A 115,343-nucleotide genomic window follows, 5' to 3' on the forward strand; every position below is an offset into this window, starting at 1 on the left:
CTCTTGCACGGAGGAGCAAGCGCTGCGCTTGCAGCATTAATACGGCATATTGTTTAGGATCGGCAGTGCGCAGTTTTTCCGTGAAAACGTTTTGGATTTCAGCCAGATTATTATTCATCACCATAAAGCCGAGGTAATACTGAGTTGCCTCGCTAGAGTTCGGAGATAATTCCCGCCAGAGCCGGATCGCGGTCAATGACTCGCCAGGTTGTTTTACGGTGAGCGCAATCTCAGTTGCGCGTCGTGCCAGACGTGGGTCGCGGGTTTGCTGCGCGACGCTGAGTATGGTGACGTAAGCAGCTTGCCAGTTGCCCCGCTGGAAGGCGATTTCAGCGGTCAAAATTTTATACAGCAATTCATCGGTTAAGGCGATTGTGGGCAAGTTCTCCTGAATTGCAGGCATAGAATTGCCATCGTCGGTATTTTCTGCCGCCAAGGCGGCTTGCGCCGCAGCACTTGCTCCAGCGGCCTGATGCGCGTCGTCCGTGGCAGTATTTAAGGGAGAAAAACCAGAACATGCAGAAAGCAAACTCGCCATCACAATGCCGGCAGTCACTATGCGCAGAGCCGTTACAATACGAGACTTCATTAAGTTCGCTGAATTAGTCAAATCAGTTAAATTCGCCGCAGTTGAAAAAAACGCTGGAGCAGTAAGTGAGGTAAGTGAGTCAGCAGATTTGACGTTGTCAGATTCAGCCACAGATGCAAAAATAGTTTTCAAAGCATTATCCAAGATTGACTGATGATGCTTGATTTTACGCTCAAGCCGTTATTGCGTGGTGAAGCTTCTCGTGTCAAATTGTAATGGCGCGGACTCTTTGGGGCAGGATTGCTTACTTAACCATCTCGATTCCATTGCGCACCATCGCACTGCATTGCAATTTAAAGTGCACTCCTAAATCATCAAAACACGCAAACAATTATCTATGCCAGAACTCCCAGAAGTAGAAGTCACCCGACACGGTGTCGCACCCCATTTAGAAGGGCAGCAAGTAACGCAAGTGCTAATGCGACGTGCGGGTTTGCGCTGGCCTTTTCCGGTAAATTTACCGGCGCTGCTGCAAGGCCAAACTATTCTGGCCGCTGGCCGTCGGGGTAAATATCTGCTGCTGCATTTCAAGCACGGCACTTTATTGATTCACTTAGGAATGTCAGGGCATTTACGGGTAATTCCCGCGCAAACACCGCCGCAAAAGCATGATCACATCGACATTGTGGTTGGCGCGCAAGCCTTGCGCATGAATGATCCCCGACGTTTTGGCGCGGTACTTTGGCATGATGCAGCCGATGGCGATTTTAACCAGCATCTGTTGCTGCGGGCTTTGGGCGCAGAGCCGCTAGAAGAGCAGTTCAGCGCAGAGTTGCTTTACCGGCAGACGCGCCAGCGCCCCGCGGCGATTAAACAAGTGTTGCTGGCAGGCGATATTGTGGTCGGCGTAGGTAATATTTATGCATCTGAAAGCCTGTTTCGCGCCAGAATTAACCCTAAGACGGCAGCCAACCGCATTAGTCTCAAACGATATCGGTTACTCGCTGAGGAAATTCGGCTCACTTTGGCCGCTGCGATTGCGCAAGGTGGCAGTAGTTTGCGGGATTTCATTGGTGTTGATGGTCAAACAGGCTATTTTCAGCAGACATATTTCGTATATGATCGTGCTGGAGACGCATGTCGGGTGTGTAAGTCGCCAATACGACAGATTAAGCAGGGTCAACGCAGTACTTTTTACTGCACAAATTGTCAAAAATAGGCCAAAGTGCTAGATTCTAGGCAACCATAATAATTATTTGAGGGCAACATGAGCAATCTGGTTCAAAAATTCCAGGAATACAGTGACTGGCGCAAAGGTGTCGTGAGTGCGTTAGAGCAGTATCGCGCATGGATACATGGATCGGATATGGCCGATGCCGCCAGTGATCAGCGCATCTCGCGGTTGCTGGAAAGATTGGTCGATGACAAACTAACCATCGCTTTTGTTGCAGAATTTTCACGCGGCAAATCAGAATTAATTAACGCGATTTTTTTCGCGGATTACGGACAGCGCATTTTGCCATCGTCCGCCGGGCGTACTACGATGTGTCCAACTGAGTTGTTGTATGACGAGACTATTCCACCATGCATCCGCCTGTTGCCTATAGAAACCCGCAAAGAAGCACAATCCACTAGCGACTACAAAGGCCAGCACCATGTCTGGACAGTATTGCCGCTGAATATCAGCTCTGGGGATGGCATGCTAGAGGCTTTTAAACAAGTGAGCCTGACCAAACGGGTATCGATAGAAGAAGCCAAATCCTACGGTTTGTTTGATGAAGACGATCCTGATGCTGCTTTAGAAATTGATGAAAATGGCCTGGTCGAGATTTCACAATGGCGTCATGCGATTGTGAATTTCCCGCACCCATTGCTCAAAGAAGGTTTGATCATTGTCGATACTCCAGGCCTAAACGCAATCGGTACCGAGCCTGAGCTGACACTGAATTTAATCCCCAACGCGCATGCCGTATTGTTTATTCTGGCTGCCGATACCGGCGTTACTAAAAGCGATATTGACGTCTGGCGCAATCATATTGGCGGCGGTCCTGGCCGTATGGTCGTGCTCAATAAGATTGATAGCATGTGGGATGAGCTGCGCACTGCAGACGAGATAGAAGCACAAATCAAACATCAGATCAGTACTGTTGCACATAATTTATCGCTGGATGAAAAACAAATTTTCCCGGTGTCAGCGCAAAAAGGCCTGGTCGCTAAAATCAACAAAGATGCGCCGTTGTTAGCTAAGAGCCGTCTGCCTACCTTGGAATATGCACTATCGAAAGAACTGATCCCCTCTAAGCAAGACATCATCCGTGCCCAGATGACGACGGATATCAATGAAATCACCGGTGCGCAGCAAGCGATTATTTCTGCCCGTACTCGCAGCGTGGTAGAGCAAATGATGGAGCTGAAAAGTTTGCGCGGCAAGAACATCAACGTGATTGAACACATGATGCGCCGGATCGATGCAGAGAAAAAAGAATTCGATGCCAGCCTGATCAAGATGCAAGGAACACGTGCCGTATTCACCCGCTTATCGACCGAGGTATACACCAGCTTGGGTATGGATATTTTGCGTGAAGAAATTCGTAAATCCAGAGAAGCCATGCAGAAGAGTAAATTTTCTACTGGCCTGAAAGATGCCGTCAAACAGTTCTTTAGTAACATTAAATTTAACCTGCAGGCGTCGAATAAAAAGACGGATGAGATTTCTGAAATGATGACCATCATGTACAGAAAGTTTTCGACTGAGCATGGTCTTGCCTTGTCCGCGCCGATGTCATTCTCTTTAGACAAATACATTCAGGAAGTCGCTTCAGTCGAGGCTGTATTCCAGAAGCAATTTAGTACTATGACCTTGCTGACGACGTCACAGGTTGCGCTGATGCAGAAATTTTTTGATTCTATTGCAGCGCGCGTGAAGCAAAGTTTTTTACAGGCGAACCGGGATGTAGAGGCGTGGCAAAAAGTCGTCATGGCACCGCTAGAGGCGCAAATCCGCGAGCACAAAGGTCAGCTCAAAAATCGTATGCAGTCGATACAGCGCATTCATGTAGCGACCGATAGTCTGGAAGAAAAAATTAGTTCTTTTGAAGCGATGCAAGCCGAGATGGACGCTAAAAAGAAAGCCTTGAGCGCCTTAGAATTGAATTTGAAAAATGCGCTTTTAGCAGAATTGAGCGCACTCAAGGTTGCTTAATATCGCTGATTGATGGTGAGCGCGTTAAAACATTCTTAGGACTTACGCAAATACGGAAAGCTACTTGCGACCATTCATAGGGAATCAAATGGCTGGAGTTGAAACATCGAGACCTCTCACCACAGAGGCACAGAGCCACAGAGAAAACCAAGAGAACAGCGAAAACTTGCATTTCTCTTCCTCGGTTGTTCCTCTGTGCCTCTGTGGTGAGGGGTTTTGGTTTTTGCGTAAATCCTATTACTAACTTAACACGAGCTTTAATCATGTTTGGTACTCAAGATCTCGCGTTATTTATTGTCTCTGGCCTGTTGCTTAATCTTGTCCCCGGCCCCGATTCTTTGCTGATCATGACGCGCAGTGCCAGCCAGGGCTGGCGTGCTGGTTCTGCTGCGGCTTTAGGAATTGGCACCGGTACTTTTGTGCATATTTTTGCCGCAGCAATGGGTTTGTCGGCAGTACTGGCAAGCTCTGCTGCGGCTTTTATGATCGTCAAGTTAATCGGCGCAGCGTATTTGTTGTACGTCGGAGTTGGGCTTCTGCTGGCAAAAAGCGTAACTGCCAGCGAACTTGATACCCCTGTAACAAAGTCACCCGACTTGGGTTACAAGACAATATTCCAGCAAGGTTTTTTGACCAACGTGCTGAACCCAAAAGTAGCGGTATTTTTTCTAGCTTTTGTACCGCAATTTATCGCAGCATCGGCATCGAATAAAGCGCTGGCGTTTATTGTGCTGGGCTGTATTTTTAATTTCAACGGCATGCTGTGGTGTCACTTTTTAGCAGTCTCGACTGCACTAGCCAGCCAGCGTGTGCGCGTGAATAAGACGGTCTCAGCCTGGCTCAATCGCCTAATTGGCGCGATGTTCGTCTCTTTTGGAATCAAGCTTGCATTGAGTAGCAAATAAGTAGCAGTCAATCATCAACTGCCAAATCCCATGATATAGATCTGTTTTTGAATATACTCTTAGTGAGTATATTTAATCGTCCAGAGGTTATCTGGACGATAGGTCATATTTATGAAAAATGCGGGGGAGTATGCTCAATAAGTCCTTGTTTGACCTTGAGTTAGCCTAGCGATCTTGATTGCGGGGACTCAAGATTGCAGGCCCTAAAGTGTAAGAAAAACTCAACTGCAATTTCAACCGCAATTTCAAGCTCTGTTTCAACATCAATCGCAAGCCGATCAATGATTCTCCAGCAAACTCTTTAATTGATCCGAGCGGGAAGGGTGGCGTAATTTTTTCATCGCCTTGGCTTCGATCTGGCGTATGCGCTCACGCGTGACTTCAAATTGTTTGCCGACCTCTTCCAAAGTGTAATCCGTTGCCATCTCCAGACCAAAGCGCATCCGCAAGACCTTGGCCTCGCGCGGGCTGAGTGAGTCTAATACTTCTTTGAGTTTTTCTTGTACCGAGGCTTGCATGGCGGCGGCCATGGGTGACAGCGTATTGTTATCCTGAATAAAGTCGCCTAATTGTGAGTCGCCATCGTCACCGATCGGTGTATCCATGGATACCGGTTCTTTGGCGATCTTCATGATTTCGCGCACTTTGCTTTCGGACATTTCCATCTTCTCGGCAATGATTGCCGGGTCAGGTTCCAGGCCATTTTCTTGCATCAACTGACGCTTGATGCGATTCATTTTATTGATGGTTTCTATCATGTGAACAGGTACGCGGATCGTGCGCGCCTGATCCGCAATCGCTCTGGAAATCGCCTGACGTATCCACCAGGTTGCATAGGTAGAGAACTTATAGCCGCGACGATATTCAAACTTATCGACCGCTTTGAGTAAGCCGATATTGCCTTCCTGGATCAGATCAAGGAATTGCAAACCACGGTTAACATATTTCTTGGCGATAGAAATAACCAGACGCAAATTCGCCTCTGTCATCGCACGCTTGGCATCGGCTGCGCGCTTCTCACCTGCGATCATTTGCTTATTAATTTTGCGCAGATCGCTTAGAGACAATGCGACTTTTTCTTCCAGCGTGATAAGTTTTTGTTGCAGCTCATTGGCGGCATGGACATGACGATGGATTAGCAGGCTATATGGCTGCCCTGCGTCCATTTCATCCTCTAACCATTTGGTATTGGTCTCGTTGCCGAGGAAACTGGCAATAAAGTGCTGGCGCGGCATGCCACATTTGTTGACTAATAAATCCTGAATTTTTTTCTCGATCTGACGCAGTTCCAACATCTGTTTGCGTAAGGTGTCGCATAGTTTTTCTATCGTCTTGACTGAAAAACGGATGCCTAATAATTCTTGCGCGATGCTTTGTTGTGCTTTGACATAGACCGCGTCATTGGTATTCTTGGCGCTACGCATTTTCTCAAACTGAGCAGCGATCACGGCAAGTTTTAACAAGACGGTATTTTTAAGTTGCAGCAATTGCTCTTCGCTCACCGCGTCATTGCTGACGGCATCCTCTTCGTCTTCATCCTCCTGATCATCTTGCTCGTCACTGCTGACGTTGCTGACAATGGCAGCCTGAATCAGATCTTCATTCGCGTTGGGGTCCATCAAGCCGTCAACAATGTCGTCGATCTTAGTTTCATCCTTGGCGATTTTTTCTGCGATGGCTAGCAGTTCTGCAATCGTGCTTGGGCAGGCAGAAATGGCTTGCAGCATATCTTTCAAGCCATCTTCAATGCGCTTGGCGATTTCTATTTCGCCGCTGCGCGTTAGCAATTCAACGCCACCCATTTCACGCATGTACATACGCACAGGGTCGGTGGTGCGACCAAAATCGGCATCGACGGTTGACAGGGCTGCGGCTGCGGTGGCTTCTGCCTCATCATCGCTGACGGCATTGTTGACGCTGTCTGTCAGCAGCAATAAGGTCGCATCGGGTGCGCGGTCGTACACTGCCACACCCATGTCGTTGAGTGTACTGATGATGCTCTGAACCATTTCTGGATCAGACACATCTTCTGGCAAATGGTCATTGATTTCGGCATGCGTGAGGTAGCCGCGATCTTTGCCGATATTGATGAGCTTGGTGAGTTTTTTACGATAATGCTCTAACTGTTCTGCTGATCTTGCCGCGTTGGCGCTACCTGAGTTGCCGGTGCCGGCTTTTCTGGCTTTTGCTCTGGCGACGGATTTTAGTTCAGCAGATTCAACCGCGTTTAAGGCGCGGATTTCTTCATTCTCGAATTGAAATTCGCTAGGCTTACGACCACGTTTAGCGGCTTCTTTGACGCTTGGAAAAGTGTAGCTTGAGGTATCTATGCTCTCTAACGCGGACAGTTTGGATGCTGCTGAGGCTGCTGATATTGTCGATGCCGCTGATACTGTTGGCGACACAGATGCCGCCGGTGTTACTGACATTGCCGAGGTCGGCGATATGATGGTGACTGGTGCGACGGCTAATTTTTCTCGCTTCGCATCGGGTCTTCCATCGGACATCGACTGCAAGACCGGTTTTGGCGGCGTTGCTACTTTTGCCGGGCTAGCTTGGGTCCACACACGCGGCGCACGTTTTTCACTGATACTGACATTGCTCGCGCCCTGTTTTGTTGTCGATCCTGCTATCGCATTGGAATTGGCAGCGTCTGGCTTAATTTCAACACTGGTTTGATCGCTAAGATTTTCTGTATTTTGTCCGCTCGATACAGATGCTTCTGCAGTCTTATCCAGTGTTTTTTTCAATAAGCGTGAGCCCGATTTCTTGATTACGACGACAGGTGGTTTGTTGTCTGAAGTCGTGCTGGCTGCGTAGTAATCTGCAAACGGCTCGTCAATGACCGTTACTGCTTTCGCCATCGCTTCTGCTGGTTCTGCCAGCAATGGCGTGGCTGGCGTGGTCTGCGGCAAACTGCTCGCTACTGCAGGCTCAAACATGGCAAGCGCATCGCTGATCTCGGCGATGACTTCTGGTGCAGGGACGATAAGTTTAGCCGACATCCCCATGTTGGCTGGTAACGGCGCATCTTCCGCAGTCGTTGGCTCGGTAACGATGGTGATGTTTGCATCGGTGTCAGCACTAGCGGCTTTCTCAGTCGCGGCACTATGTTCTGCTTCTGCAATTACTTCCGGTAATACTTGTGGCAAAGCTGGCGCTAATTTCGAGCGGCGTTTGGTAATCACAGTCACCGGTGCCGTGATAATGGTTGGTGTGGCATCGCTAAGAATTTGTTCGTGTACCGCAGTTTGTACCGCAATCATCTTGGTCTGCACTTGCGCCGAACCCGGATGTTGCATGGCTGACGCGTCTTTGGCAGGACGGCTTTTAATCCCTAGCGTGAGAGTGGATGCGCTTTTTTGAAGAGTGATACGAGTGGAGTCAGTTGAATTATTTTTCATTGAGCAAAATCTAGTACAGCAACAAATTCTTATTAATCTGCTAAGTCCACGATATTAAAGATGAAAAAAGCCCGCTGATGAAAGCGGGCTTTTTTATTCATCCGAGGACTTGGAGAATCGAAGCGCGGATTATCCTCGGCTTCATCTTTCTTTGCAAGCAGAGATGCGGATTTTTCGACTAAATTTGCCTTTATTTTCAGCATCTGCCATCGCAGGCAGTAATCGGCTGAAATTGACTCGAGCATTGCCTCAACTTGATATGGTTTCTACACCAGTTTGATACGGGGGAGGGTAATTGCTCGAGTCTTCCGACTGCTGATTGGATTAGCCCAACTTGTCTGGCCAGTCTTATGCTGACGATTAGTTTTTTTTAATTATTTTATGTTGAGGGTTTTAATATACTCCCCTTAAAAATTAATATAAATACCGTATTGTCCAATTAATATATGGACGATTAATAAATACATATAGGGAGTATGTTTAATATGTCTGCACGAGCTATGTTTAAAAAGCCGCCGAGGCAGTAGCTTAACCGCGATAAGTAAATTGCACTAGAAAAGTGTATCCGTCATCAACTCAAACCCCAATAGAAAGTCTCGGTTGGAAATCGTTTTTACATTTGACAGAAAGTTTCCAAAAAAAGCTTTTATACTCATCGCAGATTATTTTTAGAACCAGTTCAATGAAACCTCGCACCACTGCTAAGTCCATTCCGCCCAATTCGCCGGCTATGCCGGATCAGGTGGCATCCAAGTACCACGACCCCAGCTTTTCTCATGCCGTGATTGCGTGGCAAAAACAGCATGGCAGGCATCATTTGCCCTGGCAGCAGAGCCGGGACGCTTATCGCGTCTGGTTGTCTGAAATTATGTTGCAGCAGACCCAGGTGGCGGCGGTGATCCCTTACTATCAGCGGTTTTTAGAGAGTTTTCCGACGGTGTTTGCCTTAGCCGCTGCGCCTGCTGAAGAGGTGATGGCGCACTGGAGTGGCTTGGGCTATTACACCCGGGCGCGCAATTTGCACCAATGTGCCAAGGATGTGGTGGCGAATTATGCCGGGCAGTTTCCGTCAGACCCTGCTTTATTGCAGCAATTACCCGGGATTGGTCGCTCCACTGCGGCAGCGGTGGCGGCGTTCTCTTACGGTACCCGTGCGGCGATTATGGATGGCAATGTCAAACGGGTTTTTGCCCGGGTATTCGGGATTGCCGGTTATCCGGGGATTAAGACGATAGAAGACGATTTATGGCTGCGTGCACAAGCCTTGTTGCCAGAAACGGATATCCAGGCCTACACACAAGGTTTGATGGATTTAGGCGCGACGCTGTGTACCCGCAGCAGCCCTGATTGCCCGCGCTGTCCTTTGCAAGCATCTTGCGTCGCTTATGCACAAGGCCGCACCGCTGAATTGCCAACCCGCAAACCGAAAAAAGAACCAAAAGAAAAGCATACTTTGATGCTGGTGCTACGGCATCAGGGACGAGTCTTGCTGGAGCAACGGCCTGACAGCGGCATCTGGGGCGGCTTGTTATCGCTGCCCGAACTGGACGGCATGCAGGAATTAAATCCCGACAGTCCCATGGGTGATTTGCTGGACTTTAGCAGCACTTTGCCAGAGCAAAGTTTGGCGGCAAAACAAGTAGCAAATCAATTTGGGGAAGTGACAGATATCCGGCAATTGCCAGGATTTTTACATGGGTTTACCCACTTCAAATTACATGCGCAAGTGCTGCAATTTAATCTGGCGCAGCTCGCATCCCAAGTCGCCGAATCGCGTTATGTCTGGCTGGATTTAAGGCAGGTGGGACAAGCCGCTTTACCAGCGCCGGTGAAAAAATATTTACTGGAACTTTGATGCCGGTATTTTGATCCGAGTTTTATGATGTTTCATCGTATTAAAAGAGATTTCATCGCAAGCTTGCCGAATTGAATACGAGCAGTGCAAACTTAGGGTCTGCGCTGCAAAAATCGTAAATAAAAGCTCTTGATCTTGTAGGCTTGCTTTTTACAAATGCCGCAACATCTACAATACTATTTTTAGAAATTTAAAACAGATGAACTCGCTTAACTCCGTCGCTAATCTCAGTTGTCGTATGGGTTTTGGCCTTGCCTTCATGCTGGTGAATTCTGTTGCTACATCAGCTCAATTGTCAGCGCAAGTGTCAGCTGAAGTATCAGCGCAAACTCTTGCTGAAATGACCGCTAGAGTCAAGACCAGCTCTTGCCGTATTGCTGATTATCCGCAAGAGGTGCAATGTGGTCAGATTCAGCGTCCGCTTGACCCTGCTCAGCCCGCAGGTAAAAAAATTACTGTGCATTTCGTTGTGGTGCCCTCGCAAGATAAAAACAAATTAAGTGATGCGGTCTTTGTCCTCGCAGGCGGACCGGGGCAAAGTGCCATCAATGCTGCGGCTTGGGGGAAGACAGTATTAGGGCGTTTAAATCGTCGCCGTGATTTGGTCTTTGTCGATCAGCGCGGGACAGGGCAAAGCGCACCGCTGCAATGTCCAGAGCTAGAGAGCGGTGGCGATCTGGCAGATACCAACGGTACCGTAAAGTTAGCACTTGCTTGCCTGAAGAAGTTGCAGGCCTTGCCCTATGGTGACTTGCGGTTTTTTAGTACCAGCATTGCAGTACAAGATTTGGAGGCAGTGCGGCTTAGCCAGGCTTACGGAAAAATCAATTTGGTTGGTGCATCCTACGGGACGCGAGTCGGCTTAGAATTTTTGCGCCAATATCCACAATCTGTCCGGCGTTTAGTGATTGATGGCGTCGTGCCGCCCGACATGCGCTTGCCTGCTGCCGACGCGCAAAAGGCCCTAGACGGCGTCTTCGCAGATTGTGCTAAAGATGCGCGTTGCAACAAGGCTTATCCTGATCTGGCCGCGCGCTGGAAAAAATTATTAGCGAGTCTGCCGCAATCCACCACGGTAATACATCCACGTCTGGGCAATAAAATCCCGGTCACGATCAGTCGCAATACCTTGCTGAGTTTGGTGCATAAAACTTTGTATGCGCCTACCAGTGCAGCCGCTTTACCCTACGCGTTGACGCAGGCGGAGCAAGCTAATTATGCGCCCCTGATTACCTTAAGCGGCGCACTGGGTTTGCCTTCTCCTTTGGGCATTGCTTATGGTATGCATTTTTCAGTCTGGTGTGGTGAAGCGTATGCACATCCAATATTGAAACCCGCTAGCGATGATTTTGAAAAACTCATGGACGGCATGTATGGGGCGATCTGTACCAATTGGCCGCATGCCGTAATTCCGCCAGCTTTTTATACCATTCCAGTCAGCCCGGCACCGGTTTTGTTGCTCAGTGGCGGCATCGATCCGGTAACCCCTACCCGCCATGGCAACAGCGTCGCTAAAGCGCTTGGTGCAAATGCTCGCCACATCACGATGGACAATGCAGGCCATGGTTTGTTATCGCAAGGATGTGTGCGTGATGTGGTGTATCGCTACTTCAATGCCAAAGAAGATCAGGACGCGATTAAGGTCGATGCGAAATGTGTACACCAGATCCCGCGACCGTTAGCGTGGCAGGTTCCGTCTATTACGCCGACTATTACTTTGCCCACCACGCCGATGCCAGAAACAGTAGCGCCGCAAGGAGCTAAACCATGATCATCGTCCATGATTTACACAAAGCCTTTGTACGTCAGGGTAAGCCAAAATTTGCCTTCAACCTCAATTTTGGTAAGCGTCAGCAAGAAATGGTGAAGGCAGTTGATGGCGTTAGTTTTGCCGCAAGCGATGGCGCGATTACTGGCTTGTTAGGCGCTAACGGTGCCGGCAAAACGACAACTCTGCGTATGGTAGCGTCGCTGCTGGAATCTGATCGTGGCGAGATTACAGTTGACGGTATTAAGGTCAGAGCCGGTCAGCAAGGCACACAATCCAATATGGGTATTTTGTCCGATGCGCGTGGACTGTATCCACGTTTAACCGCACGTGAAAATATTTTTTACTACGGCACCTTGCATGGCATGTCGCGTAGTTTGATTGAACAACGCACTGATCAGCTTGCTCATTGGCTGGAGATGACGGCATTACTGGACCGGCGTACCGATGGATTTAGTCAGGGCGAGAGAATGAAAACTGCTCTAGCGCGGGCTTTAATTCACAACCCTAAAAATATTATTCTGGACGAACCAACCAATGGTCTGGACGTGGTTGCCACCCGGGCACTGCGTGATTTTTTACGCTGGCTAAGGTCACCGGAAGGTGGCGGTAAGTGCATCATTTTTTCTACTCATATCATGCAAGAAGTTGAACGTTTGTGCGATCAGGTAGTGATCGTTGCACAAGGGCGCAATGTGGCGAAAGGCACGGTGGCGGAATTGTTACAGCAAGCGGAGGAGCCGAATTTTGAAGACGCGTTTGTCAAGCTAGCGTTTTTAAATCGTGACACTAATTCAGCAATTAGTTCAGCAACTAAGCCAGCGATTAATTTAGAAATTAATTCAGAAATTAGTTCAGTAATAGCGACTGAGAGGACATACTGATGAAAGCCATGCTTGCTATTTTTCGTAAAGAAATGATGGATGCTATGCGTGACCGCCGTGCCTTGCTCATCGTCATTTTTAGCTCGCTATTTTTAGTGCCAATGCTGCTGGTCATTATGTCCGAGGTCTTGTCGCAAGTGGAGTCGCAAGAAGAGAAAAGATCCGTGTTGGTAGTTGGTATCAACAATGCGCCCAGCTTAGAAAATTTCATTTTGCGCCAAGGTTATAAAGTCAAGCCTGCACCGGCAGATTATGTCGCCAAATCCCGTAGTAAAGAATTGGATCAGCCCGTGTTATTGGTCCCGGATGGTTTCGATGAAAAGCTGGCAGCGGGTCAAAAAGTGACTTTAGAAATCGCCTATGACACGTCGAACAAACAAGCTGAATTTGGTTTACGACCGCTGAAAAGAATTTTAGATGCTTATACCCAGGAAGGCGCGGTGATGAGCTTAATGATGCGGGGTGTATCGCCAGAAATCTTGCAATTGATTGAAGTGAAAGAGCGTTATTTAAGCCGCCCCGAAGAGCGTAAAGACAGCATTACCAGCATGTTGCCGATGGCGATGTTAATGGCAATTTTGATGGGCGGCATGTACGCCGCGATTGACGCCACCGCTGGCGAGCGCGAGCGTGGATCGCTGGAGCCATTGATGATGAACCCAGTCTCTGGATGGCAATTGGCGGTCGGCAAATGGGGCGCGGTGGCGACGGTCAGTATGTTAGTTGTGGTGCTGACGGTACTGAGTTTTTTTCCATCGCAATGGCTGATACGCAATGAGACCTTACGGGCTTTATTCCAGTTCGGGGTCAAAGATGCAATGGGATTCTTATTGGTCTTGTTGCCCTTAGCCGCTAGTCTGGCAGCCGTGCAGGTAGCGATTGCGCTAGATTGTAAAAGCTATAAAGAAGCCCAAGTCCGTAATCAAATGTTTATTCTTGTGGTGAACATGGTACCGATGATGATGTTATTTTCAACCGGACCAGAACCGACCTGGTTCCGCTGGGTTCCGGTACTGGCACAAAACCAGATGATGAATAAAGTCTTAAAAGGCGAGGCCTTGAGCATGGTCGTAACCATGATTGCACTAGGAGTTTGTGTTGCCTTGACGATCGCCAGCTTGTCGTATGTGGCGCAGAAAATGCGGCGTGTGGTGATGGCTTAAGTTTGCATCGCTGTGCTGTCGCCTGCATGGAGTTGCTGAGTTTGTACTTCCGGGCTGCGATGGCAAGCGATAAAAAGAAGATGTGAAAAGTCTTAGTTGAGGCTTAAATTAAGACCTTAGTTGAGAGTAAAGTTAAGACATAAGTTAAGACCGGATTTAATATACTCCTCTATGAATTTCAATAAAATAGCTTATCGGCCAATGATTACATAGGTAATAAATTATACACATGGGGAGTATATTTTTACCCTATACGACGATGTCTGACTAATACTTGCTCAGTTTTCTTAAAATACTCTGCCAGTTTCTCCACCATATAGACTGAACGATGCTGGCCTCCAGTGCAACCAATTGCCACTGTCAGGTAGCTACGATTATCGCTTTTAAACGATGGCAGCCATTTTTCAATGAACCGTCGTATGTCCTCATACAGATCATGCACCATCATTTGCCCGTTAAGATATTCAATTACCGGAAGATCCAGCCCGGTTAACAGGCGCAGCTGAATATCATAATGAGGATTGGGCAACATTCTCACATCAAAAACAAAATCAGCATCCAGCGGTACCCCAATCTTAAATGCAAAAGATTCAAACATCACGACAAGGGGGGCATGCTCAATTTGCACCACGGTTTTCACCCAATCGCGCAAGGTATTTGCACTAAGACTGGAGGTATCGATTACATGCGCTAGCAGTTGGATAGGTGATAGAATTTCTCTTTCTTCCCTTATGCATTCCATTAGGCTAAGCCTGTCGCCCATGGCGTGATCTCTTTGCAAGCGATGAGACAAAGGATGAGTGCGGCGTGTCTCAGAAAATCGTGCGACCAGAGATTCAGTGCTTGCCGTTAAAAACAAGATCTTTACTTCATGTCCCTCATTGCGGAGTGTTTGTATTGTGCTGGGCAAGCTGGTGAGCAAATGCGCGCTGCGCGAATCAATTGCCACCGCGGTGGATTGAATGCCTTCGCTGATTAAGGTGCTGATAAGTCCCGGTAGCAAGCTCGGTGGTAAGTTGTCGACGCAATAAAATCCAGCGTCCTCCACCACGTTCAAGGCGACCGATTTGCCGGAGCCAGAAATACCAGAGATAAGTAAGATGCGCATGATTGCCAAAAAGAGTAGATATTAAACACCCATATTTTGGCATTTAATTCATGTCGCTATGTGACATTTTATCCATTTCAAGTATGAAAATAGTTTATGTGAAACACCATAGCCATATCGCATATCCACATCACAGCTCTATTCGTAATAAATAGGGTCTGCTTCATACCATGTCGTACCAATTTTGCGGATCTGCTAGTGAAATGAAGCAATTAATTAGACTCTTCATTCATGGCACGACGTTGTCTTTCCATAAAATCTTCTAATGTATTGATGCCGCGTAGTTGCAATATGGTGTTGCGTACTGCGGCCTCTAGTAAAACCGCGATGTTCCGGCCGGCAGCGACAGGGATGACAACTTTGCGGATTGGCAATCCCAATACTTCTTGCTTGGGAGAATCAATCGGCAGACGTTCATAATTTTCTTCCAGCGTGCTGCGCTTGACCAGATGCACAATTAGCTTGAGGCGCATCTTGCGACGCACCGCGGTTTCGCCAAAAATTGCTTTGATATCGAGCAGACCAAGGCCACGTACTTCCAGTAAATTTTGTAATAATTCCGGACAGCGACCTTCTATCATATTGGGAGCGATACGCGAAAATTCCACCGCATCATCTGCCACCAGTCCATGACTGCGGGAGATCAGCTCCAGCCCCAGTTCGCTTTTACCCAGGCCAGATTCGCCTGTGATTAATACGCCAACTCCAAGCACATCCATAAACACGCCATGCATAGTCGTGCGTTGTGCCAGCTTTTTGGACAGATAAACGCGTAAAAAATCGATTACCTGTGCAGAAGGTAAGGGGGTAGAAAACAGGGGAATATTATTGTCGTCGCATGTGGCTAGAATCGCTTGCGGCGTTTCTAATCCTTGTGCCACGATCAGTGCCGGTGGCGCACCGGCAATCAATTCTTTAATCAAATTACCGCGTGAATGCGATGGTAATCGATGGAAGTAGGCCAGTTCTTGATGCCCTAGCACCTGAATACGCCCGGGATGTATAAAGTTAAGATGACCAACCTGATCCGCAGAAGAGGTGGCGTCGCCCGTAATTTGTTTGTCACCACCTGAGAATCCGGCAAACCAGCCTAACTGCATTGCATCCCGATTGTCATCAAAGATTTTTTGTATGGTCAGTTCGGTCAGTAGTGGCATGGTAGCTTGATTAAAATCAATGGGTGGGACGTGGACAAGAACGACAACAGAGCGCAATTACCGCAGGTTTGCGCTTTGTTTTACTATGCTAGACAAATTGTGGGTTGGGCTGCCAGGCGATAATTTTTTCATAAATAGCACCAGCACTAGCTTCGCTATTGAGCGTATCCCGAAATGCCTCATTGGATAGCATCTCAGCAACTTCAGACAATATCTCCAGATGTTGCTGCATCACATTGTCCGGCATAAGCAGAAAAATTAAAATACTGACTGCTTGTCCGTCTGGAGACTCGAAAGGAATCGGCTCTGCCAGACGCACGAATGCCGCAATCGGTGCTTTTAATCCCTTGATGCGGCCATGCGGAATAGCAACGCCATGACCAAGCCCGGTTGAACCCAGACGTTCTCTGGCGAACAGGTTATCCGAGACGGTAGAGCGAGCAATACTGCAATTATTTTCAAATAACAGGCCAGCTTGTTCAAAGGCTCTTTTTTTGCTGGACACTTCTAAGTCCAGTAAGACGTTGGAGAGGGGGAGTATTTTCGCAATGTTTGTCATGACGCAAGATCTGTATTTCAGCAAAATGGTGCGATGCACAAGAGGTGCATCTGGCAAATTATAGGCTTCTTTTCTTTGTCTGCCTAATTGACAAAAATACTAACAAAAGCTTTAACAGAAACGCTAAGAGAAATTGTTGAAAAACGGATAAAACTTCTAAAGCAAGCTTAAGACCGCATGACGAAAAGCTTTGGTCAGTTTAGCGGGTATGACTAATTAGCAATTGTTCAAACTCGTCTTTTGGCAGCGGCTTGCTAAAATAATAGCCTTGCATTTCCTGGCAACCAGATTCCGTCAGGAAAAACATTTGCTCTGCTTTTTCTACACCTTCAGCGGTAACACTCATGCCAAGCGCATTCGCCATCGCAATAATGGCGTGCGTCAAAATCACAGAATCCTGATTTTCTGGAATCTCGCGGATAAACGAACGATCAATTTTCAGATTATCAATCGGGAAGCGTTGCAGGTAAGACAGTGACGAGAATCCAGTACCAAAGTCATCCAAAGAAATACTCACACCCAATTTTTTAATCGCTGCAAATACCGGTAACAACAGGTCAATTTCCCCCATTAATAAGCCTTCGGTAATCTCTAGTTGCAACGCATTGGCTGGTAGGCTGGTTTCCTCTAATACCTGATGGATAAACTTCACCAGACCAGGATCTTGGAATTGACGTGGCGAAATATTGACGCTGACGACCAGATCCGGGATGAGGGTGTCGCGCCATACTTTGGTCTGTTTGCAGGATTGTTCTAAAACCCAGCGACCAATAGGCAGAATCAAACCAATTTCTTCTGAAATCGGGATAAAGTCTGTTGGTGGAATCAAGCCAGATTCCGGCATTTGCCAGCGTATCAGTGCCTCTGCGCCCAGTATGCGTGAGGTGCTCAAGCAGACTTTGGGTTGGTAATAAACCAAAAATTCTTCTTCTATTAGCGCACGGCGTAAGTTTTTCTCCAAGGTATAACGATGCTGGGCGCGGACATTCAGTTCGGTAGTAAAGAACTGGTAGTTATTTCGTCCCAGCTCTTTTGCATAATACATGGCGGAATCGGCGCTACGCAGTAAAGTCAATGCATCGTCAGCATCATGCGGAAAAATGCTAATACCAATGGATGTACCGAGATGGTATTCGTTTCCCTCAATAAGGAAAGGCTCACGCATTTGCGCCAGCACCCGCTCGGCTAATTCTTTCAGATGTAAAGCGGTATCAAACGCTTCGGCTACAATCACAAATTCATCGCCGCCTAAACGCGTCAGCATGTCGCTGGTCCGGATGCAGGAATTAAGTCTGGTCGCTACGTCTTTAAGCAGACTATCCCCTGCTGCATGTCCGGCGGTGTCATTCACATTTTTAAAACGGTCCAAGTCCAGAAATAACACGGCCACTTTATGCTGATTATGCTTGGCATTAAACAAAGCATGCTGCAAACGTTGATGGAGTTGGTGCCGGTTCGGCAAGCCCGTCAGTGCATCGTGGGACGCGATATATTGCAACTGGCGCTGAGTTTCTCTGACCTCTGTGGTGTCCGTAAATGAGATCAGGACGGCAGTCGTTGCTTTACTACTGATTTGACTGATCGGTAAAACATTCACGACTAACCAGGCAATAGAACGGTCACGCAGTTCCAGCCCTATAGATAAATTCAGGATAGGTACATTGGTACGAAACACTTTGGAGACTAAATCGTCTCCCATTTTTTGTTCTGTGCCATCTTCGTTGATAATGCGCTTGAAGTAGCGATGACGACGACCAGCATTTTGCGCATCATTCGAATTGATTTTTAAAATTCGCATGGCGCTGGGATTACAAGTCAGAATTTGTCCACCAGGAGCAACCACCATAATACCTTCAGTCAGATTAGTGACGACAGAGCGGTAGCGCTGTTCGCTTTCTTCCAGACTTTGCTCCATGTTTTTTTTGTCGATTGCTAAAGCAATCAGATCGGTCGCATCTTTTATTAATGCTTGCTCATCCTCACTAGGGCTACGTTTGGTGTGGTGGTAAATATCCACCGTTCCGAGCACCACATTAAAAGCCGTGGTGATTGGCACTGACCAGCAAGAGCGCAAGCCATGCTTAAGCGCTAGTTTGCGACCGTGCTCCCAAAGCGGATTATGTGCAATATCGTCCACCACAATAATTCTGTTGTGGTGGATTGCCGCCGGGCCCGATCCATTATGCAAACCAATCGGAAGTGATTCTATGGAGACGCAAAATTCTGCAGGCAGCGATGGCGCTGCGCCTAGTTGCAAGCTTTGATTACGCTCATCAAACATCATGATGGCACATAGAGCCTCATTGTCCAGCAAGCGTTCCATGCGGTCACAAACATCTTGCAAAATATGTGCAAGCGGTTTGTCCAGAGCAATCATTTCGAGAATTTCTTTCTCGTGATGCAAAGCTTCATGGACACGACTAGATTTGTGCCTGGTTACATACTTGAGGGAGTTTGAATCAGAAGTTGCTAAATCAGAGGCGGAGACGTTTTTATTTTCTCGCACCACCAGTTGTATTGCGGCTTTGGATTGATATGAAAAATACGCGCCACGTACATCTACCTGTCGATATTCGCCATCCATTTGTCTACACTGACATATTTGCGTAGCGCAATCTGCTTGTAGTACTAGCTGTTGATCTAGTAAGTGACTTAAAGACTGAGTTGCGGAGTAGGACGCAGACAGAGATGCACCGCTCGGTTCGAATGGAAGCAATAAAAACTCGTTTGCCTTTTTACCCAGAACTTGCGTAGCGGATTCTGCTTTCAACAAAGTAACACCAGCGATGTTGGTATAGACCAACATCTCATCAATAAACACATAAATTGCGTCTGGATGATGTTCTAACAGCGCAGCTTGCCAATCATTGCTATTAGCAATGTCATTTTTCGTACTGCTTAACTTGGCTATGGAACTCACAACAATATGGCTGGGGCTGAAATATTAATTATTGGCTAATGTAACCGATGCACGGCAGTGTCACAACTACTTAAGATCAAATCGGACGAATACCAACAGTACATCACCATTTCCCTTATTTTTTGATAAGCGCGGCACATAAGCCGCCATTATTTTGCTGCTTCTTGTGCCGATTGATGCTACCGGCAATACGATAGGGAATGGAAAATGGTGAAAGTAGTCGGCACGGCTGATCAACAGCGTTGTGTATCCAAGTCCCGCCTCAAGCGACCCCAGAGGTTTCATCCACTGGTAAGCATAGCCCGCCATCAGTTGTGGTTTGTAATGAGAGTCGGTAATGCCTAGTGCATACAAAGATTCTTCATTATCTTTAGCATCCCGGATTTGCTTGCTAAAACCCATACCCCAAGCATCTTCGTTTAATTCGGCAATTCGCTCACGCGTGTAAGTACCCCGGCCATGATGTGCGTAGCCAGAAAGCATAATGGATAAATCTCCTTCGTCCATTATTTTATGTGCTTTAGCTTCCGAGTCAGATTTAAATCGTTGCCACCAGCTCATATCTTCTGCTGATTGAGGTGCTGGCATTATTGCCGCAGCGTTGGCGGATTGCACTTCTGGCGTTTCTAGTGCCATTGCAGGAGCACTTGCGCAGACGCCCACAATACTGAAGTAAAGAAAAAGACTAGTTTTTTTTAAAATAGAGTTCAACATAGTGAGGTAATTAAGATTAAAAATTATTGATATGCCTTAACAATGAGCATTATTGGAGTACCTTACTGGCGTCAATTACTGACGTGCATTTCTAGCGTTGGGAGGCTTCTGACCTGTGCTGAAATTACTACGCCATGGATTAATATCTAGTCCGCCGCGTCTGGTATAGCGCGCATAGACCGATAATTTTTGCGGTTTGCAATGCTGCATGATGTCGCAGAAGATGCGCTCTACGCATTGTTCGTGGAATTCGTTATGGTCGCGAAATCCGATCAGATATTGCAGCAGACTTTCCTGCTCGATTTGTGGTCCTACATAACGGATTTGCACGCTGCCCCAATCCGGTTGTCCGGTCACTAGGCAATTTGATTTGAGCAGATGAGAGACTAAGGTTTCTTCCACTGGTACAGATTCTTGATTAGCTTGTAGCAGGGACGGATTCGGTGTGTAGCTGCTGACCTCAATATCTAACCTGTCCAGTAAACTACCTTCCAACTCAAGCATCTTTAATTGTCCAAACTGTTCTGCCAAGGTCAGTGTGACATGCACCGGCGCACCGAAACCGGCAGACAAATCGGCTTGTAGCAAACTGATTAAAGCATCTGCACCTGCTAACTTGGTTTGATTGAATGAGTTGAGATAGAGCTTAAAGGATTTGGATTCAACAATATTGGGCGAGTCTGCCGGCACGCTGATGGTGGCAATTGCCACTTGGGGTTTGCCACGCAAATTGAGCCACGAGACTTCATAGGCATTCCAGATATCCAGACCAAAAAAGGGCAATGTGCTGTTATGAATGCCAATTTCTTCCCGCTTACCGGCGCGCGCAATCGGAAACAGTAGACTAGCGTCGTACTCCGATTGATAGGTCGCAGGCTTGCCCAACAATGATTGCTCGGGGGAGTGCGGTGCTGGCTTGATCGGTAAATTTTGCTTGGAGTCTGGTTTTGGTTCTGTCATAGCATCAAATTTTGTAAGGTTGGCATCACTATAGATCGTTGAATTAACCCAAAAACAACTGATAGGCTGGGTTGCTGCTTTCATCCCAATAGCGGTAGCCTAGTGAGTTCAGGAACTCTTTGAATGCCTTCATCTCTTTCTTTGGAACCTGCAAACCGACTAAAGTTCGTCCGTAATCTGCACCGTGGTTGCGGTAGTGAAATAAGCTGATATTCCAGTTCGGTGCCATGCTATTTAAAAAGCGCATTAATGCGCCCGGACGCTCTGGAAATTCAAAGCGGTACAGTAATTCATTTTCAGCCAGCGCACTTTTGCCGCCGACCAGATGACGAATATGCAGTTTGGCTAATTCATCATGTGTCAGATCGAGCGTAGGGAAGCCGTGTTTGACAAAATTCCTGGCGATTTTGCTGGAATCGTCCCGGTTACTGACCTGGACGCCGACAAAAATATGCGCGGCCTTTTGATCGCTGATACGGTAGTTGAATTCCGTCACATTGCGTGCGCCGACCAGTTCACAAAAACGGCGGAAACTACCGCGTTCTTCCGGGATCGTCACCGCGAAAACCGCTTCACGTGCTTCACCGACTTCAGCGCGTTCTGCCACAAAACGCAGGCGGTCGAAGTTCATATTCGCGCCGCAAGCGATAGTGACTAAAGTTTCATTCTTCAGCGGTTTTTTGCTCGCTTTGGCGCATTCAATATACGCTTTGCAGCCAGCAACGGCTAAGGCACCGGCGGGCTCTAAAATACTGCGTGTGTCTTGAAATACGTCTTTGATTGCCGCGCAGATTGCGTCAGTATCGACCAGGATGATGTCATCGACCAGCTCTTTGGTGATGCGGAAAGTTTCTTCGCCGACCAATTTGACGGCTGTGCCGTCGGAGAACAGGCCAACGTCGTTTAAAGTAATACGCCTTCCAGCCTTGATACTGCGTGCCATAGCGTCGGAATCAACCGATTGCACCCCGATGACTTTGATGTCCGGGCGCACAGCTTTGACGTAGGCTGCAACGCCAGAAATCAAGCCGCCGCCGCCAATCGCGACAAAAATCGCATGGATAGGCTGTGCATGTTGACGCAAAATTTCCATCCCCACCGTACCTTGCCCGGCGATGACATCAGGGTCATCAAAGGGATGAACGAAAGTCAGTTTCTGCTTCTTTTCCAGCAAAACCGCCTGCGCATAAGCGTCGCTATACGAGTCACCATGCAAGACGATTTCGACATTGCTACCGCCAAACGTACGCACCGCATCTATCTTCACCGGTGGCGTGGTGGTTGGCATCACGATCACCGCTTTGCAATTGAGCTTGGCGGCAGACATCGCAACACCCTGCGCATGATTGCCAGCAGACGCACAAATCACCCCACGTTTTAATTGTGCTGCGGTCAAATGTGCCATTTTGTTGTACGCACCGCGTATCTTAAAGCTGAAGACGCTTTGCATATCTTCGCGTTTAAACAAAATTCGGTTTTCCATGCGAGCTGACAAGCTAGGAGCAAATTCCAGCGGTGTTTCAAATGCCACGTCATAGACGCGGGCTGTCAGGATTTTTTTAAGATAATCGGTCGTCATGGAGGTGATGTTGGAGGTGATTTGACTTAGTCGGGGTAGTAAAAAAGCATAGAAATCATGCAAATAGCGTACAAAAACGATAGTAAATAGCATGTCATTATAATGGATGCCATATTTAAGACACCATAACAGCGCCACAAGAGCGCTGTTTAAGTAGCATCGCGGCACCACGACGGCACCATAACAGCACTACAGACGCACTACAACAGTATCGGATTAGTATGATAGAGGCAGCGATTCATGGTTTATTAAATTTATTGGCACTGCCAGAGGTCGGGTTGACTTCGGTATTTTTGATTAGCTTTATCTCTGCGACTTTATTACCTCTGGGATCAGAACCGGCTGTTTTTGCTGTAATTAAGGCGAATCCCAATTTATATTGGGCGGTAATGTTTGTCGCCACTGTGGGCAATACCTTGGGTGGCGTGGTCGATTATTGGATGGGCTATTACGCTAAAAAAGCGTTTGCCGCGGAACGCGATACCACTTGGTTTCGCTGGCTCCGGCGCTTCGGTGCTAAGACGATGTTACTTGCCTGGTTGCCAGGGATTGGCGATCCGATCTGCACCTTGGCCGGGTGGCTCAAACTCCCTTTTTGGCCCAGCGTGATGTACATGGCCATCGGTAAATTTTTGCGTTACCTACTAATGACCTGGCTATTGCTCAATGTTCCGGATGGTTTCTGGCGTGGACTGGCAGATTTGTTGGCATAAAAATCCTCCTGTCTCACAATAATTTGGTTCGATACCAATTTCAATACCAGTTCAATCCCATTGTCTAAGGCGAAATAATATACTGCTATGTGTATATTATTACGTCCATATGTTTGTTGGACGTTAGGTGGTATTTTCCCACATACTCCCTTTATTTTTCAAAATCTTTCAATAACTCTTCGCCAAATAATCTTAGGAAAAATCAAAATATTCCTCAGTTTGTATGGCTGGTAAGGCGTATTAAGCGTAAGGCTGTTACCGCGTGGTGCGCCGCAATAGGCTAGAATGGTTTGTAATTTCCTAGCATATTTAAATCTGGCGGCCGGGCTTGCATATAATTTTTATGTGATGCCCATGTGATACTCAATTGATACGCATGTAATGCAAATCGATGTATCACTTTGCCGCCCTTGATCAGTCCAAAAGATCCCACTGATGAACGCTCCAGCACAAATTCAAGCTCTACTTTCTGACCTCGCTCCCGGCGCTACGCCTACCCGCGTGCGCGAAATTCCTTATAACTACACATCGTTTTCAGATCGCGAAATTGTGATCCGCCTGTTGGGCGAAGATGCCTGGGATTTGCTGGACAAGCTGCGTGGTAAGCGCCAAACAGGACGTTCTGCCCGTATGCTCTATGAAGTGCTAGGCGATATCTGGGTGGTGCGCCGCAATCCGTATTTGCAAGACGACATGCTGGACAATCCTAAGCGTCGCCAAGCCCTGATCGATGCGCTAAATCACCGTCTGGCGGAAGTGGAAAAGCGTCGCCTCAGCACGATTAATGATGATGACGGCGAGCGCAGCAACAGCGTAGAAATTTTGGTGCAGGCAGCGCGCAAAGCTGTCGCCCAATTCGCCAAAGAATTCCGCGATACCTATGACTTGCGCAAGCGTTCCAATAAGCTGTTGGCAAAATACACTGCAAAAGACAATATCAAATTTGATGGTTTATCCCGCGTGTCGCATGTGACGGATGCCACAGACTGGCGCGTCGAATACCCGTTTGTCGTGCTCACGCCAGATACCGAAGATGAGATGGCGGGGCTGGTCAAATGCTGTATCACCTTGGGTCTGACCATCATTCCGCGCGGCGGTGGCACCGGCTATACAGGCGGTGCGATTCCGCTTACGCCATTGTCAGCGGTGATCAATACCGAAAAATTAGAGCAATTAGGCGCGGTCGAAATGACGATGTTGCCTGGTGTTGATCGTGAATACGCCACGATTTATTCCGGTGCCGGCGTCGTGACCAAGCGGGTCTCGGATGCCGCTGACAAAGCAGGTTTTGTATTTGCAGTTGATCCGACCTCGGCAGAAGCCTCCTGCGTAGGCGGCAATGTCGCCATGAATGCAGGCGGTAAAAAAGCGGTTTTATGGGGCACTGCGCTGGATAATCTGGCCTCTTGGAAAATGGTCGACCCCAACGGCGATTGGCTGGAAGTCACACGACTTGAACACAATCTCGGCAAGATTCATGATGTTGCAGTAGCTAAGTTCAAACTGGAATGGTCTCATCCTGGCGAAAAAACGCCGTTTAAAACCGAGCAGTTAGATATCCCTGGTCGCACTTTCCGCAAAGAGGGTTTAGGCAAAGATGTGACCGATAAATTTCTGGCGGGTTTGCCTGGTGTACAAAAAGAAGGCTGCGACGGTCTGATCACGTCGGCGCGCTGGATTTTGCATAAGATGCCTAAATTTACCCGTACGGTTTGTCTGGAGTTTTTCGGTCAGGCACGGGACGCGATTCCGAGTATTGTCGAGATCAAAGATTATCTTGATGGCTTGCCAAAAAAGGGAGGCGAGAATTTCTCGACCCTGCGTCTGGCTGGCTTAGAACATCTGGACGAGCGCTACCTGCGCGCCGTTGGTTACACCACCAAATCCAAACGTGGCGTCTTGCCCAAGATGGCCTTGTTTGGCGATATTGTCGGCGATGATGAAAACGCTGTAGCGCAGGCTGCATCAGAAGTCGTGCGTATGGCGAACACCCGTGTGGGTGAAGGTTTCGTCGCAGTCAGTCCGGAAGCCCGTAAAAAATTCTGGCTTGATCGCGCTAAAACTGCGGCGATTTCTAAGCATACCAACGCCTTTAAAATTAACGAAGACGTAGTTATTCCGCTGGATCGTATGGGCGAATATACCGATGGTATTGAACGCATCAATATTGAATTATCGATCCAGAATAAGTTGGCGATGCTGGAGCAATTGCAGGCGTTTTTCGTCAAAGGCAATCTGCCGTTGGGTAAAAGCGAAGATGCCGATGGTGACGATATTTCTGCTAACGAATTACTGGAAGATCGCGTATTGCAGGCCAAGAGTTTGCTCGCTGCTACGCATGCACGTTGGACGTATTTATTAACCCAGCTCGACAAACCTTTGCGTGATGCACGGGATGAACTGGTTGCGCTGGAACTGGATAAGCTCGCCTTCGTCTTTGATGAGCGCCTGCAAGTACAAACTGATGCGACGGTATTTAGTATTGTGCAAGACCGGACAATTCGCGTCTCTTGGAAGCAAGAAGTCCGTGCGCATTTACGTCAGATTTTTAATGGCAGCGCGTTTAAATTGATCCTGGATGAATGCAGCGCGATTCATAAAAAAATCTTGCGCAGCCGTGTCTTCGTGGCTTTGCATATGCATGCAGGTGACGGCAATGTGCATACCAATTTACCTGTCAATTCCGACGATTACGAGATGCTGCAAGTGGCGCATCATGCCGTTGCCCGCATCATGGTGCTCGCGCGTTCGTTGAATGGTGTGATCTCCGGCGAACACGGTATCGGCATCACCAAGCTAGAGTTCTTGACGGAAGATGAGATCAAGGATTTCCGCTCGTACAAATTACGGATTGATCCGGAAGGGCGCTTTAACAAAGGCAAATTGCTTAACCTGCCGGAGTTTGCTGCCGACCTGCGTAATGCTTATACGCCGTCATTCGGATTGATGGGGCACGAGTCACTGATCATGCAACAAAGTGATATCGGTGCGATTGCCAATAGTGTCAAGGATTGTCTGCGTTGCGGTAAGTGCAAACCAGTGTGCGCCACCCACGTGCCGCGGGCAAATTTGCTGTACTCACCACGGAACAAAATTCTGGCAACATCCCTGCTGGTCGAAGCCTTTTTGTATGAAGAGCAGACCCGTCGCGGTATCTCGATCAAGCACTGGGAAGAATTTGAAGATGTAGCCGACCATTGCACGGTTTGCCATAAATGTCTGACGCCGTGTCCGGTCGATATTGACTTTGGCGATGTCTCGATGAACATGCGCAATTTGCTGCGTAAGATGGATAAAAAATCCTTTAATCCAGGCACTGCATCAGCGATGTTTTTCCTCAACGCGAAAGACCCTGCGACGATTAAAGCTGCCCGTCAGGTGATTTTTGGCTGGGGTGTTGCGGCACAACGCTTGGGTAATACGGTACTTAAGCAATTAGCGAAAAAACAGACTAAGGCACCGCCGGCATCCTTGGGTAAGCCTGCGATGAAAGAGCAGGTGATTCACTTTATCAATAAGAAAATGCCAGGCAATTTGCCGAAGAAAACGGCACGGGCTTTATTAGATATTGAGGACGATAAAATCATCCCAATCATTCGCGACCCCAAAACTACGACGGCAGATACTGAGGCAGTATTTTATTTCCCTGGTTGCGGATCGGAGCGCCTGTTCTCACAAGTTGGTCTGGCGACCCAGGCGATGTTGTGGAATGTCGGTGTGCAAACCGTGCTGCCACCGGGTTATTTGTGCTGCGGTTATCCGCAACGCAGTGCCGGGCAATTCGACAAAGCCGAGAAGATGATCACAGACAACCGCGTCCTTTTCCACCGGATGGCAAACACGCTGAATTACCTCGATATTAAAACTGTGGTGGTTTCTTGTGGTACTTGCTATGACCAATTGGCGACCTACCAGTTTGATAAAATTTTTCCGGGCTGCCGCATTATCGACATTCATGAATTTTTGTTGGAAAAAGGGATGAAGCTGGAAGGTGTCAATGGTACGCGCTATATGTATCACGACCCTTGCCATACGCCGATGAAGCTACAAGATCCGCTTAAAACCGTGAACGCGCTGATTACGACCATTGATAACGTGAAGATTGAAAAGAACGACCGTTGCTGTGGTGAGGCCGGCACGCTGGCAGTATCGCGGCCGGATATTTCGACGCAAATCCGTTTCCGTAAAGAAGAAGAAATGCTCAAAGGTGCGGATAAATTGCGCGCCGATGGTTTTGCCGGCGATGTGAAAATCCTGACTTCTTGCCCAGCCTGTTTGCAAGGCTTAACCCGCTACGATGAAGACTCCGGCACGACCGCAGACTACATCGTGGTCGAAATGGCCAAACATGTGTTGGGTGACAACTGGTTGCCAGATTATGTGGCGCGCGCCAACAACGGCGGTATCGAACGAGTATTGGTCTGATGGTGAATTTGAATAGAGGGCTGACCAGCAATCTGAAGACGGCGCCAGCATGCGAGTTGTGCGATCCTCAAACTGGGGAGGTGATTTTTGCCAGTCAGCGGTGGCGAGTATTGCTGGTCGATGATGCCAATTACCCGGGTTTTTGTCGCGTGGTGTGGAATGACCATATCAAAGAAATGACGGATTTGCCGGCAGCAGAACGCCATGAAGTGATGGATGCCGTCTGGCATGTCGAGTGGGCGATCCGTGAGGTAATGCAGCCACATAAAATCAACTTAGCCAGCTTTGGCAATATGGTGCCGCATTTGCATTGGCATATTATTCCGCGCTACACCGACGATCTGCATTTCCCGAATCCGGTATGGGCGCAGGCAAAAGTGACCGCCGATGCGCAGGACGAATCAGCTCTGCTGACCATCAGCGCCAGACAGGCTTTATTGCCCGGATTGAAGGTCGCGATTATTAATCGTTTATCCCAAAACAGCGAAAATTAATCAAGGGTGTAATTAAGGAAGTAATTCAGAATTTCCACCGGAACAGCACCAGGCAGTTCGCCAAAGGTACAATTGCCGGTATTACGCGTGGACTTACAGCGATTTAACATATACTCCCCCTCATTTTTATCAATATTGCCGTATTGTCCAATGATTATATGGACAATTAAATATACATGGTGGGAGTATATATTTAAAGTGTTCTGCGCCTGGGAATACGGTGTTTGTCTTAAGTGCTTGTTAAGCTGACCGGCAAGTGACTGTCAAATAAGCAAGCAGCACCAGTGCCCGCAATACTTTAATTGCTCAATATCAACCATCAACATAGCAGCCAGCACAGCAGGAACATCATGACAGGCTCCAAACAAAGTATCCCGACACCAATCCCCACGGCATTAAATGTACGTACTCAATCACGCGTGTTGGAGGTTCATTTTGACGACGGCAAAGAATTTACCTTGCCATTTGAATTGCTAAGGGTGTATTCGCCTTCCGCTGAAGTACGCGGCCATGGCGTCGGGCAAGAGACCCTACAAACCGGCAAGCGCGACGTGACGTTGACGGCGCTTGAGCCCGTTGGCAATTACGCGGTACAGCCACATTTCTCCGACACCCACAATAGCGGGATTTTTAGCTGGGATTATCTGTATTGGCTGGGCGAAAATCAGGCATCACTCTGGCTGGATTACATGACGCGATTGCATGTAGCAGGTTATCCAGATGACACTGGCCGCGATGCGCCTATGCAAGACAAGCAAGCAAGTGCCTGCGGTCATCAACATTGAGCTAAAACCGGCAGAGCCCTATAATCCGCATACTTATGCGCACAATCTCTTATCAGCCAATATCATGACCAATACCACTCATTTCGGATACACCACCGTAGAAGAAGATCAAAAAGTACACAAAGTGGCGGAGGTTTTTCACTCAGTTGCCGCTAAGTACGATGTGATGAATGACCTGATGTCGGCGGGCTTGCACCGCGCATGGAAAATTTTTACGATTGCCCAGGCTGGCGTGCGACCAGGCTTCAAAGTGCTGGACATTGCTGGCGGCACAGGTGATCTCGCCAAAGAGTTTGTCAAGCAAGCTGGCAGGACAGGCGAGGTCTGGCATACCGACATCAATGAGTCCATGTTGCGAGTCGGTCGTGATCGCCTCTTGAATAAAGGCTTGATTACCCCAACATTACTTTGTGACGCAGAAAAATTGCCTTTTCCTGATAATTACTTTGATCGCGTGAGTGTGGCATTCGGTTTGCGGAATATGACGCACAAAGATCAGGCATTGGCAGAAATGCAGCGAGTACTAAAACCGGGCGGCAAATTGCTGGTGCTGGAATTTTCTAAAGTGCCGGAAGTGATGCAAAAGCCTTACGATCTGTACTCTTTCAAGGTGCTGCCTTGGTTGGGACAAAAGATTGCGAATGATGCTGACAGTTATCGTTATCTGGCTGAATCAATCCGTATGCACCCTGATCAGGTGACTTTGAAGGGCATGATGCAAGACGCTGGTCTAGATCGCGTGCAGTATTTTAATTTAACGGCAGGTGTGGCCGCTCTCCACACTGGTATCAAACTCTAGGAGTTGCAGGTATGAACAAGATTTTTAATAAAGCAGTCGTTTCCATCATGCTGGTTGCAGGTGCACTGGCAATGACCGTATCTGACGCAGATGCTAAGCGTTTGGGCGGCGGCGGGTCGATTGGACGTCAGTCTAGTAATGTGTCGCGCCAGGCTGCGCCACCAGCTAATAATCCAGGCAGTAATTTGAATCAAACTAAACCGGCTGCACCAGCCGCAGCACCAGCGCCGGGCGCAGTTCCACCAAAGCCAGCTAGTCCTTGGAAAGGGATTGTAGGCGGCTTGATTGGTGGCGCCTTGTTAGGTGCGATGTTCTCGCATTTTGGTCTGGGCGGTGCTTTAGGCGGCGCATTAGGTTCCATCCTGACAATCGCTTTATTGGCTTTTGCAGTGATATTTATTATCAGAATGTTCCGCCGCAATAGTGGTAATAATGGAAGCAGCTCAGCACCATCGGCGTTTTCGCAACCATCTTATGCAGGAGTCCCTTCTAACACACCAGAAATCGGCTCCCGTATTGAACCTGCTACGCAAACAAGTTCCTTTAACACTTCCGCGGCAGCACCTGTGGCCGCTGCACCGTGGGGCGTTCCGGCAGATTTTGATGTGCCAGCATTTTTGCGTAATTCAAAAACCTACTTCATCCGTCTGCAAGCGGCATGGGATAAAGCCGATATTAGCGATATCCGCGAATTCACCTCGACTGAGATGTATGCAGAAATCAAACTGCAAATTCAGGAGCGTGGCGCTAGCCCGAATGTGACCGATGTGGTGTCGATCGATGCCGAGTTAATGGGTCTGGAAACGGTGGGCAATGATTACCTTGCCAGCGTCAAGTTCAGCGGTATGATCAAAGAGGCAGCTAATGCGCCGGCAGAAGCGTTTAATGAAGTCTGGAACTTGTCTAAACCTATCAACGGTCAAGGCGGTTGGGTATTGGCCGGTATTCAGCAGCTTTGATGCAGCAACTTTGATATCGCTTTAAGTAGATCAATCTCAAACCTCCCGACAGGGATAAACTGTTAAACTGGAAACCGCCCATCAACCATGGGCGGTTTTTTTATTTGATCATGACATATACGCTTCCTATCGTTCTCTTCATCAATCATTTGCTGGCACAGGAAAACTGGGCTAAGAGCGAGCTATTACCTCACGCGGGAAAAATTGCCTGCATCGATTTGCAGGCATTTACAATCCGCCTAAAAATAACTTCTGATGGCATGGTGGAGTCCCTCGCACCTGATCCGGTCGAGCTTAAAGCTGAAGCTGATGTTGCTAGTCAGGCTGAGCGCAACAACGTCACCATCCGTCTTCAGCTCAGCGATCTGCCTTTGATCGCCCAAAATCGTGAGCGCGCTTTTTCTTATGTCAAGATAGAAGGCGATGCCGACTTTGCTAATACGATTTCTCATCTAAGTCAGCATTTGCGCTGGGAGGCAGAAGATGATCTGAGCAAATTGTTTGGAGATATCGCCGCGGTCCGCATGGTATCTGGCGCACGCAGTCTGATGCAGGCTGCTAAAGAGACGCATCAAAAAATCCAGGAAAATCTTGCCGAGTATTTTCTCGAAGAAAACCCGATGTTAGTCCGTCCAGCGGCAGTTACCGCGATGGGGACAGAAATCAATAAGTTACGTGATGATGCAGAACGTCTCATCAAGCGCTTAGAAAAATTAGAAAGGTTGCGTTGATGCTGTTTAAGTTTTTGCGTCTCTTCAAAATCATCCGTATCGCAATTCGCTATGGGATTGATGAAATTGCGATTTCAGGTTTGTCGGTGCCGCGCACTGCCAGAGCGATTAATGCCTTACTTTTTTGGCGTGATTTGTCCGCACCGCGCGGCGAACGCTTGCGTAAGGCACTAGAAGACTTAGGGCCGATTTTCGTCAAATTTGGTCAGGTGTTATCGACCCGCCGTGATCTGATGCCGCCAGATATTGCAGACGAACTCGCCAAACTACAAGATCGCGTACCCTCGTTTGACCCTGATCTGGCAATTGCGCAAATCGTCAAGTCTCTGGGTGCGCATCCTGATCAATTGTTTGCCAGTTTTGACCGGATTCCTGTGGCTTCTGCCTCCATTGCTCAGGTGCATTTCGCTACACTCAAAGATGGGCGAGAAGCTGCCGTCAAAGTGCTACGTCCTGGCATGAAGGACACCATCGATAAAGACGTCGCGCTGATGCAAATTGCCGCAGGCTGGCTAGAAAAACTCTGGGCCGACGGCAAGCGCCTCAAGCCACGTGAGGTCGTAGCTGAGTTTGATAAATACTTGCATGATGAATTGGATTTGATGCGGGAAGCCGCCAATGGTAGTCAGCTACGGCGCAATTTTGCTGATTCCGATTTACTGCTGGTGCCTGAAATGTACTGGGATTATTGTTCTTCCTCCGTGATCGTGATGGAGCGCATGAAGGGTATTCCGATTTCTCAATTAGATAAGCTAATTGAGGCCGGCGTCGATATGTCCAAGCTGTCGCGAGATGGTGTCACTATCTTCTTCACTCAGATTTTCCGGGATGGATTTTTCCATGCGGATATGCATCCGGGTAATATTTTAGTCTCCACCGAGCCAGCGACTTTTGGGCGTTATATTGCACTCGATTTTGGTATCGTCGGCACGCTCAATGATTTTGATAAAGATTATTTATCGCAGAATTTTTTGGCTTTCTTCCGTCGAGATTACAAACGGGTTGCAGAGGCACATATCGAATCTGGTTGGGCACCTAAAGAAACCCGTGTCGATGAATTGGAAGCTGCGGTACGTGCTTGTTGCGAGCCGATTTTTGATCGCCCATTGAAAGATATTTCGTTTGGTCAGGTCTTATTGCGCTTGTTCCAAACTTCTCGCCGCTTTAATGTAGAAGTACAGCCGCAATTAGTTTTGCTGCAAAAAACTTTGCTGAATATTGAAGGTCTGGGCAGGCAGCTTGATCCCGATCTGGATCTGTGGAAAACCGCCAAACCCTATCTGGAACGCTGGATGAGTGATCAGATCGGCTGGCGCGGTTTGTTAGAAAAATTTAAAGCAGAGGCACCACGTTACAGCCATATTTTCCCGCAATTGCCACGACTTGCACATCAGGCGCTGACCCGAGCAGGTACACAAGGTGAGAATAGCGAACTACTTTCCGCACTGCTGCTAGAGCAACGAAGTACTAATAAATTATTACGTACTATTATTTATTTTGGTGGTGGTGCCATTGCAGGTGCATTATTAGCGCAATTAGTTTTACATTTGCTATACCTCTAAGCTTATTACAATGCAAAACTTCTCCAGTAAAGATTCTGCCGAGACGCGTTTTTGGGATGAGCGTTTTGAAACTGCATTTACTCCTTGGGATAAAGGCGGCGTCCCTCAAGCCTTGCAAGATTTTGTCCGGGCTGCAGAGGCACCATTGGTTACCTTGATCCCGGGTTGTGGTAATGGCTATGAAGCCGCTTTTTTTGCGCAAGCCAATTGGGATGTCACCGCGATTGATTTCTCTCCCGTCGCTGTGCGAAGTGCGCAGGCAGCTATCGGTGTCTGGAGTAAGCATGTGATTGAGGCTGACTTTTTCCAATTTAATCCAGCACGTCCGTTGCAACTGATTTATGAGCGCGCGTTCTTTTGTGCCTTACCTCCGCGTTTACGCAAAGATATTGTGCAACGTTGGGCTGGTTTATTGGCGGAGGGCGGCTTACTGGCAGGCTACTTCTTTTTTGAAGATGTGCCGAACATAACATCAGCAACGTCAGCAACGTCAGCAACGTCAGCAACGTCAGTAACATCAGCCGCTAAAGCCGCAACACCGAGCGCATCACAGGATACAAAACCTAAAGGCCCACCGTTTAGTATCCAGCGCCAAGCTTGGCAAGAGCTGATATTGCCCTATTTTTCGTTGGTGGAAGATTGTGATGTCAGCGATTCTATTGATGTATTTAAAGGGAAAGAGCGCTGGCAAATCTGGCGGCGGCTACCCGTTTCTGTCACTTGATAATCTGCCTGCAAAGTCCTGCCAGCGACAAGTCAGTATTGACCTGCGTGCTGTAAATACAATTACCTGAATTGTCATGAATTTTTTAAAACCCCGCTCCCCTTTAGCGCATTTAACCGGCATTCCATTGAACGCTAATGCAGTCACTACTTTGCATAGCGCGCTGGAGTTTCGCTTGGAGTTGCTTAAACAAATTGCCTCCGCAAAACAGCGCATTTATCTCTGCAGTTTATATCTGCAAAATGACGAGGCCGGTAGCGAGCTTGTAGAAGCATTGCACAAAGCAAAAGCAGCTCGCCCTGCACTTGATATTGCGGTGCTGGTGGATTGGCACAGAGCGCAGCGCGGGCTGATCGGTGAGGCTAAAAAAATAGGCGAGCAGGCGGGTAACGCCGGTTGGTATCAAAAAATTGCATCAGCACATACGACACATGTCCCCATTTATGGCGTCCCAGTTCAGACCAGAGAATTATTCGGTGTCTTACATCTAAAGGGTTTCGTCATTGACGATAGCGTCATCTACAGCGGCGCTAGTTTGAATAATGTTTACCTGCATAAATTTGATAAATATCGACATGACCGCTATCTGATTTTGCAAAGTACCGCACTGGCGAATTGTATGCAGTTGTTTATTCGAGAACATCTGTTATCTGCTTCTGCGGTACATCGGCTGGATATCGCAGAGATTCCGACAACGCAAAGCATTCGCGGTGATATCCGGAGTTTTCGTGAAAAACTCAAACAAGCGCGTTACAGCATTAATTCGCAGGACCATAGCCAGACAGAGGGAAGTGAATCAACAAGCCTGAGCGTGACGCCTTTAGTTGGCGTTGGTAAAAATAATCCACTCAATAAAGTGATCTGCCAGTTGCTCGCTGCAAGCAAGCATCAGATTACAATTTGTACGCCTTATTTCAATTTTCCTTTAGCGGTCACCAGAGAAATCAATCGCGCCTTAAAACGTGGCGTTAAGATTGATATTATCGTTGGCGATAAAACTGCGAATGATTTTTTTATTCCGCCAGATCAGGCGTTTAAAATCATTGCTGCTTTACCTTATCTGTACGAGACTAATTTGCGTCGCTTTGCAAAGTCACATCAGACGGCCCTGAATAACCGGCAACTTAATTTGCATTTATGGAAAGATGGCGACAATACCTATCATCTGAAAGGTGTCTGGATTGATCAGAATTACACCCTTATGACGGGCAACAACCTCAACCCCAGAGCATTTCGCCTGGATCTGGAAAACGCTCTACTGATCCATGATCCGCAACATGAATTAGCCAAACAAAGAGAAGCTGAGCTGCAAAGTATTTTTTTGCACACGATGCCAATCGACCATTACCGCTCGCTAGAAAAAACCAGCATGTACCCGGTTGAAGTGCGTAAATTATTAAGCCGACTGAGCAGAACCAGGTTAGATCGCTTGGCTTATCGGGTGCTTTGATAGCCCACCAAATATTAAAAAAATAAATTAGAACTTATACGAAATAGTGCAAGCAGGGCCGCTACACCTTGCCGTAACAATTTTGCGTAGGTCCTAAAATATAACGCCTTAGCTCACCGATAAATTCACATTAACTTACCACTCTCTGACTTGTGTCACTTAAGTTTGGGCAATTCTTAAGCGTCAGAAGTTTGCAGTTGTTTATATCTGGGGACGAGCTGAAGCTTAGATTTCCAGCGAAAACGCATCACTTGTCGTGTTACCATGTCCAAAATCATATAAAGTATTTAATCTATTCAATACATGCTATTCGGACGCAAAAATAATTCATTTTCTAATACAGATACTTTTCCGTTAACGGATTCTGTAATTGATTTTGACGAGACTTTGCCATCGATAGAGTCTACCGGGCGCCGCCAAAACGATACGTCGAGGGCCCCAGCCAAACGCACAACTCTTCAAAAATGGCTCATAGCTAGCGCAATGATTGCCTCATATTTCGTTGGTATTTTGATTTTCTATACTGTCGGCATGGTACAAAAATCAACCGTGTTGGTGCTAATGGGTTTGATCGCAGTTTTTCTTTTAACTTATTATTTGATTTTTAAGTCTGGCCTACATCTTAAATTTCGTGAAAAACGTTTAAAGCTACCGATCGTCACTACTGCTGTGGTATCTATGTTGTTGACTTGCTACCTTGATCCATCAACTCACATCCTTTTTACACCGTTCACCTTTATTGCAATCGCTTACGGTATGTATCGTATTTCCAGGCGCGATGTGATGTTGCTGGCCGGTGCCATATTGATTGGATTTGCGTTTGTGATGTACTTGCATTATTACAATTGGCGTAATCCTGCTTTGTTAAAACTGGAGTTTATGCACTTTGTCACCTTAGCCATTTCTTTGCCAGCGTATGTGTTTTTAACGGGGAAAGTACAGCTATTACATCGTGTCTTGCATCGTGCGAGTCGTAAAATCAAAAACATTGAAGAAGATGCGCAAAGAGATAATTTGGTCGGCTGTTTTAACCGGCGTTATATTGTCACTGCGCTTGAAGAACAAAAACAGTTGGCGGACGAGAACAAAACTCCGTTTTGTTTAGGGGTAATTGATCTGGATCACTTCAAACGGATTAATGACGAGCTTGGTCATCTTGGTGGCGATGAGGTTTTGCGTACTTTTTCACGTATTGCCCAAGAGAATATCCGTTCAGGTGACATATTCGGCCGTTATGGCGGAGAAGAGTTTTTGCTAATTTTTCCTACAACTTCATTGTTACCTGCGTTAAATACATCAGAGCGTATTCGTTCTCAAGTAGAACTGTATGCCTGGGATGGCGCATTGCAACGTCGTGTATCTGTCTCGATTGGCGTAACGCAATATATTCCTGGTGAATCAGTGTTGGAACTATTCTCCAGAGCTGACACCGCTATGTATATGGCGAAAGAGGGCGGTCGTAATCAGGTTGTTGTTGAAGAACCTGTTGAGCGTTAATAGAAGACTCGCAACTTAGCCGTAAAAATAAAACCGCTAAAGTTGAGCGCGGCATGGCACTCATGTTGATTAAAAGATTTTAGATTTTCCCTAAAATCGCTTCCCCCAATGTTTATAAGCCTTTCTAGCCCAATTGGGCCTGGAAGGCTTATGCTATCTGGACGTCCTTTCGCAGATTTTTTTGAAGCACTTTTGTAGTTCGCGTTCGTATGCAAACAAACATATAAGTCGTCACTACCTAATATTTCCCTGCGATACGGTGAGATATTGACCTATTGAGTTGTTATGCAATTACCAGCCACAATTAAGTTACAAACTGCCTTTGTTTTTACGCACATCTGGGTTAAACCTCTTGCAACTTGCCGTTATAATTCTTTCAGTAAATTTTCAAGCCATTTTTATTGACACTTTTTCGTGTCTTTTGACATCTTATTCGCTCGCACATTCATGAATACTCTTATCTGGTTTGTCATTCTGTATTGGATTATCTCGATCGGTATCGGTTTATACGCCGCCCGCTATGTGAATAACTCTAAAGACTATGCAGTTGCTGGCCGTGCATTGCCTATGTACATCGTCACTGCGACTGTATTTGCGACGTGGTTTGGGTCAGAAACGGTGCTGGGGATTTCTTCCACATTTGTGAAAGATGGTCTGAGAGGGGTGGTCGCCGATCCTTTTGGCTCTTCGCTGTGTTTGATTTTTGTCGGGCTGTTTTTTGCTCGTCCGTTATACCGTATGAACTTACTGACGATCGGCGACTACTACCGCAATAAGTTTGGCCGCACGGTAGAAGTCTTGGTTACTTTATGTATCGTGGTGTCGTACCTGGGTTGGGTTGCCGCGCAAATTAAGGCATTGGGTCTGGTATTTAACGTGGTATCGGGTGGTGCGATTTCTATGGATCTGGGCATGATGATTGGCGCCGCCAGTGTGCTGATTTATACCTTGATGGGTGGTATGTGGTCGGTAGCGATTACTGATTTTTTACAAATGATTATTATCGTGATCGGCATGTTGTACATCGGATGGGAAGTCTCTGGCATGGTCGGTGGCGCAGGTAATGTTATTGCGCATGCAGCGAATGCTGGCAAGCTGGAATTCTGGCCCGCACCCAATGCCAAAGATGCCCTCTGGTTCTTTGCTGCATGGATCACGATGATGTTGGGATCTATTCCACAACAGGACGTGTTTCAACGGGTAGCCTCGTCTAAAAATGAAAAAATCGCTGGTAACGCCTCTGTTCTGGGTGGCGTATTGTATTTTTGCTTTGCTTTTATTCCTATGTTCCTAGCCTATTCTGCCACCATGATCGATCCCAAAATGGTCGAAAGCTTAATCGACAAGGATTCTCAACTGATTTTGCCGACGCTGATCATGACCAAAGTGCCAATGCTGGCGCAAGTGATGTTCTTCGGTGCTCTGCTATCTGCAATTAAGAGCTGTGCCAGCGCTACCTTGCTTGCACCTTCTGTCACTTTCTCTGAAAACATTTTGAAGGCATTTTTCCCCAAGCAGACGGATAAGCAATTCCTTTTTATGATGCGCTCTGTCGTGTTGGTGTTCACGCTCATCGTGACGCTATTTGCAATGAACACAGGTTCTAGCATCTATAAAATGGTTGAGAATGCTTATAAAGTGACTTTGGTCGCCGCTTTTGTGCCGCTTGCTTTTGGTTTGTATTGGAAGCGTGCTACTACCCAAGGTGCTTTGGCATCGATAGTGCTGGGTTTGACTTCATGGATATTTTTGGAAATCCAAAGCCCTGAGGGTTTATGGCCTCCGCAACTGGTCGGGGTTGTGGTCAGCATGGCCAGTATGATTGTTGGTTCTTTGTTACCGCAATTCACTCCAAGGCAAGCGGCAGTCTGAGGTTAGTCTGACCTCGGCCTGGATTCTTGCTGAATAACTTGTAGGACTTACGCAAAACCGCACCAACTGCGTTACAGCGGCCTAGCCGTACTTAAAGACTGTCTTCGTCGCTACGCGTTGTTGGAACAAATTTGCGTAAGTCCTAACTTGGTCAATAAGATCGGCATTGAGGTCGGGAAAACCTTTATAATTCAGGGTTTTACAAGTTTTCTGGATGAACGAAGATGCCTATCTATGCTTATCGCTGTGAAGAGTGTGGTTTTGCCAAGGATGTATTGCAGAAAATGTCTGACGATCCTCTTAGCAATTGTCCCTCTTGTGGCAAATCAAGTTTTAAAAAGCAGGTAACGGCTGCAGGTTTTCAGCTTAAGGGTTCTGGCTGGTATGTGACGGATTTTCGTGGTGGTTCTGGTGGAGCAACTGCCCCAGCGGCCAATTCTGAGTCGGATGCGCCGTCTTCCTCCAGCGCAGAATCTGGCAAAGACAGCGGAACCGATGCAGCTACTGGTGCGGCTAGCATGACTAGTGCGAGCAGTACAACCAATGCAGGCAATCCGACCCCTGCTGCGCCGACTAGCACATCCTAATTGCAATACTCCATACTGGACGAAAACATCTGATTCAGTCACGAACTTAAATTGAACTTAATTCCATTAGCCGTTAGACAAATCAATGCGTAAATACTTTATTACAGGCTTACTGATATTGGTGCCTTTAGCCATTACCTTATGGGTATTGCATGCCATTATCAGCACAATGGATCAGTCATTGCTCTTGTTACCTGAGCAGTGGCGGCCAGAAGCACTGTTTGGTTTTAAAATTCCGGGCCTGGGTACTATCCTGACTTTGCTCATTATTTTTGTCACGGGTTTGCTGACACAAAATTTTATTGGCAATTATGTGGTCAAGATTTGGGAAGGCTTGCTAAACCGCATTCCTATCGTCAATTCGATTTACTCCAGTGTTAAGCAGGTTTCGGATACTTTATTTTCGTCTTCCGGTAACGCTTTTCGTAAAGCCGTGTTAGTACAGTACCCACGTCAAGGATCGTGGACGATCGGTTTTCTAACTGGTGTTCCGGGCGGGGATGTGGTTCAGTATCTGGATGGTGATTACGTTAGTATTTACGTGCCGACCACACCAAATCCAACATCAGGATTTTTTCTGATGGTACCAAAAGCAGATGCAATCGAATTAGATATGAGCGTTGATGCCGCTCTAAAATATATTGTATCAATGGGTGTAGTCGCACCCGATCAACTGCCAGTTGAAAAAAAATAAAGGCAATATTGCTGGGTTTTTAGCGCTTGATCTCATATCAGGATAAAAATCATAGAGTCATTGGGTATCAAAAATTAACGTAATTTTGTATAAATTTAAAACAGACAGGTAAGAAAATATGTCCATGCGTACTCACTATTGCGGCCTCACCACTGAGGAATTACTCGGCCAAACCGTCAGCCTGTGCGGCTGGGTGCATCGTCGCCGTGATCACGGCGGGGTTATTTTTATCGATTTGCGTGACCGCGAAGGCCTGGTGCAAGTTGTCTGCGATCCTGATCGCGCCGATGTATTTAAAGCCGCAGAATCAGTCCGTAATGAGTTCTGTCTGCGCATCACTGGCGTAGTCCGTAGTCGTCCCGACGGTACCGTCAATGCTAATTTGAAGTCTGGCAAAATCGAAGTGCTGGCACACAATGTTGAAGTGCTCAATCCATCGGTTACACCACCGTTCCAGCTCGACGACGACAATTTGTCTGAAACAACTCGCTTGACACATCGCGTCTTGGATCTGCGTCGCCCGCAAATGCAAAACAATTTGCGTTTGCGTTACAAAGTGACGATGGAAGTGCGTAAGTTCCTGGATGCGAATGGTTTCATCGATATCGAAACGCCCATGTTGACCAAATCTACGCCAGAGGGCGCACGCGATTATTTGGTGCCATCTCGTGTCAACGCAGGTAGTTTCTTTGCGTTGCCGCAGTCACCGCAATTGTTTAAGCAGTTGCTGATGGTCGCCAACTTTGATCGCTATTATCAAATCACTAAATGCTTCCGCGATGAAGACTTGCGTGCTGATCGTCAACCAGAATTTACCCAGATCGATTGCGAAACTTCGTTCATGAATGAACAAGAAATCCGCGATATGTTCGAGGGCATGATACGTCTGGTATTCAAAAACACGCTAGATATCGATTTACCAAATCCTTTCCCAGTAATGGATTTTGCTGAAGCGATGGGGCTATACGGTTCCGACAAACCAGATATGCGCGTTAAGCTGCAATTCACCGATTTGACGGCAGTAATGAAGGACGTTGATTTTAAAGTCTTCTCCGGCGCGGCAAATATGGATGGTGGTCGCGTAGTCGGCTTGCGCGTACCGGGCGGTTCTAACATGCCACGCTCTGAGATCGATGCTTACACGCAGTTCGTCGCGATCTATGGCGCTAAAGGTCTGGCTTACATCAAAGTGAATGAAAAAGCTAAAGGCCGTGATGGTTTGCAGTCTCCAATCGTTAAAAATATCCACGATGCAGCGATCGCACAGATTTTAGAATTGACTGGTGCTCAAGATGGCGATCTGATTTTCTTCGGAGCGGACAAAGCTAAAGTGGTGAATGATGCGATCGGTGCTTTGCGCGTCAAAATCGGTCATAGTGAATTTGGTAAAGCCAACGGCTTGTTTGAAAACGTCTGGAAGCCATTATGGGTCATCGACTTCCCTATGTTTGAGCATGATGAAGAAAATGATCGCTGGACTGCGACGCACCATCCTTTCACTGCACCAAAAGATGGCCATGAAGATTTCATGGAAACTGATCCGGGCAAGTGCATCGCCAAAGCCTACGATATGGTCTTGAATGGTTGGGAATTGGGCGGCGGTTCTGTCCGTATCCATCGCGCCGATGTACAAAGCAAAGTATTCCGTGCATTGAAGATTGACGACGCAGAAGCGCAACTCAAGTTTGGTTTCTTGCTGGATGCCTTGCAATACGGCGCGCCTCCGCATGGTGGCCTGGCATTTGGTCTGGATCGTATTGTGACAATGATGACGGGTGCAGAATCTATCCGTGACGTGATCGCTTTCCCTAAGACACAACGTGCGCAATGTTTGTTGACGCAAGCACCGTCTGCTGTGGATGAAAAGCAATTAAAAGAATTGCATATCCGTTTGCGTGCCGCTGAACCGGTAATCAAGGCATAAGTAGCGATCATCAACGGTGGTAATCAACGGCGTTGATCAGCAAACAAGCCATCCATAAGGCATAATCAGGGCGCGGTATTCCGCGCCTTTTTTTATTGGATAACATGCTTAAAATTCCTGAATCTGTACTGGTCGTTATTTACACCAAAGACTTAGATGTTTTGCTGATCGAACGTGCCGACCAGCCCGATTTTTGGCAGTCGGTTACTGGTTCTAGAGATAGTCTGGATGAACCCTTATTGCTCACTGCACAGCGGGAAGTCATGGAGGAAACCGGGATCGACTCCAGTGCGGCTGGTGTCGCACTGAGTGACTGGAGGATTTCTAATATTTATGAAATTTACCCGATTTGGCGACATCGTTATGCTCCCGGTGTGACGCAAAATACCGAGCACGTATTTGGTCTGTGTGTGCCACCAAACATCCCAATTCAGCTAGCGCCACGCGAGCATGTGCAATACTGCTGGTTGCCATATCGTGAGGCCGCGGATCGTTGCTTTTCGTCTTCCAACGCAGAAGCGATTTTGCAGTTACCTGCAATGCACGCGCTTGCATGATTGCCCTTTACTACTTTGTTCATCATTGATTGATTTGCCCATGAAATTACGGATTGCCACCTACAATATTCATAAGGGCGTTAGTGCATTTGGACGACGCACGCGTATTCATGACATCAAAGCTGCGATTGATTTGCTGGATGCTGATCTGGTATTTTTGCAAGAGGTACAAGGTCAGCATGATCTGCATGCAGCGAAACATGCGCATTGGCCAGAACAATCTCAACATGATTTTTTGGCGGGAGAATCGCATCATTCTGCTTACGGGATGAATGCAATCTATGAGCATGGACATCACGGAAACGCATTACTAAGTCGTTTGGCGATTTCTGATTTTACTAATCATGATGTCTCTGACCATGCTTATGAACAGCGCGGGATTCTGCATGCAGTAATTAGTACGCCTGGTGCTGATATCCATTGTTTTGTGATTCATCTGGGTTTGTTTGCAGCTAGTCGCCGTCGTCAGGTGCAAGCACTGATAAATCAGATTAAACATAGTTTGCCCGCTGATGCGCCTCTGATTATTGCGGGTGATTTTAATGATTGGCAAAATCATTTGAGCGCTAGTTTGTACCAGGGCCTAGGGGTGACAGAAGTATTTGATAATGTGATTCCAACGACAGGTAGTAGTACTTTTTTTTCGCGTAAAAGTAGTATTCAACACGGGCGGACTTTTCCGGCAGGCTTGCCTTTTTTACGTCTGGATCGTGTGTATGTCCGTGGTTTTAAAATAGAAAAAGCTCAAGTCATGACCGGTGCGCCATGGACTAAATTGTCTGATCACGTACCGATTGTGGCAACGCTGGAGCTGATCTCTGTAATGGCTCCAGAGTCAACAAAAAATTCAAGTCTCTTGCCCGACCTGACGTCTGATAAGACCCATGCGTAAGCTCCAGTTTGTCTCTGGTAATGAGGTGCGCTTGCTATATTGTGGTGCAGAGTATTTTTCTTCCTTGGTCGAAGAAATAGACGCTGCGCAAAAAGAAATTTATCTACAAACCTACATCTTCTCAAACGATGTAAATGATCCCACTGCCATGCGTGTGCAACAAGCTTTGGTGCGCGCCGCACAACGTGGCGTGATGGTACGAGTCATCATTGACTGGTTAGGCAGCGGTGGCCGACAATCAGACGCTTTAGTTCATCATTTTATTCAATCAGGGGTTGAATGCCGCAGTTTTAATCCTTGGTTCAAGCGTGGTCTGGCACGTACTCATAGAAAAATTTGTGTGATTGATCAGCGTTGCGCTTTGGTCGGTGGTCTGAATATTATTGACGACTTGATTGCCGACGATGGCTCTGGGCACGCACTGACGTCGCCACGCTGGGACTTTGCGGTACATGTGGTCGGCGCCTTGGTTGAGCATATCCGTTTAGAAGTGGCAACCCAGTGGATGAAGTTGGGGCGTTTAAATCTAAAATCGCGCTTTCAACTACTGCGGCGATTGCGTGAAGAGGATCAGGAAAACTCGCATCAGCCGATGCTGGCCACCTTTGTGGTGCGGGATAATTTGCGCAATCGCGCCACCATACAGCGGGCTTATTTGCACGCATTAGGATTTGCCAGAAAGCGCGCGATACTCGCCAATCCTTACTTTGCACCCGGCAGAAAATTCCGTCGAGCCTTAATCTCTGCCGCCAGTCGTGGCGTTGATGTGACCTTGCTGGTCGGCGTCGGTCAATTCCATTTGCAAGATGCAGTGACGCATTCTTTTTATCCAAAATTACTTAAGCACGGTGTCAAAATTGTCGAATATCGTAAGACGGCTTTGCATGCCAAGGTCGCGGTGATTGACCATAACTGGGCCACCGTCGGGTCGAGTAATTTTGATGGTCTGAGTTTATTCGTCAATCAAGAAGCCAATGTCGTGATCCGCGATGTTGGTTTTACCGAAAATCTGACGGCGCATCTGGAGCAGGGTATTGCCGATGGCGTCGCCATCGTTGCTGCGGACTATGCCAATCAGCCTTGGTATAAGCGTGCCTGGTACGGTTTTGCGTATATGGTTTATCGCAGCCTGATGCGTATTGTGACGCTAGGCGGCTATACCTCATGAAGCTGTACGGCGTTGACTTTACCTCTGCACCGGGCAAGCGCAAAGGAATTACGATTGCCGCCGCAGAACTACAGCCTGCAAGGGGAGATGAGCAGCCGACCTTGGTGCTGCAATCGCTGGCATCTTTGTCTGACTTTAATCAATTTGATGTCTGGCTACAAAGCCCCGGGCCTTGGTTAGCTGGCTTTGATTTACCTTTTTCTTTGCCGCGAGAACTGGTAGAGCAGCTGATCTGGCCTGATAACTGGGCAGATTTGATGCGACATTTAGAATGCATTACTCGGGCTGAAATGCGCGGATTATTTAAAGCTTTTTGCGATGCGCGACCAGCCGGTAATAAATTTGCCCACCGCGCCACCGATATTCCTGCCAATTCCTCACCGTCGATGAAATGGGTTAATCCGCCCGTCGCCTACATGTTGCATGCCGGTGCCCCACGTTTGTTGCGCGCAGGGCTGCACTTGCCCGGCATCCATTCTGGTGACGCTACAAACCCTGCACACAACGACTATGCAGAGGCCAGAATCGCGCTAGAGGCTTATCCTGGCATGGTGGCACGCAGTATCACCCGCGCATCTTATAAAAACGACGATAAGCGCAAACAGACTTCAGAGCGGCGCGACGCCAGAGCGCAAATAATTGATGCTTTGGAAGCCGGCAATACGCCCTGGCAGATTCGCCTGGGTTGCGGCGAATTCCGTCAGCAATTATTGGAGGATGGTAGCGGTGACTATCTGGATGCTGCCTTGTGTGCAGTACTGGCAGCTTGGGGCTGGCAGCGACGGGATGCTAATTTCGGCTTGCCAGAGTTTGATGCGCTGGAGGGTTGGATTGTTGGTGCTTAGCTGGATAAACCCAGATTTTCCATTAGACCGCTACTACTTCGCAAAAAACGCAGACGGCGTGCGGTCTTCAGAGGGATAACACCACCGCGATTTGAGTGGGACCGCTACAGCGACAATTGCACCTTTGGCGAACTGCCTGGCGTTGTTGCTCCTCCTAGCAAGATGCAGCTTGCGTCGTCGTCGCGTCTAGCCAGTCAGTCCGCCAAAGGCACACTTGTCGCTGTTCCAATGGAAAATCTGGGTTAAATAGTCTTCCTGATTTATCGTAAATGTATCAAGAATTAAATATACTCCTATATAGTATATTTAAGATGTCCAATTAATCATTGGACATTTGGCATTATTTATTAAAAAATTGGGGGAGTATATTGATTTTTAGTTTGGATGATCTGTTCACTATGGCACCGTAGTCGCACTGCGATCAATCTTTAAACCTAATTGTTCGATCCCTTGTTTATCCCGCTGCTGCCTGTATCCCGGCAGTGATAAATCTCAATAAATAGGGCGCAGCAACAGCGGCATTACGTGCCGGACATAATCCTTCTGATAAACGCTCAATCCGCGTATCTACCACGTGATGCAATAACGCCCCAAGTGCAAATTGATAGCACCAGAAAACAGTGGCTTTGGATGCCGTAGGCAAAGCGCCGCTTAAGGCGGCGATAAATTCTCTTGCCATGGGATCATAAAACTCACGGGTAATCCGGTCGCTCGCCTCATGTCTGTCCACCACGCCGCGCATCACAATGCGCGAGAAATTAACGCCATGATCCTGCTCATTCAGTTTTAACACCGGAGTAATAAAGGCGGCAATAATGGCGTTTAAGGCGACTTCGGGATTGGTATGTAATTTCGCCAGCCGTAGCTCTGACAGGCGCTCTGCCATATAGCTGCTATGGTGCTCGTAGATGGCGTGATACAACTCATTTTTTGCGCCAAAATAATATCCCACCAGTGCGACTGGCACGCCAGCTTCATGAGCAATATCGCGTATCGATACACCCTGGTAGCTTTGCTCTGCAAAACACTTCTCCGCAGCAATCAAAATCGCGCGTTTTCTTCCGCTTAGATCATCTAATGAGCTCATGGGAATCTTTATTAGAAAGCAATTGCTTGGTCTGCGGATTGTACGACCGTACAAGCATTTGTCTATGCGCGGCGCAGCATTTGCACTTTCTTTGTGCAACCTGTTCACAGTGCCCAACAAATCTCTTGTAATTGAGTGGGGGGTGAAATACATTCAATAAAACAAAAATGCACAATGTGTCTGATCTAAACCCAAGACTTTGTAAACAGTCAGAGCTTGGTCAGGAGAGAAAAAATGATACTCTACCCGCACTGGTCAGACAGCCAAATTACATATTAACGACAAATTGACGACAGTTTGACGACACACTAGGCACATATAAACGGGACAATCGTGGGACAAGTTTTAGGGCAAATGAACAGTATCAGAATCGACAAATGGCTATGGGCCGCCAGATTTTTTAAAACCCGTACCCTCGCCACCAATGCGGTCGAATTAGGACGTGTGCTGCAAAACGAAGAACGTATTAAGCCTGCCCATAACGTCAAGCCTGGTGATCTGCTAGAAATTCATCATGCTGACCAGATTTGGATTATTCAAGTGCTGCGGATATCTGATACGCGCGGCTCCGCTGTAGTTGCACAGAGCATGTATCAAGAAACCGAGGCAAGCATCGCCCAGCGAGCCAAGCTTGCACAAGACAGAAAATATTTCCGCGAACCGAGTGCTACACTCACCGGACGTCCTACCAAACGAGACCGGCGTTTGCTCGATTTCAGCAGAAATTAAAAAGGGCGGGAGACTTTAGTTTGATCTTTGATTTATATATGGCCTCAATAATGGCCTCAGAAAAAATCGTAATTCGGTAATATCAAGCAATTCTCGTAAGTCCAAAAACTTAGGAGCCTGGTGAGCATTAATGATTTACCTTAGGTGTTTAGCCCCAAATTGTCGTCCTCTAAATAGATACTCTCCTCTAAAGCCGTTTTCTAGTTTGACTTTTAGTGCGCTGTGCTTAATAGTACGAGCGTTCGATTAATTCACATGTTTGCATCATAGTTGTGCGTCTGTGCATCATTTCAATACGAAAAATGTAATATGAATATGACATCAAAATTTATGCGTAAAGGCGAACTTACCCGCGCCGCCATTTTGGACGTGGCCTTAGACGCCGCTAGCCGCGATGGTATCGAAGGTTTAACGATAGGTTTGCTGGCCGACAAAATGAACATGAGCAAGTCTGGCGTGTTTGCTCACTTCGGCTCGCGTGAAGATTTGCAGATCGAAGTGCTAAAGTTGTATCACCAACATTTTGAGCAAGAAGTGTTTTATCCCAGCATGAAAGAAGAACGTGGTCTGCCGCGTTTGCAATCCATGTTTGCCTTATGGGTCAAACGCGTCACGGTTGAAATCGCCTCCGGTTGCATCTATATCAGCGGCGCAGCCGAATACGATGATCGCCAAGGCCCCATCCGTGATGAGCTGGTAGGTATGGTGCATGCATGGCAAGGCGCATTGCGTCGTGCCGCAACCTTGGCAATACAGTTGGGTCACTTGGATCAAGATGTAGACCCGGAGCAGATAGTGTATGAAATGTATGGGCTGATTTTGGCACTACACCACGACGCACGGTTTTTACGCAAGCCAGGCAGTGTAGAAAGAGCCGCAGCAGGGTTTGAAAGATTGATTGAATGTTATGCGCCGCAAGTGGAAAAAGCTGTCACGGCTTAATTCGATTTAACAAGCCATCAATAAGTGGCTTGTAATTGATCAACAAGCGACCACTTAAATCGTCGCCAGGTAAGTAGTCATAAAGAATGTCATAAAGAATGTAATAACGCCGTCTTAATTTTGTTTTACTTTTTAGTCTTCAGGAGAAAATCATGGGTCAATACGTCGCTCCCTTGCGTGATATGCAGTTCGTTCTGCATGAGCTGTTAGCCGTAGAAGGCGAACTAAAGCATTTGCCAAAATACGAAGAAATTGATGCCGATATCATCAATCAAGTATTAGAAGAAGGTGGCAAATTCACTTCGCAAGTCTTGTTCCCATTAAACCATTCTGGCGATCGTGAAGGTTGCCATCACGATAAAGTAACGCACGCTGTTACCACACCAAAAGGCTTTAAAGAAGCCTACAAACAATACGTAGAAGCTGGCTGGCCAGCATTGTCTTGCGACCCGGAATACGGCGGCCAAGGCTTGCCACTGGTGCTGAATAATTCATTTTACGAAATGATGAATTCTGCCAATCAAGCCTGGACTATGTACCCAGGTTTATCACACGGCGCCTACGAATGTATCCACGAACACGGTACACAAGAACAGAAAGATTTGTACTTGCCAAAACTGATCAGCGGCGAGTGGACTGGCACGATGTGCCTGACCGAGCCACATTGCGGCACTGATCTTGGTATGTTGCGTTCTAAAGCCGAGCCAAAAGCTGATGGCTCCTACATGATCTCCGGCGCGAAGATTTTTATCTCCGCTGGTGAGCACGACATGGTTGATAACATCGTGCATCTGGTGCTGGCACGTTTGCCTGGAGCACCAGAAGGCTCCAAAGGGATTTCTCTGTTCATCGTGCCTAAATTTTTACCTAATGCGGATGGCAGCGTTGGTGCGCGTAATCCTATTTTCTGCGGCGCGATCGAAGAAAAAATGGGTATCCATGGCAACTCAACTTGCCAGATGAATATGGACGGCGCAAAAGGTTGGTTGATCGGTCAGCCGAACAAAGGCCTCAACGCGATGTTCGTCATGATGAATGCAGCACGTCTGGGTGTGGGTATGCAATCCCTGGGCTTGACTGAAATCGCTTACCAAAATGCCCTGATCTACGCAAAAGACCGTCTGCAAATGCGCAGCTTGTCCGGCGTAAAAGCACCAGACAAGCCAGCCGATCCTATCATCGTGCATGCTGATGTGCGTCGTATGTTATTTACCGCCAAAGCCTATGCTGAGGGTGGACGTGCATTTTGCGCCTACGTTGCTTTGCAGCTGGATAAAGAATTAAATCACCCTGATGAAGAAGTCCGCAAAGAATGCGCTGACGAAGTCGCACTCTTGACACCAATCATCAAAGCCTTCATCACCGATAACGCTTGGACAGCCACCTCTGAGTGTATGCAGGTATATGGCGGCCACGGTTTTATCGCTGAGTGGGGCATGGAGCAATATGTACGTGATTCACGTATCAACATGATCTACGAAGGCACTAACACAATCCAGTCTTTGGATTTGTTAGGTCGTAAAGTCTTGGGTGATAACGGCGCTAAGTTGCGCAAGTTCGGTGCAAAGGTACAAGCATTTGTTGAAGCTAATGGCACCAATGAAGCAATGAGCGAATTCGTTACTCCATTGGCTGAGTTGGGCGACAAAGTCACGAAGCTGACAATGGAAATCGGTATGAAGGCGTTCCAGAATCCAGATGAAGTCGGCGCTGCTGCTGTACCGTATCTGCGTGTTGTCGGTCACATGGTGTACAGCTACTTCTTCGCGCAAATGGCAAAAATCGCTCTGGAAAAACAAGATTCCGGCGACACCTTCTACAAAGCAAAATTAGCGACAATTCGTTTCTACTTTGCACGTCTGTATCCAGAAACAGCGATGCTGATCCGCCAGGCACGTTCTGGTTCTGCAAATCTGTTATCGCTCGAAGCTGATTTGTTCTGATGAAATACTGAGCAGGCGTGGGGTGCAACATATACACCTTTACGCCTCTCTTCCATTTCAAGCGGTGCGCGTGGCGAACCCTATGAGATCTAAGCCTCTCTCATCATTGAGAGAGGGCACAAAGAAATTGCTTTTCGTTGTTCTACGAATTCCACATGAGGTTAAAAATGACCAATTTCATCGTTAAAAAAGTCGCCGTTCTTGGTGCCGGTGTGATGGGCGCGCAAATTGCTGCGCACTGCATCAACGCAAAAGTACCTGTCGTATTGTTTGATCTGCCAGCCAAAGAAGGCCCGAAAAACGGTATCGTTTTGCGCGCGATCGAGAACCTGAAAAAATTGAGTCCTGCTCCGTTCGGCAACAAAGATGACGCAGCCCTGATTGAAGTCGCTAATTACGAAGACAATCTGGAATTGCTCAAAGGTTGCGACCTGATCATTGAAGCGATTGCTGAGCGCATGGACTGGAAGCATGATCTGTATAAGAAAGTGTCCCCTTACATCGCACCAAACGCGATCTTCGCATCCAACACATCTGGTCTGTCCATTACGGCCTTGTCCGAAGGTTTTGAGGCTGAATTAAAAGCCCGTTTCTGCGGCGTGCATTTCTTCAACCCACCGCGCTATATGCACCTGGTTGAATTAATACCGACGGTAGCAACCCGTCCAGAAATCATCGACCAGCTCGAAGGTTTCCTGACTACTACATTGGGCAAAGGCGTTGTACGCGCCAAAGATACACCGAACTTCATCGCCAACCGTGTTGGTATTTTCGGTATGCTCGCCACGATTCATGAGGCAGAAAAATTCGGCTTGTCCGTCGATGTCGTCGATGATCTGACCGGTAAAAAACTCGGCCGCGCTTCGTCCGGTACTTTCCGTACCGCCGACGTCGTAGGTCTGGACACGATGGGTCATGTCATCAAAACGATGCAAGATAATTTGTCCGACGATCCATTTTTTGCTGTCTACAAAACCCCAGAAGTATTAGCGAAACTGGTTGCCGCCGGTGCACTGGGTTCCAAAACTGGCGCAGGTTTCTATAAAAAAGTAGGCAAAGATATTCAGCGCCTAGATTTCGCCACAGCACAATATGTGACTGGCGGCGCGAAAGCGGATGACGTTGTTGCCCGTATGCTGAAAGAAAAAGATCCCGTCAAGAAAATGAAAACCTTGCGTGAATCGACCAATGTACAGGCGCAGTTCCTGTGGGCGATTTTCCGCGATGCTTTCCACTACATCGCTGTACATGGTGCAACGATTGCCGACAATGCACGCGACATCGATTTCGCAATGCGTTGGGGCTTCGGCTGGAATGTCGGTCCGTTCGAGACATGGCAAGCATCCGGCTGGCAAGAAGTTGCTGGTTGGGTGAAAGAGGATATTGATGCGGGTAAAGCATTGTGTAACGCACCCTTGCCAGCTTGGGTATTTGACGGACGCACAGGCGTACATACAGCAGAAGGCTCCTGGTCAGCGGCGAGCAGCACTTATGTACCACGTTCTACATTAGCGGTATATGACCGTCAGGCTTTCCGCGCTCCTGTATTGGGCGCTGGTGCACCGACTGGTGCAACCGCTGGCACGACGTTCTTCGAAGACGACTCCGTTCGTATCTGGCACCAAGGTACTGACCAGAAGCCTGATGACGTACTGATCTTGTCCATGAAGACTAAGATGCACGTGATTGGTCCTGGCGTAATCGAAGGCATGGAAAAAGCGATTGCCGAAGCCGAGAAGAATTACAAAGGTCTGGTAATCTGGAATGCTGATGCAGCCGAAGGCGGTGCCTTCTCAGCAGGTGCTGATTTGCAAGCGATGTTGCCATTGTTTATGTCTGGTGGCGTCAAAGCCATCGAGCCAGCGATCTCGCGTCTGCAACAAGCGCATCAAGGATTGAAATACGCTAATGTACCTGTCGTCGCTGCAGTTGCCGGTCTGGCACTCGGCGGTGGTTGCGAACTGATGATGCACGCAGCGAAACGCGTGGCTTCTATCGAATCGTATATTGGTCTGGTCGAAGTTGGTGTAGGTCTGGTACCAGGCGGTGGTGGTTTGAAAGAAGCCGCAGTCCGTGCTGCAGCCGATGCCAAAGGTACTGACCTGCTGCAATTCCTGAAGAACTATTTCACCAATGCAGCGACAGCCGCAGTATCCAAGTCTGCATTAGAAGCGCAAAAAATGGGTTACCTGTCGCAAGACGACGTAATCGTATTCAATGCCTACGAATTGTTGCATGTAGCGAAAGTTGAAGCACGCGCCATGTTTGATGCTGGCTATCGCGCACCAATGCGCAAGCTGGTGCCAGTCACTGGTCGTCACGGTATCGCATCGATCGCAGCACAACTGATCAATATGCGTGATGGCGGTTTCATCTCTGCACATGATTACAAGCTCGGCAAGATGATTGCCGAAGTAGTCAGCGGTGGCGACATCGACAACGGTAGTCTGGTCAGCGAACAATGGTTGCTCGACCTGGAGCGCAAAGCGTTTATGGAATTGTTGAATCATCCAAAAACGCAAGAGCGGATCATGGGCATGATGCAAACTGGCAAGCCAGTTAGAAACTAATCGGAGTACACAACATGACTAAACAACTTCAAGACGCTTACATCGTCTCAGCAACACGGACCCCGATCGGCAAATCTGGTCGCGGCATGTTCCGTAATACACGTCCTGACGATTTGCTGGTGCGCGTATTGCAATCTGCATTTGCCCAAGTACCTAATCTTGATCCAAAACTGGCAGAAGACGCCATCATCGGCTGCTCTTTCCCAGAAGGTCCGCAGGGTCTGAATCTAGCTCGTATGGGTATCTTGTTGGCAGGTTTGCCAAACACCATCGGTGGCGTCACCATCAATCGTTATTGCGCATCCGGTATCACAGCAGTGGCAATGGCGGCAGATCGTATCCGCGTTGGTCAGGCAGATGTCATGATTGCTGGTGGTGTTGAATCAATGTCCATGGTGCCAATGATGGGTAACAATCCATCGATGAACATGGCGATTCTGAAAGACGAAAACGTCGGCATGGCCTACGGCATGGGTCTGACGGCAGAGAAGGTCGCGCAACAATGGAAAGTCTCGCGTGAAGCGCAAGATGCGTTTGCCCTACAATCTCATCAACGTGCCATCGCTGCGCAAAACGCGGGTTACTTTGATGCGGAAACTACTTCGGTTGACATCATCGACCGCGTACCAAATCTGTTGACTGGCGAGATCGAATTAAAAACCCGCACCGTCAGCCGTGACGAAGGCGCACGCCCAGATACATCCTTAGAAGGCTTGGCAAAACTGCGCCCGGTGTTCGCAAACAAAGGTAGTGTGACTGCGGGTAACAGCTCGCAAACGTCTGACGGCGCTGGCGCACTGATCTTAGTTAGTGAAAAGATTTTGAAGCAATTCAACCTGACTCCGCTGGCACGTTTCGCATCCTTCGCAGTACGCGGCGTACCACCAGAAATCATGGGTATCGGTCCTAAAGAAGCGATTCCCGCAGCCTGTCGTGCCGCTGGTATTACGCAAGATCAGATCGACTGGTTTGAGCTGAACGAAGCCTTTGCAGCGCAGTCTCTGGCAGTGGTACAAGACCTCGGTCTAGATCCAGCCAAAGTCAATCCTATGGGCGGCGCGATTGCTCTCGGCCATCCGTTGGGCGCGACTGGCGCGATCCGTTCTGCGACCACGATCCATGCTTTGCATCGTAATAATCTGAAGTACGGCATGGTGACGATGTGCGTTGGTACCGGCATGGGGGCAGCAGGCATTTTCGAACGCATGTAAATGGAAGACTTTGATTAAGCTACCGCGCAACTCAATCTTTAACCTGCGATGCTCAACGTACTAAAGTACGCCTGCGCTTCTCGATTAAACCTTGAGCCGCTCGCTATACTTACTCAAAGTTTCCGCTACTTGATAAAACAAAAAACCGCATATGAAATTTTCTGTGCGGTTTTTTATTGATCGATCAAGCTAAAAATGGATAGTGAGCTTGATTCAGCAAATTCCAGCATAATCTGTACACCATAAATTTAATCAAAACTCAGGAGATCACATGGATATTTTGACCCAAATAGAGAATGGCGTTTTGTCGATTGCATTCAATCGCCCAGAAAAGAAAAACGCCATTACTGCCGCGATGTACCAGGCAATGGCAGACGCAATTACCGCAGCAGAAGATAACACTGCCGTGCGCGCTATTTTGATCAGCGGCAGGCCAGAGATTTTTACTGCAGGCAATGATCTGGAAGACTTCATGAAGAACGCCACCGCCGAGCACGCGGGCGTGCCACCGGTCTACCAGTTCATGCATGCCTTAAGTCACACTAGCAAACCAGTTGTTGCTGCGGTATCTGGCGCTGCAGTTGGTATCGGTACTACCTTGCTGATGCATTGCGACATGGTGTATCTGGCCGACAACGCCAAACTGTCTATGCCGTTCACGCAATTGGGCTTGTGTCCAGAATTCGCTTCCAGCTTGATTTTCCAACAAATCGTCGGCTATCAACACGCAGCAGAAAAATTGATGCTAGGCGAAGCATTTAGTGCTCAAGAAGCCTACGAAATTGGCTTCGTTAATAAAGTCTTGCCGCTAGAAGAATTAATGCCTTATGCGCAGAAACAAGTCGCTAAATTAGTCGCCTTGCCAGCTGCTTCTATTCGCGCTACCAAGCGCCTGATGAAGAGCAATCAACAAGAAGCTATCGTCGCCAAAATGGGTGAAGAAAACGTTCACTTCCGCACTATGTTGACTGCACCAGAAGCAAAGGAAGCATTCATGGCATTTTTTCAAAAACGTAAACCGGACTTCTCGCAGTTTTCTTGATGTATTGGCGGGTGCTCTGTCGTAACGTAAAGTGCCACAGAAGCTGAGATTTTTGCCATAGAAGGCGAGTTTTTTGCCGCGGAAGTTGAGACTAGAAAATTGCGTAAGGTCGGCCATTAGGCTGACCTTTTTCTTTTGAATCAGAGGGAAATCGTCGGTCTCACTAGTTGCAACGCCAATAGCACCTGCGGCAGCCTCACCTTCACCAGCAGCACCAATGCAGGCAACTACACTGGCACTGTCAGCATCACCCCCAGCCCAGCAGGCACAGGCACCAGCCTTGGCATTAACCTCACCGTCAACGCCAACCCAGAAATGGTCACCTACATCCACACAGACGGACTAGGTAGTCCGGTTGCCAAGACCAATGCCAGTGGCATCAGAATCACCCAGACCAAATACGAAGCGTACGGCATGGCGGTTGCGGGCAGTGACACACCCACGATTGGATTTACACGGCATGTCAATGACGTGGATACAGGGCTGACGTACATGCAGCAGCGGTACTATGATCCTGTGGCGGGAAGGTTTCTGAGTGAGGATCCTGTGCTTACGGATGAAAATACTGGTAGAGGATTTAATCGATATTCTTACGCTCAGAACAATCCCTACAGATACATTGATCCTGATGGGCGTACTGATATAGAAATCCAACCGATAGTTATTCTTCCTGCGCCTTCAGTTACAATCACAGGACACCGTGACCCGTTCGTAAATGATCCGTTTTTTAGTCCCGTCGTTGGTTCTCCATCATCAGGACCGAAAATGCCAAGTGTTCCTAACTTAATCCGCAGCGGATGTGTAAGTATGCCGATGGCGTGTCTATTGGGTGCTAGTATTATTTTCGCGAAACCACCACGTGATGCGAAAGATCCAAATGGAGCAGAGGCTCCAGGTAAGCCGAGCGAAGCTGATGGTTTCACTGATCCAAAAGACGGCGAAAATTGGGTCAAAAACCCTAACGGTTCAGGTATTGGTTGGGAAGCCAAGGATGGCAAGGTATGGGTGCCAACTAGCCAAGGCGATATCGCTCATGGAGGACCACACTGGGATGTGCAAGATCCGAGAACAGGTGGACATAAAAATATTCTTCCTGGATGAAAAGAGAGATGAACGATTTAAAAATAACTTTGATTGCTAAAGAAATTGAATATGGATCTCAAATTGATGAAGCTGCTTTTTTCTACTGGATAGACAAAATTGAAGGAATCTTGTGGAAAGGGGTTCATGATTCAATTCACATTGATATTCCATCAAACCAAATTGAAGACGGAACGTTACGGGAGCTACTTGCTCTGTTTTATCGATATAAAATTGATTCACAACAACTGACGCAATTTATCAACGATTCCAATAGGTCATGGGTATTGAATAAGCATGCGTATTGGTATAGCGGTTTGATGGGACTATAAATTCGAGGAAAGACGGGGTAAGCAAGCGCAGCCCGGGCTAGGTAGGTTGGCGAAGAGCAAAGCGAAGCTCAACATCTCAGGCCGGTAAGCATCAGATCAATCGTGAGACGTGCGCAATAAAATAAAAAGTCGTTGTTGTTATCAGATTGCGTCTTAAAACGCGCATTAGGAGGATGTTTGCATAAAAGTAGGAGTGCAAGAAAATCTCAACTTCTTTGGCAGAACATAAGAAAATCTCAACTTCCGAGGCAACCAGTCTCACATTCTGTGGCAATTTTTCTTAGGAAGTAGTATTTTTGGTTATTTCGGTCTCAACTTCTGTGGCACTTTACGAGATGGAAGCATAAGCAAATAATGGTTTATGCTTCCATTTCTATTTGAAAATACACATAGGTAGTATATTTAGCACGTCCATAAAGTAAAAGGGGAACTAGGTTATTTTATTAAAAATGATGGGGAGTATCTAAAATATTCATTTTTTGATTAGTCAAATCGCCGAGAAAATCGGTTCTGGGTACTTCTCGCTATATGCTTCATTTTTCAACAAACATTTCCATACCATTTTTCAAATTTCCTCATCACATTCTAATTATTTTTATGATCAAAATTAGTCGACATTTTTGTTTTGTCTCCATTCTCTTGTCATCTTTAATATCTCATGCAATCGCCCAGCCAACAGAGACGCAAGCGATGATGGATGTGAAAAAATTAGCCAGTGCTGAGATGGCGGGCCGTGCTACTGACACTCCCGGTAGCCAACTGGCGCGTGAATATATTATTGGACGTTTGCAAGGATTGGGTATCAAGCCATGCAATACTGATTTTATACAGACCTTTGATGTCGTGATGCGGAATGGTGAACATAAGCGAGGTAGCAATATTATCGCTTGCCAGTCAGGAACCTTGCTCGACCATGCTAATGCAACGGCAATGATCGTCTCGGCGCATTACGATCATCTGGGCGTGCGCGGTGGTAAAACGTATTTTGGTGCCGATGACAATGCATCGGGTGTTGCTGGCGTGTTGGCAATTGCCGAGGCGATGCAAAAGACGCTGCCGCAACATGATGTGATTTATATTTTATTTGATGCAGAAGAGTTGGGACTACAAGGTTCACGTGCTTTTGCCAGCAAACCGCCAATTGACATTGATCGTGTGGGTATCAACATCAACTTTGATATGATTGCCCGTGGTGACAAAGGCGAGTTGTATGCCAGCGGCACTTACCACACGCCTTCACTCAAACCTATATTGGCGCCGCTGGATGCCAGCAAAGACGTCAAGGTACTGTTTGGTCATGATCGCCCAGAACAGGGTCAGGATGATTGGACCAAGCAATCTGACCACTACAATTTATTTGCTGCTGGTATCCCCTTTATTTACTTTGGGGTAGAGGATCATCCTGACTACCATCAACCAACTGATACCGCAGACAAAATCAATCCCGTCTTCTTTATGGGTGCTGTTGAGTTAGTCACCAAAACGACTTATCTGATTGATCAGGCCTTGGTCACGACTAGTTTCAGAAGAAAAAGCTAAGCAGTTACTGCGCTTGCCAAGTAAGCCGAAGCTGAATTTATTTGCCTGTCTTCTGATACTCATTTTTTGCCCATATCGGCAAAGGCATTTCTGCTGACGCCAGATTTTTTAAGCGTTTATATAGTAGACAGGTTTCTAATAGATTGCTGATGCGTAGCAGAGTTTCGATCAGATCAAAGGGTTTGGTCAGAAAGTCTTTGGCGCCTAGCGATAAGGCGCGGCGCTTCGCTTCTTGGGTGACATCTGCGCTTAACACCATCACGGGGCGAAATTCATCTGACGATGTTCGCTTAGATAATTGTTCTAGCACTGCAAAACCATCTAAGTCCGGCATCATCAAGTCCAGTAATATCAGATCGGGATCGAAAGCGGTGACTAGATCCAGGGTTCTGCGTGAGTCGGTAGTGCTGACGACGTTACTAAATCCTTCACGTGCCAGCATGTCTTCCAACACGTTGATGTTTTCTATTTTGTCGTCAACGATGAGGATGCGCATAACGAGCAAATCGGTAATATTCATGACAGTAATCGATCCAGAGTCGAAAAAAATAAGCTGACATCAAGGGGTTTAGTTAAGTACGCATTGGCGCCTGCTGACATCATGTGCGTTATCGTTGAGGGTAATGCATCTGCGCTCAAGATTACTACGGGTATTTTCTCCATTGCGGGTGTTGCGCGAACAGATGCGAGCACCTGTTCTCCATCCATATCTGGTAAATGAAGATCGAGCAAGATCAGATCGGGTTGTTGTGATATCGCCAGTTCCAGCCCCCCAGAACCAGATGAGGCGCTGATGAGGGTGATGTTGCGACGGCGTGATAGCAGAATTTCGACCAGCGCCAGATTGGACGATTGATCTTCTATATATAGCACCGTACAGTTGCGTAGTAATCTGGGTTGAACTGGGATCGGTGTTAAGGCCGCCGGGTTGATGGCAATGTTGTCTGCGACCGGTAAATCGATCCAGAAAGTGCTGCCCTTTCCGGGACTACTGGTCATCTCAATGTCGCCGCCCATTGCCCGTACAATTTGGCGCGATACCGCCAAGCCAAGTCCGGTACCTTCACTTGAACGATGTTCCGCGCCGAGACGGTCAAATGGCGTGAATAAACGTTCTTGTAATTCTGCGGGAATACCTTTGCCCGTGTCGCTGACTTGTATCCGTGCTCTGCGTCCTTGGACCAGGACGTGCAGGCTGGCACTGCCATTGGGTTCGTTATACTTGACTGCATTTGACAGCAAGTTGAGCATCACTTGCAATAAACGTTTGCGGTCGGCCAGAACATGGATTTTTTTAGGCTGATCTGCTGGATTTATTGGATTTGCTGTGTCGATGTCTGGGTCGAGTTTGATGCTAATGTCGATACCGGTTTGATCGGCGATCGGTGTGATCAGCGCGACCGCTTCTCGCAGCAAGTTGTCCACCTCAACGGCTTGCAGGTCGATGTCAATTAGCCCCGTTTCAATACGGGCGATATCCAGCACTTCGTTAATAAGCGCGAGCAAGTGCCGGCCACCTTTCAGAATATGCGCCACGCTGTCACGCGCTGCTGGTTCTTGCAGATCACGTTCCAATAATTGAGCAAAGCCGAGAATTGCATTCAATGGCGTGCGTAATTCATGACTGGTACGCGACAGAAACTCCGTTTTTGCGTGGTTAGCCTGCTCCGCTTCACGATAGGCTTTTTCTGCCTCGGCACTGCGTGTGGCCAGCAAAATACTCGCATGATCCAGCCTGCTGGCTAGTTGTCCAAGCTCATCTGTGGCAGGTTCTGCCGGCACCAGCGACGCACCACGCGCCAGCCGCTCGGCGTTGTCGGCCAGACGATGCACCCGGCGTACGATACCGGTTGAAAATAACAGCACCGCTAGCAGTGCACCTAACGCTCCGGCGATACCTGCAATGGCAGTGGCAATCATCGCACGCTGATTAACTTGCTCTGCGTATTCTTCACGTTGTTGTAGCAATAGCTCCTCGCGCGTACGCATGGTGTCGATGCTGCGGCGTAGTTCGTCCAGCACCATTTTGTTTGATACGAGGATAGGAATCAAAGTGGAGGAGGGGGTGTTGCTGCCCAGCTCAACCAGATGATGGAGTCCCTCACTTTTTTTTGCCGCAAGTGCTGCGACACGTTCAAGCAAAATGACTTGCTGCGGATCACGGATCTGTAGTCGCAGGCGTTGCAGTGGTTTTGGTAGATCCGTTTCTGCGATCCGATACGGTTCCAAAAAATTGGTCTGGCCCGTCAACAAATAACCCCGCACACCAGTCGCCGCCTCGGCCAGCAACGTATGCACCTCCTGGATATCATGCTGAATTTGCAGGGTGCGTTGTATACCTTGTTGCGCTTGCCTGCTTTCAAGACTCATGACATAACCGGATATCAGCGCCGCCAGCAGCACCAGTACCGGTACCGCAATTACCACTAAACCTTTTAATCTTAGCGGTTGATTTGACCACCACTGTGACATCTTGATTTGTATGCTGTGTTTCATGTCGCTCCCGAATTGCCAAAGCCAAGTTCTACTGCACGTGCTGCCACTTGGGTACGGTCGTTGAGTCCTAATTTATGAATAATTCTCTCGACATGTACCTTGACCGTACCAGTCGCAATCCCCAGCCGTAAGCCGATGTCGGCATTTGTCAGTCCGTGAGGCAGCAGCACCAGCACTTCACGTTCTCGCGGGGTGAGTTGCTGGGATAAGGCTTTACTCTGCTTGCTACTAGCTTGCAAATTACTTGCTGGTAGAGATAGTGCCGACGATAATGCCAGCGCCAGCATACTGGCCAGCGTAGAGAGTGCTTGTAAGTCAGCCTCAACCGGAACGGGTATGGGTTTGCGATTAACTAATTGCAGAATACCAACCGGGTTGCCCGCAGCACGTAGCGGCAGTAAAAGTTCCAGACTCGCCATCGCACCGGCGGGTAATAGCATACGGCTCACACTGTTTTGTCGTACCATCAGGTTTGCGTCGGGCTTTAATGTGGCGGCAAGTGTACCTTGTGCTGAAAAACGCAATCCACTCGGCAGTACGTCGCCGCGAGACGCTTCAATCCGCAGCGCACCATTGTCTGCCACCATGACCGTGCCGGATTCAAACGCACAAAACTCCAGCGCATAGCCCAAAATAGCCGGAATAGCTGCACTGTTTGCTGACGTTGTTAGCGCCTGTCCGGCGTCATATAACAACCTCAGACGGGCGGTATTGGCTTTCTGATCACGGTAATGACTGCGCAAGGCGTGTGCTGAAGGGTGGGGAGTGGTAGGCATACGTAATAGTATATGCCGAACAGCATACCTTTGCCTATGTCAGTGAGCGGATGTGGCGATTCTATTGCCAAGTCATAGTGCGTCATCGCAATCACAAGCTGCGACACACTTTTAATGACTTTTTGGAGATGTATATGAAATCCCTTTTACTCGCTATTTCACTGTTAGTTGGCTCATCTGCGTTTGCAAAAGACCTACCAAGAGTCTACGGTAACGAGGTAGTCGCGCCTGCCAATGCGGCAGAGCAAGAAATTTCCAAGTTATTTGATCGCTGGAACGCAGCACTCGGTACCGGCAAGCCTGCAGAGGTCGTCAAGCTTTACCACCCGAAGGCTATGTTGCAACCGACCGTGTCAAACCAGGTGCGTACTACGCCCGCTGAGATTACTGATTATTTCGAGCATTTTTTGGTGCTTAAGCCAACGGGCGTCATCAACTATCGCCAGATTCGTTTGTTAGATGCAGACTCCGCAATCGATAGCGGCGTCTACACCTTTGATCTGACCAAAGATGGCAAGCACTCCAAAGTACAGGCGCGTTATACCTACGTGTATAAAAAAGTAGGAAATGACTGGCTGATCTTAAATCATCATTCATCCGCTATGCCAGAACAGGTTTCGATAAACTAATCGAAACTAATCAATCAGTTGATGATGCTGATCCGAAAAATCTGGGTTGAACATAACAGGCGTATCAAGGATTACTTCTTCATGCGTCTGTTTTTTTTAGATGGTTGTAGATGATATGCGGATGATCATGAGCAAACGAGGCGTGCTAACGATGTGATGAAGTCGCAGAAGTATAGCTAGATTCCGCATACTTTAATGGTAGCAAAATGTAATATCTGTACTAACGATCTTTTGACCTAAAAACAGAATTTCATCTTTGTCAGCAGTGCGGCTGCCCCGGTATTGATATTGAAGTAAATATATATACTCATAGTTAGTATATTTTAGTCGTCCTTATAATCATTGGTTAATAATTGGATTTTATTGAAAATAATAGGGAGTATATTTTTTTGTGCCGAATATGGATCGGAAGACCAAAGAAAACTATCCTCGTTGTACCTAGATGTGATCTGCAAGCATTAGGTTCGCTACAAATCTAGAGAAGTCACCAAAACGATTGCTCCATTAAGGTATTTACCAAGGTCTTTCCGAAATTGATTACGCCACCTATCCAAATGAAAGAATCGCTCGCTCTCGTCATTTAATTAGTTTCTCAAAAACCACTCCGCGCTATCCGCCAAAAAACATCCTCAATCTCAACTCCCTTTGGAAACGGCTCTCTGGGAATGTTCCAATAATACTCATTCACTTTGCCTTCACTAATCACCAGTGGTTTGCTGATCGCCGTGATGTAAGGAGGGTTTTTGGTCTGGACATAACGCAGCTCGTACTCTCCATCGAGTATGTTGTCGAACTTGATTGAGCTGCCGAGGTTGGTGATGTAAGCGTGGCGTAATCCGGGGCATGTTGGAACACGAGCCACGCATAGTTTGAGATAGGCATCAGATTGTGCAGAGTTGTTGATGATCTCTATCTTGCCCTTACCGCTGAGTTGTTCCTCTGTCGGTATGATCAAATAACTGGTGCGGACTGGCCATGTATCGCCATTTGGATTGCGCGGTGCGACTTCTGCCGGCGTTGCGGATTGCGTCGGGTTTATGGCGATTACTGTTGATGCAGGCATGGCTTTGGAGCCGTAGGTGAGCAGTTTCTCTTGTGCCTCGATAGCTTTTGCCGCTGGTGACGTATCAAGCGGTTCTATTTTTATTGGTATTGGTATTTTGCCTGGTGCCGACGTCGTCGTGACTAACGGGGCGCTTGAGACAGGGCGATTAGGCAGGGGAAAGATACTTTTTGTTTGCATTCCCTGCTGTCCTAATATTACATTGGTGATGCAGATATAAATGATCGCAAAAACAGAGGCCATTAAGGACGCGGTGTGGCTCCTAACGATGGCGTAGCTATCCGTGAAGTGGTCTTTATCCTTGGGAATCCATCGGCCAATGTCACGACCAGTTTGAAGATGGTATATCCAGGCGATTGCTGTTAATAAGAGCAATATCCAAAGACAGTTGCAAAATAATTCGTAAGTAGCCAGCGCGAAAATGGCGGGTAGCATAAACAGAAATTCGCCCAATTGATGTTCTGCATGCGCTGGTAATGCGGGCATGTCCAATATAAATAAAACTAGGACTTGCTTACGTGTTGGATGCTTCATTTTGATTGAATGCCGCAACGGTAATTCCTGTGAGTATGGAATTGTCTTAGCGATAGTTCATAGAGCAGCGTATTCATGAGGTTTACAAATAATCATCGGCGCAGGAGTGATCGTTCCGGCACCGATGTTTTTTAGTGATGATCGTAACTATCTATTTCGGTACTGCCGCTCCTGTTGGCATCAGATACTTATCCAAAAACTGTAAAATCCTCTCGCTGGATTCTGCCTGATTTTTCTTTTTGCTAAAACCGTGGCCTTCATCGGCGAAGACGACATACTCGACAGGCACCTTATTCTTTTTCACTGCGTCAACGATTTCATCGCTTTCTGCTTTGAGTACACGCGGGTCGTTAGCACCTTGGATCACCATCAAGGGTTTGCGGATTTCGTTAGCGTGGAATAGCGGTGAGGTGGCGATCAGGAAGTCTTTATCTTTGACTGGATCGCCGATTTCGTCATACAAGGCTTTACGCTGTTCTTCCCAATATGGCGGAATACTTTCTAAAGTGCGTAACCAGTTGCTGACACCAAAAATATCGACACCGACTTTGAATGTTTCTGGACGAAACGCCAGGGCAGCTAGGGTCATATAACCGCCGTAACTGCCGCCCATGATGCCGATGCGTGCCGGGTCGATATAGCCCAGACTAGCGAGGTAGGTTTTAGCTTCGACGCAGTCCCATAAAGGCTCGCGTCCATGCTTACGGTCGTCGGCGGTATTAAAGCTTTTGCCATAGCCAGAGCTGCCGCGATTATTGATGCCCAGGACGGCATAGCCGTGGTTGACCAAGTACTGGATTTGCGAGCTATAACCGCGTCGCGTCTGACCACCGGGGCCACCATGCACATACACAATGGCTGGGACTTTGGTATTAGCGGAAGCACCTTTTGGTTTGTAAAAAATCGAAGGGATTACGGTGCCGTCGAAGGAGGTAAAACGAACGACTTCTGCTTCAACCAGATCATCTGGATTGATTTCTTTATTCAAGCTTTGTGTCAATTGATGGGTTTGCTTAGTTTTAAAATCATGAACGTATAAGTTATTTGGCGAGCGGTCGCCATTCACATAAAACGCCATGAGATTGCCGCTGGCAGAGAACGTCGTGCCGCGCATTTCACCACCTGGCAATTTGGGTAGAGCGACAGGTTTTTCTGAGGGGCCTTCGACCACGCGGATGACAGTACTACCATCTTGATTTACGACACTAATCCGGAAACGTCCGTCTTGTGAAAAGCTGGTGCCGGTGATGTCCCAATCTGCTTTTTCATGTTCTTTCGTGAAGCCGCTTGTTAGATCATACGTGCGGATAGAGGTAAATTCGCCGCCTGCATTGGATGCGTAAAACAGCCGTTTTGATGCGGGATCAAAATTGGCGATGTAATGTCCCGCGGCACCTTGATGCGGGGTAATCAGTTTAGTTTCGCGCGTGACGGTATTGTATAAATAGATATCGCTGTCGGAGGTAGTATTTGTTTTACCAAGGGCAATCCATTTACCGTCGTCACTGATGCTATCTGGATTCATGCCAGTTTCCGATTTGTAGATCAGGGTACGGGCGTAGGTTTTTGCATCGTATTTATACATGTCGAAGTACTTGGGGTCGCGTTCATTGCTGATGAGATAAAAACCGCTACCGTCATTGATCCATCCAGCAAATTCAGCTTTGAGTTTATCGCCGGGCGTCAGATCTTTTTCTGAACCATCTAACTCGCGTACGTACACATGGTTGTTTTCGTCACCGCCTTTGTCACGGGTGAACAGAATGCGGTTGTCGGTATAAAAATAGCTAATCGCGTAGGTGCTGTCGGTGCTCGATTTAGTCAATGCTACCGGTTTGCCGCCTTGCACCGCGATGGTGTATGCATTAAAAATACCGGATTCATTGCTGTTGAATAGTATTTGTTTTTCATCCTTGCTAAACGATGCACCGTTGATACTGGTGGTCGCCATAAACTGTTCTATCGAGTAGCGTTTATAGTTTTGTGTAGCTTGCCTTGCTTGTTTGCTTGGTTTTTGATCTTTACTGTCTTTGCTATCCTTGCTGGTATCGGCCGCGACTGGTGCTGCATGCAGAGCACTAAAGCCGAAAGCGGCACTGAGCAAAATGCTGAGAGTAGATATTTTTATGGCGTGGCGCATCAATTTCATACGATCTCCTGATTAAGTAGTGTGGACATGTGGTTCAGTAAAATCTGGACAAATTCTTTACTGCGATAGCACTGTAAATGCTGCTTGAAGATATTTTGGTGATGATGCGACCAACTGCAAAATTCGATGATCGGACGACAAGTATGCAAGGATAGCCAGTGGCTTTCAAGCGATAAGTGATGCTAGTTGATAAATAATAAATTAACAACAGTAGGTTTGGAACATAAAGTTCAGTCAATCCAGTGTGTTCTGCGACTAGGTTTGAGTACTTTAAATATTCTTAATAGATATCTCTGGTGTGTATCGCCGAAAGGGCATCGGTTGATTGTTATCTGCTGATAAAACCTAGCATTTAATATACTCCCCTTAATTTTTTATAAATATGCTTAATTGTCCAAAGATTGTATGGACAATTTAAATATACTAGCAAGGAGTATATTTATATTACAGGATGTGCAGAACATGTGAAATGCGCTAAAGCCCGCCAATCACATCGTGTAATGGGTGCCATAATTTATGGGCGGGATGTGCAAACATACTCATCAAAATAAAAATACTTTTTGCCGCAAGATATTAGCTGGCTTAAGTTTAAGTCCTACGTGTTGACCTTTAGAATGCTGATCCGTAGTTTTTTGATTCCAGAATAGCCCGCGATTATTCGAGAAATAAATTGTTACGTTTCGGTTCGCAATTGCGCAAAGTTTGAAAGAGGTTTCGTGTATATTGTGTCAATTCACGCAGTCTTTTTTGCATTCGCTGCGCCGCGTGGTGATGGTATGAATTGTCTTCCGATTGATCCTTTTTATAGTCAAGCACATGATCCAATTTAGAATTTTTCCTTTAGTTAAAAGTCGCACTGTCAGAAGTCGCCTGATGACGGTTTCTGCTGCCTTATCAATTGCGCTTGTGCTGAGTCCGGCGATCAGCAGTTCTGCTTTTGCAGCGGGAGCAGATGTGCCGGGTGCTGGAACTGCGCCCATCTCAACCACGCCGATAATCGTTGCCCCAGTAAAGTCGCCTGCTGTGCAATCAGCGGCGCCGTCCACTCTGCCGTCCACGACGGTATTGCCAGCGATGTTGGAGAATTCAGTAGTAAAGATTTTTTCTACGCTGCGTGGACCTGATCCATTTAAGCCATGGAGTAAAGCCGCACCGCAAGAGGTCACCGGATCTGGTGTCGTAATTGAAGGCAAGCGAATTCTGACCAATGCGCATGTAGTTGGCTATGCCAGTCAGGTACAAATCCAGGCGAATCAGTCTGGTGACAAAGTATCTGCCACGGTAGTCGCAATCGCGCGCGGGATTGATCTGGCGATCTTGAAGCTAGATGATGAATCGTTTTTTGATACTCATGCACCCGCAGCGCGTGCTAGCGTTTTACCCGATGTCCGTGATGCCGTATTAGCGTACGGTTATCCGATCGGTGGTAGTTCGCTGTCGATCACTAAAGGCATTGTGTCGCGGATTGAGTTTGTTAATTATGGTTATTCCACAGCAGGTTTGCGCATTCAGATTGATGCTGCAATTAATCCGGGTAACAGCGGTGGTCCAGTCATGGCAGGCGACAAAATGGTAGGGCTGGCGTTTAGCGGTATCAATGGTGCGCAAAATATTGGTTACATCATTCCTAACGAAGAGATCGATTTGTTTTTAGCCGACATTGGTGATGGCGTTTATGACGGCAAACCAGCAATGCATGATGATATTCAAACTCTGGAAAATCCAGCGATGCGGATTTTTCTGAAATTAGATAAAACGGTAGAGGGCGCGATTGTGCATCGTCCTGCGCAAAGCGATGCATCTTATCCTTTGAAGGAGTTTGATGTTATTACGCACATTGGCGATTCACCGATTGATAATCAGGCGATGGTTAAACTAGGACCTAATTTGCGGGTGCAATTTCAGTATCGGGTGCAACAACTGGCAAAAAATGGCAAGGTGCCGTTGACAGTCATGCGTAGTGGCAAGCAGATGAAGATTCAATTGCCCGTAGTTGCTTCGCGCCCATTGCTAATCCCCGATTTAAACGGCGGCTATCCGTCTTATTTTATTTATGGTCCGATTGCATTCTCGCGCGCTACTGCTGAGTTTCTGACATTTATCAGTTCTAATGCAAATGGACTGAACGCGTTTGCGTTCAATGCAAGCCCATTGGTGACACGTCGGGGCGATGAGCCTGATGCTGCACGTGAAGAATTAGTCGTTGTCACCGCACCGTTTTTCCCACATAAACTCACATCGGGTTACAGCAATCGTTTTGGTGCCGTGGTGTATTCCATCAATAATGTACCAGTGCGCAGCTTGCGTCATTTGGTGACTTTATTGCGCGATTTAAAAGATGAGTTTGTGACGATCCATTTTGATCAACGCGCTGGCGAGACGATGGTACTGCCGCGCAAAGCCATGATGGAATCGACAGAATCGATTTTGACAGACAGTGGCATCCGTGCTCAGGCATCGCCGGATATGCTGGCGGTGTGGCAGGGTAAAAAATGAGAGTGAAAAATAAGCGAAAAAATCATAATCTGTACAAAGCAAAATAGAGTAATACTTAAATGCATTGATTTTATAAAACGGTAATACCCTTGCGCCTGCCAATACGATTTCTTGCTGACAGGCGCATTTTTATTTGACTTAGTTAGATCAAATTTATTAAATCAAACGTCCCGCTCCGCAAACACTTCTTTGGCTGCAAATGCCCCGTTCAACGCCGCAGGAAAACCAGCATATACCGCCATCTGCGTAATGATCTCGATAATTTCCTCCTTGCTGCAACCCACATTGAGTGTGCCGTGGATGTGGACTTTTAATTGCGGCTGACAGTTGCCCATGGCAGTCAGCGCGGCAACCGTAGCGATTTCTCTGCTTTTTAAATCTAAGCCGGGACGCGAGTAGATATCACCAAATGGGAATTCGATGGTATACCGCGCCAGATCAGGCGCGATATCGCCGAGGGAGTCGATGACTTTTTGTCCGGCTTCACCGTCAATCTCTGTGAGTTTTTTGAGGCCGCGCTGATATCTGGATTCTTGAGTCGCTGGTTCTGTAGTTTGATCTGAGATTTGATCGACAATGTTTGACATACTGTTCTCCTGATAGGGTTGGAAAACAGTAGCGTAAAGCTTAGAGGTAACTCTCAGTCAATCGCTATTTTTTCGTCGAGACTTGACTGGCGACTTTCTTGATAGTAGCGCCGCTAATTTCGTTCTGATACCAGGAAATTTTTTCTTGCAGTAGTCTGAAGCACTCTTGCTGGAGCTGTATATGTGTCGCCAGTTGTTGTGCATGCGTTTGCAGCATCTGTTGCCGTTGCTCCAGCGTTTTGACGCCTCGTGATCTTAGATCCGAATACGCCAAAATATCTGCCAGCGGCATACCCGTATTTTTGAGACGCAGGACAAACTCCATCCAGGCGATATCTCCCTCACCAAATTCACGATGTCCGCTCACTGTCCGCTTTACATCTGGAAATAAGCCAATTTTTTCGTAATAGCGGACAGTATGTGAGCTGACACCTACTTGCTTTGCAAATTCTTGAACGTTCATCGCGGTCTAACTAAGATTTTGAAGGCACGCCTTTTAAGACGACTTTGACTGTGCATCTAAGGCGGCTTGCCGCATTTGCGCCAGACTCATTCCGGGTGTAATCAGATTGCCGTCATAACGCAATTCAATCAATGCCGGTAAATGAAGGGTCTGCGTATGCGTGAGTGCGCGTTGCAGAGCGGGGGCAAACTCCTCTATAGTGCTAACTACTTCGCCTGAGGCGCCATATGCACGAGCCAGCGCAGCAAAATCCGGGTTGTGCAATTCAGTACCGGAGACGCGGTTTGGGAAATTTTTTTCCTGATGCATGCGGATGGTGCCAAACATGCCGTTGTTAAAGACAATGATAATTACGCCAGCCTGATATTGGACAGCCGTGGCAAGTTCTTGTCCGTTCATCAGATATTCGCCATCGCCGGCAAAGGTGATGACAGTGCGCCCAGGTGCGATGATTTTTGCCGCTACACCCGATGGGACGCTATATCCCATCGCACCGGAGGTCGGCGCTAGTTGAGTGCGCCAGCCACCGTATCGGAAGTAGCGGTGCGCCCAAGTGGCGTAGTTGCCAGCACCATTTGTCATGATGGTATCGTTAGGCGTGTTTTGCATAATATCTTGTACCACTTGCCAGAGATTGAGCGGTGCTTTCTCGTTTTTAAAGATGGCCGGTTCCTGCTGCCATGCAAGAAGCTCAGCACGCGCCGCTGCTGCGGTGCCTTGCCAGGCCGTGGCATCGAGTGGTGCCATTTCTGCCAGACATTCGGCGATCTCTTGCATGCCGCTGTTAATCATCAAATCGGCTTGATACACGCGCCCCAGTTCTAGCGCGTCGCTATGAATATGGATTAGCTTTTGGCACGGGATCGGCGCTTCCAATAGCGTGTAGCCACTGGTCGTCATTTCTCCTAAGCGTGGTCCGATGGCGATGACGAGATCCGCCTCTTGTATCCGCTTTGCCAGCTTGGGATTGATGCCTATGCCGACGTCACCCACATAATTGGGATGCGCATTGTCCATCAAGTCCTGAAAGCGGAAAGCGCACGTCATTGGCAAGTCGTGGCTAGTGGCAAAGCTAGTGATGTTATCGCATGATTGCTGATCCCAACCGCTGCCGCCCAAGATCACTATCGGACGCTGAGCCGCTGATAGCAAGCGCCGGAACTGTGCCAGTTGGGTTTCGGACGCGGAGGCTTGTATTGGAGTGTAGTGGCGGGTATCGGCGACTTCCGCCATGGCGGATAAGCAGTCTTCTGGCAAAGCCAATACGACGGGTCCGGGGCGACCACTGGTAGCAACCTGAAAAGCGCGGGCAATGTATTCGGGAATACGATCTGCACGGTCAATTTGCGCTACCCATTTTGCCATCGGACCATACATACGACGATAATCGATTTCCTGAAATGCTTCGCGCTCAACAAAATCATTGCCCACCTGGCCAACAAATAAAATCATCGGCGTGGAATCTTGATAAGCTGTATGCACACCAATCGATGCATTGGTTGCGCCAGGGCCGCGTGTTACAAAGCAAATACCCGGGCGACCTGTCATCTTGCCGTAAGCGTCGGCCATAAAAGCGGCACCACCCTCCTGGCGGTTAATGATGAAGCGAATCGGGCTATCGTGCAGGGCGTCGAGGACAGGCAAATAGCTTTCGCCAGGTACTCCAAAAATAGTATCTACGCCATGTACTTGTAAAGCATCCACTACCAATTGACCACCAGAACGAGATTTGAGCATGAGGACTAGACCAGTTCGGAAAAAACCATACGCTAGCAGAAAGCACCGCTGACGTGCTGTTTTTGACATCGAAATCCGCATCCTCACGTGGTTTCTGGCAGCTATTTCGATGTTGCATTGCGCCATGCTGTTACAATAGCACCTGAAGCAGGCCAGACAATCGCTGGCTTTGGTGTGAGCTAAAGCGGGAGGAAGGTCCGGACTCCATAGAGCAGGGTGACGGCTAACGGCCGTACGTTGAAAGCCAGAGCGCAAGCCGAGGTATAAGACGAGGAATAGGGCCACAGAGACGAGCGTATTTAGTTACGGTGAAACGCGGTAACCTCCACCCGGAGCAATTTCAAATAGGCACGCGTAGAGGCGGCTCGCGGAGCGTGCGGGTAGAAAGCTTGAGCCTGGGAGCAATCCCCGGCCTAGAGGAATGATTGTCATAGCACGAGGCAGCAATGCGCAGTGCCGTAACAGAATCCGGCCTACCGGCCTGCTTCATTTTTATCCCCCCCGATTGTCTATTTCAAGATGATCAAATATCAAATTAGTATTCCGCTTACCCAATTCATAAATCCTCGGTGTTACACTTCTCGCTGACTTTACAACGATGGCGGTAGCATGTGTTTCAAGTAATGAATTGCCCGCAATTATCTGCAATGCCACCATTGAAAATAAATCATATAGCGGTGCAGCAACTGTTTAACGCATTGATGTGAGTAATATCCACACGGCGAAAGCATGTAATCTGAGTTTTAGTTTGCTGAAATTGCATTGCTATGTATGATTTAGCTTTGCCGCGAGGAAATTTTGTTTTAGTCTTCATATAAGTAAATAGCTGCCGCTAATAATAAATCACGACATAGGCCAACAAGTACCTAGGCGAACATTCAAACGAGGGTAGCGCATGGAGAGAAAGGCAAGCAATCGTCAATGGCATGATCTGCCTACTCTGGCTTTTTTAGTCTTTGTGAGTCTGATTGTGGTCGCTATCATGGCGCAAACTTGGTGGTCTATTGCGCAAGACAAGCAATTGACGCTTGCTTCTGCACAAGAGAGCAGCTACCTTGCGGTACGGATTTTAGAAGAGCATGCCAGCCGGATTTTGCATGATGCCACCCGCTCTATTAACGCTGCCGCAGAAGAAATCCAGACCCAAAGCGAATCTGCCGAGCTCGATGAGGCGGAAGTCCGCAAGATACTGATCAACCAGCGCCAGGATTCCCCTTTTCTTCAATCACTTTCTATGATTGACCACAATGGCATCTTGTGGGTAACGTCTTTTCAATTCCCTGCTGAGCCCCAAAACATGGGGAATATCCCCTATATTAAAGAGCTGCTCAGCCACCCGACGGACACCACGGTCGTGACTGGCAAGCCTATCATGCTGAAAAATACGACGCGTTGGGTATTACCGGTAGCCAGAAATTTTTTCAACCAGCGTGGCGATTATCTGGGTGTGATTCAGGCATATATCGGTCTGAATTATTTGCAGGATTTTTATGAACGCTTGGCCAGAGATGGCAGCGCAGCGATTTCTTTACATGATGATGTGGGCAATATCTATGTCCGGGCTCCATACGATGCGCGTTATTTGACGCAGTATGTCGCCAAGTCTTTGCTAGCCAACGGTGTGCGTTTAAATACGGTAGAGGGTGCAATTCAAGATGCGCCGTTTATTCGCGATGCCGCCGACGCTGGAAATACAAAGGAATTGATTTATACCTACCGGAAAACGAACGATTTCCCGATTGTATTGGTGTATGCCAAAGAGTTATCCAGCATTTTGTCTGACTGGAATGACCGGTCCCGGCAAAAATTGATCTTCACTGTGCTGACGATAGGCTGTATTTTGCTGTTGGTGATCCTATTAATCGCCAAGCTTCGCAGCCTGCGTAAATCAGCAGAAGAGTTACGCGCTAGTGAGAGTCGCTATCGGGTCTTATTTCAGGATGCGCAAGATACGATCTTGTTGATTAATCGTGACTACGTATATGTTGATTGCAATCTCGCCGCATTAAACATGTTTGGCGTGAGTGACCGGTCTGAGTTGTTGGGACGGCGTGCAGGACGGTTCTCCCCAGAAAATCAAGCCGTACGTCATTTGCCCGGGTTACAACGTGACCAGTTAATTGAGTCTTTGACCAATGCCGCCTTTGCCGGCGAAGTACAGCATTTTGAATGGGTAGTAGAACGTAAAGGTATTTTGCAATATAGCGAAGTGACCATGAGTCGGGTAGAAATTGGCGCAGACGATTTAATCTTTTGTGTGATGCGTAATGTTAATTCCCGAAAATATGTAGAGCATTTAGTCGAGGGGCAAAATCAATTACTGCAATTGATTGCTAGCAATGAAGATATGTTGTCGGTCTTGGAGTCGATTTGTCAGTTTGCAGAAAAAATGTCACCCCAATGGCGTTGCGGCATTCAGTTGCTGAGTAATGAACTACATTCTTTTGGTATGAATGTGGGAAAAAATTTCCCAGAGGTCGTTAAGTCTCAGTTAAATGGCATGCCAGTCACTTACGGTAATGGTGTCTGGAGTGAAGCAATTTTGAATGCCGGACCAGTATGGATTGGGAATTTTCAACATGCGGCTTCAATGCAATTTGTGAACTCGATAGAAAGTCTGTCTGATTTTCATGCCTGTGGCGCCTGGCCGATTATGGGTAAAAAAGGCCAGTTGCTTGGCAGCTTCAGTATCTTTGTCTCTGACATGTCGCCCCTGAGCGATGATGATCTGAGACTGGTCGGCATCACAACTGACATTGCCAGCATCGCAATTGAAGGTCGTCGCTCAGAAGACAAAATACTTAAGCTGGCCCATTACGATGAGTTGACTGGTTTGCCAAATCGCTTCTTATATAACCAGCATTTAGCAAAATCCCTGGCGCATGCCGAGCGCAATCGCAGCCGCTTGGCGGTATTTTTCTTGGATCTGGATCGCTTTAAAAATATCAACGACACCTTTGGACATGACGAAGGCGATACGGTCTTGCGCAATATCTCACAGCGCTTTAAGGATTGCCTGCGTGAATCCGATATCGTAGCCCGCGTCGGTGGAGATGAATTTATTCTTTTGATCGATCAGTTTAGTGATCCTCGTGATCTGGGTGATATTGCAGATAAATTATTGCAAGAGGCATCAAATCCGTTTGAATTGCGCGGGCAAGAGTGCCAGCTCAGTGCCAGTATCGGTATTGCGACTTTCCCCGATGACGGACGCGATGCGCCTACGCTAATGAAAAATGCCGATATTGCGATGTATCGCGCCAAAAACAAAGGCAAGGATAATTACCAGTTCTATGCTTCAGAGATGAACGTGCACACGGTAGAGCGTCTAGCGTTTGAGGCGCGCTTGCGGCGTGCGCTAGAGCGTCGTGAGTTTGTTGTGTATTACCAGCCTAAGGTCCATGTAATTTCTGGCAAGATCGTCGGCGCAGAGGCACTGGTACGCTGGAATCATCCTGAACGCGGCATTCTGTTCCCGGGAGACTTCATTACATTGGCAGAAGAGGCCGGTTTAATTGCGCGGCTTGGAATGCTGGTGTTAGATATCGCCTGCCGCGATATTCTCACTTTCCGCGCGGTGGATGCCTCATTTGGGCGAGTCGCCATCAATTTGTCGGGCTCGCAATTTAATGATGTGCATCTGCTGGACGAGGTTAAGAGCGTGGTTGATTTCTGGCGCGTTCACCCGAGCTGGATTGAGTTTGAAATTACCGAAAGCATGGTGATGCATAACCGGGATCAAGCGATCGTTTTGATGGATGGCTTAAAAGACGCTGGTTTCACGCTATCGATTGATGATTTTGGTACTGGTTATTCTTCCTTGGCGTATCTGAAACGCTTTCCTGTGGATAGCGTCAAAATTGACCGTTCGTTTATCAAAGACATCCCTGGCGATGTGAACGACACTGCAATCGTGCTGGCGATTGTCGCCATGGCACATACTCTGAGCCTGAAAGTCATTGCAGAAGGCGTAGAGACAGAGTTGCAACTCCAGAAACTGAAAGAAAGCCGATGCGATGAATATCAAGGTTTTTATTTCAGTAAAGCGATACCTGAGAGCGAATTTTTAGCCTTACTTCAAAAGCAGGCGCAGGCGGCGCTGAAGTGAGTAACTGATTCAGCAACTGAATTAGCAACCGAATCAGCAACTAAGTATGTAACTAAGTACCTAGCTAAAACCGCAGTCCTTAGCGGGTAGTTCAGTCTTTGTTTGCAACTGTGGACATGCCAGACGGCGCATAATCGTCTGAAATAACGAGTAAATATGCAATCATCTCAATATACTCCCCATTAATTTTTTTAAAATCAGTCAATTGTCCAAGTTTTAATTGGACGTTCTAAATATACTATATATGAGTATATTATTTTGACTCTGCCAGATCCTCATGAGAAATTGCGCTTAAATTTTTGATTTTGACCGCGCTGCTCATATGTCTCACGTTTTTCTTGGGTTGTGGATTGGCAATTTATACCTTCCTCCATCTTCTGCAAAACCGTTCAATTTAGCTAGTACAGCGGTTCATATGCCACTTATCCAAATTTCGGATATTTCTCATCAGCATTTAAAACGTGCACATTCTTTTTTCTGTAATTTTTAGCTAAACACATGGGTATATGTGAGGAGCTACTTTCACTACCCATCGTAAGTCGTTAATTTATTGGAATATTCTCTTTTTCATTAGATTAGGTATGTGCGCTAAGTCCTTGACTTCATTAAAGAATTTCAAAAATTCATACTTAAATTCGCTTGACCCGCTTCAAGCGATCCTCTAAAGTGGGCAATAGTGTGAAAAAGTGTATTTTTGTGGTGAAAATAAAGTTTCTGAAAAGAATAATTCAGTAATTTGATCAAGATAAAAGGTTCAACGTGTTCCAAGGGGCGTCCTCACTCAATCTCGATGCAAAAGGCAGAATGACAGTTCCTGCCCGGCATCGCGACGCTCTCAGCCTGCAATGTGAAGGCCGTATCACTTTAACCCGTCATCCAGATGGTTGCTTGCTACTTTTTCCGCGCCCGACGTGGGAGGCGCACCGCGAGAAGATTGCTGCCTGGCCGATCCAGGCGCGTGATTGGAAGCGTATTTTTTTAGGCAATGCCTCGGACGTCGAGATGGATGGCGCTGGCCGCATCCTCGTAGCACCTGAATTACGCACCGCTGTCAACATGCAGCGTGATGTGATGTTGCTCGGCATGGGCACCCATTTTGAAATTTGGGATGCTGCCCGCCTCGCCGAGAACGAAACCAAAGCCATTGCCAGCGGGGCGCCTGACGCGCTCAGCAATTTCTCCTTCTGAGCGGCACAATGACTTTGACCTTAGCAGAAGATTACAAACACCAGACCGTGTTGCTGGATGAGGCTGTTGAGGCCTTGGACTTGACTGGCGAACGCGCCGCAGCTGTGATTGTTGACGGTACCTTTGGGCGTGGCGGACATAGTCGCAAAATCTTGCAACACTTAAATTCCTCCGGTCGGCTGATTGCATTTGACAAAGACACACAGGCGATTGCCAGTGCACAGCAAATTATTGATCCCCGTTTTGAAATCGTACACGACAGTTTTGCCACCATGGCAGAGGCTTTGCAAGAGCGCGATGTACGACAAGTGGATGGGATTTTGATGGATTTAGGCATCTCGTCGCCGCAAGTGGATGACGCGAGCCGCGGTTTTAGTTTTAGGGCAGATGGGCCGCTGGACATGCGCATGGATACCACTCGTGGCATCTCCGCAGCGGAGTGGCTGGCGACTGAAGATGAACAAATAATCAGGGAGGTTATAAAAAATTATGGGGAAGAACGGTTTGCTTTTCAGATTGCAAAGGCGATTGTTGCTCGCCGGGCGGTCCAGTCCATTTCAAGTACTCGACAACTTGCCGAGATCGTCGCAAACACCGTCAAAACTCGCGAGAAGGGCAAAGACCCGGCAACTCGCACCTTTCAGGCTATACGGATTTTCATCAATAAGGAGCTGGAAGATCTTGAAATAGGTTTGGCCGGGGCATACGCCAGCCTGGCACCTCATGGTCGCATGGTTGTAATCAGCTTTCATTCGCTGGAAGACCGCATTGTGAAGCAATTTTTTGCCTCCAAAGTGACCTTGCCGCAACCAGATCGCCGCTTGCCGATTCGCTCTGTTGATTTGCCGCAGCCAGAGATGAAGCTGATCAAAAAAATCAAACCCTCAGATGCAGAAGTCACGGCCAATCCCCGAGCACGCTCGGCTATTTTGCGTGTGGCAGAACGTTTGCCTGTGCATATTCTCGGCGGTGGAAAATGAGCGGGCGCTTAAATTTTTTGCTTGGCGCTGTGCTTATGATGTGTGCACTGTCTTTGATTAATTCCCAGTACCAGGCGCGTCGCTTATTTATCGAATTGGAGCGCGCACAAGCTGCCGCCAGGCAATACGAGTTGCAATGGACGCAGCTAAAACTGGATCAATCTACTTTTGGCAAGCATGCACGTATTGAAGAGAACGCCAGTAAAGAACTGAATATGGTGCCGGTCACGCCTGACCGTACACAATACTTGACTGCAGCGGGGCTGAAATGAGTCGCTCATCCGGCAGTTCACGTACTGCGGCAGCGAAAGGCGTTCCCTTTTCGTCTAGCCCATTATTGGTTGTTAAGTTACCAGTCTGGCGTTCGCGCTTAGTTTTATTTTTCTTATTTATCGCTTTCCTGGCATTGATGGCGCGCGCCCTGTGGTTGCAAGGGATGACGACAGAATTTTTACAAAAGCAGGGCGCCAGTCGTTACACCCGCACCTTGGAGTTGCCCGCAACTCGCGGCAGGATTACTGACAGAAGCGGCCAGGTATTGGCATCCTCTGTGCCAGTCAAAGCCGTATGGGCGATTCCTGATGATGTGTTGGAAGCGCCAAAAGAAAAATTACTTCAACTCGCCGGTTTGCTAGAAATGACCGAGGCTGAGTTACGTAAAAAACTAGATTCGGATCGTCAATTTGTATACCTCAAACGGCAAGTAGATGCCGACATCGCAGAAAAAATTGTCGCACTCGGTATTTCCGGTATAGAAACCCGTAAAGAATATAAGCGCTTTTATCCCGAGGGTGAAGTGATGGCGCATGTCGTCGGCTTTACTAATGTCGAAGATATAGGCCAAGAGGGAATAGAGCTGGCATCAGAAAGAAATCTGGCTGGTAAGACAGGAAATCGTCGTGTCATCAAAGATCGTCTGGGTCGTATCGTTGAAGATATCGAGGCGATTCGTGAGCCGCATGATGGCAAGGATTTGACTTTGTCTATTGATAGCAAAATTCAATACATCGCTTACACCCATCTAAAAGAAGCGATAGAAAAACATAAAGCTAAAGCGGGCGGTGCGGTTGTCTTGGATGCCAGGACGGGTGAGGTTCTAGCTTTAGTCAATCTGCCTTCCTATAACCCGAATGATCGTTCTGTGTTGACTGGTGCGCAATTGCGTAATCGGGTGATGACCGATACGTTTGAGCCTGGTTCTACGATGAAGCCGTTTACGATTGCGCTGGCGCTCGAGACTGGACGTGTTACGCCGGAGACGCAGATTCAGACTGCACCTGGTACCATGACGATTGGTGGTAGGACCATCGGTGATGCACATAAAGAAGGTATTTTGAGCGTCGCTCAAGTCATACAAAAATCATCGAATATCGGGACTGCAAAAATCGCTTTGCAAATGCCGCCACGAGAGATGTGGGAACTGTTCACTACAGTCGGTTTTGGGCAGCAACCAAAATTTGGTTTTCCGGGTGCGGTTGCCGGACGCTTGCGCAACTTTAAAACTTGGCGTCCGATCGAGCAGGCGACGATGAGTTACGGTCACGGTGTTTCTGTCTCATTAATTCAGATAGCGCGTGCCTACATGATTTTTGCCCGTAACGGCGACATCATTCCCTTGACCTTCCAGCGCTCAGAAGTATTGCCTGTGGCACATCGGGTGATTTCAGAAAAAACGGCACAACAAGTGCGTCTGATGATGGAATCGGTAACGGAGCCTGGCGGTACCGCAACGCAGGCGCGCATTGCCGGTTATCGGGTAGCTGGTAAAACTGGTACGGCTTACAAGATAGAAGGCGGTCACTACGTCAAAAAATATGTGGCTGACTTTGTTGGCTTTGCCCCGGTATCTAATCCCCGGGTGATTGTTGCAGTGATGGTAGATGAGCCAACAGCCGGTGGTCACTTTGGAGGTACGGTTGCTGCTCCGGTATTTGCTGCGATTACCGCCAATGTATTACGGTCGATGAATGTTTCCCCCGATTCTAATGTCACCAGCATCATTCCTGACAATAGCGTAGAGGAGAGCATGTAATGATCGACCATAAAGAATCCATGACAGAAATTTTACAATGGCTAAGACAGCTTCCTGCTGTAACGCCGCTTTCACAACTCAGTTCCGATTCGCGCGCGATTGCTGCGGGCGATGTATTTTTTGCTTTCCCAATCGCTGGTAGCTCTGGTGATGGGCGCCGGCATATTCAAGATGCGATTGCTAATGGTGCTGCTGCAGTGGTGTTTGAATCAGATGATTTTGAAGCAGAAAAGTTTGTTTGGGATGCGGCATGGCCAGTGCCGCACAAATCAATCCCGCAACTACAAGCCAAAGCGGGCGAGATTGCGCATGTCTGGTATGCACAGCCTGATCGTGACATGCTGACCGTTGCGGTGACCGGTACAAATGGCAAAACATCTTGCTCGCAATGGTTGGCAAAAGCCCTGTCCTTGACAGGAAAACCTAGTGCGGTTATCGGCACTTTAGGTGTTGGCAATTATAAAGACGGCGTACTACATAATTTGGTTGAAACAGGCTTTACAACGCCAGATGCGATTCAATTACAGCGTCGTCTTGCAGATTTGCGAGATACCGGCGCCAAGGCTCTGGCGATCGAAGCATCTTCAATTGGTTTGCATCAAGGTCGTTTAAATGGTCTGCATGTTGACGTTGCGTTGTTGACCAATTTGACCCGTGATCACCTTGATTACCATGGCGATATGGCGGCATATGCTGCTGCCAAAACCATGTTGTTTGATTGGCCGGATTTGGGCGTAGCAGTACTCAATCTGGATAATGCTTATGGCGTCCAGTTAGTACAACATCTCAAAACGACTCAGCAAAAAACAAAGGTATTAGCTTATAGCCTTGAGCATAAAGAGCATCATGATGCCGCAGTTATCTTTGCAAGTAATGTTCGCACGCAACACTCTGGTACCAGCTTCCATGTGGACTCCCCCTATGGTTCCGGTCTGGTAAAAACGCAAATGATAGGCCGCTTTAATGTAAGCAACATACTGGGTGTACTGAGTGTTTTGTTGGCGACGGGAGTTGTTTGGAGTAAGGCCGTTTCAGTTATTGAAAAACTGACTTCTGTTCCAGGGCGTATGCAACAGCTTGGTACGCCAGGTCATGTCATGGTGATCATCGACTATGCACATACTCCTGATGCTTTAGAAAAAACTATACAGACACTGCAACAAGTCGCGTCAGAGCGCCATGGCGGACTATGGTGTGTATTTGGTTGTGGTGGTGATCGTGACCCGGGCAAGCGTCCTCAAATGGGTAAGATCGCGCAACAGGCGCAGCATGTAGTGGTTACTAGTGATAATCCCCGTACAGAAAATCCCTCTCAAATCATTGCGCATATTTTGCAGGGCATGAGTGATAAGCCTCAGGTCATAGAGGATCGCGCAGCGGCGATCCTATTTGCGATTAAGCATGCGGGTAATAATGATGTGGTGCTGTTAGCGGGTAAGGGGCACGAAAGCTATCAAGATATTAATGGTAAAAAATGGCCGTTCTCTGATGAAGAACATGCATCGTTAGCATTAGCCACCGTTGCCACTAGCGGCAATATGAAGAGGGGCAACTGATGCGCGCGACTCTTCGCCAATTGCAAGCCGCTGTTAATGGCTCTCAATTCCATGCAGTTGGGTCTCAGGCAAATACAAGCTTAGCAATTGAAATTACTGGTTTAACGACGGATAGCCGTAAGGTCAAAGCCGGCGATTTATTTATTGCCTTGCGTGGTGAGCATTTTGATGCACATGATTTTTTGCACGATGTAGTTTCAAAAGGTGCAGCAGCAGTTGTAGTGGATCACTTGCCAGCAGATGTGAGTGGTTCTGAATTCAAAGTGCCAGCGCTAATCGTGCCAAATACACTGACGGCTTTGCAAGAAATTGGACGTTATTGGCGTCAACAATTTACCTTGCCTGTTATTGCCGTTACGGGTAGTAACGGTAAAACCACGGTTAAGGAAATGATCGCATCCATCCTTAATACCTATGTTGGAGCAGAACATAATCTTGCTACTAACGGTAATTTAAACAATGAAATTGGTGTGCCACTGACCGTTTTACGCTTGACCGAGACCCATCGTACAGCGGTGTTTGAACTAGGGATGAATCATCCTGGCGAGATCGCCGTGCTGGCATCTATTGCGCAAGCGACGGTTGCTCTGGTCAATAATGCCCAGCGCGAGCATCAAGAATTTATGCAAACTGTGCAAGCTGTGGCAGAAGAAAACGGTATGGTATTACGCCAACTTCCGGCTGATGGTGTCGCGGTATTTCCAGCAGATGATATGTATTCTGATTTATGGCGCAGTTACGCTACAGAGAGCGGACAGCGAAAAATTGTGAGCTTCGGCCTAAGCGAAGATGCCGATGTTAGTGCAACTTATGTAGCACAAACATTTGGCAGCAAATTGCAAATGCGTATTGGGACGAATCGTTTTACCGTCAATCTGGCCGCGGCTGGTATTCATAATGTACGCAATGCTTTAGCCGCAGCGGCTTGCTGCCATAGCATTGGTGTGCCGAACGATATTATTGCCCTAGGTTTGCAAGCGTTTCGCCCAGTCAATGGTCGCCTGCAAAATAAGCAGGCACACAACGGCGCCACGATTATCGACGACACTTATAACGCCAATCCAGACTCAGTACGCGCAGCGATTGCGGTGCTTGCGGGGCAAACCAACAAAAATAATGAAGACCATATTTTAGTCTTGGGTGATATGGGCGAGGTTGGCGACGAAGGTATTGCATTCCATGAAGAAATCGGTAACTACGCGCGCGAATCGGGCATTAGTAGCTTATTGACTCTTGGTGATCTGGCTAAGTATGTAGCTGACGTATTTGGCCGCGGGGCACAACATTTTGATGATGTTGACGCTTTATGCGCAACTTTAGATACGCTGATTCATCCTCATAGTACGGTCTTAATCAAGGGTTCTCGTTTCATGAAAATGGAAAGAGTCGTTGCGCATTTAACTAAACAACAAACTATAGGAAGTCACTAACATGTTGCTTTGGTTAGCAGAATTTTTTAAGCAAGATATCGGATTTTTACGAGTCTTTGGTTTTATTACTTTTCGTGCGGTATTCGCTACGCTGACAGCGATCTCTATTGGTATTTTTGCTGGTCCTGCCGTGATCCGCATGCTGACTCGTTTGAAGGTCGGACAAGCGGTTCGTACTGATGGTCCACAAACGCATTTAGTTAAATCGGGTACGCCAACTATGGGTGGTGTATTGATCCTAATTTCCATCGGTATTTCTACTTTGCTGTGGGCTGATCTGAGTAATCGCTTTGTTTGGATTGTTCTGATTGTCACTTTAGGTTTTGGTGCTATTGGCTGGGCTGATGATTATCGTAAGGTTGTTTATAAAGACCCAGAGGGCATGCGATCGAGAGAAAAATATTTCTGGCAGTCGTTGATCGGTATTGTCGCAGCGTTTTATCTCGCCTTTACGGTCTCTGCTCCGTCCAATACCAAAGTATTGGAATTGTTTGTCGCTTGGGTGCAATCAGGTTTTAGTATGGACTTGCCGCCAAAGGCTGATTTGATTGTGCCTTTCTTCAAATCTATCAGTTATCCCTTAGGTGTCTGGGGCTTTATAGGGCTGACTTATTGCGTGATTGTTGGTACTAGTAACGCCGTTAATTTTACTGATGGCTTAGATGGTCTGGCCATCATGCCCACCATCATGGTGGGTTCTGCTCTGGGTCTATTTGCCTATCTGACTGGTAACGTTGGTTATGCCAAATATCTGTTGATTCCGCATATCCCAGGCGCAGGTGAGCTATTGATTTTTTGCGGTGCAATGGCTGGTGCTGGTCTGGCTTTCTTATGGTTTAACGCACATCCCGCGCAGGTCTTTATGGGCGACGTTGGGGCGCTCGCGCTCGGTGGTGCACTCGGCACCGTCGCGGTGATCGTTCGTCAAGAAATTGTTTTGTTCATCATGGGCGGTATTTTTGTTGTTGAGACAGTGTCCGTCATGTTGCAAGTTGGGTATTTTAAATTTACTAAAAAGCGATATGGCGTTGGTCGCCGATTATTTCTAATGGCTCCCTTACACCATCATTTTGAACAAAAGGGCTGGAAAGAAACGCAGGTAGTTGTGCGCTTTTGGATCATTTCCATGATGTTGGTATTAGTTGGTTTGTCCTCACTGAAATTGCGATAAGTAAAATGGATTTTTCAGGCAAACATGTCTTGGTATTAGGCTTGGGCGAAACCGGGCTAGCAATGGCGCAGTGGCTGCTGCGCTGTGGCGCACGTTTGCGTGTTGCTGATACACGGACTGCCCCTGATCTTTTAGCTATATTGACTTCTTTATCTGCGTCGATCGAGTTTGTCGGTGGCGAATTTACGACCTCTTTATTAGAGTCTATTGATGTAGTTGCCGTTAGTCCCGGCTTGTCGCCTTTGCGTGAACTGGCAAGTTTGTTGCCAGAAGCGAAGCAGAAAAATATTCCGGTCTGGGGTGAGATTGAATTATTCGCGCAAGCCTTAGAGGCTTTGAAAGCGGAGCGTAATTACACACCGAAAATCATCGCGATTACAGGCACTAATGGCAAAACTACAGTCACTAGTTTAGTCGGTCAATTATGTGAACGTGCGGGTTTGACGACTAAGCTTGCTGGCAATATTAGTCCCGCGGTGCTCGATGTACTGCGAGAAGAATTAGAGAGAGAAGAGCTGTCGCACGAAGGATTGGAGTGTGGAAGCTTGCCTCAAGTATGGGTGCTGGAGTTGTCTAGTTTTCAGCTGCACACGACTTATAGTCTAAATGCTGATGTTGCGACGGTGCTGAATATCACGCAAGACCATCTGGACTGGCATGGGGATTTGGCAGCGTATTGCACGGACAAGGCACGTATTTTTGGCGCACAAACTTTACAAGTACTTAATCGTGATGATGCCTTGGTCATGGCCATGGCTAAGCCAGATAGTAACTTCATCACTTTTGGCGTAAATGCACCGCTACAAGCGAATGATCTGGGACTATTAAACGAGCATGGTATGACCTGGTTGGCAACCGCAATACCCGCTGAAGATGCGCCTGTACTTAGTCGTCGCAAGAAAAAAGAAGTGATAGATATCCCTGTAAGTATGTCGCGTCTGATGCCAGTCGATGCACTCAAAATACGTGGCCAACACAATGCAGCCAATGTATTAGCCGCATTAGCTTTATGTCGCGCTATCGGATTATCGTTTGCTCCTTTATTACATGGCGCACGTGAATATCAAGGTGAGCCACATCGGGTAGAGCTAGTTGCCAGCATTGCTGGTATCGATTATGTCGACGATAGCAAGGGTACGAATGTCGGCGCAACAGTCGCCGCGTTAAAAGGATTAGGCCAAGAACTACTTGTATCAAACGATCAGCAAAAACGCATTCTTTTGATCGCTGGCGGTGATGGCAAGGGCCAAGACTTTTCACCTTTGGCGAGTGTGATTGCGCAGTATGCCAAAGCCGTATTTTTGATCGGTAAAGATGCGGGCGAGATTCGTAATGCAGCTCAAATCAGTCAGGTAGATATGATTGATTACGCTAGCCTGGAACTGGCAGTGCAGGCCGCGTCTGAGCAGGCAGTAGAAGGCGATATTGTCTTGTTATCGCCCGCCTGTGCGAGCTTAGACATGTTCCGCAATTATGCGCATCGTGCAGATGTATTTATTGATGCGGTAAAAGAAATTGGTCTGGCACGCGGGGAGATATTCTGATGAAGCAAGCCATTTTGTCGCTGGGTAAGTGGCTGCCGTTTACGGCAGAGCCAGTTATTGCATCACATTTGGCCAAGCGTTCCAAGATGATGGAGTACGACCAGGCTTTAGTTTGGGTGACATTGATCTTGATGTTGTTCGGTATGGTGATGGTCTACTCTGCTTCAATTTCTTTGCCGGATTCACCTAAATATACTAATTATAAAAGCTATCATTTTTTACTGCGGCAGGCGATGTTTATCAGTGTCTCTTTAGTCGCTGGCTTATTTGTGTTTCGTATCAAGATCGCCACCTGGCAAAAGTGGGCACCTTATTTGTTTGTGGTCACTTTGATTTTGCTGGTAGCAGTGTTGGTACCTGGTTTAGGCAAAGGAGTGAATGGCGCTAAACGTTGGCTATCGTTCAAGGTATTCAATCTTCAGCCTTCAGAATTGATGAAGCTGTTTATTGTTTTGTATGCTGCCGATTACACAGTGCGCAAACAAGAATATATGCACAAACTCACCAAAGGATTTTTGCCAATGACAGCGGCGGTGGGTGTTGTCGGTTTGTTGTTATTGCTGGAGCCTGATCTTGGCGCCTTTGGTGTGATCGTCTGTATCGCCATGGGCATTTTATTTTTAGGTGGAATTAATATTGTTTGGTTTGGGGGTATTGCAGCTACCTTGGTTGGTATTTTTACTCTTGTGATCGTGCTGACTCCTTGGAGACGTGAGCGAAGCTTTGCTTATCTCAGTCCGTTTGATGAAGACCATGCACTGGGTAAAGCCTATCAATTAACACATTCGCTAATTGCATTTGGCCGCGGTGAATTATTTGGTGTCGGTTTGGGAGCAAGTGTCGAAAAGCTACATTACTTGCCAGAAGCACATACCGATTTTTTACTGGCAGTCATTGGCGAAGAATTGGGATTTGCTGGCGTACTAGTCGTGATTTTATTGTTCTACTGGATATTAAAACGGGCCTTTGAAATCGGTCGTCAGGCAATCGCATTGGATTTGACATTTGCTGGTTTAACCGCAAAGGGGATTGGTATCTGGATCGGCGTACAGGCATTCATTAATATGGGCGTCAATTTGGGCTTACTACCCACTAAGGGTTTAACTTTGCCTTTAATGAGTTATGGCGGTTCTGGTGTATTGATTAATTGTGTGGGCTTAGCGATATTGCTCAGAATAGATTATGAAAACCGGCTCCTGATGCGTGGGGGGCGGCTATGACACAAAAGAAACTCATGATCATGGCTGCTGGTACTGGGGGACATATTTTCCCGGGCTTAGCGATTGCGGAAACGATGAAAGCGCGTGGCTGGCAAGTCTCTTGGCTTGGTACTAGCAGTGGTATGGAAAACCAGATTGTTCCTCAGCACGGTGTGGCAATGGATACCATTACATTTACCGGTATGCGTGGCAAAGGCTTGATACATACATTCAGTGGCGCTTTTAAATTAGCCCTTAGTTTCTTTAGTTGCCTAAAAATTTTGGGGCAGCGACAACCCGACGTAGTCCTGGGTATGGGTGGTTATGTGACCGTCCCAGGCGGTGTGATGGCGGCCTTGCGTGGCAAACCAGTCGTGCTCATGAATGCTGACTCTGCCTTGTTATTGTCGAATAAATTATTGCGCCCTTTAGCTAAACGCGTGCTATTCGGTTTGCCGTCTAGCGGTCTCGTTAATCATAATAAAGCTCAGGTCACTGGCAATCCTATACGTACTGAAATCTGTATTCTGCCAGAACCTGCGAAGCGTTATATAACAAGGACAGGACCATTAAAAATATTAGTCGTCGGCGGTAGCCTTGGCGCACAAGCCTTAAACACAAATTTACCTGCCGCATTGGCACTGATCCCAGAACAAGACCGTCCATTAGTTACGCACCAATCGGGAAAAAAACATATTGATGCTTTACGTGCAAGCTATGCCACGTATGGTGTACGAGCAGAAGTATTGGATTTTATTGATGATATGCCGCGTCGATATGCTGATGCTGATCTGGTTATTTGCCGAGCTGGTGCAATCACCATATCGGAACTGACAGCAGCTGGTGTTGCTAGTATTTTAGTGCCGTTCGTTGCGTCCAGTACGTCACATCAGAAGGACAATGCACAATGGATGGCGCAGCAGAAAGCGGCAGTTTATTTACCGCAGCGCGAATTAAATCCAGCTGACTTAGCGGCAAAGTTACAAAGCATCACGAGAGAACAATGTTTGGCGATGGCTGAGACTGCTTATAGTTTAGGTCAACGTCAAGCTAATGAAACTATTGCAAAAGTATTAGAGCAGTTAGCCTGAAAAAATATGAAACATAAAGTCAAACACATTCATTTTGTCGGTATCGGTGGCTCCGGAATGAGCGGTATTGCCGAGGTCTTACTTAATCTGGGCTACACGATTTCTGGTTCGGATTTAGGTAGTAACGCGGCTTCACAAAGATTAGCCAGTCTGGGCGCAAAAGTGATGCTTGGACACGCAGCAGACAATATTGCGGGGGCCGATGCAATCGTCACTTCCACTGCGGTCAAAGCGGATAATCCTGAAGTTGTTGCCGCACGAGAAAAGCATATACCTATCGTTCCAAGAGCATTAATGCTGGCCGAGTTAATGCGTTTAAAAAGCGGTATCGCAATTGCAGGCACTCACGGCAAGACTACTACGACAAGTCTCGTTGCCAGTATTCTGGCTGAAGGTGGTTTTGATCCAACGTTTGTTATTGGCGGTCGTTTAAATAGTGCCGGTGCTAATGCCAAGCTCGGTAGTGGTGATTTTATTGTGGCAGAGGCGGATGAATCTGATGCTTCGTTTTTGAATTTGTTGCCAGTGATTGAAGTCATCACCAATATTGATGCTGATCATATGGAAACCTATGAGCATGACTTTGGAAAATTGAAGCAAGCGTTTATCGAGTTTACTCAACGTCTGCCATTTTACGGTGTCGCTATTCTTTGTCTGGACGATGCACATATACGCGAAATTATGCCCTTCATTTCTAAACCGATTGTGACTTACGGTTTTCATGAAGAAGCAGATATCCGCGCAACTGATGCTAAAGCTGTTGGTGGCATGATGCAATTCACCGTAGTCCAGGATGGTTGCGAACCTATGCACGTGAGCTTAAATCAGCCCGGTATGCACAACATACAAAATGCGTGCGCCGCGATTGCAGTCGCCCGTGAAGTTGGTGTCGCCGATGCTGCCACTCAAAAAGCGTTAAGTGAATTCCATGGCGTCGGTCGCCGTTTTACCCGTTATGGTGAAATCGCTTTACCTGATACCGGTACAGACATAAGTGTAAGCGGTCACGCAGGCGGTACTTTTGCATTGGTCGACGACTATGGACACCATCCGGTGGAAATGGCCGCAACCTTAGCCGCTGCCCGCGGTGCATATCCCGGACGCCGTTTGGTGCTGGCCTTCCAACCGCATCGGTATACACGCACACGTGATTTATTTGAAGATTTTGTTAAGGTAATTTCGACCGCCGATGCAGTTGTTTTGGCAGAAGTGTATGCCGCCGGCGAGGCCCCGATCGTCGCTGCCGATGGTCGTGCGCTGGCCAGAGCTTTAAGAGTAACAGGCAAAGTAGAGCCGGTTTTTGTAGAAGAGATTAGCGATATGCCAGACAATCTTTTACATGTGCTGAAAGATGGCGATGTATTGATTGTAATGGGTGCCGGATCGATCAGCGCTGTTCCGGCAAAACTGGCAAATGCATTTGATTAATAAGTACTAAAGACTGACGAAGTTAATGCTATTAACTTCAATATAAGCGAAGTAAAGACGATTGAATTTCATACGGAATAGAAGACAGAGATGCCATCATGAGTGACATTGCAAACGTAAACGAATTAGGTAAAGTTGGCGTACTGTTTGGTGGGCGCTCCGCTGAGCGTGAGATATCGATCATGTCCGGCACGGGCGTACTGGCGGCTTTAAAAAGCAAAGGTGTGGATGCGCATGGCTTTGATACTGGCGAGCGTAGTCTGGCTGATCTGGCAGCTGAAAAATTTGATCGTGTCTTTATCGCTCTGCATGGTCGTTTCGGTGAGGACGGTAGCTTACAAGGTGTGCTGGAGCAATTAGGTATTCCCTACACCGGCAGCGGCGTAATGGCGTCAGCTATTGCGATGGACAAAATTTTTACTAAGAAAATTTGGCAGAACCATCAGTTGACGACACCAGCATACGAAGTATTAAACGCTGAAACGGAATTGCGTCTGGTACCAGATCGTCTGAGTTTGCCTTTGATTTTAAAACCGCCACATGAAGGCTCGACAATTGGCATCACTAAAGTAAATGGCTACTCCGATATGAAGGATGCCTATGCTTTGGCAGCGCAATTTGATGACGAGGTATTGGCTGAAGAATTTATTCAAGGTCGCGAACTGACCGTAGCAATTTTGGGTACTGGTAAAGACGCTTACGCCTTACCCATCATTGAGATCGTAGCGCCACAAGGTAATTACGACTATCAGAATAAATATTTTACCGACGATACCAAGTACCTTTGTCCTGCGCCGTTAGATGCTGCATTGTCAGAGCAAATACGGCAAATGTCTGTAGACGCTTACCGTGCAGTGAATTGCGAAGGCTGGGCGCGGGTTGATGTATTGCTCCGAGCATCCGACAACCAAGCGTTTTTGATTGAGGTCAATACTTCGCCAGGTATGACAGGACATTCGCTGGTGCCAATGGCCGCTCGTGCAGTTGGTTTAAGTTATGAAGATTTATGTCTGAAAATTTTGCAATCCGCTCGCTTAAAGATGTCGAAGGGTAATCAGTAAGCATATGTGGCAAGACGTCAGGTCTATGAATACAACAGCAAATGCGTTGTTCGGTGTTTTTTTGCTTGCGTTGATGATGTCTGGTGTGTGGTGGTTAGTGCAGCGTCCGATGTTTACGTTAAAAGTAATTCAAGTGGTAGGCGCCGATCAGCAGCCATTACGACACGTGAATGCACTGACGATTCGTGATACTGCCTTACCTAAATTGAAGGGTAATTTTTTTACGACAAATCTGGACGGTGTACGTACTGCATTTGAAGCGGTACCTTGGGTGCGTAAAGCTAGCGTGCAAAGAGAATGGCCAAATAAGTTGATTGTCACTTTGGAAGAGCATCAGGCTTTGGGTACTTGGGGTGAAGAAGGACGATTGATGTCAGTGAAGGGCGATGTATTTACCGCCAATCTGGCTGAAGCGGAAGAGGATGCGGAGTTAATTGATTTTGCGGGACCAGAAGGTAGTGAGAAAGAAGTGCTGGCGCGCTATATCGATTTTAAAACCTGGTTTGCCAAAATCAGTTTAGCGCCCGAGTCTGTGCAGTACTCCAGTCGTTACGCCTGGAGTGTGAAATTGAACAACGGTATGAAAGTCGAGTTGGGTCGGGTACAGGATGATCAGACTCTGCAAAGCCGGGTAGATAAATTGCTGACAGTGTACCCACAGTTAGTCGCAAGTTTGCAAGACAGTATTGAAAGTGTCGATATGCGTTATCCGAATGGATTAGCGCTGAAATCGAGTCACAGTGGCTTCGGTATCGCTAGCAAGTTAAGTGGAAAACAAAGCAGCAAACTCAATGTCAAACGAAAGTAAGTAAATGACAAAAGATGCAAAAAACCTGATCGTCGGCCTGGACATCGGCACCTCAAAAATTGTTGCGGTCGTCGCAGAGGTCATGCCGGATGGTCGCCATGAAGTAATCGGCCTTGGTCAGCACGAATCCAAGGGGCTGAAAAAAGGTGTAGTCGTCAACATCGAGGCGACGGTCGAATCAATTCAGCGTGCATTGGAAGAGGCCGAGCTGATGGCGGACTGCAAAATCCGCAATGTCTATACCGGTATTGCAGGTAGTCATATCCGCAGCTTTAATTCCAGCGGCATGGTTGCGATTAAAGATAAAGAAGTCACGGCTGCTGATGTATCGCGCGTGATTGAGACTGCCAAGGCAGTAAATATTCCGACCGATCAGCAACTGCTACATACCTTGCCGCAAGAATTTATTGTGGATAGCCAGGATGATGTGCGCGAGCCTATTGGCATGAGCGGCATTCGTCTCGAAGTCAAAGTACATATCGTCACTGGTGCAGTTTCCGCGGTACAGAATATCGTCAAGTGTGTACGCCGCTGTGGTCTGGAAGTGTCTGATTTGATTTTGCAGCCAATGGCATCGGCCGAGGCAGTGCTGACCCGCGATGAAAAAGAGCTTGGCGTTGTCCTGATTGATATCGGTGGCGGCACGACAGACGTGGCTGTGTTTAGCGAAGGTGCAATCCGTCATACCGCTGTAATCCCAATTGCCGGTGATCAGATCACCAATGATATCGCTATGGCATTGCGTACACCAACATCAGAAGCAGAAGAAATCAAGATTCGTTTTGGTGTTGCCAAACAGGTGCTGGCCGACCCATCTGATTCTTTGGAAGTACCGGGTCTTGGTGATCGTGGTCCGCGCTCGTTATCGCGTCAGGCTTTAGCTGCTGTGATTGAACCGCGGGTCGAAGAATTATTCGCCTTAGTGCATCAGGTAGTGCGTGAATCTGGTTATGAAGATGTGCTGTCCTCCGGCATCGTATTGACGGGTGGTTCCGCGATCATGCCAGGCATGGTAGAAATGGCTGAAGATATCTTTTTAAAGCCGACACGTTTAGGTATGCCGGTGTATTCGGGGCAGTTAGCAGATGTCGTACGCAGCCCGCGTTACGCCACAGTTTTGGGGTTGTTGTTGGAAGCGAAGAAGCAGTATATGCGTGGTCATATTGTTACGCGGCAGGAAGGTTCTGCAAAAGCAGTATGGCAGCGCATGAAAGAGTGGTTTTTGGGGAATTTTTAAGCAGTTTTTTGGTGTATTTTTTCGCATAAATAGTAGTAATCATTTTATAATGTTCTGATCCGCAGTTATTAGTCGCTAGGCGTGACACCGTTGTTGAAAATTTGTATTTCAAACGTGATGCCTATCGACTAAAAACTGCCTACCTAAAGGAGTCATGATGGAGTTCGATATGGTTGATAACGCTACGCAAGGCACCGTAATTAAAGTCGTCGGTGTTGGTGGCGCAGGTGGTAATGCTGTGCAGCACATGATTAACAAAGGTGTGGCAGGAGTTGAATTTATCGCTGCTAATACTGATGCTCAAGCATTGCTGCAATCTAAGGCACACAACGTCATTCAAATCGGTGAAACCGGTTTGGGTGCAGGGATGAAGCCGGAAGTCGGTCGCCAGTTGGCGGAAGAATCCCGTGCTCGCATTCAAGATGCATTACGTGGTTCGCACATGGTATTTATCGCTGCTGGTATGGGCGGTGGTACCGGTACTGGTGCTGCCCCCGTAGTGGCACAGATCGCCAAAGAATTAGGCGCGCTGACGGTTGCTGTGGTTTCCAAACCTTTCTCATACGAAGGTAAAAAATGCATGGACATCGCTGACGAGGGTCTGGAAGCCTTGTCACAGCATGTGGATTCGCTGATTATTATTCTCAATGAAAAATTGGAAGAGATCTACGAAGACGACAGCATGATCGAATGGCTGCAACACGCCGATGACGTGCTCAACAACGCGGTTGCCGGTATTGCGGAAATCATCAATGTTCCAGGTCATATCAACGTTGATTTCAATGACGTGAAAACGATCATGGGCGAACAAGGTAAAGCGATGATGGGTACGGCAACAGCATCCGGTGTTGATCGTGCACGTATTGCGGCAGAGCAGGCAGTTGCTTCGCCGTTGTTGGATGGTATCGATTTGTCCGGTGCTCGGGGTGTCTTGGTCAACGTGACTGCTAGCCGCGGTCTCAAAGGTAAAGAAATCAAAGAAGTCATGGCGGCAGTTCGCGCTTTTGCAGCACCTGATGCTTCTATCGCACAAGGTATCGCTTACGACGATACGATGGGTGATGATATTCGTGTCACAGTGGTGGCAACTGGCTTGGGTCGGGGCAAGAAAAATATCCAGTTGGTACAAACACCAATGCTGCGCACAGGTACTCATAATGAACCAATGATGGCGTCGCCAACGACAGCTTCGGCTGGCATGCATTCAGGTACGACGACTGCTTCCAGTGGTTTTGATGGCTTGAGTAAGCCGGCAGTATGGCGTCGTGAGTCTGCGTCAGATACGGTTCGTGCTTTGGAAAAAAATGGTATGGAAACTTATGACATTCCCGCGTTTTTAAGAAAACAAGCTGATTAAAATCTAGCCATAAAATCTGACAAAACCCATAAAAAACCCGCATTTATGCGGGTTTTTTATGGCTTACTTTTTAAATAATTTTAAATTATTTCTTAAATATCACTCGCCAGACCCAGAATTTGTCTGGATCTAGCGATGTTGCTATTAACCGCCAGTTACAGCCTTGACCGCAGCTGCCGCATCTACAATGCCTGCGCCACAACCTGGGCAGTTTGCTGGTGCAGGGCGAGCTGTTTTAATCAAGATGCTTTTTACTTGTGCCGGAGTTAATCTGGGATTAACTGACAACATTAAAGCCACTACGCCAGCCACATGTGGTGTCGCTTGAGAAGTACCAGAGTACATACCATACGTAGAATCGTTAGTAGCAACGGTTGTACCTGTTGGCAAAGTCGATGTGATCTGATCATTCGCTGTTGTGAAGCCTCCGCCCGGAGCCGCGACGGTTACTGTGCCGCCGTAGTTGGAATAGCTCGCACGACCACCTGCAATCGAAGTCGATGCTACTGTAATTACACCTGGGCAGTTCGCTGGCGATGACAGTTTGGCATCAATACTTGAATTGCCGGCAGCAATTACAATCACCGTGCCAGCTGCGATCGCGCTTTGATATGCGGTTGCGCTAGTACGAGTACAAACACCTGTGCCACCTAGAGAAAGATTCAGGACATTGGCTCTGTTGATGTTATCTGGTATGCCGCTGATATGAAGTCCTGCGGCCCAAGCTACTGCGTCAGCAATATCAGAATCATAGCCACCGCATTTGCCGAGTACGCGCAAAGGCAGCACTTTTGCTTTTGGCGCGACTCCTGTGATGCCAATGCCGTTTGTAGCAGCAGCCACGATACCTGCAACGTGCGTACCATGCCAAGAACTGTTCGATGGACCACACGATGTGTCAGTTGCACTGACCCAGTCACCTAAGTCGATTGCGTCTGGACCACGAACACTTGATGCGCCAGCTGGTAAGGCAATCCGTGCTACTGCAGGGCTACTGATAAAGTTATAACCATATTGGTTTGCCTTGCCGCCTTGTGCTGGAACCAAATTAGGCAGAATATCTGGATGCGGGCGATACCCGGTATCCAGCACAGCCACGACAATGTTTTGCCCCATTGTGATATCCCAAGCTGCTGGCAAATTCAAAGCACCTACTTGGGTCTTGGAATCTTGCATATCCCATTGGTTGGTAGAAAACAAAGGATCCGTCGGTACATAAGCAGGACGACGAATGTAGTCTGGTTCCGCATATTCGATAGTCGAATCGACGCTAGCCAGTTTGGCTGCCAGAGCACGCATTTCAGCTGGTTTTAAAGCGATATCGGAAGCATAAACCCAACCTCCGGTCACAATCTGGCGCTTCAGTACAAACGAGGTACCGAAAGTTTGCGCCACCGACTGTAGTGTGGAAAGGCGTTGTGCCTGTACTTGTGCCAAGGCAGTTAGATTGCCTCCGACACTAGCAGCCGACTCAAGCATATTACTTCTCTCATTGTGATATTTGATAATGATTTGAGAGAGTTTTTGCTCGACTTGCGGCTTAGTGCTATTTGCGCTATTTGGGTCAACTGCAGACGCAAAAGCAGGTGCAAAGACAGATACATTTAGCATCGTGCTCATTACGACTAACAGTAAAGGTTTAACGCTGAACAGTAAAGATTTCATTCTGTATTTTCTCCGATAATTTATCGTTTGGGATGTAGATCGTTGTATGAGTTATTTTCTAGTAATTAACTGGAAAATGGGATTTTTGTCAGAGCTGCCGGAACTGCTCCGCCACCCGCCCATTGATCACCCCAGCTAGTAAAGGTGCCGTCTTTACTGACTGCAAGGAAGGCGCCAAATGGTGTGGCATAAATTGCACGGACATTCACTAGTTTCGCTGTAACTGCGCTACTGTCGCCACCTTTGCTTGGCATGCCCCAAGTCACTACTGTGCCATCAGCTTTGAGTGCAGCGAACGCATATTTGTTCGCCGTGATTGAAACCACGTTCGTCAACTGTGCGGTTACCGCGCTGCTGTCGCCACCAACGCTAGGATCACCCCAACTTACCACGGTACCGTCAGCTTTTAGAGCCGCAAATGCATATTCAGTGGATTGGATTGATTTCACTTTGTTTAGTGAAGCTTGTGCAGTAGTTAAGCTGGCCTGCATACGTGGCAAATCACCCCAACTTACAACGGTACCGTCCGCGCGTAAGGCCGCAAAAGCAGTTTGCGTTGAGTAGACATTAGTGATGTTTGTCAAAATGCCGTTACTGTTTAAAATACGCGTGTCTACCGCCTCGATGTCATTGGCATAACCGAATCCAAATGTGATGCCAGCATTCGTCGTCGCGACGGCAATTGCGCCACCGGCAGTCAGATTTTTTACATTCGTCACTACTTGATCACTGGTTGGTATTGCCCAGCCAAATGAGCCGGTCCAACTAACCACGGTACCGTCTTTACGAAGTGCTACAAAGTCATAATTTGTGCCGACGACTTGGATCACATTGGTAAGTTGCGATTGCACTGAACTTGCATCACCGCCCGTGTCCGCATCACCAAATGCAACGACAGTTCCGTCTGCTTTGATTGCCGCGTAAGCACCTTCAGTGGAGGCGATACTTTTAATGTTTGTCAAAGACGCTACGGTTGCTGCATTGAGTCCGTAATTTGGATCATTGAAAGGTACATCAACGCCAGACAGCACGCCGCGATAAGTACCCCACGCAGTAAAAGAGCCATCTTTTTTTACGCCAAAGAAAGCTACGCGACCGGGAATAATGGAGGCAATGTTTGTCAGTGCGCTTGTAGCGGTGGTCGGAGACACGTAGCTGCTACCCCAAACTTTAACCGTGCCATCAGTTAGCAGTGCAGCAAAGCCGCGATCTGAAGGGAACAACTGTGCAATACCTGTAATCACTGAGGACGATGCATTTTGTCCGCCCCAAACTGGATTGCCCCAAGCGTAGGCTGTACCATTTTGCGTAACAGCAAAAGCTGCAAGTGCGCTGTAGACGGAATTAGCCTGCAGAGTTTGACTTGCAGTCGCCGTAGAGCAGCTTGCAGTCGCTGTGACAGCAGAATTTGGTTGAGTATCTTGTACGCTAGTGCCAGTACCTAAGGCAACGCCAGACGATGCTTGCCAGCTGACTGTTGGTGTTACCGAGCAGTTAGTGCTATTGACTACAGCAGTCAAAGTAGTACCCCGTGCACCGAAAACGTCAATTGAAACCGTCGGCGAAGGCGGTGGTGCTGGTGGCGCAGATGAGTCGCTGCCGCCGCATCCGGCAAGAAGTACCGTAAATCCAATACTCGCTAAGGCCGACGCCATGCTTTTTAATGGAATACCATTTGACTTGATGTATATATTCATTTGCTACCCTGCTCCCAAAACAGTGGATTGATATGTGCACCTATTTTTATTTCAATAACGTTGATATGTTGTCTCATCGCTACTCATACTTATCTTAGCACTGGCTTAATCTAGAAATTTAGCCATCAAATTAAAAGACACTAAAACAAGATTAAATTCACTTTACGAAATATTTTCAATTTAAAAAACGAGCACTTTGTTGTTTTCTACATGATTTTCATGTCTGAGGCATACTTCGTCAGTGTGCATGCATCATTTATTAATAAAAATGTATTGCACCACAATTGTAATAAAGATTATTTTGAGTTAAATGAAAGGAATCATAATGAGCATACAAATTGGCCAGCATTTACCAGCAGGTAGCCTCGCAGAATTTATTGAAGTTGAATCAGAGGGTTGCTCCCTCGGCCCGAATACTTTTAAAGTAGAAGATTTAACCAAAGGCAAAACTATTGCTATCTTCGGTTTGCCAGGTGCTTACACGCCAACTTGCTCCGCTAAACACGTACCGGGTTATGTGCAGCATGCCGCTGAATTTAAGGCTAAAGGCGTTGATGAAATCTGGTGCATCTCGGTCAACGATGCGTTTGTAATGGGCGCATGGGGTCGGGAGCAAAAAGCAGTCGGCACAGTACGTATGATGGCCGATGGCAACGCAGATTTCAGTAAAGCATTGGGCTTGGATGCTGACTTCAGTAAGTTTGGTATGGGCACACGCTCACAGCGTTACTCGATGCTGGTTGTTGATGGCGTAGTTAAGCAATTGAACGTAGAAGAAGGCGGCAAATTTGAAGTTTCAAATGCCGAGACTTTGTTGGGGCAGTTAGCTTGATTTGAGTAGCGACAGGATGAAACAGGATGAGGATACGAGCCGGATCAAGTCTGGATTAGATCCTAGTTCATGATCTGAAGCTTGCTTGAGCATTATCAGAATATGGTACAAAGCTTAGCTTAAATATATAGGAGAGTGCGCATGATGCCCACTCTCTTATTTTTTTATACTCCAGGTAAGTATATTTTATTGTCCATATATTTACTGGTCTATAGGACGTTTATAGGAAAATAATGGGGGGGTATGTGATTTTTCCATAAAATCGATGAATTAAAGTCATTCGCCAAAATGATTTATTAAGGCGATTCACCGCTTACTGCAATTCCGCAATCAACGCCACAATTTCTGCTCCGTAGCGCTCTAATTTTTTCTCGCCAACGCCAGTCACACCTCGTAAATCGTCCATTGATCTAGGATTGGCTTTGGCGATTTCGCGCAGGGTCGAATCATGGAAAATAATGAAGGCCGCTGTGTTGTGCGCCTTGGCAGTTTCTACCCGCCACCAACGCAGTTTCTCGAAGATAGCTTGCTCGCTATTCGAGAGGTTTGACTCGGCGTAATCTTTTGCCGATTGACGTTTATGTTTGACGGCTTTTTCTGCTTTTTTATATTGCCGCAGTTGTACTTTGGTCTCGCCTTTTAAAACAGCGCGTGACTCTTGAGTGAGTTTTAGCGAGCTAAAATTGTCATAATCGACTGAGACCAGACCGAGTGCGATTAATTGTCGCAACAGTGCGCGCCACTCTGCTTCGCTTTTGTCAGAGCCTATACCAAAAGTGGACAGCTGATCATGTCGCCATTGCTTGACGCGATCAGTATCGATGCCGCGCAAAACGTCAATGATATGACCCGCAGCGAAGCGTTGATCGGCACGGTAGATAGTAGAAAGAATTTTTTGTGCTGCCAGGCTGCCATCAAACGAGGTTGGTGGTGACAAGCAGGTGTCGCAGTTGCCGCAGGCTTGCGATTGTTGTCCAAAATAATCGAGGATATGTACGCGCCGGCAATTCAGCGTTTCGCACAAGCCCAGCATGGCATCGAGCTTAACGCCTTGCACACGTTTAAAGGTTTCATTCGCTTCGGATTCATCAATCATGCGACGCTGCTGAACTACGTCTTGCAAACCATAGGCCATCCAGGCATTGGCACTCGTTCCATCACGTCCTGCACGGCCAGTTTCTTGATAATAGCCTTCAATACTTTTGGGTAAATCCAGATGGGCGACAAAGCGCACATCAGGTTTATCGATACCCATGCCAAAGGCGATTGTCGCCGTCATCACTATCCCGTCTTCGCGCAAAAAACGGGACTGATTTTTTGTCCGGTCCGGCAGCGCCATCCCGGCATGATAGGGCAGAGCAGTGATGCCGTTTTCATTCAAAAATTCAGCGGTCTCTTCGACCTTTTTACGCGACAGGCAATACACAATCCCCGCATCGCCATTGTGTTGCGCCTGAATAAAATCGAGTAATTGCTTGCGTCCATTCGCCTTCTCCACAATTTGGTAACGGATGTTAGGACGATCAAAGGACGAGACAAATTGCAGTGCATTTTCTAACTGCAAGCGGTGAATAATTTCATCACGGGTTTGCTGATCGGCGGTCGCGGTCAGGGCGATACGCGGCACCGAGGGAAAGCGTTCATGCAAGATCGACAGCTTGATATATTCCGGCCGGAAATCATGACCCCATTGCGATACGCAATGCGCCTCATCAATCGCAAAAAGAGCCAGTGGCGTTACCGATAATAATTCCAGACAACGCTGTGTCATCAAGCGCTCTGGCGCGATGTACACCATGTCCAACTCGCCGTTACGCATCATTTTTTCGATACGTAAGGCTTCGTCAAAACTTTGCGTCGAATTGAGAAAGGCAGCGCGCACACCGACTTCTTCCAGCGCATCCACTTGATCCTGCATCAGCGCAATCAGTGGCGAGATGACGATGCCGACGCCATGCCGTATCAGCGCCGGAATTTGATAACACAAAGACTTACCGCCGCCAGTTGGCATTAGCACCAGAGCGTCACCGCCCTTGACGACATGTCCGACAATTTGTTCTTGCTGCCCACGAAAAGACGGGTAGCCAAATACGGTTTGTAATAAGTGCAGTGCCGGATCGGCAGTATTGCTAGCTTCTGTCACAACTTAATCAACCCAGGCGATCGCGCCAGTGTAGGCAGTAATTAAAATCATGATGCCAAACGCGATGCGGTACCAGGCAAATGCATTGAAATTATGAGAAGCGATATAACGCAATAACCAGCGTACACAAAAGAAGGCTGAGATAAATGCGGCAACAGTTCCGAGGCTAAATACAGGCACATCGGTCATCGACAATTCATGACGTGCTTTGTAGAGCGAATATACAGTTGCTCCCAGCAAGGTCGGAATCGCTAAGAAGAACGAAAACTCAGTGGCGGCTTTTCTGCTTAAGCCAAATAACATACCGCCAATAATCGTCGCGCCAGAACGGCTGGTGCCGGGGATCAAACCGAAGGATTGAGCGATACCAATTTTGAGCGCATCTAACATCGTCATATCATCCACGGACTGGACACGCGCCACTTTGTCCGCACTGGCGACTGTGTTTGCGTTGCCAGTAGCGGGTTTGTTTTTACGCTCTACCCACAAAATAATCAAGCCACCGATGATGAAGGCGAGTGCGACCGGAACTGGCGCAAATAAATAGGCCTTGATTGTTTTGATGAACAACACGCCGAGTATCGCTGCAGGCAAAAACGCAACCACTAGGTTGAGCGCAAATTTCTGAGATTTTTTATCGCTCGCTAATCCCATCGTCACGCTCGCAATTTTTTGCCGATATTCCCAGCAAACCGCGAAAATTGCACCAGCTTGTATCACGATATCAAATACTTTGGCCGTATCTGATGAAATGCCTTCGGTAAAGTTAATCAGGCTACCCGTCAGTATCAAGTGCCCTGTAGAGGAGATCGGCAGGAATTCCGTCAGTCCCTCAACGATACCCATGATGATGATTTTTACGGCGAAGATAAGATCCATAGTCGGCAGAAAATTGTGAGTGAATGGGATGAAAAAAAGAAGGTAGATGATGCGTCAATGCTGGACAAATATGAGAAAAATCGCATGCTCAATTAGTCGGCACGAAGCTTAACATGGTCGCATGCTACGCGCCCCTCGAATTTGTTACAAAGTACGATAAATTCATATACTCCCCATAAAATTTTTATTAAATGGTGTATTGTCCATATAATATATGGACATATTTAAAATACTATATGGGAGTATTTTAAATATAGCAAAGAATGTTTGTACAGGTCGGGCGCGTTTGAGATTCCGTCAGCGCTATGCAGATATATGCTGGCAGGGTGGTTGTCAGTGAAAAATATAAGGCTTACGCAAAATTGTCCCCGCAAGGCGTGGCGACGAAGATAGCACTTAAGTAGAGCCAGGAGCTACAACTCAGCTGGGGCGGTTTTGCGTGAGTCTTTGAGTAGTACAACTTCGAAGGGTGCCTTCAAAAAGCCCAACGTCGTCCCATTAATCCTGTTTTACAAAAATTGGATATGATCTATTTTGTGTCCGCGTTGCAGCGATGTATTGCATGCACACTTCACATACTTACCTCCACTATTGACCCATCATGCATAAATTAGTCTTATTGATATTCGTACTGGTCAGTCAGTTTGCCTCGGCGCAAACTTCTGGCAACCTGGAGGCCGGTAAGGCCGCCTTTAAAAAATGTGCTTCGTGTCACCAGGTAGGTCCCTCTGCCCGAGGTGGTTTTGGCCCTGAACTGAATGGCATTATCGGCAGACGCGCAGGGGCAACGGGTGATTATCGATATTCACAAGCAATGAAAAATTCAGGCATCGTCTGGTCAGAGAAATCGTTGACCGCATTTTTGAAGGACCCCAGCGATCTTGTACCCGGTACAAAAATGCGTTTTTACGGGATTGGTGATGAGAAGGAAATTACCAATCTACTTACTTACTTGCGTAGCTTCCCAATGGTTAATGCAAAGCCGGTGCAGTGATTCTCTCTAGTTCGCTAAGCCATAGAATCGCTTGTTCCCGGGTTGATCCGCACATCTCTGTGGACGGCTGAAGTCCTGAGCAACAGGAGGGGCGCTCCGGACGCCCAAAAATCTGACATTGATTATTCGCCGTCAATTGTATGCATCTGATGCCAGCCGGTTTGCCATTGGGCATTCCGGGGATAGCACTCGAAATCGAAGGGGCGGTGCAACACGCACCGCAATTGTCACGACAAATCATGTGGGTATTTCATTAGTAAAAGTTATTCAGTAGAGTTTTGACCAGGATACGGCATGACTTGTGTTGCAGGTGCATCGTAGACACTTCTCAGCTCCTATTCAACCCCGATTTTCCATTAGACCGCTACCACTTCGCAGAAACGCAGACGGCATGCGGTCATCAGAGGGATAACACCACCGCGATTTGAGTGGGAGCGCTACAGCGACAATTGCACCTTTGGCGAACTGCCTGGCGTTGTTGCTCCTCCTAGCAAGATGCAGCTTGCGTCGTCGTCGCGTCTAGCCAGTCAGTTCGCCAAAGGCACACTTGTCGCTGTTACTATGGAAAATCTGGGTTTAAATAGTAGCAGACACTTACCATATTGAAAAACCATCAATCCCTCCGGTGATCTTGTCGTTCGCGGCTGTATTTTGTCATTTCAGCCTCCACTTTTGCTGCTTGATCGCATATTGATGGCGAGATACTGATAGAAACCTGACAATCTGCCTCAGTGCGATGCGGCAATGGGAAACAACTCCAGAGCATGCTTTGGTAAGGCTGTAGCGGAAACTGTTTCCTTGACGCTCAGGGTAGAGAAGTTTATATTACTGACTCTTCAGTAAGTTAAATTTCCCCATCATCATGCCCTGTCCGTTCAAGCCCCGCTGGGAGCGTCGTAAGGATGCTCGCCCTCAAGAACTACTTGCTGCTGCACTCGATTTATTTGTCGAGCGCGGATTTGCCGCAACCCGTCTGGATGATGTGGCACGCATTGCTGGTGTCTCCAAAGGGACTTTGTATTTGTATTACAGCAGTAAAGAAGAGCTATTTAAAGCAGTCGTGCGTGATAGCGTCGTCCCTTTAATTGGCGAAGCGGGTGAGTTAATTGATCAATTTACTGGCAGCACTGCCGATTTGTTCCGCCAGTTTATGGGAACCTGGTGGGAGCGCATTGGCAAAACCAAATTATCGGGACTGAGTAAGTTGATGATGGCGGAAGCGGCTAACTTCCCTGATCTGGCACAGTTTTATTACGAAGAAGTGATCGCCCCCAGCGATGCAATGATGATACGTTTGTTGCAAAGAGGTATAGATAGCGGGGAAATGCGGAAAATTGATCCTAGTATTGGCGCCAAGATATTGATCGCGCCTATGATCATGATGATGATGTGGAAGCATTCCTATAGCGTGTGCCAGATTCGGACCGAGGATCTGGAAACCTATCTGGAACATTATATGGACATGGCATTACATGGTTTGTTAGCCAATCCAAATTGACGCGGTTGGTGAGCGTCGATCGCACTGGCACTATGTTAGTCTAAATTAGTTTGAACAAGGCTGCTGCAACAGTGATGTACTTGCAATAAAAACACAATAAAAATTAAATAACACGGGATGACTATGCTACAGCGTCGGGGATTATGGATCATTGTTGTATTTGTATTGCTGGGAGCAGGACTTTTTTTCTTGAAGAAAAAATCGATTGAGAGCCTCCAAAATACAGCACAAAAATCAGTCGCTAGTTTGACAGCGACTACAAGTACACCACAAATATTAGAGTTTTTACCCACAGATATTGTGACGGTCGCTTCCACCGATATTCAAAAAACCTTGACCTTGTCAGGTGCCTTGCGCGCCATGAATCAATCCGCAGTCAAGGCCAAAGTCGCGGCAGAAGTGCGCGAAGTGCTGGTGCGTGAAGGTGAGGCCGTACAGGTCGGTCAGGTCTTAGTCAAAATGGACAGCACAGAATACGATGCCAAGCTAGAGCAGGCACGCGGCGCACTCAAGGCAGCCCAAGGCCAGCTGGATATCGCCAAGCAAACTCGTGATAACAACAAGGCATTGCTGGATAAAAATTTTATTTCAGCCAACGCCTTTGATAATGGCGTAAACCAATATGCGATCGCTGCAGCCAATGTTGACTCTGCCAAAGGTGCTTTATCCGTCGCACAAAAAGCCTTGGCAGATACCATCGTCAAGTCGCCAATTGCTGGCCTGGTGAGTGTCCGCAGTGTACAGCCGGGCGAAAAAGTCTCGCCCGATAATCGCTTACTGGATATTGTCGATTTGCGTGTGTTGGAGATGGAAGCAGCGGTTCCTAGCCAAGATATTGCAAGTATCAAATTAGGCCAGCAAGTGACGCTCAAAGTTGAAGGCATCGCTACGGCGATAGTCGGTAAAGTGACGCGGATTAATCCGGCAGTCCAATCTGGCTCACGTTCTATCATGACCTATATTCAGGTCGCCAATACGGATGGACAAGTTAAAGCGGGCGTCTTTGCGGAAGCGCAATTAGCGCTCGATAAAAAGTCCGACGTGATGACTATCCCGCAAACGGCATTGCAATACGACGGCAATAAAACCTTTGTGTATGCGATTGAAAACAATGTCTTGCAACAAAAAAACGTGACGCTTGGATTGCAAGGCGAGAGTAATGGCACTGCTAGCGTAGAAGTGTTATCTGGTCTGGCAAAAGATGCGCAAATCGTCAAAGCTAATCTCGGCAGTTTGCGTTCCGGCGTTGCAGTGAAAGTGCTGCAAGCGGCCGTTCAGACCAATAGCAAAGGCTAAGCCATGTGGTTTACGCGTATTAGTATTGGCAACCCAGTCTTAGCGACCATGATGATGGTGGCGTTTGTGGTGTTGGGCTTGTTTTCATACAAGCGTTTACGGGTGGATCAGTTCCCTGATATTACTTTTCCTGTGGTCGTCATCCAGACCGATTATCCGGGTGCGTCGCCGGAAACCATCGAGTCGGACATCACCCGCAAAGTAGAAGAATCGGTTAACACCATCAATGGCATCAGCGCTCTGACCTCGCGTTCTTACGAGGGTAGTTCTGTGGTGATTATGGAGTTCGATTTAACCATTGACCCGGCACAAGCCGCACAAGACGTGCGTGAAAAAGTTGCACTGATTAAGTCGGGATTTCGAAAGGAAGTCAAAGAGCCACGGGTGACACGTTATGACCCGTCTGATAAACCTATTTTTTCGGTGTCAGTGACTAACGACGACACGATTAAGAAACGAGATTTCCGTGAGTTGACCACAATCGGCGATCAGATCGTAAAAAAGCGTTTAGAGAATGTACGCGGCGTCGGCTCTGTTACTTTGGTCGGTGGCGTCAAACGTGAGATCAAGATTTATATCAAGCCGAATGAGATGGAAGCCTTGGGCCTGGGTGTCGATCAAGTTATCAATGCAGTAAAAAATGAAAACCAGGAATTACCAACAGGTGCAATACGTTCCTTAGATAATGAGAAGGTAGTACAGATACAAGGACGTATCAAAAATCCTGCCGATTTTGGTCGGATTATCGTCAGCAAGCGCGGTGGGCAACCGGTCTTTTTGTCGCAAGTAGCTACCATTATTGACGGACAAGAAGAGCAAGAAAGTCTGGCGCTTTACAACGGCCAACGCACTCTGGCGCTGGATATTTTAAAAGCCCAGGGACAAAACACCATAGAAGTTGCCGATGGTTTGGCTGAGGCATTAAAGAATCTGACGCCGCAGCTCAAAGCCTTATATCCCGGTGTCAAAGTACAAGTCATTAAAGATGGTTCTCGCCAGATACGTGTCGGTGTAGAAAACGTGCGTAGAACCCTGATCGAGGGTGCTGCACTGACTATTCTGATTGTTTTCCTCTTCTTGAATTCATGGCGCTCAACGGTGATTACAGGCTTAACTTTGCCAGTCGCTTTGATCGGTACTTTCTTATTCATGGATATGTTTGGTTTCACCATCAATATGATTACGCTGATGGCATTATCGCTTTGCGTTGGCTTGTTGATTGATGACGCGATTGTCGTACGTGAGAATATCGTGCGCCATGCCGGCATGAAGGTGAATGGTAAGTATAAAGATCACCATACTGCCGCTTTAGAAGGCACTGCTGAAATTGGTTTGGCGGTGCTGGCAACGACATTCTCTATCGTCGCGGTATTTTTGCCGGTAGGTTTCATGGGCGGCATTATTGGCCGGTTTTTCCATCAGTTTGGTATCACGGTGACGGCGGCGGTATTGATCTCGATGTTCGTCTCTTTCACCCTAGATCCTATGTTGTCGTCGATCTGGCCAGATCCTGATGTCCATGCCAATGCTGAAGATAAAGCTAGCAAGGGGCGCAAAGGGTTTTACGCCAATACCATCGGTCGTGTGTTAGAGCAATTTGAGCGCGGTGTACAGTGGTTTTCTGCGGCATATCAGAACATGCTCAGGTGGTCGCTCAAGCATCGCATCATGACTTTGCTCATTGCCGCTTTGACTTTTATTGGTGGCTTATTAATTCCTATTGGTGGCCTGATAGGATCAGAGTTTATTCCGCAAGCAGATTACTCAGAAACGGGCATCACCTTTTATACTCCAGTTGGTTCTTCCTTAGAACTGACCGAGACCAAGGTGCATCAAGTTGAGTCGGTGTTGAAAGAATTTCCAGAAGTCTTGGATACCTATAGCACCGTCAATACTGGTTCCGCCCAAGGTAAAAGTTATGTGACGACATACATCCGTCTAGTCCCGCGTAAAGATCGCATTAGAAGCACATCGCAGATGTCGATTCCATTGCGTAATCGCTTAACGCAGATCGCGGGCATTACCGTCACGCATATCGGCGCACTGGACGGCGTGGGTGGTGACAACAAACAACTCCGGTTTAGCTTGCTTGGTACCGATCTCAAGCAATTAGCCATCATGTCAGAAGACGTGCAGCGCCGCCTTCGCGCCATTCCGGGATTGGTTGATCTGGACTCCAGCTTGAAGGCTGAAAAGCCGACGATTTCAATTCAGCCTAAACGTGATATTGGCGCTGATCTGGGTGTTGGCGTGGCACAAATTGGGAATGCCTTGCGACCTTTATTAGCGGGTGAAGCCGCAACCACCTGGCGCGCACCAGATAATGAAAATTATGATGTATCAGTGCGTTTGTCGCCTAGCGATAGAAACAACCAAGACGATTTATCACGCTTGATGTTGGCAAGTTCTCAAACCAATGCCGATGGTTCCCCCAAGATGGTGCCTTTGCGTCAGGTCGCTGATATCCAGGCATCGACTGGCGCCAATCAGATTAATCGCCGGGATTTAAATCGTGAGGTTGAGCTGTCAGCCAACGTCGTCGGGCGCTCTGCCGGAGAAGTTAGCGCCGAGGTCAAGAAGATTTTAGACAGCATGCAATGGCAGCCAGGTTATCGCTATCAGATGGGCGGAGCGTCTAAAAATATGGCGGAATCCTTTGGCTATGCCGTATCTGCACTGGCTTTGGCAGTGATTTTTATTTACATGATTTTGGCATCGCAGTTTGCCAGCTTCTTGCAGCCGATTGCGATTATGACTGCTTTGCCAATGACACTGATTGGTGTTTTCCTGGCACTGATGTTTTTCCGGTCGACCTTGAATATGTTTTCCATTATCGGCTTCATCATGTTGATGGGTCTGGTGACCAAGAATGCGATTTTGCTGGTGGATTTTGCCAATCAGGCACGGAGGGACGGGATGAACCGGATTGATGCCTTGTTAGAGGCCGCTCATGTCAGGTTGCGCCCTATTTTGATGACCACCCTGGCAATGGTATTTGGCATGGTGCCGCTGGCATTTGCCTTGACCGAGGGTTCAGAGCAAAGAGCACCTATGGGGCAGGCAGTGATTGGCGGCATTATCACCTCGTCCTTATTGACGTTAGTGGTTGTGCCGGTGATGTACACCTATCTGGACGATTTAGGTGAATGGTTTAAAAAGAAATGGCTATCTTGAACAAATTATCTTTACTCAGAATTGAAGCAGTAGCGGTACAGCAGGTGTAGTGAGTGTAGTGAGTGTAGTGAGTGTAGTGAGTGTAGTGATTGAAGGATTCTTCTATGTGGCAGCGCGCTTTGATAAAATGCGGGTTCCCCATCATTAATGCGACAGAGTGAACAATATGAATATCGAACAAGCCCGTTTTAACATGATAGAACAGCAAATCCGTCCATGGAATGTACTGGATCTGGATGTTTTAAATTTATTGATCATTTGTAAGCGTGAAAACTTTTTCCCGGAAAGCCAAAAAAGCCTGGCATTTTTTGATACCGAGTTACCGCTTGCGGACGGCACTTTTGCCCTGAGCCCAAAACTCGAAGCACGTATTTTGCAAGAACTGTTTGTTAAAAAACAGGAGTCAGTTTTGGTGATCGGTACAGGCACTGGATATTTGCCCGCTTTGCTGGCGCATCAGGCACACCATGTCACCACGACTGAAACCAATCCAGCGCTGGCAGAAACTGCCAAACATAATCTGCGTGAGAACGATGTTCCTAATGTCACCGTGATTGTTGGCAACGGCTTAATCGCTAATAACAATACTTATGATGTGATCGTTGTCAGTGGTTCGCTAGAAATTGTGCCTCCGCATTTGCAACAGCAATTGAATGTCGGTGGTCGTTTGTTTGTGATCGCAGGTCAGGCTCCTGCGATGTCGGCGCAACTTATTTTGCGTGAATCAGCAACAGAATTTAAGACCACGACTTTGTTTGAAACAGTCGTACCGGCGTTGCCGCAATCTGTGCCTGCATCCAAGTTTAAATTTTAAAAAATAGGAATTGGCTCATGCAACATATGACAGCGCCTGAATTGGCCATCTGGTTAGCGGATCAAACAAAAACACCGCCTTTACTGCTCGATGTACGGGAACCATGGGAGTACGAAACTTGTCATATTCCCGGTGCGGTATTGATGCCGATGCAGAGTATTCCGGTTAGACATCAGGAGCTTGATTCAGACCTTAGTATTGTTTGTATTTGCCATCATGGTGCTCGTAGTATGCAAGTCGCACATTTTTTAGAGCAGCATGATTTTACGAATGTGATCAATCTGACCGGCGGTGTGCATGCCTGGGCACAGCAGGTGGATAACGCAATGCCGGTGTATTGATTTTAATTAATTCGTTTCGATTAATTTCGGTTTGATGAATTTCGACTTAATTTACTACAGCTTGTGGAGCAAAGTTTTTAACTGACGTCTGTACTACTGATTTTTATCATTTACTTTACTACCTACCTATCTACTTATTTACTCTTTCGGAGTGTTACATGCGTAATCCCATCATTGCCACACTGATCGCCGGTGTTTTTCTGACTCTCGATGCCAGTGCCGCTGATTTGCTGCAAATCTACAAAGATGCATTGGCGAACGATGCGCAATACAGCAGTGCGCGCGCTTCGCAAGTGGCTGGCTTAGAAAAAGTAGTGCAGGGACGCGCAGGCTTGTTGCCCAGCGTGGCTTTGAGCGGTAGTGATGTTCGTACCACGGCAGAAATTCAGCCCGACGCGCCGTTTACGAGTAAGGGTACGGGTTACACCAATACCTATAGCTTAGCTTTATCCCAGCCCTTATTTCGTTGGGCAAACTGGCAGCAATATGAGCAAGGTAAATTATTGGTCGTAGCCAGCGATGCGCAATTTGCACAAGCGCAGCAAGATTTAATTGTCAGAGTTGGTCAAGCTTATTTTGATGTGCTGACATCGCAAGACGCTCTGGAAACTTTGCAAGCTCAAAAGGCGGCGATCTCTGAACAGTTGGCTTCAGCCAAGCGCAATTTTGAAGTCGGTACCTCCACCATTACCGACACGCATGAGGCGCAGGCACGTTACGATTTGACGGTAGCGCAAGAGTTTGCTGGTATCAGTGATCTGCAAATCAAACGCGCAGCCTTGCAACAAATTATTGGTAAAGAAGCCGGAGATCTGGCGATACTCAAACGTGGTATTCAAATTAGCTCGCCACAACCGGCGCAGATTGGCGACTGGGTGAGTTCCGCTGAGAAGCAAAATTATGGTGTAGTCGCATCACAAGTTTCGTTAGAGATCGCACGCCGTGATATCTCCAGAAACCGCGCCGGTCATTATCCTACGCTAGATCTGGTTGCCAGTTCCGGTCGTAATTCTAATGGCGGCAATAGTTCACTTAACGGTAACGGTGTTGTTAAATCGAATTCGATCGGTGTGCAATGGAATATTCCACTGTTCTCTGGTTTTGCAGTCGACAGCCGGGTACGTGAATCCATCGCATTAGAAGATAAAGCCAGAAGCGATTTGGACTTCACTCGCCGCACAGCGGCACAGAATGCCCGCCAAGCATTCCTGGGTGTCACTAGCGGTCTGGCGCAAGTAAAAGCGTATGAGGCAGCTGAGATTTCTTCGCAGTCGGCATTGGATTCCAACAAGCTAGGTTATCAGGTTGGTGTACGTATCAATATCGACGTTTTGAATGCGCAGCAGCAGTTGTATACCACACGTCAAAATTTGGCGAAAGCGCGTTACGACACGATCATGAACGGCCTGCGTCTTAAATCGGCTGCCGGTACTTTAAAAGAAGCTGATCTGATCGAGGTTAACGATTTGCTTTTACATTAATTTTTAGCCGGATCGTTTGTGCAGCAGATTGACTGCACTTTATTTCGCTTCTTAAAAATTGGGTTTGCTAATTGCAATGATCCGGTTTTAAGAAGCGATTTTTTTGCTATGTTGGACTTATGATGTTGATGTTCCAGGCTTGATAGAGTGGATCGTGTTAGTGGTGCTGCCGTATTCCTAATCGACCGTACCAGGTGGTCCAAACAATATTTTTATTCGCATAAGCCAAGTCTTTGCCGACCACAGATCTCTGACTAATTTACTCCACTCATATAGTGCAATTTTTATTGGATTGTAGCTATACAATCTTTCAGTTAAGCCGTAGCGTATTTGTATGCCAGCTTGCTCTTGTCTGAAGGTGCAAAACAGGCGATCAAAAATAACCAGGACGCCGCCGTAGTTGCAATCCAGGTATTCAGGATTCGATGCATGATGCACGCTGTGGTGGGCTGGTGTATTCAGTACCCACTCCAACGGCCCCAACGTTGGTATCCACGCTGCATGTATCCAAAACTGATAAAGCAGATTAATCGCCACTACTGCTAATACCGTTGTCGGTGCAAATCCCAACCAGACTAATGGCGTAAAAAATAAACTGGTGCCTGTCAGCTTACCGGTCCAGCCCAAGCGCATAGCCGCAGCCAGATTCAATTCATTCGGCGAATGATGTACCGAGTGTGTCGCCCAAAACCAACGCACTGTATGCGACGTACGGTGGTACCAATAGTAAAAAAACTCTTGTCCGATGAATAGTAAAAAAAATGCAAAAGGCGTAGAAAGTTCTATCGTATTGATCCGATGTGTATAGGCAAAAAACAGTATTGGTGCTGCGATAGAAATACCCGATGCATCAATCAATTGGCGGATGATCATATCCGCCGCAGTCGCCGCATAGGCGCGCCAATCATAGGATTTTTTACTATAAAACGTTAGCACTATTCCCTCGATAGTGGCCGCCAGAAGAATAATTAATAGCAAGCCAAAAATCCAGGGCAAGGTCTTTGCGCTGATCAGTTGTGTCGTCAATTCGTTACGCATCATGTGGCTCACCGCCTTGGCATTGATGACTTAAAAAATAAGTAAAAATTATTTGTCTGTGATTGAGGATTTGCATTCTTCATTAAATTCGCTGCGATGTTCTTTAGCGCATTGTTTGATTTTTTTAGGATCAGATTCTTTACCGCAAAGCTCTTTGATTTGTTCGCCACAGGATGACACTATTTTCATTTTTTCTTGGCAGCCCGCAGATAATTCACTTTGATGTTCCTTCAGACATCCGGCTAAACGGCCACCGCCAGGTTTGATCGATGGGCAGAACTTAGAGAAATCTGCGCGGCAGGCTTTTTGTACTGAGCCAGCATCTTCTGCCCGACTATGTGCTGCACCGAGTATAAAAAGACTGGCTGTCAACATCTTCATCAAGGTGGATATAGAGACGCGTTGAGTTTGCATGATGAGGCTCCGTTGGTTGATGATTTATTGTGTATGGGTCTTGAAACCGCTGCGATGGTTATTCGATTTAGATATTAAAAATATCTGATTTAGTGACGGCTACCAAAAGTCTTTGTCCCCTTAGCGGAAGACACTGTCGTTGCTCCGTTTTGTGTACTGGTATTCACTGTTTTGCCGTTCACCGTAGTGGTGTTATTGCCAGCGTAACCGGTGCTACTGTTATAGCTGGAGCTACCGCTACTGGTGCCACTATAACTTGTGCCGTTTGCCGTCGTTCCGGAGCCATTCGCGCTATAGGTAGCGCTTTGCTGCCCGTTAGTCTGGATATTTGCCTGTCCGCTGGCTGTGCCGCCTCGTGCGCCATTGGCGGTGACTTGCCCGGCGGCCGATACACCGCCTTGACGGTTCGGCAGCACTACGCCGCTGGCGCTGGCGGTACTGCCATGGCGTCCGGTAAATTCTGCTGCTGATGCGCTTGTGCCGATAGTCAGGCCAGTAATCAGTAGGCAAGTGCCGGTTAATACAACTGTAAAGCTAGAAATCCGAGCTGTTTTCATGATTGACTCCGGTGGTTAAGTTTGTTAACTGAGCCCAGTTAGTGAAGGCCTGTTAATAAATAAAAAAACAAATAAAAAAACAAATAAAAGAAGTGAAATAAGCAGACTTTATTCTAGGAGCAAGGCAGGTTTCTGTGTTTGACATCCGATGTCAAAATATGTCAGCGGTGACACAAATCAAACTCATAGGAGGATAAGTCGCTATGCCAGGTAGTGGCAGGGTATGCTTAGGTGCTGCTTAGGTGCTGCTCAGCTGCTGCTTAGGTGGTGTTCAGGCGTTGATCGGGAAAATTTTATCTGTCACCCTTATCAATTTTTTGTAGGACGCTTGTATGGTGCTATATTTATACTCCAGGCAAGTATATTTAATCTGTCCATTGATTAATTGGGCAATAAGCCATTTTTCATAGAAATAATGGGGAGTATATTAATATTGGCCTTACAAAATTACTTAAAAAGCAATCCTGAGCCTGCTGAAACTATTTTATCGAACAGTGTTTATTCGAATGCAATCCCAAAAGTAAAAAATCGACTTAGCATCAACCTCCCCACTTGACTACCGCGTGCCGTATGCGCTTTACTGCGACATCGCATTGCTACCAATGCAGATTCTGATTTCATTCAATTGGGAAGCATCTATGGAAATGTTCGCACGTGCAGAGCCAACCAGAGTTTTAATGATTGATGATGATATTGAGTTATCGCAAATGACCAGCGAGCTGCTATTGCGCGAAGGGATACAAACGCATTGCGCAGCGACGGCCGCACTCGGTATGGCGGCGCTGGCGACTTATCAACCGGATGTCTTGCTGTTAGATCTGATGTTACCTGATGCGAATGGCTTAGACGTATGCCGTCGCTTGCGCGAGTCGGGGAATGATTTGCCTATTCTGATGCTGACTGCCAGAGGCGATCCGATTGATCGTGTCTTGGGATTAGAGCTGGGTGCCGATGATTATCTGGCTAAACCATTTGAGCCGCGGGAACTGGTCGCCCGCGTACGTGCGCTTGCACGTCGGGTCAGGGTCTTCACCAAGCGTACCCAATTGCAGTTTGATGGCCTGACTTTGGATTTAATGGCAAGGCGGGCAATTTACACTGATCCGGCTGAACGCGAGCCGCAAATTTTACAACTGACGTCGAATGAATTTAAGCTATTAGTCGCCTTGGCCAGCCAACCTGGCGTTACCGTGTCACGCGATGCTTTGTCTGCGGCGGTACAGCCTGGCAGCTACATGCCGCTGGACAGAGCGGTTGATGTACAAGTCGCTAGACTACGTAAAAAGTTACGTAGCGCACTCAATGGACGTGAGTGGATAGAGACCGTCAGAGGCGAAGGTTATGTATTTACAGGCAGCGCGAGATGAGCGAGAAAATCAACAGGTCGCCCTCAGACCAAAACTCTATGAATGAGGCTGTGGAGCCACCCATTAGTCAGTCGACAATTCAGCCTGTAAATCTGGCGCAGACAATCAGTCCAAGCAAGAGCTTTGCCGGCAGATTTTATAAATTATTCAGTAAATGGTTTTACTCAAGGTTTGATTCTTTGTTTGACTCACTATTCGCGCGGATTTTTTTACTCCAAGTCACTGTGGGCATTTTGTTGACGGTCATATTTGTTGTCCTGCTATTTAATGAGCAAGCCAATATTTTTGCTCATTCAACAGCCCCGTTATGGGCGCAGGCGCTCAAGCCGGTACAACAAAATTTACGCGACGGTCAACCAGCAAGGCTGCCAAATACTAAAACCGTCACGGCAGACATTAGTTTAATCCCCGGCCCGCCGCCATTTTCTGCCAGCCCAATGCCGCTAGTGCCGCGCTACCGTGCTCTGATTTCTGAGCTAAATGCTCAAGGCATTCCTGTGATCAGTCTGGCGGTTAGCGGTGAGACAGGAAACACTACCACATGGTTAGAATTGCAAACCAGTGCTCAGCCGGTTTGGGTCGGCGTACAAAGCGAGCTAGAGGGGCCCGACATCCGCCGGCGTGGTTTGATTGGATTCCTCATTGTTATCCTAGTGTTTATTGTGGCCTCTGCCTGGTTAAGCCGGCGTATTGCCAGACCCTTATTAGATTTACAGCGCAGCGTTAAGGCCTTTGCTGCTAAAAGTAATCAACCCCATGCGACTTCCTATATTCGGTCAGCAGATATAGAAAAAGCAGCAAAAGCAGCAAACACAGGGCCAGCAGAAGTGCGTCAGTTAGCCGCCCAATTTGCAGAATTTGCAGCACAAAGAGCAGAGCAAGATACCGCAAGAGATTTGATGTTAGCTGCGATCTCGCATGATTTACGCTCGCCGCTTGCCCGCATTCGTATGGCTGCCGAGCTGCTACCCGAGACTTCAGAAGTCAACAATAAACGCGACAGCATTGTGCGCAATGTTCAGATTGCCGATAAGTTGGTTGGTTCTTTTTTAGACCTTGCTCGTGCCGAGGCCGAACCGATGGAAGAACGGGTCGATTTATGCGCACTAACACAGCGTCTGCTGAGTGCCGGTGACTACGATCACGTCAGCTTAAGCGTCGAATCCAGCGCTGCGTTATGGATAGCGCCAGCCAGTAGTATCGCAATCGAGAGAATGCTCGCTAACTTATTAGATAACGCCACTAAATATGGTCAAGCGCCTGTCCTGGTGCGTTTATATTTGCAAGAAACCAAGGAGCAGAAATTTGCCTTATTGGCAGTGCGCGACCACGGCACAGGTATTGCTGCCGATCAGAGAGATTTGTTACGCAAGCCTTTTTCTCGCGGTGCGCAAGACCGGGGCTTGCCAGGAACCGGTTTGGGCTTAGCGATAGTAGAACGCACCATGCAAAGACACGGCGGCAAGATGTTATTGCAAGATGCTGCACCAGGTTTGCAAGTGCTACTGTTTTTCCCTCTGGCGTAAGGATTGACTACCCATCCTAAATACAATCTCCTTGCCAATTTTGAGCAATGCCATGCAATGCTGCTAATATATGCGGCTTTCTGCATTTATCATTTGAGCTGAACTCAAGCTGAATATTGAGCCGAATACAATTACTTACCTTATAGAGGAAATCTAAAGATGTTCATCAAGTCCCGTGTTGATACCCGTATTTTGTTAGCTAGTGCTGCTTCTTTACTAATCCTGACTGCTTGTAATTCACAAGATGCATCCAAGGCTGCTGCTCCATCCAAAGCGGCTGCTACCGTCAATGGCACGCCAATTAGCCAAAGCATTGTCGATTTAATGGTCAAGCAACGTGCAGCCCAAGGCCAGCCCGACACGCCAGAATCACGCAAAGAGATCATTGATCATTTGGCGTTGCAATATCTGGTAGCGCAAGAAGCCGTTAAAAAGGGTTTGGATAAAACACCAGAAGTGATCGATCAGACTCAGTTGACCAAAGAATCGATTTTGGCTAATGCGTATGTTCAAGATTATTTGAAGACTAATGTCATCAGCGATGACATGCTCAAAGCAGAATACGAAAAAATCAAAGTCAAACTTGGTGGTAACGAATATAAAGCGCGCCATATTTTGGTAGCGACAGAAGCCGAAGCGAAAGACAT

Annotated in this window: 91 protein-coding genes and 1 other RNA gene (2 of these 92 only partly in view); 65 read left to right on the forward strand and 27 right to left on the reverse strand. The window is 47.5% G+C overall.

The genetic code is table 11. The annotated features are described in order from the left end of the window. Positions 1 to 721, reverse strand: the start of a protein-coding gene (locus RGU72_RS18705; RefSeq protein ID WP_322121181.1) for a tetratricopeptide repeat protein. 1,253 nt of this gene lie to the left of the window's left edge; only the first 721 of its 1,974 coding nucleotides appear in the window; it begins with the start codon at positions 719 to 721; its stop codon lies beyond the left edge, outside the window. Positions 722 to 926: 205 nt separating this feature from the next. Here RGU72_RS18705 and mutM point away from each other — a divergent pair, with 205 nt between their 5' ends. The 3 genes from mutM (at position 927) to RGU72_RS18720 (ending at position 4,636) form a co-directional block, all read left to right on the forward strand. After that, positions 927 to 1,748 (forward strand): bifunctional DNA-formamidopyrimidine glycosylase/DNA-(apurinic or apyrimidinic site) lyase, encoded by an 822-nt coding sequence (gene mutM / locus RGU72_RS18710; protein ID WP_322121182.1) that lies wholly within the window; start codon positions 927 to 929, stop codon positions 1,746 to 1,748. Between the two features lie 48 nt (positions 1,749 to 1,796). Continuing rightward, positions 1,797 to 3,731, forward strand: a complete 1,935-nt coding sequence (locus RGU72_RS18715) for a dynamin family protein (RefSeq protein WP_322121183.1) — start codon at positions 1,797 to 1,799, stop codon at positions 3,729 to 3,731. Between the two features lie 263 nt (positions 3,732 to 3,994). Then, positions 3,995 to 4,636: a LysE family translocator gene (locus tag RGU72_RS18720; protein WP_322121184.1), complete on the forward strand. Its 642-nt coding sequence runs from the start codon at positions 3,995 to 3,997 to the stop codon at positions 4,634 to 4,636. 278 nt (positions 4,637 to 4,914) lie between these two features. Here the strand turns inward: RGU72_RS18720 and rpoD are convergent, their stop codons facing one another. Both rpoD and RGU72_RS18730 read right to left on the reverse strand, forming a co-directional pair. Beyond that, a complete protein-coding gene (rpoD, locus tag RGU72_RS18725; RefSeq protein ID WP_322121686.1) occupies positions 4,915 to 7,065 on the reverse strand; it encodes an RNA polymerase sigma factor RpoD in 2,151 nt (716 codons plus the stop codon). Positions 7,066 to 8,072: 1,007 nt separating this feature from the next. Continuing rightward, complete coding sequence (locus RGU72_RS18730; protein WP_322121185.1) at positions 8,073 to 8,285, reverse strand: hypothetical protein; 213 nt, start codon at positions 8,283 to 8,285, stop codon at positions 8,073 to 8,075. A gap of 485 nt (positions 8,286 to 8,770) precedes the next feature. Between RGU72_RS18730 and mutY the strand changes: the two genes are divergently transcribed. From mutY to RGU72_RS18750, 4 genes are all read left to right on the forward strand, one after another. Continuing rightward, on the forward strand, positions 8,771 to 9,895 hold the full coding sequence (gene mutY / locus RGU72_RS18735) for an A/G-specific adenine glycosylase (protein WP_322121687.1): 1,125 nt from the start codon (positions 8,771 to 8,773) through the stop codon (positions 9,893 to 9,895). Between the two features lie 199 nt (positions 9,896 to 10,094). Next, positions 10,095 to 11,666, forward strand: a complete 1,572-nt coding sequence (locus RGU72_RS18740; protein ID WP_322121186.1) for an alpha/beta hydrolase — start codon at positions 10,095 to 10,097, stop codon at positions 11,664 to 11,666. After that, positions 11,663 to 12,547, forward strand: coding sequence for an ATP-binding cassette domain-containing protein (locus tag RGU72_RS18745; RefSeq protein WP_322121187.1), 885 nt, complete (start codon positions 11,663 to 11,665; stop codon positions 12,545 to 12,547). The genes RGU72_RS18740 and RGU72_RS18745 overlap by 4 nt, the downstream gene beginning before the upstream one ends. Next, positions 12,547 to 13,710 (forward strand): ABC transporter permease, encoded by a 1,164-nt coding sequence (locus RGU72_RS18750; protein WP_322121188.1) that lies wholly within the window; start codon positions 12,547 to 12,549, stop codon positions 13,708 to 13,710. The genes RGU72_RS18745 and RGU72_RS18750 overlap by 1 nt, the downstream gene beginning before the upstream one ends. 244 nt (positions 13,711 to 13,954) lie before the next feature. On the opposite strand, the gene rapZ is transcribed toward RGU72_RS18750, so the two are convergent. The 7 genes from rapZ to ilvA form a co-directional block, all read right to left on the reverse strand. Continuing rightward, complete coding sequence (gene rapZ, locus RGU72_RS18755; RefSeq protein WP_322121189.1) at positions 13,955 to 14,818, reverse strand: RNase adapter RapZ; 864 nt, start codon at positions 14,816 to 14,818, stop codon at positions 13,955 to 13,957. Between the two features lie 212 nt (positions 14,819 to 15,030). Beyond that, the gene (gene hprK / locus RGU72_RS18760) at positions 15,031 to 15,975 is read right to left on the reverse strand and encodes an HPr(Ser) kinase/phosphatase (RefSeq protein WP_322121190.1); all 945 of its coding nucleotides are present in this window, start codon (positions 15,973 to 15,975) and stop codon (positions 15,031 to 15,033) included. A gap of 88 nt (positions 15,976 to 16,063) precedes the next feature. Next, entirely contained in the window at positions 16,064 to 16,534 is a 471-nt protein-coding gene (locus tag RGU72_RS18765; RefSeq protein ID WP_322121191.1) for a PTS sugar transporter subunit IIA, read from the reverse strand. A 199-nt stretch (positions 16,535 to 16,733) separates the two neighbouring features. Further along, on the reverse strand, positions 16,734 to 19,454 hold the full coding sequence (locus RGU72_RS18770; protein WP_322121192.1) for a putative bifunctional diguanylate cyclase/phosphodiesterase: 2,721 nt from the start codon (positions 19,452 to 19,454) through the stop codon (positions 16,734 to 16,736). Between the two features lie 66 nt (positions 19,455 to 19,520). Continuing rightward, entirely contained in the window at positions 19,521 to 20,168 is a 648-nt protein-coding gene (locus RGU72_RS18775) for a hypothetical protein (protein WP_322121193.1), read from the reverse strand. A gap of 75 nt (positions 20,169 to 20,243) precedes the next feature. Further along, complete coding sequence (gene queF, locus RGU72_RS18780; RefSeq protein WP_322121194.1) at positions 20,244 to 21,128, reverse strand: NADPH-dependent 7-cyano-7-deazaguanine reductase QueF; 885 nt, start codon at positions 21,126 to 21,128, stop codon at positions 20,244 to 20,246. A gap of 43 nt (positions 21,129 to 21,171) precedes the next feature. Then, positions 21,172 to 22,716 carry a threonine ammonia-lyase, biosynthetic gene (gene ilvA, locus RGU72_RS18785; RefSeq protein WP_322121688.1) on the reverse strand — a complete coding sequence of 515 codons (1,545 nt, stop codon included), beginning with the start codon at positions 22,714 to 22,716 and terminating at the stop codon, positions 21,172 to 21,174. A gap of 212 nt (positions 22,717 to 22,928) precedes the next feature. On the opposite strand from ilvA, the gene RGU72_RS18790 reads away from it, so the two are divergent. From RGU72_RS18790 to RGU72_RS18880, 19 genes are all read left to right on the forward strand, one after another. Continuing rightward, positions 22,929 to 23,420 (forward strand): YqaA family protein, encoded by a 492-nt coding sequence (locus RGU72_RS18790; RefSeq protein WP_322121195.1) that lies wholly within the window; start codon positions 22,929 to 22,931, stop codon positions 23,418 to 23,420. A gap of 435 nt (positions 23,421 to 23,855) precedes the next feature. Then, positions 23,856 to 27,845: an FAD/FMN-binding oxidoreductase gene (locus RGU72_RS18795; protein ID WP_322121196.1), complete on the forward strand. Its 3,990-nt coding sequence runs from the start codon at positions 23,856 to 23,858 to the stop codon at positions 27,843 to 27,845. Positions 27,846 to 27,877: 32 nt separating this feature from the next. Further along, positions 27,878 to 28,339 carry an HIT family protein gene (locus RGU72_RS18800; RefSeq protein WP_322121689.1) on the forward strand — a complete coding sequence of 154 codons (462 nt, stop codon included), beginning with the start codon at positions 27,878 to 27,880 and terminating at the stop codon, positions 28,337 to 28,339. Positions 28,340 to 28,689: 350 nt separating this feature from the next. Next, the gene (locus RGU72_RS18805; RefSeq protein WP_322121197.1) at positions 28,690 to 29,124 is read left to right on the forward strand and encodes a DUF971 domain-containing protein; all 435 of its coding nucleotides are present in this window, start codon (positions 28,690 to 28,692) and stop codon (positions 29,122 to 29,124) included. 64 nt (positions 29,125 to 29,188) lie between these two features. Next, positions 29,189 to 29,923: a bifunctional demethylmenaquinone methyltransferase/2-methoxy-6-polyprenyl-1,4-benzoquinol methylase UbiE gene (ubiE, locus tag RGU72_RS18810; protein WP_322121198.1), complete on the forward strand. Its 735-nt coding sequence runs from the start codon at positions 29,189 to 29,191 to the stop codon at positions 29,921 to 29,923. 11 nt (positions 29,924 to 29,934) lie between these two features. Further along, the gene (locus RGU72_RS18815; protein WP_322121199.1) at positions 29,935 to 30,882 is read left to right on the forward strand and encodes a Tim44 domain-containing protein; all 948 of its coding nucleotides are present in this window, start codon (positions 29,935 to 29,937) and stop codon (positions 30,880 to 30,882) included. A gap of 110 nt (positions 30,883 to 30,992) precedes the next feature. Further along, a complete protein-coding gene (locus tag RGU72_RS18820; protein ID WP_322121200.1) occupies positions 30,993 to 31,613 on the forward strand; it encodes a ubiquinone biosynthesis accessory factor UbiJ in 621 nt (206 codons plus the stop codon). Then, on the forward strand, positions 31,613 to 33,175 hold the full coding sequence (gene ubiB, locus RGU72_RS18825) for a ubiquinone biosynthesis regulatory protein kinase UbiB (RefSeq protein WP_322121201.1): 1,563 nt from the start codon (positions 31,613 to 31,615) through the stop codon (positions 33,173 to 33,175). Before RGU72_RS18820 ends, ubiB begins: the two co-directional genes overlap by 1 nt. 10 nt (positions 33,176 to 33,185) lie before the next feature. Further along, complete coding sequence (locus RGU72_RS18830) at positions 33,186 to 33,899, forward strand: methyltransferase domain-containing protein (protein ID WP_322121202.1); 714 nt, start codon at positions 33,186 to 33,188, stop codon at positions 33,897 to 33,899. A gap of 76 nt (positions 33,900 to 33,975) precedes the next feature. Next, positions 33,976 to 35,349: a CDP-diacylglycerol--serine O-phosphatidyltransferase gene (gene pssA, locus RGU72_RS18835; RefSeq protein ID WP_322121203.1), complete on the forward strand. Its 1,374-nt coding sequence runs from the start codon at positions 33,976 to 33,978 to the stop codon at positions 35,347 to 35,349. Positions 35,350 to 35,832: 483 nt separating this feature from the next. Further along, positions 35,833 to 36,846: a GGDEF domain-containing protein gene (locus RGU72_RS18840; RefSeq protein ID WP_322121204.1), complete on the forward strand. Its 1,014-nt coding sequence runs from the start codon at positions 35,833 to 35,835 to the stop codon at positions 36,844 to 36,846. 447 nt (positions 36,847 to 37,293) lie between these two features. After that, complete coding sequence (locus RGU72_RS18845) at positions 37,294 to 38,718, forward strand: sodium:solute symporter family protein (protein ID WP_322121205.1); 1,425 nt, start codon at positions 37,294 to 37,296, stop codon at positions 38,716 to 38,718. 224 nt (positions 38,719 to 38,942) lie between these two features. Beyond that, positions 38,943 to 39,305: an FmdB family zinc ribbon protein gene (locus tag RGU72_RS18850; RefSeq protein WP_322121206.1), complete on the forward strand. Its 363-nt coding sequence runs from the start codon at positions 38,943 to 38,945 to the stop codon at positions 39,303 to 39,305. Positions 39,306 to 39,390: 85 nt separating this feature from the next. After that, entirely contained in the window at positions 39,391 to 39,999 is a 609-nt protein-coding gene (locus tag RGU72_RS18855) for a DUF502 domain-containing protein (protein WP_322121207.1), read from the forward strand. 118 nt (positions 40,000 to 40,117) lie between these two features. Beyond that, a complete protein-coding gene (aspS, locus tag RGU72_RS18860) occupies positions 40,118 to 41,923 on the forward strand; it encodes an aspartate--tRNA ligase (RefSeq protein WP_322121208.1) in 1,806 nt (601 codons plus the stop codon). A 104-nt stretch (positions 41,924 to 42,027) separates the two neighbouring features. Then, the gene (nudB, locus tag RGU72_RS18865) at positions 42,028 to 42,480 is read left to right on the forward strand and encodes a dihydroneopterin triphosphate diphosphatase (RefSeq protein WP_322121209.1); all 453 of its coding nucleotides are present in this window, start codon (positions 42,028 to 42,030) and stop codon (positions 42,478 to 42,480) included. Positions 42,481 to 42,520: 40 nt separating this feature from the next. Continuing rightward, positions 42,521 to 43,372 (forward strand): endonuclease/exonuclease/phosphatase family protein, encoded by an 852-nt coding sequence (locus tag RGU72_RS18870; protein WP_322121210.1) that lies wholly within the window; start codon positions 42,521 to 42,523, stop codon positions 43,370 to 43,372. Continuing rightward, the gene (locus RGU72_RS18875; RefSeq protein WP_322121211.1) at positions 43,365 to 44,540 is read left to right on the forward strand and encodes a phospholipase D-like domain-containing protein; all 1,176 of its coding nucleotides are present in this window, start codon (positions 43,365 to 43,367) and stop codon (positions 44,538 to 44,540) included. Before RGU72_RS18870 ends, RGU72_RS18875 begins: the two co-directional genes overlap by 8 nt. After that, positions 44,537 to 45,385 (forward strand): DUF429 domain-containing protein, encoded by an 849-nt coding sequence (locus RGU72_RS18880; RefSeq protein WP_322121212.1) that lies wholly within the window; start codon positions 44,537 to 44,539, stop codon positions 45,383 to 45,385. Before RGU72_RS18875 ends, RGU72_RS18880 begins: the two co-directional genes overlap by 4 nt. 454 nt (positions 45,386 to 45,839) lie before the next feature. Here the strand turns inward: RGU72_RS18880 and RGU72_RS18885 are convergent, their stop codons facing one another. Then, entirely contained in the window at positions 45,840 to 46,472 is a 633-nt protein-coding gene (locus RGU72_RS18885) for a TetR/AcrR family transcriptional regulator (RefSeq protein WP_322121213.1), read from the reverse strand. A 354-nt stretch (positions 46,473 to 46,826) separates the two neighbouring features. Here RGU72_RS18885 and RGU72_RS18890 point away from each other — a divergent pair, with 354 nt between their 5' ends. The 9 genes from RGU72_RS18890 to RGU72_RS18930 all read left to right on the forward strand — a co-directional run bounded on the left by RGU72_RS18890 (position 46,827) and on the right by RGU72_RS18930 (position 57,860). Next, positions 46,827 to 47,201, forward strand: coding sequence for an RNA-binding S4 domain-containing protein (locus tag RGU72_RS18890; RefSeq protein ID WP_322121690.1), 375 nt, complete (start codon positions 46,827 to 46,829; stop codon positions 47,199 to 47,201). A gap of 330 nt (positions 47,202 to 47,531) precedes the next feature. After that, a complete protein-coding gene (locus RGU72_RS18895) occupies positions 47,532 to 48,143 on the forward strand; it encodes a TetR/AcrR family transcriptional regulator (protein WP_322121691.1) in 612 nt (203 codons plus the stop codon). 152 nt (positions 48,144 to 48,295) lie between these two features. Then, entirely contained in the window at positions 48,296 to 50,086 is a 1,791-nt protein-coding gene (locus tag RGU72_RS18900) for an acyl-CoA dehydrogenase C-terminal domain-containing protein (RefSeq protein ID WP_322121214.1), read from the forward strand. Positions 50,087 to 50,253: 167 nt separating this feature from the next. Continuing rightward, a complete protein-coding gene (locus RGU72_RS18905; RefSeq protein ID WP_322121215.1) occupies positions 50,254 to 52,656 on the forward strand; it encodes a 3-hydroxyacyl-CoA dehydrogenase NAD-binding domain-containing protein in 2,403 nt (800 codons plus the stop codon). Positions 52,657 to 52,670: 14 nt separating this feature from the next. Beyond that, positions 52,671 to 53,867: an acetyl-CoA C-acyltransferase gene (locus RGU72_RS18910; RefSeq protein ID WP_322121216.1), complete on the forward strand. Its 1,197-nt coding sequence runs from the start codon at positions 52,671 to 52,673 to the stop codon at positions 53,865 to 53,867. Positions 53,868 to 54,138: 271 nt separating this feature from the next. Further along, positions 54,139 to 54,909, forward strand: a complete 771-nt coding sequence (locus RGU72_RS18915; protein WP_322121217.1) for an enoyl-CoA hydratase — start codon at positions 54,139 to 54,141, stop codon at positions 54,907 to 54,909. A 135-nt stretch (positions 54,910 to 55,044) separates the two neighbouring features. Continuing rightward, positions 55,045 to 56,010, forward strand: a complete 966-nt coding sequence (locus RGU72_RS18920; RefSeq protein WP_322121218.1) for a polymorphic toxin type 37 domain-containing protein — start codon at positions 55,045 to 55,047, stop codon at positions 56,008 to 56,010. 8 nt (positions 56,011 to 56,018) lie between these two features. After that, positions 56,019 to 56,321 (forward strand): hypothetical protein, encoded by a 303-nt coding sequence (locus tag RGU72_RS18925; RefSeq protein ID WP_322121219.1) that lies wholly within the window; start codon positions 56,019 to 56,021, stop codon positions 56,319 to 56,321. Between the two features lie 597 nt (positions 56,322 to 56,918). After that, positions 56,919 to 57,860, forward strand: a complete 942-nt coding sequence (locus RGU72_RS18930) for a M28 family peptidase (RefSeq protein ID WP_322121220.1) — start codon at positions 56,919 to 56,921, stop codon at positions 57,858 to 57,860. 37 nt (positions 57,861 to 57,897) lie between these two features. On the opposite strand, the gene RGU72_RS18935 is transcribed toward RGU72_RS18930, so the two are convergent. The 3 genes from RGU72_RS18935 to RGU72_RS18945 are packed head-to-tail and all read right to left on the reverse strand — an operon-like array spanning position 57,898 to position 61,132. After that, positions 57,898 to 58,380, reverse strand: a complete 483-nt coding sequence (locus tag RGU72_RS18935) for a response regulator (protein ID WP_322121221.1) — start codon at positions 58,378 to 58,380, stop codon at positions 57,898 to 57,900. Further along, positions 58,377 to 60,356, reverse strand: coding sequence for an ATP-binding protein (locus RGU72_RS18940; protein ID WP_322121222.1), 1,980 nt, complete (start codon positions 60,354 to 60,356; stop codon positions 58,377 to 58,379). Before RGU72_RS18940 ends, RGU72_RS18935 begins: the two co-directional genes overlap by 4 nt. Further along, on the reverse strand, positions 60,353 to 61,132 hold the full coding sequence (locus RGU72_RS18945) for a response regulator transcription factor (RefSeq protein ID WP_322121223.1): 780 nt from the start codon (positions 61,130 to 61,132) through the stop codon (positions 60,353 to 60,355). The genes RGU72_RS18940 and RGU72_RS18945 overlap by 4 nt, the downstream gene beginning before the upstream one ends. 134 nt (positions 61,133 to 61,266) lie before the next feature. On the opposite strand from RGU72_RS18945, the gene RGU72_RS18950 reads away from it, so the two are divergent. Continuing rightward, the gene (locus tag RGU72_RS18950; protein ID WP_322121224.1) at positions 61,267 to 61,761 is read left to right on the forward strand and encodes an SgcJ/EcaC family oxidoreductase; all 495 of its coding nucleotides are present in this window, start codon (positions 61,267 to 61,269) and stop codon (positions 61,759 to 61,761) included. Positions 61,762 to 62,353: 592 nt separating this feature from the next. On the opposite strand, the gene RGU72_RS18955 is transcribed toward RGU72_RS18950, so the two are convergent. Beyond that, positions 62,354 to 63,358: a hypothetical protein gene (locus tag RGU72_RS18955; protein ID WP_322121225.1), complete on the reverse strand. Its 1,005-nt coding sequence runs from the start codon at positions 63,356 to 63,358 to the stop codon at positions 62,354 to 62,356. Positions 63,359 to 63,509: 151 nt separating this feature from the next. Then, complete coding sequence (locus tag RGU72_RS18960; RefSeq protein ID WP_322121226.1) at positions 63,510 to 65,507, reverse strand: S9 family peptidase; 1,998 nt, start codon at positions 65,505 to 65,507, stop codon at positions 63,510 to 63,512. A gap of 816 nt (positions 65,508 to 66,323) precedes the next feature. Here RGU72_RS18960 and RGU72_RS18965 point away from each other — a divergent pair. After that, positions 66,324 to 68,003, forward strand: a complete 1,680-nt coding sequence (locus RGU72_RS18965; protein ID WP_322121227.1) for a S1C family serine protease — start codon at positions 66,324 to 66,326, stop codon at positions 68,001 to 68,003. A gap of 161 nt (positions 68,004 to 68,164) precedes the next feature. On the opposite strand, the gene RGU72_RS18970 is transcribed toward RGU72_RS18965, so the two are convergent. From RGU72_RS18970 to RGU72_RS18980, 3 genes are all read right to left on the reverse strand, one after another. Further along, positions 68,165 to 68,590, reverse strand: a complete 426-nt coding sequence (locus RGU72_RS18970; RefSeq protein WP_322121228.1) for a carboxymuconolactone decarboxylase family protein — start codon at positions 68,588 to 68,590, stop codon at positions 68,165 to 68,167. A 64-nt stretch (positions 68,591 to 68,654) separates the two neighbouring features. Continuing rightward, on the reverse strand, positions 68,655 to 69,053 hold the full coding sequence (locus RGU72_RS18975) for a MerR family transcriptional regulator (protein WP_322121229.1): 399 nt from the start codon (positions 69,051 to 69,053) through the stop codon (positions 68,655 to 68,657). Positions 69,054 to 69,086: 33 nt separating this feature from the next. Beyond that, the gene (locus RGU72_RS18980) at positions 69,087 to 70,790 is read right to left on the reverse strand and encodes a thiamine pyrophosphate-binding protein (protein WP_322121230.1); all 1,704 of its coding nucleotides are present in this window, start codon (positions 70,788 to 70,790) and stop codon (positions 69,087 to 69,089) included. A 144-nt stretch (positions 70,791 to 70,934) separates the two neighbouring features. Here RGU72_RS18980 and rnpB point away from each other — a divergent pair. The 17 genes from rnpB to ftsZ all read left to right on the forward strand — a co-directional run bounded on the left by rnpB (position 70,935) and on the right by ftsZ (position 92,980). Continuing rightward, positions 70,935 to 71,282: RNase P RNA component class A (rnpB, locus tag RGU72_RS18985), an RNA gene on the forward strand. Between the two features lie 403 nt (positions 71,283 to 71,685). Next, positions 71,686 to 74,898, forward strand: a complete 3,213-nt coding sequence (locus RGU72_RS18990) for an EAL domain-containing protein (protein ID WP_322121231.1) — start codon at positions 71,686 to 71,688, stop codon at positions 74,896 to 74,898. Between the two features lie 759 nt (positions 74,899 to 75,657). Then, on the forward strand, positions 75,658 to 76,086 hold the full coding sequence (gene mraZ / locus RGU72_RS18995) for a division/cell wall cluster transcriptional repressor MraZ (RefSeq protein WP_322121232.1): 429 nt from the start codon (positions 75,658 to 75,660) through the stop codon (positions 76,084 to 76,086). 8 nt (positions 76,087 to 76,094) lie between these two features. Further along, the gene (gene rsmH, locus RGU72_RS19000) at positions 76,095 to 77,066 is read left to right on the forward strand and encodes a 16S rRNA (cytosine(1402)-N(4))-methyltransferase RsmH (RefSeq protein ID WP_322121233.1); all 972 of its coding nucleotides are present in this window, start codon (positions 76,095 to 76,097) and stop codon (positions 77,064 to 77,066) included. Beyond that, complete coding sequence (gene ftsL / locus RGU72_RS19005; RefSeq protein ID WP_322121234.1) at positions 77,063 to 77,338, forward strand: cell division protein FtsL; 276 nt, start codon at positions 77,063 to 77,065, stop codon at positions 77,336 to 77,338. Before rsmH ends, ftsL begins: the two co-directional genes overlap by 4 nt. Continuing rightward, positions 77,335 to 79,098, forward strand: coding sequence for a penicillin-binding protein 2 (locus RGU72_RS19010; protein WP_322121235.1), 1,764 nt, complete (start codon positions 77,335 to 77,337; stop codon positions 79,096 to 79,098). The genes ftsL and RGU72_RS19010 overlap by 4 nt, the downstream gene beginning before the upstream one ends. Next, positions 79,098 to 80,654 (forward strand): UDP-N-acetylmuramoyl-L-alanyl-D-glutamate--2,6-diaminopimelate ligase, encoded by a 1,557-nt coding sequence (locus RGU72_RS19015; protein WP_322121236.1) that lies wholly within the window; start codon positions 79,098 to 79,100, stop codon positions 80,652 to 80,654. The genes RGU72_RS19010 and RGU72_RS19015 overlap by 1 nt, the downstream gene beginning before the upstream one ends. Then, the gene (locus tag RGU72_RS19020) at positions 80,654 to 82,084 is read left to right on the forward strand and encodes a UDP-N-acetylmuramoyl-tripeptide--D-alanyl-D-alanine ligase (protein ID WP_322121237.1); all 1,431 of its coding nucleotides are present in this window, start codon (positions 80,654 to 80,656) and stop codon (positions 82,082 to 82,084) included. The genes RGU72_RS19015 and RGU72_RS19020 overlap by 1 nt, the downstream gene beginning before the upstream one ends. A 1-nt stretch (position 82,085) precedes the next feature. Then, positions 82,086 to 83,255: a phospho-N-acetylmuramoyl-pentapeptide-transferase gene (gene mraY / locus RGU72_RS19025; protein ID WP_322121238.1), complete on the forward strand. Its 1,170-nt coding sequence runs from the start codon at positions 82,086 to 82,088 to the stop codon at positions 83,253 to 83,255. A gap of 5 nt (positions 83,256 to 83,260) precedes the next feature. Then, entirely contained in the window at positions 83,261 to 84,799 is a 1,539-nt protein-coding gene (gene murD, locus RGU72_RS19030; protein WP_322121239.1) for a UDP-N-acetylmuramoyl-L-alanine--D-glutamate ligase, read from the forward strand. An 86-nt stretch (positions 84,800 to 84,885) separates the two neighbouring features. Next, the gene (ftsW, locus tag RGU72_RS19035) at positions 84,886 to 86,019 is read left to right on the forward strand and encodes a putative lipid II flippase FtsW (protein WP_322121692.1); all 1,134 of its coding nucleotides are present in this window, start codon (positions 84,886 to 84,888) and stop codon (positions 86,017 to 86,019) included. Continuing rightward, positions 86,016 to 87,089 carry an undecaprenyldiphospho-muramoylpentapeptide beta-N-acetylglucosaminyltransferase gene (murG, locus tag RGU72_RS19040; RefSeq protein ID WP_322121240.1) on the forward strand — a complete coding sequence of 358 codons (1,074 nt, stop codon included), beginning with the start codon at positions 86,016 to 86,018 and terminating at the stop codon, positions 87,087 to 87,089. The genes ftsW and murG overlap by 4 nt, the downstream gene beginning before the upstream one ends. Before the next feature lie 6 nt (positions 87,090 to 87,095). Beyond that, entirely contained in the window at positions 87,096 to 88,517 is a 1,422-nt protein-coding gene (murC, locus tag RGU72_RS19045) for a UDP-N-acetylmuramate--L-alanine ligase (RefSeq protein ID WP_322121241.1), read from the forward strand. A gap of 98 nt (positions 88,518 to 88,615) precedes the next feature. Beyond that, on the forward strand, positions 88,616 to 89,578 hold the full coding sequence (locus tag RGU72_RS19050; RefSeq protein WP_322121242.1) for a D-alanine--D-alanine ligase: 963 nt from the start codon (positions 88,616 to 88,618) through the stop codon (positions 89,576 to 89,578). Between the two features lie 4 nt (positions 89,579 to 89,582). Beyond that, positions 89,583 to 90,386 carry a cell division protein FtsQ/DivIB gene (locus RGU72_RS19055; RefSeq protein ID WP_322121243.1) on the forward strand — a complete coding sequence of 268 codons (804 nt, stop codon included), beginning with the start codon at positions 89,583 to 89,585 and terminating at the stop codon, positions 90,384 to 90,386. Positions 90,387 to 90,390: 4 nt separating this feature from the next. Continuing rightward, on the forward strand, positions 90,391 to 91,623 hold the full coding sequence (gene ftsA, locus RGU72_RS19060) for a cell division protein FtsA (protein WP_322121244.1): 1,233 nt from the start codon (positions 90,391 to 90,393) through the stop codon (positions 91,621 to 91,623). 157 nt (positions 91,624 to 91,780) lie between these two features. After that, positions 91,781 to 92,980: a cell division protein FtsZ gene (ftsZ, locus tag RGU72_RS19065; RefSeq protein WP_322121245.1), complete on the forward strand. Its 1,200-nt coding sequence runs from the start codon at positions 91,781 to 91,783 to the stop codon at positions 92,978 to 92,980. A gap of 144 nt (positions 92,981 to 93,124) precedes the next feature. Here the strand turns inward: ftsZ and RGU72_RS19070 are convergent, their stop codons facing one another. Both RGU72_RS19070 and RGU72_RS19075 read right to left on the reverse strand, forming a co-directional pair. Continuing rightward, positions 93,125 to 94,645: a S8 family peptidase gene (locus RGU72_RS19070; protein WP_322121246.1), complete on the reverse strand. Its 1,521-nt coding sequence runs from the start codon at positions 94,643 to 94,645 to the stop codon at positions 93,125 to 93,127. Between the two features lie 65 nt (positions 94,646 to 94,710). Then, positions 94,711 to 96,342: a hypothetical protein gene (locus tag RGU72_RS19075; protein ID WP_322121247.1), complete on the reverse strand. Its 1,632-nt coding sequence runs from the start codon at positions 96,340 to 96,342 to the stop codon at positions 94,711 to 94,713. A 325-nt stretch (positions 96,343 to 96,667) separates the two neighbouring features. Between RGU72_RS19075 and RGU72_RS19080 the strand changes: the two genes are divergently transcribed. Further along, positions 96,668 to 97,174, forward strand: coding sequence for a peroxiredoxin (locus RGU72_RS19080; RefSeq protein WP_322121248.1), 507 nt, complete (start codon positions 96,668 to 96,670; stop codon positions 97,172 to 97,174). A gap of 313 nt (positions 97,175 to 97,487) precedes the next feature. Here the strand turns inward: RGU72_RS19080 and recQ are convergent, their stop codons facing one another. Both recQ and RGU72_RS19090 read right to left on the reverse strand, forming a co-directional pair. Continuing rightward, positions 97,488 to 99,317 (reverse strand): DNA helicase RecQ, encoded by a 1,830-nt coding sequence (gene recQ / locus RGU72_RS19085; protein ID WP_322121249.1) that lies wholly within the window; start codon positions 99,315 to 99,317, stop codon positions 97,488 to 97,490. 3 nt (positions 99,318 to 99,320) lie between these two features. After that, entirely contained in the window at positions 99,321 to 100,196 is an 876-nt protein-coding gene (locus tag RGU72_RS19090; RefSeq protein ID WP_322121250.1) for an undecaprenyl-diphosphate phosphatase, read from the reverse strand. A 601-nt stretch (positions 100,197 to 100,797) separates the two neighbouring features. On the opposite strand from RGU72_RS19090, the gene RGU72_RS19095 reads away from it, so the two are divergent. Then, positions 100,798 to 101,190, forward strand: coding sequence for a cytochrome c family protein (locus RGU72_RS19095; protein ID WP_322121251.1), 393 nt, complete (start codon positions 100,798 to 100,800; stop codon positions 101,188 to 101,190). Here the strand turns inward: RGU72_RS19095 and RGU72_RS19100 are convergent. Then, entirely contained in the window at positions 101,168 to 101,386 is a 219-nt protein-coding gene (locus RGU72_RS19100; RefSeq protein WP_322121693.1) for a YkgJ family cysteine cluster protein, read from the reverse strand. The genes RGU72_RS19095 and RGU72_RS19100 overlap by 23 nt on opposite strands. A gap of 666 nt (positions 101,387 to 102,052) precedes the next feature. Between RGU72_RS19100 and RGU72_RS19105 the strand changes: the two genes are divergently transcribed. The 6 genes from RGU72_RS19105 (at position 102,053) to RGU72_RS19130 (ending at position 109,794) form a co-directional block, all read left to right on the forward strand. After that, positions 102,053 to 102,688: a TetR/AcrR family transcriptional regulator gene (locus RGU72_RS19105; protein ID WP_322121252.1), complete on the forward strand. Its 636-nt coding sequence runs from the start codon at positions 102,053 to 102,055 to the stop codon at positions 102,686 to 102,688. A 123-nt stretch (positions 102,689 to 102,811) separates the two neighbouring features. Continuing rightward, positions 102,812 to 103,984, forward strand: a complete 1,173-nt coding sequence (locus RGU72_RS19110) for an efflux RND transporter periplasmic adaptor subunit (protein ID WP_322121253.1) — start codon at positions 102,812 to 102,814, stop codon at positions 103,982 to 103,984. Between the two features lie 3 nt (positions 103,985 to 103,987). Further along, positions 103,988 to 107,158 (forward strand): efflux RND transporter permease subunit, encoded by a 3,171-nt coding sequence (locus tag RGU72_RS19115; protein ID WP_322121254.1) that lies wholly within the window; start codon positions 103,988 to 103,990, stop codon positions 107,156 to 107,158. A gap of 166 nt (positions 107,159 to 107,324) precedes the next feature. Next, a complete protein-coding gene (locus RGU72_RS19120; RefSeq protein WP_322121255.1) occupies positions 107,325 to 107,972 on the forward strand; it encodes a protein-L-isoaspartate O-methyltransferase in 648 nt (215 codons plus the stop codon). A gap of 17 nt (positions 107,973 to 107,989) precedes the next feature. After that, a complete protein-coding gene (locus RGU72_RS19125) occupies positions 107,990 to 108,313 on the forward strand; it encodes a rhodanese-like domain-containing protein (RefSeq protein ID WP_322121256.1) in 324 nt (107 codons plus the stop codon). A gap of 158 nt (positions 108,314 to 108,471) precedes the next feature. Then, on the forward strand, positions 108,472 to 109,794 hold the full coding sequence (locus RGU72_RS19130; protein ID WP_322121257.1) for a TolC family outer membrane protein: 1,323 nt from the start codon (positions 108,472 to 108,474) through the stop codon (positions 109,792 to 109,794). Positions 109,795 to 109,971: 177 nt separating this feature from the next. Here the strand turns inward: RGU72_RS19130 and RGU72_RS19135 are convergent, their stop codons facing one another. The 3 genes from RGU72_RS19135 to RGU72_RS19145 form a co-directional block, all read right to left on the reverse strand. Then, positions 109,972 to 110,832: a sterol desaturase family protein gene (locus tag RGU72_RS19135; RefSeq protein ID WP_322121258.1), complete on the reverse strand. Its 861-nt coding sequence runs from the start codon at positions 110,830 to 110,832 to the stop codon at positions 109,972 to 109,974. 48 nt (positions 110,833 to 110,880) lie between these two features. Beyond that, positions 110,881 to 111,246: a cysteine rich repeat-containing protein gene (locus RGU72_RS19140; protein ID WP_322121259.1), complete on the reverse strand. Its 366-nt coding sequence runs from the start codon at positions 111,244 to 111,246 to the stop codon at positions 110,881 to 110,883. Positions 111,247 to 111,335: 89 nt separating this feature from the next. Next, complete coding sequence (locus RGU72_RS19145; protein ID WP_322121260.1) at positions 111,336 to 111,803, reverse strand: hypothetical protein; 468 nt, start codon at positions 111,801 to 111,803, stop codon at positions 111,336 to 111,338. A 638-nt stretch (positions 111,804 to 112,441) separates the two neighbouring features. On the opposite strand from RGU72_RS19145, the gene RGU72_RS19150 reads away from it, so the two are divergent. The 3 genes from RGU72_RS19150 to RGU72_RS19160 form a co-directional block, all read left to right on the forward strand. Beyond that, a complete protein-coding gene (locus RGU72_RS19150; protein WP_322121261.1) occupies positions 112,442 to 113,170 on the forward strand; it encodes a response regulator transcription factor in 729 nt (242 codons plus the stop codon). Further along, positions 113,167 to 114,696: an ATP-binding protein gene (locus RGU72_RS19155; RefSeq protein ID WP_322121262.1), complete on the forward strand. Its 1,530-nt coding sequence runs from the start codon at positions 113,167 to 113,169 to the stop codon at positions 114,694 to 114,696. Before RGU72_RS19150 ends, RGU72_RS19155 begins: the two co-directional genes overlap by 4 nt. A 159-nt stretch (positions 114,697 to 114,855) precedes the next feature. Further along, positions 114,856 to 115,343, forward strand: partial view of a peptidylprolyl isomerase gene (locus tag RGU72_RS19160; RefSeq protein WP_322121263.1) — the 5' portion only. 433 nt of this gene lie beyond the right edge of the window; only the first 488 of its 921 coding nucleotides appear in the window; it begins with the start codon at positions 114,856 to 114,858; its stop codon lies off the right edge, out of view.

This window comes from Undibacterium sp. 5I1, assembly GCF_034314085.1.
Lineage (GTDB): Bacteria > Pseudomonadota > Gammaproteobacteria > Burkholderiales > Burkholderiaceae_D > Undibacterium.

Bases quoted from the DNA above. Each gene is read 5' to 3' on its own strand.
- RGU72_RS19145 (WP_322121260.1), bottom strand. From the start codon at position 111,803: ATGAAAACAGCTCGGATTTCTAGCTTTACAGTTGTATTAACCGGCACT.
- RGU72_RS18775 (WP_322121193.1), bottom strand. From the start codon at position 20,168: ATGTTGAACTCTATTTTAAAAAAAACTAGTCTTTTTCTTTACTTCAGT.
- RGU72_RS18890 (WP_322121690.1), top strand. From the start codon at position 46,827: ATGAACAGTATCAGAATCGACAAATGGCTATGGGCCGCCAGATTTTTT.
- RGU72_RS19075 (WP_322121247.1), bottom strand. From the start codon at position 96,342: ATGAATATATACATCAAGTCAAATGGTATTCCATTAAAAAGCATGGCG.
- RGU72_RS18870 (WP_322121210.1), top strand. From the start codon at position 42,521: ATGAAATTACGGATTGCCACCTACAATATTCATAAGGGCGTTAGTGCA.
- murC (WP_322121241.1), top strand. From the start codon at position 87,096: ATGAAACATAAAGTCAAACACATTCATTTTGTCGGTATCGGTGGCTCC.
- RGU72_RS18855 (WP_322121207.1), top strand. From the start codon at position 39,391: ATGCGTAAATACTTTATTACAGGCTTACTGATATTGGTGCCTTTAGCC.
- rpoD (WP_322121686.1), bottom strand. From the start codon at position 7,065: ATGTCAGTAACACCGGCGGCATCTGTGTCGCCAACAGTATCAGCGGCA.
- ftsL (WP_322121234.1), top strand. From the start codon at position 77,063: ATGAGCGGGCGCTTAAATTTTTTGCTTGGCGCTGTGCTTATGATGTGT.
- RGU72_RS19010 (WP_322121235.1), top strand. From the start codon at position 77,335: ATGAGTCGCTCATCCGGCAGTTCACGTACTGCGGCAGCGAAAGGCGTT.
- RGU72_RS19125 (WP_322121256.1), top strand. From the start codon at position 107,990: ATGCAACATATGACAGCGCCTGAATTGGCCATCTGGTTAGCGGATCAA.
- RGU72_RS19095 (WP_322121251.1), top strand. From the start codon at position 100,798: ATGCATAAATTAGTCTTATTGATATTCGTACTGGTCAGTCAGTTTGCC.
- RGU72_RS18925 (WP_322121219.1), top strand. From the start codon at position 56,019: ATGAACGATTTAAAAATAACTTTGATTGCTAAAGAAATTGAATATGGA.
- ubiE (WP_322121198.1), top strand. From the start codon at position 29,189: ATGACCAATACCACTCATTTCGGATACACCACCGTAGAAGAAGATCAA.
- RGU72_RS18730 (WP_322121185.1), bottom strand. From the start codon at position 8,285: ATGCTCGAGTCAATTTCAGCCGATTACTGCCTGCGATGGCAGATGCTG.
- RGU72_RS19080 (WP_322121248.1), top strand. From the start codon at position 96,668: ATGAGCATACAAATTGGCCAGCATTTACCAGCAGGTAGCCTCGCAGAA.
- RGU72_RS19150 (WP_322121261.1), top strand. From the start codon at position 112,442: ATGGAAATGTTCGCACGTGCAGAGCCAACCAGAGTTTTAATGATTGAT.
- ftsA (WP_322121244.1), top strand. From the start codon at position 90,391: ATGACAAAAGATGCAAAAAACCTGATCGTCGGCCTGGACATCGGCACC.
- ubiB (WP_322121201.1), top strand. From the start codon at position 31,613: ATGCTGTTTAAGTTTTTGCGTCTCTTCAAAATCATCCGTATCGCAATT.
- pssA (WP_322121203.1), top strand. From the start codon at position 33,976: ATGAATTTTTTAAAACCCCGCTCCCCTTTAGCGCATTTAACCGGCATT.
- RGU72_RS19110 (WP_322121253.1), top strand. From the start codon at position 102,812: ATGCTACAGCGTCGGGGATTATGGATCATTGTTGTATTTGTATTGCTG.
- RGU72_RS18880 (WP_322121212.1), top strand. From the start codon at position 44,537: ATGAAGCTGTACGGCGTTGACTTTACCTCTGCACCGGGCAAGCGCAAA.
- RGU72_RS18750 (WP_322121188.1), top strand. From the start codon at position 12,547: ATGAAAGCCATGCTTGCTATTTTTCGTAAAGAAATGATGGATGCTATG.
- RGU72_RS18790 (WP_322121195.1), top strand. From the start codon at position 22,929: ATGATAGAGGCAGCGATTCATGGTTTATTAAATTTATTGGCACTGCCA.
- mraY (WP_322121238.1), top strand. From the start codon at position 82,086: ATGTTGCTTTGGTTAGCAGAATTTTTTAAGCAAGATATCGGATTTTTA.
- RGU72_RS18830 (WP_322121202.1), top strand. From the start codon at position 33,186: ATGCAAAACTTCTCCAGTAAAGATTCTGCCGAGACGCGTTTTTGGGAT.
- RGU72_RS19090 (WP_322121250.1), bottom strand. From the start codon at position 100,196: ATGGATCTTATCTTCGCCGTAAAAATCATCATCATGGGTATCGTTGAG.
- RGU72_RS18975 (WP_322121229.1), bottom strand. From the start codon at position 69,053: ATGAACGTTCAAGAATTTGCAAAGCAAGTAGGTGTCAGCTCACATACT.
- RGU72_RS18745 (WP_322121187.1), top strand. From the start codon at position 11,663: ATGATCATCGTCCATGATTTACACAAAGCCTTTGTACGTCAGGGTAAG.
- RGU72_RS18930 (WP_322121220.1), top strand. From the start codon at position 56,919: ATGATCAAAATTAGTCGACATTTTTGTTTTGTCTCCATTCTCTTGTCA.
- mutY (WP_322121687.1), top strand. From the start codon at position 8,771: ATGCCGGATCAGGTGGCATCCAAGTACCACGACCCCAGCTTTTCTCAT.
- RGU72_RS18765 (WP_322121191.1), bottom strand. From the start codon at position 16,534: ATGACAAACATTGCGAAAATACTCCCCCTCTCCAACGTCTTACTGGAC.
- RGU72_RS19020 (WP_322121237.1), top strand. From the start codon at position 80,654: ATGCGCGCGACTCTTCGCCAATTGCAAGCCGCTGTTAATGGCTCTCAA.
- RGU72_RS19115 (WP_322121254.1), top strand. From the start codon at position 103,988: ATGTGGTTTACGCGTATTAGTATTGGCAACCCAGTCTTAGCGACCATG.
- RGU72_RS18955 (WP_322121225.1), bottom strand. From the start codon at position 63,358: ATGAAGCATCCAACACGTAAGCAAGTCCTAGTTTTATTTATATTGGAC.
- RGU72_RS18950 (WP_322121224.1), top strand. From the start codon at position 61,267: ATGAAATCCCTTTTACTCGCTATTTCACTGTTAGTTGGCTCATCTGCG.
- hprK (WP_322121190.1), bottom strand. From the start codon at position 15,975: ATGCCACTACTGACCGAACTGACCATACAAAAAATCTTTGATGACAAT.
- RGU72_RS19015 (WP_322121236.1), top strand. From the start codon at position 79,098: ATGATCGACCATAAAGAATCCATGACAGAAATTTTACAATGGCTAAGA.
- RGU72_RS18875 (WP_322121211.1), top strand. From the start codon at position 43,365: ATGCGTAAGCTCCAGTTTGTCTCTGGTAATGAGGTGCGCTTGCTATAT.
- RGU72_RS18740 (WP_322121186.1), top strand. From the start codon at position 10,095: ATGAACTCGCTTAACTCCGTCGCTAATCTCAGTTGTCGTATGGGTTTT.
- RGU72_RS19105 (WP_322121252.1), top strand. From the start codon at position 102,053: ATGCCCTGTCCGTTCAAGCCCCGCTGGGAGCGTCGTAAGGATGCTCGC.
- RGU72_RS18940 (WP_322121222.1), bottom strand. From the start codon at position 60,356: ATGAAACACAGCATACAAATCAAGATGTCACAGTGGTGGTCAAATCAA.
- RGU72_RS19130 (WP_322121257.1), top strand. From the start codon at position 108,472: ATGCGTAATCCCATCATTGCCACACTGATCGCCGGTGTTTTTCTGACT.
- RGU72_RS19135 (WP_322121258.1), bottom strand. From the start codon at position 110,832: ATGCGTAACGAATTGACGACACAACTGATCAGCGCAAAGACCTTGCCC.
- RGU72_RS18840 (WP_322121204.1), top strand. From the start codon at position 35,833: ATGATTGCCTCATATTTCGTTGGTATTTTGATTTTCTATACTGTCGGC.
- RGU72_RS18820 (WP_322121200.1), top strand. From the start codon at position 30,993: ATGACATATACGCTTCCTATCGTTCTCTTCATCAATCATTTGCTGGCA.
- murG (WP_322121240.1), top strand. From the start codon at position 86,016: ATGACACAAAAGAAACTCATGATCATGGCTGCTGGTACTGGGGGACAT.
- mutM (WP_322121182.1), top strand. From the start codon at position 927: ATGCCAGAACTCCCAGAAGTAGAAGTCACCCGACACGGTGTCGCACCC.
- RGU72_RS18715 (WP_322121183.1), top strand. From the start codon at position 1,797: ATGAGCAATCTGGTTCAAAAATTCCAGGAATACAGTGACTGGCGCAAA.
- RGU72_RS18980 (WP_322121230.1), bottom strand. From the start codon at position 70,790: ATGCTCAAATCTCGTTCTGGTGGTCAATTGGTAGTGGATGCTTTACAA.
- RGU72_RS18885 (WP_322121213.1), bottom strand. From the start codon at position 46,472: ATGAGCTCATTAGATGATCTAAGCGGAAGAAAACGCGCGATTTTGATT.
- RGU72_RS18915 (WP_322121217.1), top strand. From the start codon at position 54,139: ATGGATATTTTGACCCAAATAGAGAATGGCGTTTTGTCGATTGCATTC.
- rsmH (WP_322121233.1), top strand. From the start codon at position 76,095: ATGACTTTGACCTTAGCAGAAGATTACAAACACCAGACCGTGTTGCTG.
- RGU72_RS19070 (WP_322121246.1), bottom strand. From the start codon at position 94,645: ATGAAATCTTTACTGTTCAGCGTTAAACCTTTACTGTTAGTCGTAATG.
- aspS (WP_322121208.1), top strand. From the start codon at position 40,118: ATGTCCATGCGTACTCACTATTGCGGCCTCACCACTGAGGAATTACTC.
- RGU72_RS18805 (WP_322121197.1), top strand. From the start codon at position 28,690: ATGACAGGCTCCAAACAAAGTATCCCGACACCAATCCCCACGGCATTA.
- RGU72_RS18960 (WP_322121226.1), bottom strand. From the start codon at position 65,507: ATGAAATTGATGCGCCACGCCATAAAAATATCTACTCTCAGCATTTTG.
- RGU72_RS19050 (WP_322121242.1), top strand. From the start codon at position 88,616: ATGAGTGACATTGCAAACGTAAACGAATTAGGTAAAGTTGGCGTACTG.
- RGU72_RS19120 (WP_322121255.1), top strand. From the start codon at position 107,325: ATGAATATCGAACAAGCCCGTTTTAACATGATAGAACAGCAAATCCGT.
- ftsZ (WP_322121245.1), top strand. From the start codon at position 91,781: ATGGAGTTCGATATGGTTGATAACGCTACGCAAGGCACCGTAATTAAA.
- RGU72_RS18945 (WP_322121223.1), bottom strand. From the start codon at position 61,132: ATGCCTACCACTCCCCACCCTTCAGCACACGCCTTGCGCAGTCATTAC.
- RGU72_RS18815 (WP_322121199.1), top strand. From the start codon at position 29,935: ATGAACAAGATTTTTAATAAAGCAGTCGTTTCCATCATGCTGGTTGCA.
- RGU72_RS18845 (WP_322121205.1), top strand. From the start codon at position 37,294: ATGAATACTCTTATCTGGTTTGTCATTCTGTATTGGATTATCTCGATC.
- ftsW (WP_322121692.1), top strand. From the start codon at position 84,886: ATGATGGAGTACGACCAGGCTTTAGTTTGGGTGACATTGATCTTGATG.
- rapZ (WP_322121189.1), bottom strand. From the start codon at position 14,818: ATGCGCATCTTACTTATCTCTGGTATTTCTGGCTCCGGCAAATCGGTC.
- RGU72_RS18970 (WP_322121228.1), bottom strand. From the start codon at position 68,590: ATGTCAAACATTGTCGATCAAATCTCAGATCAAACTACAGAACCAGCG.
- RGU72_RS18935 (WP_322121221.1), bottom strand. From the start codon at position 58,380: ATGAATATTACCGATTTGCTCGTTATGCGCATCCTCATCGTTGACGAC.
- queF (WP_322121194.1), bottom strand. From the start codon at position 21,128: ATGACAGAACCAAAACCAGACTCCAAGCAAAATTTACCGATCAAGCCA.
- RGU72_RS18795 (WP_322121196.1), top strand. From the start codon at position 23,856: ATGAACGCTCCAGCACAAATTCAAGCTCTACTTTCTGACCTCGCTCCC.
- RGU72_RS18965 (WP_322121227.1), top strand. From the start codon at position 66,324: ATGATCCAATTTAGAATTTTTCCTTTAGTTAAAAGTCGCACTGTCAGA.
- RGU72_RS18910 (WP_322121216.1), top strand. From the start codon at position 52,671: ATGACTAAACAACTTCAAGACGCTTACATCGTCTCAGCAACACGGACC.
- RGU72_RS18895 (WP_322121691.1), top strand. From the start codon at position 47,532: ATGCGTAAAGGCGAACTTACCCGCGCCGCCATTTTGGACGTGGCCTTA.
- RGU72_RS19155 (WP_322121262.1), top strand. From the start codon at position 113,167: ATGAGCGAGAAAATCAACAGGTCGCCCTCAGACCAAAACTCTATGAAT.
- nudB (WP_322121209.1), top strand. From the start codon at position 42,028: ATGCTTAAAATTCCTGAATCTGTACTGGTCGTTATTTACACCAAAGAC.
- RGU72_RS18905 (WP_322121215.1), top strand. From the start codon at position 50,254: ATGACCAATTTCATCGTTAAAAAAGTCGCCGTTCTTGGTGCCGGTGTG.
- RGU72_RS18850 (WP_322121206.1), top strand. From the start codon at position 38,943: ATGCCTATCTATGCTTATCGCTGTGAAGAGTGTGGTTTTGCCAAGGAT.
- murD (WP_322121239.1), top strand. From the start codon at position 83,261: ATGGATTTTTCAGGCAAACATGTCTTGGTATTAGGCTTGGGCGAAACC.
- RGU72_RS18720 (WP_322121184.1), top strand. From the start codon at position 3,995: ATGTTTGGTACTCAAGATCTCGCGTTATTTATTGTCTCTGGCCTGTTG.
- RGU72_RS18900 (WP_322121214.1), top strand. From the start codon at position 48,296: ATGGGTCAATACGTCGCTCCCTTGCGTGATATGCAGTTCGTTCTGCAT.
- RGU72_RS18990 (WP_322121231.1), top strand. From the start codon at position 71,686: ATGGAGAGAAAGGCAAGCAATCGTCAATGGCATGATCTGCCTACTCTG.
- RGU72_RS19140 (WP_322121259.1), bottom strand. From the start codon at position 111,246: ATGCAAACTCAACGCGTCTCTATATCCACCTTGATGAAGATGTTGACA.
- RGU72_RS19055 (WP_322121243.1), top strand. From the start codon at position 89,583: ATGTGGCAAGACGTCAGGTCTATGAATACAACAGCAAATGCGTTGTTC.